This is a genomic window from Rhodonellum sp. (genome assembly GCF_030656585.1).
Lineage (GTDB): Bacteria > Bacteroidota > Bacteroidia > Cytophagales > Cyclobacteriaceae > Rhodonellum > Rhodonellum psychrophilum.
Genome location: NZ_JAUSPP010000073.1, coordinates 1 through 115,226 on the forward strand (window position 1 = coordinate 1; position 115,226 = coordinate 115,226).

Sequence of the window (115,226 nt, forward strand, 5' to 3'; positions counted from 1 at the left end):
CCCCATTTCAATTCCAGTATGGTGCGATTAAGAGACTTGGTGACAAACAACTTAGATTTTAAAATATCCCATTTCAATTCCAGTATGGTGCGATTAAGAGCATCTTCTATACTTCCACCTGGACCCGGCTCTCCCATTTCAATTCCAGTATGGTGCGATTAAGAGGCTCGGAAAAGGGCAGTTTGAAGCAGGTGTAAACCTATTTCAATTCCAGTATGGTGCGATTAAGAGCACGAATACCTTTAATTGTTTCTGTGTTTTCATTTATTTCAATTCCAGTATGGTGCGATTAAGAGGACATTCCTCGAAGATAGGGTAAAAGGTATTTATCAATTTCAATTCCAGTATGGTGCGATTAAGAGCATTCCAGGGCATTGTCCGTGAATGAATTGGCCTCATTTCAATTCCAGTATGGTGCGATTAAGAGCCCAAGGGCGCATTCCTTACAGCAATCAACACCACATTTCAATTCCAGTATGGTGCGATTAAGAGAAAAACAATCATCAGACCGAAATCAACAAAAACCCATTTCAATTCCAGTATGGTGCGATTAAGAGACACTGAATTAGGCGCTCAAGAACCTACATCCCCTTATTTCAATTCCAGTATGGTGCGATTAAGAGTACTGTTCCGTAAAAGGTGGTTTGTTCGGTTTCAACATTTCAATTCCAGTATGGTGCGATTAAGAGCCTTTTTATAGGCTTCTAACATTGGTTTATTTGCAAATTTCAATTCCAGTATGGTGCGATTAAGAGGATGGTGAAACAAACAAGACAGGTGAAATTTCCTTATTTCAATTCCAGTATGGTGCGATTAAGAGTTCCATTAAGAAAAACAAAAGAACCATCTTTTGACAATTTCAATTCCAGTATGGTGCGATTAAGAGAAAGGATTTTTTACCTTGAGAAGTTTGGATTTGAATATTTCAATTCCAGTATGGTGCGATTAAGAGCCGGGGTATTTCAGACAATAATAGGCATTTTCAAGCGCATTTGGCACTTCTCCAGATATAAAACTAAGATTTTTCTCGTCGACCTGTAATGACCCGTTTTTGCTGGGGATGCGACAACTGGCTTTCCTGATGTTTTGGTGGGTTTTTGGGAATGAGTAGTGCTTCTGAAATGCTCCAGTCTTTAAAAAAAATCTCCTTCGACAATCAAATCCTCATAAAAACGTCCCTAAATCGTTTTTCTCCTGACCAATGATTTCTTTTTCTAGCCATCTCTCATTTCGACTTTTAAATATAATCAAACTATCCTCCTCCTCTTTCATGAATTTCTTGGCTCCCAATACCAACTCCTTTAATTTGACCTCTGTGATTTCTCCTTCAAAAACGGAATTCTGAATCCAATTGAGATATTTTCTACAGTGTTTTAACATTTTAACCACCCTCCGCTCTCCCATATCATAAACCAATATCACATACATCTCTTTCCTCTTTAAATCTATGCCCTATCCTGAAAACCTACACTAATTTTTACCCTAAAAAAAAACCATCCTCCCTAAAAACCACTTTCATACAATTCTCACAAACTTAAATTTGCTCATTCATATGAAAACCACTCTCCTACCACCAAATTTTAAAAGGTTGATAGGTCTCTATTTCCAACATGTGCTTGCTTAATTTATAACATTCCAGCTTCACCAAATGCTTATAACTTACCTGACGGTTCAAGGTCCGATGTTTGATCGTTTCATTCAGGCGCTCTTCAAATGCTTTGATGAACGCTTTTTTTCCGGATTCCTTGAGAACTACCCTGTTGACATGAAAATCAAAATCCTTGGACTGTACTTCTTTTTTGTTCAAAACCCTAAAGATTGTTCGATCAACCAAGATAGGTTTGAAAATTTCAGCCAAATCCAAGGCCAATGAATATCTCCTATAGCCAGGCTCATGCAAGAAACTGATCGTGGGATTTAACTGGGTATGGTAAATCTGACCCAGACAAAGCGTGTAGCACATCATATTACCAAAGGAAATCAGGGCATTTACCTCATTCATGGGCGGTTGCTTACTCCTCCCTTCCATGGCATGATCTTTCAGGATGATATCAAACGCCTCGTAATACACTTGCCTGATATTCCCCTCTATTCCCATCAAAACATCAATTTCCTCGCAGCCCACTATCTTTTCACTCAGCTGTTGGATTCTGGCAATCTGTCCGCTCAAATCCTTATCACGGTTAAGGTAATACCGGAGGTTCTTGACGATATTAAATGCCGCACCTTCTACAAATTTCTGGGCTATTTTTATCCTTTTGTCCAACCTCATAAAATGAACAGTTTGTTGAATCTGCATCTTACCTGCCAATAAATATTCTTTCGACTGGAAACTCCCTGTATAGTGTTCGTAATAATCAAAGAAATGCACACTTATACCATTTTTTCCTAAAAAATTATACAACGCACTGTTGGCATCCAAAGAGCCAAAGCAATAAAAATCAGAAACCGCTTCAACCGGAATATATTTTGGCGTTCCTTCTATACCGGATTCATCCACAGGCAAAAACTTCAGGGTATTATCCTTTCGGCTTAACCGACCTGGATTAAAAAGGTAATAGGTTTTTTTCATCGGATATTTTTTAGGGATTTAGAGATCATGAAAACTTCTTCTTTAATGAGTTTTTTTGAGTATTAATTTGATTTTTTCCCTATTCTTATTTTTTTCTTCCAAGTCACTAAAACTACTATTGATTCAAATTTCCCGATAAGTCCAATTCAAAACGAGAAAAAACACATCGAGATTCCAGTTCACTGTTGTATCATATTGTATTAAAAAACAACCTAAATCATCGCAAGAGACCCAAAATCATTAAATGGATTCCCCTACGTAGCAAAGCTCAAAATAGCTGCAGCTTTCACAAATTTTGGCATTGATCACTGATGGACAATGGTCGCTATTTTTTAGACTTGCAATTTCTGACACTGCATGGATAAGATAACGGATGTCGTCCACTGTGAGCTCCACACGATCGATTTTCCGTAAAAGGGGATATTCAAGTATTGCAGTTGCTCCCTCAATTCCATTTAGTTGAAACATCCACAAATAGAATTTCACTTGCCAGACATGTGCTTGTTCTACCTTGTTTCCACGCTTTGTTTCATGGATAATCTTTTGCCTCGAATCGTAAAAATCTACTTTTCCAGTAAGGCTGATACCGTTGTAAATGGCTTCAACAATCATTTCTGAATGTTTTTCACTGCGGCCGGAATAGCTGTTTTCATGCAGCAACTTACCGTCATACACAGTATCACTTGTATGCTCCATGGTGATTCCATGCGAATGGAGCCAGCATTCCCGCTTGCAGATGTGATATAGATTTATAAGGGTGGCGTTGATTTGCATGGGATTAGTCTTCGAATTGTAAAATAACTTCCCTGTTTTTCTGCATCCGGTGAAATTTAACAAATGCTTCTGCTCCTCCAAACCACGCTATTCCTTCCTTTCTTGAAAGTTTTGTAGGCTTAGCCATCAGGTAAGTATGCCAGCTGCTATGTGGCCAATCAGCAGGATCCGTCACAAACTCGTGGTGCGCCGGATTATTGTGGATATAGGCAATCAAGGCGGTAAAATAGCTATCCTTATCTATAAGCTTTCGATGAAATCGGGGAATAAACAGACAGGTTGCCTTTTCGAGAATACATTTTGTTATTGGCTTTTGTATAAGCATTAAACAGGTTACTTAGGGGTTGACTCAAGAAGTTGGCATCCCACTCCAAACCTTGAAGGTTTATAATCTCCTCTACAATCCTAAACCTTACCATCAAGTGAAGATGATTGGGCATCAGGCAACAGGCGAAGGTATCCTCAATAGGGTAGACGTAATGAGTATATTTCTCAAGAAAATACCGGTAATTCTCAGCGTACCGAAAAAGGTTTTCACTCCCGCTAGCATGGGTCCAGATGTGGTACATCCACTCAGGTTCCAAGGGTATTCGTGGATCGGCCATTGTTTCAGTTTTTTTTAGCCCTTCAATGTTTTAAAAAAACTTGAAGGGCTGGTCAAATAAATATCAATTCGCTAAACTTCTGGTCAAGCAATCCTTTATCGTAATCGTACACCTCCCGATGGCTGACCAGGTACAGGTAACCATATTCTTCCCTATTGCCTCCCTGAATCAGTTCTTTGACCAGTTTTGATTCCGAAAAGAGTGAGAACGTGAACATCGCCATAATGGATTGCAGCATTTTCAGATTCCGTTTTCTATCCGTAAAGACTTCTGTCCGATCCATAATCAACTTGCGGTATAGGTTAAACACATCTTCTCCCGATAAACAATTATTTAGAGGAAACACACCGAAGGTCTCTAAAAATTCAAGTTGCTGTAGCGTGAAATCCTCATCAATCCCGTCCTTAACCCTAATTTCCAAAGGAACAAAAACACTGACATTGGACTGGGAAATCAGAGTAAACTCAGAATCCACCTTCGGGAAATTGAGTTTTCCTATCAACTGCTCTCGAAAATCCCTGCCCGTTCCTGCTAATCCTTTTTCCTGATTGGAGAGATCCAGCCATTCCTTAACTTTTTCATAAAGCTGGTCAAACCGCTTGGTTCGTAAGATGTTGAAATAATCCTTTTCCATACTATGACGGGTTTCCTTAAACCTTCTGTCCTTTCCATAGATCACACTTGCATCATCCAAGTCAAATAGATACACAGTGCAGCCCTCCTTTTTCACATTTCTATTGACACGCCCAGCCAGTTGCTCCTCTGAGTCAATTATGGAGCGGTTTTTAAAACCTAAGTCCATATCAATATCCACTCCTGCCTCAACCACTTGGGTGGTGATTAGCAACACATTCTTCTCTGTATCACCGGTAGATTTCAACTGCCGAATGATATCCTTTCTTTTAGGCTCTAGAATGGTCCCACTCAATACGTGGATCGTGTATCCATGAAATACCTTCTCAGCAAGTGTAGCAAATTCTGTAGCTGATTTTTTGAAAATAAATTCTACAATTGTCCTCACCTGTCCGTTTATAGACCGATAGGCTTCAGATTTTTCATGGATTTCATCCGCCAGCCAGTTCAGGTAATCTTTGCGACCCTCCTTTTTCGGTTGTTTTCTAGCCAATAGTTCGTCACTAAAACTTACTCTGTCAGCAAAATTCGGATTGGTAAAAAACCTATCTATGGCATCAGGAAGCAGATAGCAAAAATCAGCATCAGCCAATGAACCTATTTTGGGCAGGGTTGCCGACATGACAATAAAGCGGATATTAAGGGCTTGCGCATAAGATTTTAGCAAATAGGCCATTTTGTCCCATAGATCGGGATTATAGGCCTGTATCTCATCTATTACTACTATACTATTAGCCAAACGGTGCATCAGGTAGATACTGGATTTTTCATCAGCTTTTAGGATATCAAAAAAGCGCACATGACTTAGAAACGTATATGGGTAGTTTACAAACTGGTTATGAATATCGTCCTGCCTATCTTCACCATAAAGCCCATCTTTTATTTCCTCCTTTGTTACCTTTTCCTTCCATGCGGCCCTGCCATGCAGCTCTATCCATTCATCTGGCTCCAGGCCAAGAGTCTGTTGTGATACCTGAAGGGTCTGGGTTGCCAGCGTAGTAAATGGAAATACATAAAACACTTTATTCAGTTCCGGATTAGCCTGAAGTAGCTCCATGGAGGCGATGAAAGCCATATTGGTTTTACCTCCTCCGGTAGGCGCTTCTAGGTAAAAAAGGCGACCGTCTGATTGCTCCCGCACTTTTTGAATGATTTCAGCAGCCATTCTTGATCGAAGATTGTTTAGATTGCCCGGAGACTTTTGCCTATATGTGTCAGGACTTTTGGAAGCAATTTCCTCAAAGTGTTTGTATAAATATTTATTATGGGAATGTGTATGCATCAGAGCTAAGATATGCTTGTAACTCTGAATAGCTGTCAATACCCCAAAGGAATCGTAGAAACTTCCCCACTTGTTACAATAATGCGAAGTGGCATAATAATCTGCCGCAGTAAGCAATGAGAAATTTAACCTGATCAGTGCGAACCATTCAAAATCCAATTTCTCAAAGTGAACATTATTTTTTCGTAGGGAATGAATCCCCGCTACCAATTGTGCGTGAAAAGGTTTGTTGTAGCAGTCCAGATATTTTGCTAATTCATTGCATAATTGGCTATTGAGTTTGTCAAGAGATTTTTCTGCGGACAAATCATCTAAACTCGGATTATGATGCTGCATTATCGTATGGGCAAGCGCAAAAGTGAAAGCTATCATCTTTTGCTGATCCTTCAGGGGCTCCTTTTCCAGGATTTCAAAACCATCAGAAAGCTGGTGTATCAAAAACAGGAAAGCACTCAAAACAGAATGCTGGGAATCAATCCCGTTCTGTATGGATTTTGGAAAATGAGAAGTATTATCAAGCTTCCGCTGGAAGTTCTCATTTACTTTCCCAAAATCATGGTACAGGATCGCCTGCCAAAATAGTTTTTTGGCAAAAGGCGCAAGGTTCTCAGCATCTTTGCAGAGCTTTAATAGCATCTCATCTATCAAAGGTTCAAGCCCATGTACAGCGATCAACTCCTGAAAATAATGGGTCACTAGCCCCATATGTTCTCCCAGTGTTTCATTCGGAGTGTGCGCTAGGTAATGATCCGCGTTTTTGAGTAGCGTGCAAACCTGTACCTCAGATATCAATTCTTTGAATGACTTCATCATCAGTTGAGCTGTACCACTTGATTGTCTTTTAATCTGTATAGATTCTCCAATCGGTAATCCGAGGCAAATTTGGCATTGGAATAAACAAAAGGAGCCATTTGATACTGGTATTCCTTTCCACGCTTTTTCACCTCAAACTCATGAAAACCAACAGGCAATCGCTCGAAGTAGAAAAAAGATTGAGAATACTTTGTGAACATGGCGGCAAAGCCCAGGGTATTTCCACCGAATTCCTTTATCCTGCTACTTTCTCCATCCTTCTTACAAAACAGTGAAGCTACCTGATATTCCTGATCAAAATCAAACGGATCCAGCGCATACTCTTGGAAGCTTTCAGGCTTCCACCATACCGGAAATTCATTTTTACCCAAGTATGGAATGTACTCAGCTTGTCCATTTTTTAGGGAATGATACAAAGGGTTTTCATCGCTTAGCGCCACATAAACTCGGTAAGATGGGCTTATTAAGGTGTTTTCGTAAGCAATAAAGTTCCCATCTTTATTGGCATAGCCTACCGTATTGGTATAAATAATGGTTGTTTTCTGAAAATTGCCCCTTTCATCCCTCAAGGGGGCAATACCCACTTTCAAATGCTGTAGTTGCTGGTAATAATCCGGCAGTACCCCACGCTTTTGATAGCCATCCAATCCCAAAACAGCTCCGAATATACCGAGCAGGCTTGGTTTATGCAGCATGTTATAGCTCATGGAGATGCCTTCATTGGTATCCGGCTTTCGCAAAAAACCAAAATCCGACTCTAAATCAATGGATACTAATCTTTCCATGGATTAGAGGTCTTTTTCGATTGCACCCTCAGGCAAATTGATGACTGTGGTAATGACCTTATTGTAATAGATCTCTATTTTATCCAATTCGGATTTAACATGGTCTTGTGCAAGCAATCTGCTTATTTTGGCAAGGTCAATTTCCCGCTTTTCGGTATCCAGAACTTTGATGAGTTCTGTGAAAGACGGCAACACGAGTTTGGAACCTTCCTTTAGTTCTACCCACAGCAGAAGTTCATTATCTGTTCCAGCTTTGGCGGAGGAGTCGTAGTAGGTTGCTCCTCTTCGCAAACCCAATTTTAACTTTTCAATGTCGCTGTCAGATAGATAGTTGTCTGTCCCGGACAGCTCGGTCAGTGTTGTTAGATTTTTGGGGTTTACGGAAATTCCATGAACGTAATGTCCTTCCCGCAACTTAGACTGTGAGCCAAGTGTAGTCATGGCAGAATCCTCTTTGCCTTCTGCAGAATTTCGGAATGGTGACATAATCTGCTCAGAATAGATTTCCCCTCTTACAAATTGGTTTAAGCCGTGAGTAATTTGTGCTGGACCATGTAGGGATAAATTAGTTGATCCTGCATAAGTACCTCCGAACAAACGTATATCAAGACTTTTTAAAAGATTTCCAAGCATCTCACGCTTCTTTGAAGCTTCTTTTTCTACCCCTTTGCCTTCCCCTTTGGGTATCTCTCCAAAGTATTTCACATAGGTCTCGTCCAATGAGCGTGGGTTAAGAGTATCTTCTTTAAATGTTTTATAGAAAAAAATCTTATCCTCTGTCTCATGCTTAAGATAGTTTCTCACTAAGTATTTCAAAGCTTTGTCGGTTGCATAGATACGGCCATCAGGAAGGGTTCTGGGTTGGTGGGTGAAATCAGCATTGTAGTTGGAATTGATGCTTTTGATCACTGCAGCCCCGTAGGCTCTTTTATTGAATTTGCTCATGGTAAGAATATTTTAGGATGGAGAATCTGATTTTTTGGTGAAGAGAATATTGGGGCAGAAATAGCCTGCCAATAGCGTAGGACGCAGCTGCTGCAGTCCTGTCGTAGGCTCATAAGCAAGTACCTCCCCGGCAAGTTTATTGAAGCGCTTGTAGTCAAAGCCGATAGCATGCTTGTACTTAAGCAAAATACCTGCGATTGCTTCATTAAAGTGGGCATGATTTGTCTTTTGCAAGAATGGCTCCAGTACTGCATGGGTTCGGTCTCCTGCCTCGCTTTTTGAAAGCAGGAAATATATCAATTGGCCTGCCCCAAAGGCATAGGCATCATCCGTGGCAAAGTGGAAATCTGCACCATCCACCACCTTGGCTATTTCGGTTTTATGTGTTTCTATTTTACTTGGCATAATATGTTGTTGATTGGTTTTGTCAAAATGCGGGCACAAACTAAAGTAGATGTTCAATTTTGATTTAATGGCGTATTCTTTATTACTATCCTGGTTTCTGATATCGTCCATAATGCCAGTCATACAGATATCCTCGAACTGCTGCCTACCTATACTGCTACGAATAGATTTATAAATAAAGTCATAGACAGGCTTTCGATATTTGAGGATTAGAGTAAACAGAGCCGAACGATAGTATTTGGAATCCATTTCGTCAAAATAGCGCATGTTCATACTCCCTTTTTTCTCATCAATTTTGACCAACGCATTGTTAAAAAGCTCTCTGACCACAATACGCTCAAAGTCAAAAACGGATTTTAGACGAATTGAAGGTTTCGGTAATTTGTCCTTATCTCTGATTTCGGTAACGTTCTCAATATTCCAATATACAGTATCACCATCAGTGTCTTTTTCTTCACTGAGGTAATATCTGAACTTGCTCACATAGTCAAAATCATGTATGGCTCCACTAGAAAAATAAAGGAGGTAATAATTACCCAGATCCTTCTCTCTTTTCCATAATTCACTGATAATCTCCCGATGGGAGATTATTTGATCTGATGCCCTGTGAAATAGGTTGATAGCCTCTTGGGTTAAGTCCGACCTATCTATGAAAATGGGGGTCGGGTTGGGTATCAATCGTTTGTTAGCAAATACTTGAAATTCGGACAAGGCCTTGGCTTCCCGGGCACTAATTCTGGAAGTGATGTCAAAAGAGGCCGTTTGATGGGTAAGAAATGGCTTTTTACTGTTGAAGCCGTTATAGAAATTACTTGTACCCAGTATTTCTCCTTCAACTTCAATATTATATTCTGCTGTATTGAATAAGCCTTCTGATAGATATGTAGCCTGGAAAGCTCGGTATTTTTCTAATGGTTCATCTCTGTAAAAAACAACATAATCACTCCCTTCCAATTCTGCGTAAACAGGATTTGCCTCCAGTAAGCTGTTCATTTCGTTTTTTAAAAAAAATTTAAACTGTATTGTTTTCTGTTTCTCAGTCTCATCCAGACCAAATTTCTCTTCGAAAGTTTTTCCAAAATACGTTTCAAAACGCTCAATTAGGTTGGCTTTTTTGCCATCTACCGGATATTTGTCGCCCCCAATCCAGGACTCCCGCTTAAAAGCAATACAGTAAGGACTCGCCGAGTGCAATCCCTTCATTGGCAGATCAAAACATTTATTGGTATCAATCATCCAGCCTGCTTCCTGTCTCGCAGCGCAGTCATTTAAAAATTGCGAAGGTGCCCCATGCTTTCTACCCAAGTATCGTTCACTATTTTTTACTTGCCCGGCACCCTCTTCATCAAACTCAATAAGGATGTGAAGTCCTACTTTAGGTTCAACTGCCAAGCCCTTTACTGAAACAGGAATGTCATTTACAAATTCTGCTAGCTCTTTAATCATATTTTCTCATTTTTAACCTCCACACTACCAAATCCCTGACTCCCCAAATGCCCGAAGCCGGCAGTATAACCGATTTCCTGTAATTCCACTGGGGCCTTAAACTCAAATTCAAACATATAGCCGATTAGCATGCTCTGTTGGGCTGTGAGCTGTTTGATCTTGACACCGTTTTTATGGATTTTGCCCAGTGGTCGGAAACTGAAATCAGGAAGCACAGCTTTAAATTCTTGGTCATCTCCGGTACTTAAGGCAAAGGCCTTGGATTTGGAAATTAGATTTTGCATCAACAAGATGCCATAATCGGAGTCATCTGGATGTAAATAATCCTCTCCACCATCCGCCCTTTTCCTTCTGACAAACAATGGAGATTTACTCCGATACTGCATTGTTTCTATAAAATGCGGTGGCGCTACTGCCTCAATTGCCGTGACAGTAAAATGTACCTGACTAATTTTGTCTCCGATGATCAGTTCTTGGGCCATAAATAGGCCTCGTATAAATTCTTCGGCTGCTTTGTCTATTAAAAAGCTGATGGTAAAACTGGCTGTATTCCCAAAATGGGAAATCCTTCCCGCCTCAGGAATGACCTTAAAACCCTGGAATTCTATCCTTGAAAAAGTAAACAACCGAAACCGTTTTCCATAAGCCGCATATCCCTCCTCATGTAAAAACTTACTGAAATCACCATCCGCACGATCAATGACTCTGTAGATAGCTGAAGACAATTCATATTGGTAATTGATGGGAATAAATTCATTTCTCCCCATTTTTTCAAGATTGATCCTAAATCGCATTTGCTTTTGGTTATATTCTGGGTAATCTATGCCTTGAAAAGTTCTATATCAAACAATTGACTGTAGCTGTCACGATTTATATAATTTTAAAACTAAATGAATTGTAATAACGCCCAACTGTAAATTTTTAAATGTATTAAAATTGAAATGCACACAAATCATTGTGATGAAAACCGAGAGTCATTTCATCGGCACCAACAAATCAGATGAATTAAACCTTTGGTTTTCGACTTGCTTCTCTAAATAGTTACTGTTTTAAACCTACCCATCTTTTGGCTAAGAAAAAATACCCTCTTCAGGGTATTTTTCACCCTCAATTATTGAAATAATATTGGTATAAATGTATATTTTCTTATTATTCAATTCTATACTAGTGCTTTTAATTGGAATATTAAATTAATCCTTCTTTCAGTCAGCGGGAATTTCAATCTCCCATCAAGCCAAAACCCCCACGCAGCCGAAGCCCATCGCATTCTTGCTCCCAAACCCGCCGTAATACCCGAGCTCCTGAAGGATCGGGGAAGCTTTCAGCTTGAAATCGAACTGATAACCGATGACTTTGATGGGTTTTTCGCTGAAGGATTTTAGGGTGATTCCTTTCTTTTTTGGCTTACCTATGAGCGAAAAGGAAATTTCGGGACAGTAGCTGTCCAGGTCTTTCAAACCGACGACCTCTGGATGAAAGCTCAAAAATCTTCTGAGCAAATTGGTCTTAAAAACGCAGGAGTATCGTTCGTCCTCTGGCGAAAGATAATCCGCTCCTCCATCTTTTCGGACAGCACTCAAAAAAACCGGGGAAAGACAACTGTATTGCATTTCATCCGAAAAGTAAACCGGGGCTGCCGCCTCAATCCGCACAACCTCATAATCCACCTGGCTCAGCTTGTCGCCCAATCCTATCTTTTGGTTTAAAAACAGGCCTCTGATGAATCCTTCCGCTGCCCGGTCCACAGCAAAGCGGATATCCAAAGTGACATTTGTTCCGGTATGTTCCAACCTGTTGAATTCAGGATGGATGATAAAATTATCGAATTTCAACAAGGAGAAGGTAAAAGGTTTATAATGCTTGTTTTCGTATTGATAACCCTCAAAATGAAGGAATTGACTGTATTCCGCATCCGCCTGCTCCAAAACCTTATAAATGGCGGAAGACAATTCATATTGATAATTCAAAGGCAAAAAGCCACTTTTCCCAATCCTTTGTAATTGAAGTAAAAATTGCATCTGTTATGTTAAATAAAACGCTGTAAAAATAAATTCTGAACTGCTGTATTTGTCCACCTGCTCGCACATCTTTATGTGCTTCTCAATGCCCCATTGCCAAGCTCCACGTTGCGGCAACAACCAATTTATTCCTCATCCATAAGAAAGCGACTGACAACTTGTTTTCCCTAAAACAGTCTGGAAACGCCAACAAATTAGTACAAAACCGATCCGACTGCAACAAATTGACGCTACCTGTCTCGATAAATTTCGATAAAAGACTAAATCTTTCGTAATGCAAAGTAGACATTCCGTTCTTAATAAAAAATACCTGAAACAGGGTATATTTCAACCCCATTTACCTGTTTAATCTTATATAAAATCCATATATCTATATTTTTTGTTTTTCACAGGATTTTGAAAAATTCCAACCCACAAAAAAAGACAAATTAGAAGATCGGCTGGACATTGAATATTTCTGATGGGGTAAAGTCAAAAATTTGCAAACAAATGATTCTAAAATAATTTCCGACCGGAATAAAATTGGAAAATATTACAGGTTTAAATCGGGCATTTGTAATTTTCTATTTTGGGGAGATAGTCAGGGGCTAATGGCCTTTTTCCAACCTGACTTAAGGGTTTAACCCGGATTCTAAGACAGTGGAAAAGTAACCCAAAACAGCTAACTTGATGTGAATTAGATAGAAATATGCATTCCGTTTCCCATTGGGATTGGAACTTCAAAAAAATCAGATCATTGGATTAAATAAGTCATGTTACCGAATTATTGAAATCAAAAAAAAAATGTGAACCTAATTGATTGTCAGATCATTGAATTCTGGTATAGAAATGGTAATGAATAACACAGGTTTGATCATTGAAGCCCCAAGGATAAACGAGGAAAAATTGGGTTTCAAATAAGATCAACCCAATTACTTTTTATGAGAATTTTTTTGGAGCAACTCAATTTACTTCCATTTATCAATCACTTAGGCTTGGGCACTCTTAAAATATGAGTATGCTATTGGTCAGCTTCTAACAAGCTGGAGAATTTTTTTGCTTTGTTTTTCTTTATTTCCATCACTATGGGTACAATTTCCCCAGAATTAGCCAATTTAAAGGACGGCATATCCGCATTTTTCAATATCCCATACAACTCATTGAAGGATGGTTTATGGCCAATATAAGGGTCAACAATCAAGAAGTATTGGTGATCCCCACTAATGTCTTTTTTTTCTGCGAACTTATTTAGTCTGTCTATCACACTTTCAAATTCTGCAATTTCAGCTTTAATGGCGGAAATGTTTTTCTTGGCATTAAAGTCTATACTTTTCAAACCATACATGGCTCCATTATAACCCAAACCATCAAAATGGAAATCAAAAAATAGTGAGGGCAAAGAATCCTGTTTCAATGTGTAATTGACATCGATCTGTTCCTTCAATGGAAGATGCAGTTTTTGTTCAATTTCATTTTGAAATAATGAAGGTGCTTGAATGGATTCCATTTCGGCATCCACTTTGCCAATAAATTTTTCAAAATACAATTTAAAACTCTCCCTATCGAACTCTTTTTTAATGGAAGCTGGCTTGCTAAACTGTAATATTCCATTGTTGTAATCTGCCAGCCTTGAAAAATACTCATGATATTCACTGTTTTTGGGAGAAAAAAGAGCCAAGCCATTTCTATTGAAATTGAAATAATTTTCTAAGTTCTTAATTGAAAAATCCAATAATTTTTTACTTCCCGGGTTAAGTTTGTTCGCCAATTTAATTTTTTCAAGGGAGATTTTATAGAAAAAATTTTGGCCAGACATCACCATCAATCCTAGGGAGATACTCTCCTGGCTGATGTCGTTATTGACAAATTTTAAGATGCTGTATTGGCTGATCATAATTATTTTAGATAGGACAGGTAACTATTCGATATGGAAAGGATTCTTCCATTATCCGCAAGGACATGTCTAATTTTGTTTTTCCCTTTGTCACTAAGACCCCATTCTTTAGGCACTTGTTCAAAAATGAAATCCAAATATTTCAGTGTAGTTAGGATATTTTCATGTATCTCCAACTGAAGTTCTTTAAGTTCCGATATTTTTGCAAATTTAGCAATAGATTTTGATAGGGGTACATTTAAGATTCTGAATTTTTCTTCCAAATGAAGTTTTGGAATGGTTATATCCATTGGATGACTTAAATACCCCCATGCTGCAGCATGGTCAATGGGGTTAAAATCAAATTTACCGAAGCCACTGACAAGGATGTTAGGATTTTCGGGCTTTCTGTCCTTGTTGGCTACCCAGATATCGAAAACGCCGATTTTTAAAAAATCCAATGGCCTCCTGAAGAGATGAAAGTCCTGTTTCTTGCCCAATCCTTTTATATACTTTTCAAACTCAATAACTGGTTTAATCTGTCTTGAGGCAAAGCAAATTTCTTTTTCAAAATCTATTGACTTGTACTTCCATGATAGTGGCCCCTTTTCTTTAGTATAGGCATCCACAACCTGCTTGTCAAATTTTATCAAAGCAATTTCAGGAGTTTGGATATTCCAACATTTCAAAAAATAAGAACAAATCAACTCATTGATCAACTCCATTTTCGGTGGTTGAACGGAAGAAGCTTTGACAAAATATTCTTGATCATCCTCAGCTATAACGAAAAGGGGGGAACTACCTTTTGTGTTGGTTTCTGAAATAACCGCTATTGCATTTAGGCTCTTAATTGAATCAATCATCCGGGTCCCTGTTTTTAATTAAAAATGCATTTTTTCACTCGCTTTAAGTTTGACACAAAGTTCGATTTCTGCTTTTGCCATTTAAGCGAACATTATTGGGGTATTTGATTGATTTTCATTTCATTAAACCCGTTTTATGCATTGTGAACGCAATTCAACATTACAATTAACTGATAATCAATCGGATATTTACTATTTTTAACTTCACCCTTTCGATGTAGGAATTTATTCTCCCAATAGTCTGATTTTCTTCCCATTTCAATCCCATTTGGAAACCTATTGCACATTTCCATCTAACTTAATCAAGTTAGATGCCCTACGTTACTTTTCCGCTGTCTTAGAATTCGGGTGAAACAAGATGCCGTCATTTTCTTGAATTGGCAAGGGAAGGCGGCTATTTATTGGTGATGTTAGTTTAAAGTGGGTGTTTGCATTCATTCTGCAATCAAAATACACGTATAATCCTACCCCTTAAACCCACAAAAAAACCGATGATTTCCATCATCGGTCCTTTTCTAAAGCTTATTCCCTTTCGAGACTAAATAAACTGGTTCAATATGTTTTCATACCGCTCCTGCTTTCCGCTGGTTTGCTTAGGCTCCCCTACTGACAAGGCATGTGCCCTAAGGTCTTCTAGTTTGAGTTTACCGGTTTCATACTCCTTTCCTTTGCCGGCGTCGAAAGAGGCATATCTTTCCTTTCTCATCGACTTGTACTCGGATTTTTCCAGGATTTCACTGGCAATCAACAAGCCTCTTGCAAAAGCATCCATGCTGCCGATATGGGCATGAAACAGATCTTCCATGTCGGTGGAATTTCTTCTCAGCTTCGCATCAAAGTTTACACCACCCCCTTGGATACCGTCGCTTTCCAGGATCACCAACATCGATTCGGTCAACTCCTGCAAGTTGATCGCGAACTGGTCGGTATCCCAGCCGTTTTGGTAATCACCACGGTTGGCATCGATGCTGCCGAGCATTCCTGCATCCACCGCTACCTGCAACTCATGTTGGAAGGTATGACCGGCAAGTGTGGCATGGTTGACTTCCAGATTCAACTTGAAATCCTTGTCCAATCCATGCTGCTTCAAAAACCCGATGACAGTGGCTGCATCGTAATCATACTGGTGTTTGGTAGGCTCCATCGGCTTCGGCTCGATCAGGAAGTTACCTTTGAACCCTTTGGAACGTGCGTAGTCCCTGGCCATGGTCAGGAACTGGGCAAGATGTTCGGTTTCCCTTTTCATGTCGGTGTTGAGCAAGGACATGTATCCTTCTCTCCCACCCCAGAACACATAGTTCTCTCCACCAAGGGCGATGGTAGCATCTATCGCGTTCTTTACCTGCGTACCGGCCCAAGCCACCACATCAAAATCAGGATTGGTGGAAGCCCCGTTCATGTACCGTGGATTGCTGAACACATTGGCTGTGCCCCAAAGCAATTTCACGCCGGTTTCTGCCTGCTTTTGCTTGGCATATTCCACGATGGTTTTCATTCTGTGTTCATATTCGGCGATATCAGCGCCTTCGTCGATCAAATCGATGTCATGGAAACAATAATAGGGCGCTCCGATTTTGGTGATGAATTCAAATGCCGCATCCATTTTGTCTTTGGCACGTTGGATGGGATCGGCATCGGCATCCCAAGGATGTACGATGGTACCGGGACCGAATGGATCTCCGCCATTTCCGCAGAAGGAATGCCAATAGGCAATGCCAAATCTGAAATGGTCCTTCATGGACTTTCCTGCGATGATTTTGTTTTCATCATAAAATTTAAAAGCCAAAGGATTCTTGGAATCCCTTCCTTCAAACTTGATCTTTTCGATGTTTGGGAAAAATGTTTTCGACATGGTTAAATAGGTTTTGTTGTGATAGACCGAAGACCATCTTGGGCTCCGGATATTGTTTGTTGTATAAAATTATTGTTTTGCCAAGATCGCTGGCATTTCCTGATCAGCTCCGCACCTTCTCCAGCGCACTCAGCCAGTTGGCGTACACCTCGGCATATTGGGCGACCAATTTCGGTTCTGGGTCGAGGGAGGCGAGTTTTTCCAGACCACCAAAAGCCTCTTTCGGAGAAGCATAAATTCCCGCTCCGATTCCTGCGCCCCTAGCGGCTCCCTGAGCGCCATCGGTGTCATAGAGTTCAAGCGAAACCTGGTTCATGTTGATGAAAGCCTGCCTGAACAGTGGACTCAAGAACATATTTGCCCTTCCCGCCTTGACCGTTTTCATGTTCATCCCCATTTCCTTCATGATGTTGAAACCATAGGTCAGGGCACTGACGATTCCTTCCTGTCCAGCCCTGAGCACATGTCTCTTGTCGTGCTTCAATAGATTCAGACCTGAAAGATGGGCACCAAGGCCTTTGTTTTCCATGATCCTTTCCGCTCCATTGCCGAAGGGGATGAAATTCAATCCTTCTGCACCAACCGGAACTTCCAAGGCCAAAACATTCATTTCCTCATAGGAAATGCTTTCGCCACCGAGTATTTTTTTCAGCCATGAATTTAAAATCCCTGTGCCGTTCACGCAAAGCAAGACACCATAACGGGGGTTTTCCTGGCGATGATTGACATGTACAAAGGTATTTACTCTTGATTTTGGATCATATACCGCTTGTGTACTTACGCCATAAACAGTCCCGGATGTTCCGGCCGTGGTGGCCAGTTCTCCCTCTTCCAAGACATTCAATGAAAATGCATTGTTGGGTTGATCACCGGATCTGTAGGTCACGGGTACACCTGCTTCAATGCCCAAAAGTGCAGCGACCTTTTCTGTCACTTTTCCCTGTTCGGAAAAAGAAGGAACTGCCTTCGCCAAAATAGAGGCATCAATGCCATAATGGTCAAGCAAGTTTTGGGAAAGGCCATTGGCTTTGAAATCCCAAAAGATCCCTTCAGAAAGACCTGTCTCAGAAGTCAGTATTTCTCCCGTAAGTTGCATGGCGACAAAATCACCGGGGAGCATGGCCTTATGAATCCTTGCATACTTCTCAGGTTCATTTTCTTTGACCCATTTGAGCTTGGAGGCAGTAAAATTTCCCGGGGAATTCAAGAGATGGGGAAGACAAAAGTCCGCTCCCAATTCCTGAAAAGCTTTGTTTCCGATTTCCACCGCCCGGCTGTCACACCAGATGATGGAGGGGCGGATCACTTCCTGGTTTTTGTCCACCAAGACCAAGCCATGCATCTGGTAAGAAATCCCGATTGCCTTCAGTTCTCCTTTTTGGATATGGCCATTCTTCACAATGGCTTGGGTGGTCTCCACGATGTATTTCCACCACATCATGGGATCCTGTTCGGCCCAGTCTTTTTGTGGTGCATCGATGGTCATTTCTATCTTGGGCAAACCCTCTGAGGCAACGACTTTACCGGAATCAGCATCCAATAAAGTGGCTTTTACCGAAGAACTCCCAATATCATATCCTATTAATAATCTTCTCATTTTAAATTGTTCATTTTACCAGAACACGATGTATAGTGCTGCTGTAATCCCTACAATGATAAAAGCACCGATCTTGAAAGCTGTACTGGTTTGGAACAGGTCTTTGGAGATTTCAATGCTATTTGGATGGTCTTTGCCTTTTCCTTCTACCAAACTGATGATAATCATCAAGGAGGCAAGGACCAAGAAAACAACCCCCATCCTATCCAGGAATGGTAGATTTGGGAAGCCTATTTTGAGCACAACCGAAAGCGGAATGCTCAATGCTGCTGCTGTCAAGGCCGCATTGGAAGTGGTTTTTTTCCAGAAAACCCCGAAAAAGAAGATGGCAAAAACACCTGGGCTGATAAATCCGGTATATTCCTGGATAAACTGGAAGGCCTGATCCAATTGTCCCAATGCCGGGGCAACAAGTGCAGCCACAATAAACGCAACTGCCGCGGTAATCCTTCCCACTTTTACTTGCTTGGTTTCAGAAGCATTCTGACCAAAATATTTCTTGTAAATGTCCATGGTGAAAATCGTGGAAGTACTGTTCGCCATCGAAGCAAGCGAAGAAACAATCGCAGCAGTCAAGGCCGCAAATGCCAATCCTTTCAAGCCCGTAGGCAACAACTGCAACAAGGTAGGATAAGCCCTATCCGATTTGATGATGCCTGTCACAGGATCTTTCATCGATTCGATAAACCCTACATCAATCCCATTTTGTACAATCACATACGCTGCAATTCCTGGAATAACGACGATCAAGGGCATCAACAATTTCAGGAAACCTGCGAAAATCATCCCTTTCTGCGCCTCATCCAAATTCTTGGCAGCCAAAGCCCTTTGCGTGATGTATTGGTTAAATCCCCAATAACTCAGGTTGGTAATCCACATGCCACCGACCAAAACGGAGATTCCGGGAAGATCTTGATAAGCGTCTCTTGTGCCTCCCTGTCCGTCAGGAATCATCATTTCACCTCTGGAAAGGATCATGGAGAAATGTCCGGGAACTTCATTTCTCAACAAAGTAATCCCATCCCAAGCGCTGCCAGATCCCACCATCGACAATGCGATGTAGGTCGTGGCCAATCCACCGGCCACCAAAAAGAAAACCTGGACGACATCTGTCCAGGCAACCGCCTTCAAGCCACCATAGATGGAATAAATCATGGCAAATGCCGCTAAACCAAGGATCCCGTAAACCATTGGCACATTCAATATCGTGTTCAAACTTAAAGCGCCCAGATAAAGGACAGAGGTCAAGTTGACAAAAACGTACAACAACAACCAGAAAATGGCCATTGTGGTCCTTACCCTTGTATCGTATCGGTCAAGCAAAAATCCCGGCATTGTATAAATACCCTTTTTCATGTAGATCGGCAGGAAGAAAATCGCAACCACCAACAAGGTTATCGCCGCCATCCATTCGTAAGTGGAAATGGCCAAACCCAGGGCAAATCCAGAACCCGACATCCCGATAAACTGCTCAGCAGAAATGTTGGATGCGATCAGCGATGCTCCTACAGCCCACCAAGGAAGTGCTTTAGAGGCAAGGAAATAATCCTGTGAGTTTTTGACATGGCCTTTTTTCTCCCTGGAGACAAAAAGACCCATGCCGATAATGAGTAGGCAATATCCTATGAATACTGCTAGGTCTAAAGGTTCTAATAACATAAGTAAACGAGGTTGGGGTTATTTGATTTTGAGAATTTCAAAGATAAACTTTTCAAACTATGATTTTGAAGTTTTTTGATAATTATGCTGGACATTCCCATACGATCTTAAACAAAACCTTCTCTTTATAAGGGGAAAAAGGAGGTACTCCCAATATAATCGATTCATTTTTTATTTTTAGTTTGTTTTTATTTCACTATCCCAACAATACCATAGATTTGCTTGAATTGAAAATCTCTTAAAATACTGGACGCTAATGCTTGAAACCCACAGGTGAATTGCTCTCCAACCACAGTTTTGTGCCCTCACAGACCTGAAGACAAGGATTTGAGAAGTAAATAGAAATGCTTATCTCCTAAGTCTGTTTCTCCTCAGCCCAGATTTCTTGTATTCCACCCGTATGGTGCATTGCCCATTCAGTACCAGCCTGAAATCCCTTGATGATCAACGTTCCTTTACAATTTTTGGCGTCATGCTCATATCTTCAGGAATTAGTCTTCTAGTGATGTGAATTTCTTTCAGTTTCGACCCCATTTGGAAATCCAATGCATATTTCGGGGTTTATTGGTTCTGGGAGGACAAAATCCCCAACTCCAATCCTCTCAGTTCTGCCAGCCCCTTCAATCTTCCGATGGCCGAATAGCCGGGGTTGGTGGTTTTTTCGAGGTCATCCAGCATTTGATGTCCATGATCAGGTCGGAAAGGGATCGGCTCGGAACGTTCTTGGTTGAGCCGCACCAATTCCCGCATCACCGTCACCATATCCACATCGCCTTCCAAGTGGTCCGATTCATGAAAATTTCCCAAAGCATCCTTTTTCACATTTCGCAGGTGGGCAAAATAAACCCTGCCTCCAATGGTCCGCAATATCCTGGGAAGGTCATTGAAAGGTCCAGCACCCAATGAACCTGTACAGAAGCAAATGCCATTGAAAGGTTTATCCACCTCTTCGAGTATCCATTGGAGATCTTCGAGGTTGGAGGCGATCCTGGGCAGACCCAAAATCGGGAAAGGTGGATCATCAGGATGCAGCGTCATCTTGATCCCTTCTTCCTCACAAACATCTGAAATGGATTCCAAGAAATAAGCAAGGTTTTTCCTCAAGCCCAATTTTCCGATGGGCCTGTAAATTTCCAGGCTTTCCCTAAGGGATTCCACACTGACGCTGCCTTCGGTGGGCACGCCCATGCAGACGACTTCTTCGAGTTGTCTCCTTTTTTCAGTGTCAAATTCGTCCAGCCTTTTTAGCAGTTCCGCATTTATTTCGGAGGAGTAACTTTTTTCTGCCCCTGCCCTTTTCAATATATGTTGGTCAAAGAAAGCAATGTCCGTCCAATCAAAATAAAGGGCTTTTGCCCCATTGGGTAACGCATAGGCAAGGTCCGTTCGGGTCCAATCCAAGACCGGCATGAAATTGTAACAGATGGTTTTGAGTCCACAAGCAGCAAGATTCCGAAGGCTAATCCGGTAGTTTTCCAGATAGTGCTCCACATCCCCGTTTCGGGTTTTGATGGCTTCGTGAATCGGCAAACTCTCCACGACCACCCATTCCAAACCAGCAGCTTCGATCATGTTTTTGCGTTCCATGATCTGATCTTCTCGCCAGATTTCTCCATGTGGCAACTGATGCAAAGCGGACACTACGCCCGAAGCGCCAGCCTGACGGATATCGGACAAGGACACCGGATCATTTGGTCCGTACCAGCGCCAAGATTGTGTTAACTTCATAGAACCTTTTTTATTGATCATTCTAAAATCTTACTTTATACTTTTTGTGTTTGCCCAAGGAAATCTTGACAGCCATGCGCATTTGACTATTCCCTGGATTCATTTTGCTGGCAGATTCAAATTGCATTTTTACCCTTCATCTTGGATCCAATTGTTGGAAGCGTTTCCCCAAAGCCTCGAGACCATTTTCCAGGAATTGACCCGGACAAGCATTCCTCCTTTCAAGCCACTCCATCAAATATCGGCTACGATCGTGGTGATGGAGTTTTGGGTGATTTTGATGGAGGAATCCGGACTAAGGTTTTTGATTTCTTGAAAGTAAATCCCCTCGGTACTCTGAAATCCCTTAAGACCACTTACCACTTTGTCCTTCACTTTAATTTTGTAATCCAATTCCCGCGAATCGGGATTGAGAATCACATAGGTGACTTGGGTTCCCGCAGGGTTGATATAGGCAGACACCTCCAGGGAAGTGATGCTGGAAGTCACCTCAATCCTCCGATATCCCTTGTGGATAAATTTAGAGAAATGTTTGATCAAATGATAGTAACCGGTGGTATTGTAATTTCCCGAGGCATCGATATTGATCAAGGGGAAATCTGTCCGGTTGGGATCACCCCAGACCAACTCCCAATAAACATAGGCCGAAGCATTGGCCAATGTCAGGGACCGGTGGATGAATCTTCCGGTCTTGAACCAAGACATATTGGAATATTCCGTCATGATATTGGGTTTGTTGCCAAATCTGGTTTTGATATCTCCCAACCATAGGTCTGTGTGCTCGATCTGTGTGCCCTCGTTGAAGTTGTAGGGATGCCAGCCATAATGGGAAATGTAATCCTTCTGGGCAAGGAAAGGCATGAAATTGCTCCAAGCGGTTTGGTTTTCGGTTTCGGGACCTATCAATTTCGGGACTTCCGCTCTGTTTTTTATTTTCTCCCAAACACTTTCGATGGCTTTGTCATAGCCTGCCATGGCTTCATTTTCTGTTGCGGCCCATGCGCAGGTTGTCCAGCCAGCGTTGACATAACCCGGTTCATTCTGGATGCTCAGGTAATCCGGCGAAAAGGCAATATTGTCCAAAATATCTTCCCAATATTGGGCAAACTCGGTGTACATAAACCGATCTCCAACTTTTCTCAGCGTTCCTTCCCTTAAATTGTTATTGCTTTTCAAGGCTGCTGGAGGTCCCCAGGAAGACAGCATGACTTCAATATCCGGGTTGCGGGTTTTGGCTTTTTCATAAAAAACATTGGTGGCGTTGAACATCGTGAGGTCACCGTTGCTGACCATTTGTTCCGGCGATTTATTGTTGGGATAATCACTTGGGTAGTACCAGTTTTTTAGCCGGAGGATATCAATTTCCAAATCATCAAAAATCAATGCATAGATTTCCTCCGATTTGGGACTGGAAACGATCCGATCACTCCACCAGGTCAATGCTCCCCCAAAACCGATCATTTCCTGATGGGTCACGTTGGGATTGGCAAGGATATCAGCGGTGGCAGCAGGTGGTGAAGTTGGGCTTGGATTGGGTGCTGGATCCACGGAGCTTTCGGCGCCACAACCCACGGCGCCCAGGGCAAGAATAAAAAAGAAAGTATTTATTAAACTAAACTTCATGTTATATTGATTTTAAAAATAGAAAAACAGCAGATGACTTTGTGAACCCCTGGAATGATCAAATACGGAGGATTAAACCCTTGTTGTGCATTGCCAATTCTATCCCTCCAATTGCTCCAATTTCCTGCCCTACGGCCGTGACAAGGTTGATTCGGCAATGGGAAGATGGTCAATTGGTACGATTTGCGCCCATAAACTTGAGGAAATCGATTTATTTTTGCAACCGATTTCATATTTTTATTTTATAAAAATTCAACAGCGGTTCAATCCTTCCCATTTCTTGAAATTAATAAATGGAATTTTGTTCCGTTATCCCACAAAACAGACGCTATTTTCAGTTTTTAAGATCGTTTAAGCAGAATTGACAATATTATAATCCTGGACAATCCAGCTTAACTACTAAATCCCAACAGAATTGGACCGAGTTGCAGGATAAATTTTAAGACTTTAAGTTCATCGTCCTCCATAAAACTCCTAAAACAATTTGCCGACAGAAAAATAATAGCTTGGTTTTATTCACTTTATAAACTCAAAAAATTGAATTGAGATCAAAAACAAAATAATAAATTTAATACAACCGATTTCATATTTTTATTTTGAAATAAAATTAAAATCAGATACTTTTGAAAACCACGCTTTTTCCAAGTACAGAAGGAAAAGCGAATATTGAATAAAAAAGGTATCTTGATTTACCCAAGTGAATGCAATCAAAATCAATCAGGCACATGCTGCCGAAAAAGCATTCCAATCAACAACCATGGAAAAAGAAATAACCATCTACGACATCGCAAAGGACCTTGGTGTATCCCCCACCACCGTCAGCAGGGCCCTCAATAACCATCCGGCCGTCAAGGAAAAAACAAAAATGAGGATTTTTGAGGCAGCACTGAAAATGGGCTATCAATCCAATGTTTTTGCCGCCAACCTGAGGAGCAAAAAAACACACAACATCGGTGTGATTGTGCCCAGACTGAACAGCAGTTTCCAATCCTCGGTCATCGCTGGAATGGAAAAAGTGGCAACAGATGCGGGATTCAACCTGATCATCAGTCAATCCCTTGAATCTTACGACAAAGAAATAGCCAATGTGCACACGATGTTTAACAGCCGGGTAGATGGACTTCTGGTCTCCTTGGCCGCCAACACCGAAAAGATCGACCACTTCAAGCCATTTATGAAAAAAGGCACTCCCGTTCTTTTCTTTGACAGGATCGCCGAGTGTGAGGATTGCACGGGAGTCACCATTGACAACATCCAAGCTGCTTACAAAGCCACCAACCATTTGATAGAGCAGGGTTGCAAAAAAATCGTCCATGTCCTCGGCAATATCAAAATCAACGTCTATGCGGATCGATTGAAAGGTTATAAATACGCACTATTGGACAAAGGCCTTGCCTTTGAAGACGCATTGGTTATCCACTCCGACCTCAATGAAGACGCGGGAGAAGGTATCGTCAAAAAAATCATGGCCCTGAAACCATTGCCGGACGGCTTGTTTGTGTCTAACGATGCCTGCGCGGCGAGCTGCATCAGACACCTCAAACTGGAGGGGATAAAAATCCCGGAAGACATCGCCGTAGTTGGTTTCAACAATGACGTCATTTCCAGATTGATCGAACCCAACATCACCACGGTTAATTATCCGGGATTTGAAATGGGAGAAGTGGCGATGAAAAACCTAATCAATCATTTGGAAGGGCAAACAATAGGGATTCTTACCAATACCAACAAAATCACCCTGAGATCAGAACTGATCATCCGGGATTCCTCAAAACGAAAAAAAGAACAGTAAAATACATCAACCCAAACGATGTGATCCAACTGCTACGGAAGTTGGTGGAGCATCCTCTCAAATCCTTAAAACCTAAACCCAAAAGCATGAAAAAATCATTCCTAACTTTCACCTTGCTTTTGGCAAGTTACCTGCTGATGGCCAATGACGGTTACAAACTTTGGCTCCAGTATTACCCCTTGGAAAACCCCAAGAGTGAATACCGGGAAATCCTTGGAAATGCACGGGTACCCGGAGAATCCCCGACCCTATCCATCATCAAAACAGAACTCGAAATTGCACGATCGGGATTTTTTGGCCCGGCCACGCTGCAAAAGGATAGCAATAGCCCAAAGTTGATCATTGCCCTTAAAGATGCGGATCCGACCATCAACAAAAATACCACACCTGAAGAAATGGCTGTATTGGGCGAGGAAGGTTACTTGATCAAAAAATACAGCGAAGCGGGCCAAAACAAAATTCTGGTCACTGCCAATTCTGAAATCGGTTTGTTGTATGGCACTTTCAAACTCTTGCAAACCATCCAGACAGGCGAACAAATCCCCAATACAGGACTTAGCAATTCCCCAAAAATCAAACATCGGGTACTCAACCACTGGGACAATCTCGACAGATCCGTAGAACGCGGCTATTCCGGTTCCAGTATCTGGAACTGGCACCGTTTGCCCCGGCACATCGACCAGCAATACCTGGATTATGCCCGAGCCAATGCTTCCCTCGGGATCAACGGCGTCTCGGTCACCAATGTCAACGCAAATGCCCTGGTTCTGACACCTGAATATTTGGCGAAAGCCAAAGCACTTGCCGATGCATTCCGTCCGTATGGCATCAAGCTTTACCTGACGGCACGGTTTTCTTCCCCAATGGAAATCGGTGGACTTCCCACCGCTGATCCCATCAACGCCGAAGTACAAGCTTGGTGGAAAGAAAAAACAAAGGAAATCTACCAATACATCCCTGATTTTGGCGGCTTTTTGGTGAAAGCGGATTCTGAAGGACAACCTGGACCCCACAATTATGGGAGAACCCAAGCGGAAGGCGCCAATGTGCTTGCCGATGCGGTCAGACCTTATGGTGGAATCGTGATGTGGCGCGCATTTGTCTACAATGAAAAAACGCCCGATGACAGACACAAACAAGGGTACAATGAGTTTAAAAAAATCGATGGGGAATTCAGGGAGAATGTCATCGTCCAGGTCAAAAACGGAGCCATAGATTTCCAACCGAGAGAACCTTTCCATCCCTTATTTGGCGCTATGCCCAAGACGCCCTTGATGATGGAATTCCAGATCACGCAAGAATACCTGGGTCACGACACACACCTGGCATTTTTAGCCCCCATGTTTGAAGAAACCCTGAAAAGCGACACCTATGCCAATGGAAAGGGAAGCTTGGTCAGCAAGGTAATCGACGGTTCCCTGCACAAATATCCCTTGACTGCCATGGCGGGCGTTGCCAATATCGGGACGGACCGCAACTGGACCGGACACCATTTTCATCAAGCCAATTGGTTTGCCTTCGGCAAGCTGGCATGGGATCCGGAAACGCGTTCTTCCGATATCGCCGAAGAGTGGCTGAAACTCACCTTCACTACCGATAAAAAATTTACCGAGCCCATTCAGAAAATGATGTTGGCCTCGCATGAAATGGTGGTCAACTACATGACCCCTCTGGGCTTGCACCACATCATGGCAAGGGGCCATCATTATGGACCTGGGCCATGGGTTACTGGTGGCGGAAGAGATGACTGGACGGCTACCTATTATCACAAAGCAACCGAAAAAGGCGTTGGTTTTGACAGAACCGCATCAGGCAGCGATGCCTTGGGCCAATATGCCCCGGAAATTCAAAAAGAATGGGGAAACCTGAAAACTGCACCTGAAAAATTCTTGCTTTGGTTCCATCACTTGCCTTGGGACCACCGACTGGCCAATGGAAATACTTTGTGGGACGGTATCGCACTGCATTACCAAAAGGGAGTCGAAGAAGCAAAAGCCAACGTAGCCACCTGGGAATCGATGGAAGCTCATGTAGATGCTGAAAGATTCAAACATGTACTTTCCTTTATGAAAATCCAAGCCGAAGAAGCTGTTTGGTGGAGAGATGCCTGCTTACTTTATTTCCAACAGTTTTCTAAAATGCCATTACCAGATGGCGTGGACAAACCAGAACACGACTTGGATTACTACTTGAATTTCAACCCGAAATTTGTTCCTGGCAACGGTTGAGGAATTTGTGGGACCAACATGCAGTTGGTCCCTTTTTGAATTGAATTGGCTTGAATCCTTCGTATTGGAACCAGTACATGGAACCAATTGGTCTCATGCGGATGTACTTTTCCAATCGATTCCTCTAAAAATCAATGACAAAGACAGCTCCTTAATTGCGAGATGATTTTAACCCTATCCTTTTTTACGATGCAAAAACGAATTTCCCTTTTGATTTTAATTTCATTTGTCTTGTTGGCATTCATTCCCAAATCCACTTCGGTAGACAACAGCCTGAAGATTGCATTCAAAGACTATTTCCTAATAGGTGCAGCGGTCAATAACCGGCAAGTCTCAGGAATGGACCAGGCGGCACTTCCCGTATTGGAAAAACATTTCAGCAGCATTTCTCCTGAGAACCTACTGAAGTGGGGTCCTGTACATCCCATGCCGGGCGTTTACAATTTCACCCCAGCCGATCAATTTGTGGAAATGGGAGCGCAATTGGGGGCTTTTATTGTCGGGCATACCTTGGTGTGGCACCAGCAGACCCCTGATTGGGTCTTTGAAAATGACAATGGAGAATTGCTTGAAAAAAAGGAATTGATCGCAAGAATGGAAGACCATATCGAAACGGTAGCGGGCAGATACAAGGGGCGTATCCATGGATGGGATGTGGTCAACGAAGTGTTCTTCGACAATGGCCAGTACCGAACTTCAAAATGGTACAATGCCGCTGGAAAGGATTTCATCAAGGCAGCATTCCGAAAAGCACATCAGGTAGACCCCGAAACAGAGTTGTATTACAACGATTACAACATGTGGAAGCCTGAAAAAAGAGAAGCTGCAATCGCTTTGGCCAGAGAAATGCGTTCCGAAGGAATAAAGATTGACGGAATTGGGATGCAGGGGCATTATGGGCTAGACTCTCCAAGCTTGGACCAAATAGAAGCATCGATCGTTGCCATCGCAGCGGCTGGATTCCAGGTGATGTTTACGGAGGTAGATATCGATGTCCTCCCTAATCCCGTCAACCGACAAGGGGCAGATATTGATGCCACATTTGAGGCGGATGAAAAATACAACCCCTACAAAAACGAACTACCCCAAGAAATCCAGGAAAAGCTTGCCAAAAGATATGCTGCGCTTTTTGCGCTTTTTGTCAAACACAGTGACAAAATCAGCCGGGTTACCTTTTGGGGTGTCAACGATGGGGGCAGCTGGTTGAACAACTGGCCAATCAAAGGTCGAACCGCTTATCCCCTGCCTTTTGACAAGGAGTACAAAGAGAAAAAAGCGGTGCTGAAAGAAATTCTTGGCGTCCTCAGATAAAAAGGTTTCCCCTTTATACCGTCTAGTTTCTGGTGCGGTATCTCTCCTAAAAATCTACCTGAAGTCTTCCTTTCTGATTGCCACATTCAGTTGAACCCGAAATATGCAATAGGTTTCCAAATGGGGTTGAAACTACAAGGAAATCAGACTATTGGGAGAATAATTCCCGACACCAATAGGGTTTAGTCAAAAATAGTCAACACCTAATTGATTATCAGTAAATTAAAATGTTAAATGGAGTTCGCAATGCATTAAACGGGTTTAACCCGATAGATGAATGCAATGGGTTTCCTATTGGAGTTGAAATTGAAAAAAATTCAAATTCTTAAGAGCATAACACGGATTACTGATAGGGTGAAGTCAAAAACCAGAAACCAGAATCAACTGAAGAATATGCAGCAATTTCAGGCCGGAATAGAATTGTTCATGCGTGACAAGGTTTAATCCATCCCTTTTTCGTGAATTTGAGCATTTTGGGATTACTTTTTAGACCTCTCCGACTTCCACACTCATTTTGATCAAAACTCCTTTATCCATGCATCTCCAAAAATCTCTTTCCTGGTTTTTTTTAATATTCTTGATATTCTCTATTGCGGGGAATCTCGATGCCGCCAATGGACCTGCGAAAAATGATGATTTCTTGCAGGTGGAGAAGGTCGTCGATGGCGATACTTTTTGGGTAATCAACAAAAAAGGTGAGCGGGAAAAAATCAGGTTGATCGGGGTGGATACTCCGGAGGTAAGACGGTCCAAAAACAAGGAAATCGGACATTACGGAAAAGAAGCCTCCGACTTTGTCAAAAACCTTCTCGATGGCCAGCGGGTTCGTCTGGAATATGATGTGGCAAAATACGACCGCTACAAAAGAACCCTTGCCTATGTTTACCTGGAGGACGGGACTTTTTTGAATGCACATTTGGTGAAGGAAGGCTATGCCGCTGTCATGACAGTACCCCCCAACGTCAAACACGCTGATCTCTTTGTCGATCTCCAAAGAATGGCACGAAAAAAGAAAAAAGGGCTTTGGAATATTCCTTGAAAGAAGGACAGTTGCATCCAGCGTCTTTGAACAATTTTACCAATACCTCAAAATAAATTGAACTGGGACGGAAGCCAAAAATCATCCCATTTCCCAAAGGAGCTTGCCTAATGCGATTCTTCATCCATTGATTTTTAAATAATTACATGCTGGAATTCAATTGGTCATGGGTTTAAATATATTCATATTATTTCAACTTAAAATTATTTAGGAATGTTTAATTAGCCTTTAAACATGATTTTTTATATTTTTAATTTCTTTTTTGGCATAACCGATATGATGAGAACTTTCATTTCTATCCTGATTTTGTTGTGTACCCTGAAAATTTCAAATGCCCAATATATCAGGGACCATATATCTATTGGCATTGGCCCCTCCATGTTGTATGGCGACAATGCCGGGGAATACACTGCCTTTAAATTCAAAATCCTGCCTTCTGCCACTCTTGCTTACAACAACCAAATTGCAGATATCTTGGACTTGAGAGCCACTTTTGGAATCCAAATGCTTAACAGTGGTGGATATGATCCATTGAACACTGGAAGGGTCGTGAGGTGGGGTGACAATGACCAAGCCTTCGATTTCAAGGGAAATGCATACTTTGGGGACATCATGTCGGTTGTCAATTTCAACCCGAACATTCCGGGAAGAGCCGGTGAAATCGCCAACTTCTATGCGGGGCTTGGCCTCGGTGTCATGCATGTCAATCGAGATCAGGAGGTGTTCAAGAACGGAAGAATTGAAAATGAGATTTTATTGGAAGGGGAAATCATAAAATCAAAACAATCCACCACATTGGCTTACCTGCCATTCAGGGTTGGTGTCAGCACAAACCTGGAAAGCGACTGGGATTATTCTTTTGATTTCTCACTTTTCACCGCTTTGAACTCTGATTTGGACGGCAACAACATGAAAACCAAACGAATCAAACCAGACATGATGGGACAATTTCAGATTGTAATCAAAAGATATTTCGGCAGATCTTGGTAGTGATTTTTTTTTGAAGACACAAAACTTTTACCCCCCCACTAAGAATCGTAGGCAAATCTTCAAATACCTGGATTTTTACCCTAAATATGCATTGGGTTTTCTGGTAGGAATTGAAACTGCAAGAAAATAAGCCTACTTGGAGACTTGGGCCTATCACAAACGTAGAGTGACTGATCATTAGTTAATTACAGGCTTTATTGGGATTGATGATGCACAAAATGGGTTCAAACCCGACAGAAACGGGTTAAACCCGAATTCTAAGACAGCGGAAAAGTAACGTAGGGCATCTAACTTGATTAAGTTAGATGGAAATATGCAATAGGTTTCCAAATGGGATTGAAACTGAAAGAAAATCAGCCTATTGGAAGAATAATTCCTGCCTCCAATAGGCTGAAGTCAAAAATAGTCAACACCTAATTGATTATCAGTGAATTAAAATATTAAATAGCGGTCGTGTTGCATAAAACGGGTTAAATTTCAAGACCCGGTCTTTTGCTTGATAAATGGCTGAATCACCCAACAACAAAATAGACTTGATTTCAACCTATTTACATTTCACTTCCATTGGAGCCACCAAAACTCCTCAAGTTATAGGTTAGGCTGAGCATGAAAAATTGCTGCAACACCTGCGTTCTTTCATCCTGAATATAAACATCCGTCACGTTTCTTTCTATGCTCGTGTTCTGATTCAACAAATCAAAGACGGTGAGTTTCAATTCCAGTTTTTGTTGTTTCGGAAACCTATAGCCAACATCTGCATTCATCAACCAAATCGATTGGTCAAAGTCACCGCCCAGCCCTCTGTAGAACTGATTGTTGACATTGGTGCTGAAAAAAAATCCACCCGCAAATTGCCAATAGAGATCGAGTCTGGAATTCTGCGAATAATAGTTATTGTCTAGGTTTTCCTGAAGACTGCTTCTGACAATGTTGTAATTTCCATTCGTGGAAATATTGAAATCCAGATTTTCACTGATGTTGCTACTGAGTCCAAACCCCTGTCCGATCCCTATATTCCGATTGATGTTGACTTGATCATTGATCAATCCCGGTCGGTTGCTGATGTTTGCCCGCGCGTTGATATTCAGATTGCTTTTGATAAAGGACAAAGGAAAGCCCATCCCAAAATAACTCCTCGCATCCCAATAATTGTCCAAATTGACAGGCCTGTTGAATTGCCCCCCCTGCCGGAGCAATACGCCTCCCTGAAGCAGGGTATCACTTTGCGCGATAAAGGTAGAATTGCCAAGATAGTTGTTCCTGACCGAACCTGAAACAAACATGAACATCGACCTGGAGGATTCCGGATCCACTTTTCTGATCCGGGTAAAGAGCCTATGGCCATACTCCTGAACCAAATTTGGATTTCCAGTTGAAACCTGAATAGGATTGCTGTTGTCAATGACTTCCTGGAGCTGCCTCACTGAAGGAGCATCGGTACTTGCGCGGTAATCCACCCGTACATTGGTCTTTTCGCTCCAATCGTAATTGAACACAAATCGGGGAATAAAATTCTTGAATGTTCTTTGTGTATTCTCAAAACCGGGAAACAAACGGTCACTGTTCAAATTGGAAATCTCATAATCAAGTGAGGTATAAATCCTTATTTTATCCGTGTTGTAGCGATAGGCCATTCCCAATTGGTGCTGGAGGTAGGTATTTTCAAATTGATTGGACAAAGTGCTGTCTATTCGAAATTGGGTGGATTCCAATTCCCTCTGGAATACCTCCTGCTTGTTTTTTCCAAGGTCATTTCCCAATTCATATTGGAACCTCAACTGGGAAAATTCACTCAAGGGTTCTGTGTATTCAATTTCGATTTGATAATTGAGACCATTGGATTTTGAAATCGAATTTTGAATCAAGCTGTCCAGATTGTTGGTTTGAAAGTCCCTGTTTGTGGAAATCAAATTGGACGTGTTGTCATTTTGATTGATTCTGGTCCTGATCCCTGTGGAAAGTATTCTTCCCGGCTTGTCGAATTTATACCGATAAGTAAAATCGTTGTCAAATCTAAACCCCTCATTGTTGGACTTCGTGCTATTCTGGGTTTCGTTGATTGGCGTGTTCTGGTCAAATAGATTTTGGGCCGAAAGAGTATTTACAGTTTCCCTTTTGGAAAATCTCACCCTTGGCCTCACGATTATGGCATGTTTTTCGGAAATATCGTAATCCAATCTAAAATCAAGCCGATGGCTTTGGTTTATGTTTTCACTGCTGCTCACCTGATTGTACAGCTGAAGGCTATCACTTGGCAGAATGTAGGTTCTCGAAGAGCTGCGGGTCAAATTGTTCCGGCTATTGTTAAAGAAGTAGCTTCCGGTCAGTTTGGCTTTGCCATCATCGTATTTGTCCGTAAAATTGATCCCTAAAGCATTGGTAACCGTGATTCCCGGTCTTTCTCTGGTCATCAGGGGGTTTCCTCCCCTTCCCCCTCCGCCGGACTGCTCTCCACCTGATCCAAATGCGCCGGTCAAATCATCCGAGGAAAAATTCTGTTGGTTCACATTGTTGGTCAAACCCAACACGGTGACCCTTCTTGCTCCTTTGAAATAATTGACATTTCCCCCGACAAGGTAATTGTTGTTGGTCCCGTAGCCGCCATACATCCTTCCGAATTTACCACCTCTTTTTTCCTTTTTGGTAATGATGTTGATGGTTTTGATCGTCTGCCCGTCATCAAAACCGGTTAAAATGGCTTGATCGGATTTCTGATCCAAGAACTCAATTCGATCGATGATTTCCACAGGAAGGTTCTGCATGGCCATGGCCGGATTGTCCCCGAAAAAGGGCTCACCATCCACCAAAACCCTACCCACGGTCTCTCCCTGAACTTCAATGGTTCCTCCCATCATCACAACGCCAGGCATTTTTCTCACCAACTCTTCGGCATTGGCCTGTGGACGGGTTTTGAAAGCATCTGCATTGAAGGAGATGGTATCCCCTTTCACCTCTCCGGTCAGGATCTGGGCCTTCAGCTCAAAAGCATCCAAAAGTTTCCCCTCCTGCTCCAGTTCGAAAACACCCAAACTGATTCCCGCATCAGGAGTTTCGATTGTTTTTTTGAAAGTCTCAAACCCAATAAAACTAATTTCCAAGACAAAAGAAGCGCTCTTCGGTTTGTTGATGGTGAATTCCCCATTCATATTTGTAAACGTATTTTCAAGGGTTTCATCGGCAGCGTTTTTGACAAAAACGTAGGCCCCTGGAAGTGTTTCCTGCGAGGATTTGTCTATTATCTTACCCGTCAATTTGGTTTGTGCAACCAAAACACCTGGCACCATGAATAAAAAAATAAGCAATCTTTTTAAAATGAACATTTTTGATAATATGATTTGAATAGTGTTTAGGAGAATTGGGAATAACCAACTGGGAACACAAAGTTATCGTAAGGTTAAAGGGAAGACAAACCGCCAGTCAAATACCAGAAACAAGCTTTCAATCAATTTGAAGCCGCGGGATAAAGATTATATTTTTACTCAAACTGCTAAAGCACAAGCAAAAAAAAATCCTGAACCGTTCAAATAAATTCCCATCCTGCCATTGGTCGAATTTGAATCAAGCAATTCTTTATTGAAGAAAAGCGAATTGACCAACCTTCATATTTGCCCAATTGACATGTTTTTTTTAGCGTCAAAAAATCGTTCCGAGAAACGGAATTTTTTCCATTGAACCTATCTTGTTCAATACCAATCCTATTCCAACCTAAAATTGCCTTACAATCTTCAGCTGTTTACTATTTTTGACTTCAGCCTCTTGGCACCTCTCTTTAATTCTCCTAATAGTCTGATTTTCTTCCCATTTCAACCAAATCAAAAACTTCATCCATATTTCAGATGGAATGGACTTCCGGTAGCCATCTCCTTTCCAAAAAAACTTAAGGGAATTCCGAAAGCACCCAATCCAGGGAGGAGAAATGAAATCCCATAATAATTGTCTCTGATTTGAAGAAGAAAACCCCTGCTAAATGTTCATTTCTTCTTGCTAAATTGTGAGACTTTAAGTGATGATAAAATTGGTATAATGAAACAAAAAACCCACCCATAGTAACCAGATTTCAAATCTCATACAAGCGCATTCCATCTTTTGACTATTCCTCAATTCTTTCAAATTCAATTACAAATGAAAAAAACGCATCTTGGATTATCGATGTATCTCGTAGTTCTCCTGTCCTTTGGGTCCTGCCAAAAATCCGATCAAAAACATGAAGAAATGGATACAAAACCATTAACGGAAATATCAGAAGGTGATTTGGTTGAATTTCAGGATGAACACAACGCACAAAACTCTTTGGATTTCATGGGTGTATACAAAGGGATTCTCCCTTGTGCCGATTGTGAAGGAATCGAAATTCTCTTGGAATTGGAATCTGGGAATTCCTATACCAAGAAAGTCATTTACCATGGAAAAACAGACCAGAAAACCCAGGAAAGCAGTGGTATTTTTTCATGGAATGAAGCCGGAAACACCATTACCTTGGTAGGTGAAGCATTGCCCAATCAATATTTCGTCGGCGAAAATCACCTTTTCCATCTGGATATCGAAGGCAACAGAATCACTGGCGATCTTGCAGCGAAATATCGATTGACCAAAAATTAATCGGGGAAGAAAATTGGTGGGAGAGTCCGCATTTCTGCATGTTGGAGTACAAACTTGCTATTGGATGCCATCCATCATTGCGAAATCAATTCCAATGTGAATAGATTGGTTTAGGGAGCGGAATGCGGGAGTTAATGCCGGGCGGTGGCTACATTTCTTAGTGTTTTCTAGAAACTAAATTTCCAATAGAATAAAAAAAAAAGGAAAGCCGAAAACCACATGTGGCTTTCGGCTTTCCTTTTTTATGAATTTCCTTCTTATTTAAAGTCCCCGGTTTTGAGCCAGAGAAGAAGAAGAAGAGTAAATCAAATGATTTTATTGATCATCTGGATGACTCTCAATATTTCTTTGTCCAAATGTTTGTCCTCATCTGCATATCTGGCCTTGGATGAGATATTCCCTTTCATACTGACGTAGTTGTACATTTTGTTATCCGTCGGTGAAAAGGTGATGGTAAAGTTGTTTGGAGACTCAATCCTAAGAATATTGGCCGTATTATTGGTGAATTCGTGCTTTTTCTGTGTCAATAAATTGACAGATTTCCCTTTCAAATAGTCAATGATCCTGCTGATTGGAAATCTTTCCTCCAAGATCTTTGGGGTTTTTCTCCCAATGTCCATGATGGCAAGAAGATGTGCTTTTTGACTTGCAGAATAATAATCTACGGAAATGGTTTTTTCTTTATAGAATCCATATTCTGAATAGAGATCAACAAGCAATTCAAGAAGGGTCTCCCCTTTTTCCCTTTGGGAAGTTTCAAGCAGAATTAGGCTTTTAACGATCTCTTCCAAATCCTTTTCGCTATGAAAGACTTCCTGATCCACATTAAATGCAACCAAAACCTCATCATTCAAGTCGGATTGTACCTTTTTGATTTCGTCACGGAATTTCCCGATCGGAATGACAAGGTTATGACATTCATTTTTGGAAAGCATCACCATTTGCTCGATCATATCGGACACATGGATGGATTTCAGACAAACCAATTTCCCTTTTTCGGCAGCAGCCAACCAACCCGAAAGCAGAATGGCAGCCACTTGATGCGCATTCATGATGGTAAAACTATCTGAATCAGCTTTTTTGATGGCGAGTCCGATCTTCTGCTGAAGCTCATCTACACCGATAATCACGTTGAAATTACCCTCTTTGGCTAGGTCAATGGCCGGCTTTAGATACTTGAAAATAAAAGGGGCATCTTCATCTCGGCTTTCATCATCGAGAGGAAAAAATTCGAACTCATTGACACCATCTTTCAATTTTTCCGCAAAAGACCTGGAACTTTCAGGTCCTGTGATCAAAATGCGCAGTGTGGTATCTCTAATTTCGGTTTCTTCGACTTCCATATTGGCCTGAACTTCAAGGGTTGTATTTTGCATGATTATTTTTGAAATATTATACTTCGCGTTTTAGGTGTTTTTTAAAGCATTCCAAAGGTTTAAAATTGGGTACTTTTTTCATTTCACTTTGGCTGGAATTTAACTTGGGGGATACAAATATAGGCATTGTCCAACTTTCTATTCCATTTAAAGTCATTTTTACTTTTATAAAGCAATGTTTCCCATTCAAAATGCTCCAGAATCAATTTCCTGACAACCATATTTTCTATGGATGTTCACCCAATGTTCCCCACGAAAATCTGTAGGTTATGGAGATAGGGCAATTAAAATTATGCATTTTATTGAATGTTAAAGATTTTTTCAATTCATACCTATTGGTTCTTTTAGGTCAAATTTTATTTATAATTGACTCAATTTATAAGATTTTCACGATTGGGTCCCTACCTGAATCCTGTGCGGTAGCTCTCCTTAAAAAAAACAGACAAAGCCCTGCTTTGACCACTTATAGAATTTATTTGGGGAATTTTTGAAGGTTCCCGGGAGAGCAAAAAAATAAATCTGATTTACAGATTCTTTATTAATCGTATTTAGAAACAACCGATATACAATTTTAACTTATTATCCTGAAAATTACAAGTTTACAAGCATATTCAAGCCTTTGTCTTTCATGAAGCATGCGCGTCAATTTGAGGAAAAACAATAGGGTCCTTTGCTATTGCTGCAGTGAAGTGTGTTTTCGGAATTAAGTTTTGGAAGACGGAAGATGGGAAATGGGAGACCGGAAACGGGAGCCGGGAGAAATCTTGAATTCTGGGTTTTTAGGGTTTTTCAACTGGCCCATCGGTGTGTGGGTATGGCAGCGTGTTTACATAAAAAATAATTATCCACAGCAAAATCAAAAAATCATTCGCAAAACAAAGTCTTTTTTCAGGATTGAATACGCTTGGATTCCCGTTTCTTCATTCAAAAAATCAACCGGGAAAAGACGGATATAAATAATCGGAACCAGCGCTTTCGTCCGGTTCCGATTTTAAGATGCTTCCATCTCAACCAGTATCTTTCTTGATTAGGCTGCGATAAAAAGACCGGCAATGGTCAAAACCTCTTCCTTGGTCAAGGGTTCATCAAATGATTCGGTAATGCCATCGGATCCAATGGTGGTAACAGTGGTCACATCCACTCCCCCTTGCATCAGGTTGTTTTCTCCGTTATAAACCGCTTGGGTAGCTTCAGGCATTCCTGCTCCTCTTTCGTTTTGGGTTATCCAACCTTTCAAGCCACGAAGTCTGCGTACCTCAGAGGCATGTCTTGCTTCCACAGAATGGATTTGCAAAGCTGCCGTCAGTAAGGCTTTATTGGACATCAAATTGGCCGCTTGGCCTTTGTAAGCCCGAACGCCCGTGTCTTCAAATGCCTGTGCCAAAGCAAGAAACTGCTCATAATTCCCAAAAGGATTGAAAGCACCTCCAACAGTGAAATCAAATGTGGGTTTTGAAACCGGAGTTCCACCGCTAGCGGTGATGCCTGCGATCAAAAAAGCAACGTGATCCACTTCGTGTTTCTCTATCAGTTCAAAGATCGCACGGTCCTTTCCAGCAGGAATCAAACCACTTGCCGCTAGGCCTTTGGTGTAATATTCCGCTTCAAGATATTCAAGGGTCAAGGCAAAATTTAAAACATCAAGAGGTTCCATGGTGGCCGCATATGCTTTGTTACCCGCTACGGAGGCGAAACCAACTGGAATAGCAGCCATAGCTACTTTTTTGCCAAATGAACCCAATTTAGCGAATGCATTTCTTCTTGAGGTGAAAGTATCCAAGGTTTCAGGCTTGATACTGTACATTTCCAATAATTGAAAAATTTTCATAATCTTTTCGGCTAAATTTTAGGATGTTGGCAATTGAGATGCATTGATTTTATTGAGGATGAAGGTTGAAGCAGCATTCAAAACCATTGCTGGTTCAAAAGCTCTATCCAAACCATTGGCGTCGATGACGTCATTCCCTGCAAAGGATTTTGGATCACTGTCCAAAATGCTCCTGATGGCTGCCGCATGACGGGCTTCCACCGAGACGATTTTACCGGCGATCAAAAGAAAATCGGGATTTTGCAATAATTTTCCTGCACCATTGTAAGCTGCAACCCCCAAATCTTCAAAAACCTTGGCTGTTGCCAAAACACTTTCCCTGTTGTTAAAATTGACAGAGCTAAAATCGAATGTCAATTCCCCAATGGCATTGCTGCCCAGAGCCGCTTTCAAAAAATCGCGATGCGCAACTTCATGGTTTCGTAGATCTTCCATCATGGTTCTTTCCACATCGGAAATGTTTCTATACAAGTTGGTGACCACATTGATATAGAACGCAGCCTCAAGTTGTTCGAGAACATAGGCATAATTCAGTACCCCTACATCACCAGATCCAAGATTTACAACTCCGTCCAAATCCGGAACCATGTTTTCATTGTCCTCGCATCCCATCAAAAGAATTCCTGCGGTCGCAATACCCGCACCACTGTATTTAAGGAAGTTCCTTCGAGAACCCTTGTTTTGGAATACCGACTTGGTATCCTCTTTCACTTGATTTGTTTTAGACATAATAATTTGTGATTCAATGATGAATAAAAAGGTGAAAAATGGATTTACTTTATTTTCTTCACTGGAATTCCTTTTGGGAATGGCCGCAACAAAAAAGACACTGTAAAAACATTTCGATTCAATTACGAAGTCTGATCACGGATTGGATTACTTAGGAGTCAAATTCCTTTGAAATCCATTTGAAAAGTATTCGGGAAATTAAAACCGGAATATGCAATGCGTTTCTAATTTTGTTGAAACTGCAAAAAAATCAGACCATTTGGAGAAGTGCGCCTATTGCCAAAAGGATGAAGTCAATAATTGTAGAAAAGACCCATTATTGATCCTTTTCAAGTTGGATTAAATTTGGCCATACACCACAGGGGGTTTTTAAAAAAAGCAAGATCCTACCCCTTAAAATGGCGTTCTAAACCCTATAAAAACCTAAATCCAGCAGTGACAACCAGTGGAAACAGTAGGAATGGTTTCATTCGAAAACAGAATTCACCAATTCAACTATTTTTACATTATACTAATTTTAATTATTCTTTATTGGTGTTTATTGTGTATTTTTAAATTATAATTTTAAATTTTATCATTTATAACATCGTGAATTTTTACTGATTTGAATTCATTGAAGTTGTATTGGAATGGTGGGGATGATACTCCAAAAAAACAAAAGTTTTTTTGGAGCGCTTACAGCCAAAAAATAAGGACTTTTCTCAAATTTGAATTTGAGCCAATGGGCATCCCTAATCTTCTTTTACAAATTCAATTCACACATCAAGGACTCTCGAATAAAGGAGCAGCAAACATTTACAGCCAATTGATTTTTTGGGGATGAAAAACTGGGTTTTATTGATCGCTATTTGCATTCAATTCAGTTGCGCTACAGCAGCAAAGATTACGGTTTTGCCTACGGATAAGTTGGGTTTTGATCTTGATGCCTATCAGACATTTGGTTTTTATGGCCTGGATGTGAAAGGAGACACCAGCAACCAATTCCAAAGAAACGTCCACCTCTTGAAAACAGCCATCATCCAGCAAATGGAAAACAGGGGCTTGAGGGAAAGCCCTGATCCTGAATTGAAAATCAATATCGGCATACGCGTGGAAGAGAAAATACAAACCCGACAAACCGGCCTGATGACAGATCCGGGGACTTTCAATTACATCGGACAGCGTCGGTACACCTGGAAAACCGAAATCGTGGAAGTGGGCCGATACAAAAAGGGCAGCATTAGGCTGGATTTTGTAGATGCCAAACAAAACCAAGTTGTTTGGATGGGCATTTCCGAGAAAATTATCCCAAACAAAGAAAAAAAAATCCCCTCCGAAATTTTAAAAATAGTCGATGCCTTTTTTACCAAAATCAATGGAACAAGCAAATAAACCAAAATCCAATCCCATGAAAACCAACGTCCATTTTCTACCTTTTCTCATTCTTGGAATAAGCCTTCTTTTTTCCTCTTGTTCGTCTACGACCAAGATCCTCGGTTCTTGGAAAAGTCCTGACTCCCCTCCCAGTGGCTATTCCAATATTTTTATTGCTGCATTGAGCGACAATGTTCTCGCAAGAAAAACAATTGAAGACAACCTCCAAAACCTGTTGAATCAAAAAGGGGTCGCTTCTGTCACCAGTTTCAATATCATCAAACCTGAATTCAGGGCTATGGAAACCAAAAAGGAAGAGATCCTGACCGCAATAAAAGACAGGGAAAACGATGCGATTTTGACCGTTGCGGTGATCGATCAGACCAATGAGACCCGTTATGTTCCCGGAGACATCATGTATAACCCAATGGGATTTGCCTTTTACAGGGGGTTTTGGAGATACTATTCCTTTTATTACCCTATGATATACAGCCCCGGATACTATACTCAGGAAAAAAATTACTTCTTGGAAATCAACCTTTATGATGCCAAATCTGAAGATTTGGTGTGGTCAGCCCAATCTCAGACAACCAACCCCTACGATTTGGAAGGTTCTTCTGAAGAATTTGCCAAAGTGGTGGTAGGCAGGTTGGTCAAAGAAGGATTGATCGCAAGGCAAAGATAGAAATCCTTTGTTGCTGAAATTCAAAAATCCCCATCCCAAGAAAAGATTCGCTAGGGATGGGGATTTGGGTAAAATTTGAAAACCAATCAATCCGACTTAGAGATTGCTTTTTTCAACCAATGGAAAGAAAACTTATAAGCCAAACATTCTTGGCAACCAAAGGGTCATGCCTGGAAACAGTGTAATCACAATCAAGCCAATGATCATCGCGATGAAAAACGGAATCAGGGGTTTGACTACTTTTTCGATGCTCGTCTGGGCGACGCCAACCCCGATAAACAGGACCGATCCCACCGGCGGCGTACACAGACCGATACATAGGTTCAAGATCATGATGATCCCAAAATGAACAGGATCAATTCCCAATTCCGTGACGATCGGTAAGAAAATTGGCGTAAAGATCAATACTGCAGGCGTCATGTCCATAAATATTCCGACAAACAGCAACAGGATATTGATCAACAAAAGGATCACCCATACATTGTCACTGATGGACAATAAGGAATCGCTGATCGATTGCGGGATGTCTTCACTCGACATTACCCAAGACATGCTCATGGATGTGGCGATCAGCAACATCACGATTGCCGTGGTTTCGGAAGATTTCAGCAAAATGGAAGGAACCTCTCTCCATTTCAATTCCCGATAGACAAATGAAAGTCCCAAGGTATAGATCACGGCAATGGCAGAAGCTTCCGTAGCCGTAAATACCCCGCCAACGATTCCACCCATCACGATCACCAAAAGCATCAAACTGGGAAATGCCCTGAAAAATTTGGAGGTCAATTCCTTCAGGGATGTCGCTTCTCCACCGGGAAGATTTTTCCTTTTGATAAATATCGCTGCAGTCACCATCAACAAAAACCCGATAAAAAGACCGGGGATATACCCTGCAATAAAAAGAGCCGCTATGGAAACCCCGCCAGAGGCGAGTGAATAAACAATCAGGATGTTGGAAGGAGGAATGATCAAGCCCGTGGTGGATGAAGTGATATTCACCGCAGCACCCAATTCCCTTGGGTAGCCTTCAGCTTCCATTCTCTTACCCAACACGCCACCAATGGCAGAAGCGGCAGCTGCTGCCGATCCGGCGATGGCTCCGAAGAGCATGGCTGCAATGACATTGACATACAACAATCCACCCGGAAGTCTTCCCGTGATCGCCTTGGCCAATTCAATCAACCGGTTCGCGATGCCTCCCCGGTTCATGATCTCCCCAGCCAGCACAAAAAACGGAATGGCCAATAAGGAAAAACTGTCCAAACCTGTTCCCATTCTCTGGGCAATCGTGGTGGCTGAAGGTCCCGCTGCCACGGAAACCAACAGCGTAACAAAACTCGACAACCCAAGACTCCAGGCCACGGGAACCCCGATGGCCATTAGGGTGATGAAAGTAAGTACTAAAATAACAATGCTGATATAATCCATGCTATGCTGTTTTTTGGGTTTTGAGGATATCAAAAATCTGGGAAAGTTGATAAAAAAGAACCAGCAGTCCACTCACGGGAATGATGGTATAAATATAGGCCAGCGGCACTTGCAGGGTGGCCGATTTTTGTTCCAAGATAAAAGTGATGTAGACCAAATTGCTCCCTCCCAAAATCATCACTGCGACCACAAAAATGATCACCAAGGAATTGATCAGAATCTGCAGGTTGGCTTTTGCCTTCCCTTCCAGTTTCCTCAATACGATGTCAATGGCCAAATGCTGGTCCTGACCTGCCACATAGGCGGCGCCCAACATCCCCAGCCAAACCAGCATGTAGCGGGAGAGTTCATCGGTAAAGGATGCGGGATTTTGGAAAATATAGCGGGACAATACCTGCCAGGTAACATTGATCACCATCAATCCCATCAAAATGATCAGGGCACTTGAGACAACCTTGTCTACGCTTTGTTTTAGGGTGATTTTCTTCATAAAGCTATTTCTTTTCAAAGTATAAATTCCTGAATCCAAGTCCCAAAAACGGGGATGATCGGATGACTATCAGCGAAGAAACTCAATCGTGATTCCTGATCTGTTGGATCACTTCATAAAGCTCGGGCTGACTGACTTTTACTCCCTCGTACATGGATTCCACAGAATTCCTGAAACTCTCCTGATCAGGATAAAGAATGGTGACACCCGCTTTCTTCATTTCTTCCAAGGATTCTTCCACAGATTCCGCCCATATTTTATATTGGTAGGTGGCGGATTCGTCGGCAGCTTCCTGCAGCCATTGTTTTTCCTGCTCGGAAAGAAGTGCCCAAACTTTGGTGCTGATGACCATGATGTCTGGAACGGCAGTATGTTCGTTGATGGAGTAAAATTTGCAGACTTCGTAATGCCTCGAGGTGTAAAGACTAGGAGGATTGTTTTCGGCGCCATCCACTATCCCCTGCTGAAGAGCGGTATAGAGCTCTCCATAAGAAACAGGAGTTGGGGATCCCCCAAAACTTTTGACCATGTTGATGGCAGTATTGCTTTCCATCGTCCTGATTTTCAAACCCTTTAAATCTTCCGGAGATTCGATTGGTTTGCTTTTGGTATAGAAGCTCCTTTTGCCGGCGTCATAATAACAAAGGCCTCGCAACCAGAACTCCTGGCTTTCCAAAAGCAGGTTTTTCCCAATTTCGCTCTTCAATACATTTTCACGATGTTCGTCATCTCTAAACAGGTAGGGAAAACTCAAGACCTGAAGTTTGGGTGCAAAACTCTCCAGGATCGCAGAAGAGACTTTTGTCATCCCCAAAGAACCGATCTGAAGCAATTCCACCAATTCCCGCTCGGAGCCCAATTGTTGGTTGGGGTAGATTTTGACGATCATTTCTCCTTTGGACTTTTCTTCCACTCTCTGGGCCAAAAACTCCATCGCCTCATGGACAGGATGGGTGATGCCCAGCCCGTGACCGAGTTTAATCACCCGGACCCCACCGGGGCCTTTGCAGCCACCGATAAGGATGATCAAAAAAAGAACAAATAGTACAATAGGTTTTTGGGTCATTGGTATTCCTGGTTTGGATGATGAGAATTGAAGATCAAATGGCTGGCAGACCTTTCACACTCGAATACCCATTGCATGATTGAATAGGCGAAGTGAAAATAGGCATCCAGTCTCGGTGCGATCTTTTGTTACTTCCTGATCTCTTGGATTGTTTCCAAAGCTTCTTTTATTTTTTTGGTCAAGACATCAAATTCTTTGTTTTCAATTTCTTTTTTGTCAAATAATTGGGAGCCCATGCCCACACAAAACACTCCGGAATTGAACCAAGAAGTGAGATTGGCTGCTGTGGGTTCCACTCCACCGGTAGGCATCAACTTGACATCCGGCATGATGGACTTCACTGCTTTGATGAAATCCGGTCCGAGAAGATTTCCTGGAAAGGCTTTGATCAACTTCGCTCCCAAAGTCTTGGCTTGGAATACCTCCGTAACGGTAGCACAACCTGGGATCCACAATACGCCTTTCATGGTGCAATAAAGCGCTACTTCGGGAACCAATGCCGGAGAAACAATGAAATCGGCACCTGCATAAAGGAAATTCTTTGCCTCATCGACGCTAAAGATGGTACCGATACCCAAGAACAAATCCTGGTATTTTTCAGAATGCAATTTCAAAGCACTAAAAACCTCAAGGGAATGAGTTCCCCTATTGGTAAACTCAAAAACCTTGATTCCAGCAGCGTAAGCGGCATCCAAAACTCCTGTGGCGATTTCAACATTGGCATGGTTGAAGACCGGGATCATTCCTGTGCCAGACATGCTGTCCAATATAACTTGTTGATTCATTTTCATTAAAATAGTTTTTTATTTAGGTTAAAGGTACTGGGGCTTCATGCGCTATTGATGAAAATACCGATTTCCAATGGATACCTCCATTTACCTCAGTAATTTCCCCACATGTTCCCCTTTGACGAGAGACTCTACTTCCTCCAGGCTGACCAGGTTGGCATCACCGGAAATACTGTGTTTTAAAACGGAGGCAGCCACAGCAAATTCCAAGGCTTTCTGATCGGAATAAAAGAGCAACCCGTAAATCAACCCAGCCATGTAGGCATCTCCTCCCCCAACCCTGTCCACAATATGGGTCATGTCATACGTTTTGGAAGTCAATAATTCCCTTCCATTCCATAACCATCCCTGAAGTTGGTTGTGCGATGCGGAAATCGAATTTCTTTCCGTGGTCGTGATGTACTTGATATTGGGGAAATTCTTCCTGGTTTTGAGGCATGCCTCTTCGTAATCGTCCGCTTTGATATCCATGCAATTTTCGAAATCCACCAGACCGGCAACAATCACATTTGTATATTGGATCAATTCAGGCATGACGTCCAAAGGCCCTTTTCCGTATTGCCAGAGATTTCTTCTATAATTGATATCACCACTGATCATCAATCCTTTGCTTGAGGCTACCTGAAGTGCTTTCAAAGTCATGGCAGCTGCTTTTTCCGATAGTGCGGGTGTAATTCCTGTCCAGTGAAACCAATCCGCATCTTCAAAAATATTATCCCAATCGATTGCTTCTCCGTCAAAATTGGCAAAAGCGGAATCGAAACGGTCATATATGATCTTTGAGGATCTTTGCATGGCTCCATTCTCCAAAAAATACAGGCCCATTCTACCTTCGTTGAAAGAGACATGAGAAATGTCAACACCCGTCTGACGAAGGTATCGTGCAGCCGCATTGCCAAGATCATTTTTGGGAAATGCCGTCACATGGGCAGCATGAAGCCCCCATTGGGCCAGTGAAACAGAAACATTGGCTTCTGCCCCACCATAGACGATATTGAACTGATCCGCCTGAAGAAACCGCTCATTTCCAGGGGTGGTGAGCCGCATCATGACTTCTCCCAAGGTGATTATCTTTCTACTCATTTTTATTTTTAGGTTCAGGTCTTAAAATTATCATTTATATTTTCATTCTAACTTTTCTTTTGCATAAATTGCGCAATCGATTGCGCAATATAAATCAAAAATACCAATGAACCATAAGATTTTACAAATTCATCCCCAAGATAATGTTTTAGTGGCATTGACTGACCTAAAGTCAGGAGAATCTATTGAATTCAATGGCATAAGCATTTTATTGAAAGACAACACTCCCGCCAAACACAAGTTTGCCTTGGTCGATTTGGCACAAGGGGAGCACATCTATATGTATGGTTCCATTGTCGGAAAAGCCGTGTACCCCATCCTGAAAGGTGCTGTACTCACCACTGCCAACGTGGCCCATGAAGCCAATTCCTTTGGCAAGAAAACGGGGACCTACGAATGGACACCACCGACCCATAATCCTTTCAGCAACAGAACCTTCAATGGTTTCCACAGAAAAGATGGTCAGGTCGGAACGGCCAACTATTGGATCGTTGTCCCGCTGGTTTTTTGTGAAAACAGAAACGTGGAAGTCATCAAACAAGCCTTCACTGAGGAACTCGGATTCGGAAAACCAAATCCATACAAATCACTCGTGCAACAAATGGCGGAGTTGTTCAAAAGTGGGAAACAAGAAGCCATTTCCGGATTGGCTGTTGAGGAAGTTGCGCTTCAAAAAGACAATAAATTATTCAAAAACATAGACGGCATCAAGTTCCTGACCCACCAAGGTGGCTGTGGTGGTATCCGTCAGGATTCGGAAATGCTTTGTGCTTTGTTGGCAGGTTATATCAATAACCCCAATGTCGCAGGCGCAACAGTTTTGAGTTTGGGTTGCCAAAATGCCCAGCCTGCAATTCTACAGGAGAAACTGGACAAAATCAATCCCCATCAGGAAAAACCCATCATTCTGCTAGAACAACAGAAAGAAGGGACGGAACTGCACCTGCTGTCCCAAGCGATCAAAATGACCTTTATGGCGATGGCCAAAGCAAATGAACAGGAAAGAGCCCCTGCGCCATTGAGCAAATTGACTGTTGGTTTGGAATGCGGTGGTTCGGATGGATTCTCGGGGATTTCTGCCAACCCAGCCGTTGGTCATGCTTCAGACCTGATCGTTGCTTTGGGAGGAAAAACCATTCTTTCGGAATTCCCGGAACTTTGTGGTGTGGAGCAGGAATTGATGAACAGGTGTGTGAATGACGAAATCGCCGAAAAATTCGGTTCTCTGATGCGCGACTATTCCGCCTCGGCAGTGGCTGCCGGATCCGGATTTGACATGAACCCTTCTCCGGGAAACATCAAGGATGGCTTGATTACCGACGCCATGAAATCTTCCGGAGCTTCCAAAAAAGGAGGTAGCTCTCCGGTGGTAGATGTTTTGGATTATGCCGAATATGCTACCAAGCCAGGATTGAACCTGCTTTGCACCCCTGGAAATGATGTGGAAAGCACCACCGCCATGGCAGGTTCCGGTGCCAATATCATGCTCTTCACGACCGGTTTGGGCACCCCAACAGGAAATCCCGTCGCACCGGTGATCAAGATTTCCTCGAATACCAAATTGGCCGTGCGCATGCCCGACATCATCGACATCGATACAGGTGGGGTAATCTCGGGCGAGAAAACAATCACCGAAATGGGAGAAGAAATAGTCGAGCACATCATCCAAGTGGCCAGCGGAGAGATTAAAGCCAAAGCCCAACTCCTTGATCAAGATGATTTTATTCCTTGGAAAAGAGGGGTTTCTTTATAATTTCATTGCTGCTTTGACCCGAAGTAGGCAATAGGTTTCCAAAAGCAATTGAAACCTATTGCCTACTTCGGGTAAAATTTACCCTACCCCTATCCTCTTCCCCAATTTGGAAGAATCATAAATCGCCTGAATGAGTGCAAGGGATTTTCTGGCAGACTCACCGGTGACAATTGGTGCTCGCTCCTCTTGAATCGCTTGGATCATGTCTTCGAATTGAACCAAATGCAAAGCGTGTCCAATCGCCATGGGGTCTGATGCACCACTTTTGCTTTGTGCCAATGGTTCCACAATGGCACTTTCTTCTCCTTTGACATTCCATTGGATGATTTTGCCAGCTTCCAAAACGGCGCTTCCCAAAGCCCCATAGATTTCGAGTCTTTCTGGATATCCTGGATACAATGCCGTTCCGGCGGTGATATTTCCCAATGCCCCGTTCTTGAAATTCACAAGTGCAGCACCCAGATCTTCTCCTTCTATGGGATACAGCACCGTTTTGACCTGACCAAAAACCGTGGATACCTCCCCCATAATGTCCACCAACAAATCAATGGTATGGATGCCTTGGTTGATCAAAGCACCTCCCCCGTCCCCTTTCAAAGTTCCCCGCCAATCACTTCCGCTATAGTAAGTGGCTTCCCGAAACCAATTGACATAGGCATTGCCCATCAATAATTTTCCGAAAACACCCTGTGAAACGGCTTGTTTCAATTTGAGATAATCTTCAGTGAACCTGTTCTGAAAGATCACGCCCAATTTCACCCCTGCTGTGTGACAAGCGGCAATCAATTCATCCGTTCTTTCCAGATTGATTTCGATTGGCTTTTCTATCAAGAGGTGTTTTCCTGCTTTTGCAGCGGCCAAGGCTGGTTCAAGGTGTGCTCCACTTGCCGTGCAGATACAGACAATGTCTAATTCTGGATGGTTTAAAAACGCCTTGATATCGGAATAAGCCCTCACCTTGAAGGATTCCGAGGCCCTGGCTGCGCGCTCCTCGCTCGAACTGCAAACCGCCACCAATTCCGCTCCTGCCAATTCCCGAATCGCCGCCGCATGTTTGGAGGCGATGGCACCGGTACCGATGATTCCAAACCCTAAATTTCGCTTCATTTCAGTTCCTCTAAAATCTTGTTCCAAACGGTTTCATCGACCGGAATCCCTTGATCCATGTTTTCCTTTCTGATGTGCGCAATATTTTCACCGGGATACCGGATTTCCTTTCCGTCAAAAACAGCAGAAGATTTCAAATCCTGAAGGATCGAGTCCAATTTGTCATCTGACCAAGCATCCATTCCCAGTTTGTAGGGATTCAGACAGATAAAAACCTGGGAAACCCCATATTCCTCTCCCGATTCTCCAACTTCATGCGTGGCTTTCCCTCCCGACAGGATAGATGCCAACATGTCCAAAACAAGGGAAAGTCCAGCCCCTTTCCAAAGTCCAATCGGCAACGCCAACTCATGGTCAATGATTTCTCCGGTGGATTTGGTCAAATTCCCGACTTGGTCGAAACCGGCTTCAAAAGGCATTTCTTTTCCTTCCCTCAAATAGGTCGTCATTTTCCCATACGAAAACTGGGACATGGCCATGTCCAACACCACTGCTCCATTCTTTCGGGGAATAGCGACTACCAAGGGATTGTTTCCGAGTTTGGGTTCACTTCCTCCCCATGCTGGCATATTGGGTTTGGTATTGGTGAAACAAATCCCGATGCAACCTGCGTCCACAGCCTGCCATCCATAATTCCCCGCACGCATCCAATGATTCGTGTTTTGAAGGGCAACAATTCCCAGGCCATGCATTTTGGCCAGTGTAATCGCCCTTTCCATACATTGATGGGCATTGAGATTGCCGGGGCCGAGATTTCCATTCCACCTTTCGAACATCCCGAAAGCATCCATTTTTTCTGCTTCGGCAGTAGGGTGAACCAATTTTTTCTGAATCATGCTCAGAAAAACCGGAAATCGGTCGAGTCCATGGGAAGGCACGCCGTCCAGGCTGGATTGGGCGAAAAGAGCGGAACACAAGGCGCCTCTTTTTTCAGAAAACCCATAATGGGACAGGATTTTCTCCATGGTGGAGATCACAGTGCTGTAAGGGATCCTCATGCTTTGATTTCGGACAATATCCAAGGTCAAGAAATTTAAGGGAAATGAATGTTATCCTTTGGCAATTCCAGGGAAGATGTTTTTGCGGTTAGTCGATTCAGAGACCTTGGACCACCAGCATTTTGGCCTTGGATGCTTGGTGACGGATATTCTTGGCCTTGGTATATTCTTCGGATGCCCACCAAGTTTTCGCGATTTCCACTGATGGAAATTCAATCATCACAAAGCGCTCGGGATTCCAATCTCCTTCCAGAGATTCTGTCTGTACTCCCCTGACAATGAATTTTCCACCAAAAGCTTCCACTGCCGGACCACTCAATTTCTTATAGGACTCATACAATTCAGGATCGTGGATACTGACTTCGACCAATACGTAAGCAGGCATAAATATTTATTTTAGTTTTAAAATTGATTTAATTTTCTATCAGAAGAGCGCGATTTACTTGGATAATCTGGCATCAATCACCAACCGATTATGCTGTTGGATGTGCTATACCTTGTTCTCCAAATAGTCTGATTTTCTTTCCCTTTCAACCCCATTGGGAAATCCTATGCATATTCCGGGTTGAATTGCGGGCAATCTCCAATCCCTCTCGCCAAAGGATGAAGTAAATACAAAAACAGAATTATTCCCAACTGGAAGCAAAAATACCTGAAATATAAGCGCCTTGATATTTGTCCACTATTGGCTTTCCACTGAGGTGCATTTCAAAGGACAGGAATATTTAGAGCTAGTCTTTGTCCCGTTTCAAGCTGATTTTATAATCATCAGGGGTGCCTTTCATATTGATATTGACAAAACGGATTCTGCGATCCGTGTCCCGGTAAACAATCGCATCTTCTTGTTCAGGATCAATTTCATTCTTGTTTTTCCCTCCAAAAAGAGAACGGAACCCAACTTGCGTCACCATCGCCAAAGGAACCCTGATGAAGTAGTCCATGTTTAGGTCCAGACTTTGTTTGCCCGATAGTTCTATAAATCCCAAACTGGAGTTGATCGTCATCTTCGGGATACTCAAAACGCCACCCTTCAGGTCCAAAGTGTTACTCAAGGTGTCAAACCGAATGTTTTTGAGGTTTCTGTCCGAAAAATAATCCGACATGGCATCCATGGGCGCAAAATTCACAATACTTCCCTGATAGATGGTCAAATCCATTTTGGCATCAGATTTTTCGATGATCGGTGTCAAATCAGGATAAACCAAGAATTTGCTGGTAATGGTCCCACTGACCAAACCATGGAGATTTTCATTGATGAGATAGTCCTGTCCAAAATTCTCAAACTTGATCAACAATTTGTCCAAATCCAGTTTTTTGGCCTTCATGGTGCTGTGGAAGTAAATTTCATCAGGGTTTGAACCATTGAAATAACCACTTACGCCCAATGTCCCGTCGGCCGCGCTGAGACCTAGGGTATCCAAATAGAGATAATGATCTGTCGTTGTCCTTGCTTTGGCGAACACGTCTTCCAGCCAGAAGGTATGGTAATTCATTTTCCCAATTTCCAAGGAAAAATCCATATTCGAGAAAGGCAGCTCAAATACATTGAATGCATCCTGATGGTTGGTATCGGTTTCAAACCTATCAAAACCCATCAAAGCATCCAAATCCAACGTTTTTGCTTTGAGATGGAGATAATTGCGTTTTGATGTGAGGGTGTCTTTTTCTCCCATAAAATACCCCAGCATCAACCTGAAATCAGAGGTTCCCATTTTTCCGCTGAGGGAATCCAAAGTGAGATAGTCGTTTTCATAATGCAGTTTGCCTTGAAAATTCTCCAACTTAAGGGGATGGATTTTCATTTTTCCTTCCAAAGCCTTCAGGTGTAAGTCAGCAGAATGAAATCCACCCTGAAAATTCAGGTCCACTTTTCCCTTTAGCTTCAATTCAGAAAATACCTCCTCCCGATAATCCTCCGGTAAATAATTCACCCCATCATAACGCAGTAGGTCATTGATTTTCAATTGATTTGAAACCAGGTCAAATTCAAGACTGCTTTTCCCCACTTTTTCTTCCTGAAACCATTTCCGGTAGTTGTTGATCTTGCCCGTAAATAAAAAATCACTTTTATCGATTTCACCCCTAAAATCCTTGATTTCGATCGTGTTTTCATCGATCAGCAAGTCAACATCAAAATCATGAAAAACATGGGGGTAATGCTTCAATTTAGCATAGAAATCCTCGATGAAAAACTCACCTTTGGGCAGGTATTCATAATGATGCAAATCATATCCAGTGGTTTCAAAGGCCATCTTGATTTCAAAATCGGAAATCACCTCCTCCATTTTTGCCCCTGCAGAATCGGATGGAATGAGTTGTCCGAGGTCTATTTGTTTGGATTTGACCGTAAAACTGGCCTTTAAGGGCAAATTATTCCCATGCAACAATACGGGGAAATCGTCCAATTCCCCAGAAAAAGCAAAATCAGAATTTCCCATTTTAAAACTCAGGGCATCCAAAACCAGTTTCCCATGCTTCATAAAAGCATAACCGTTTGCTTGGGTGACGGCTTTTTCCAGACCGGGAACAGAAAAACTCAAATCCTTCAAAAAGATTTCACTTTGGAGGCTTTCCTGAACCGTGGCCAAGCCAGACGAGGCCAAATCCATGTCAATCATTTCATCAAAATCCATGTTCAAAATCACCTGACCGGTAATCCCCTGAAGACCTTCCACTTCGAAAAACTCACCCAAAAAACCCAAATCCAAGTCCGCATTTAAGTTGACTTTGATAAATGGATCTTCAAAATCCCGTACAATGAGTCTTCCTTGAAATGTTCCCTGATCAGGTCGGGCGGAGAAATTCTGCAATTGAATTTCGGAAGTTTTCAAATTCCGGTCTTTCCCATTGGTGTAGAATCCTGAAAAATGGAGTGCATCCACTTTTTTGTCAATGGCAGGATTTAGGAAATAAGCATTGTTGGCTCCAAATTCTACCGAAATGGCTGGGCTTTCCTCCTTACCGGCAATCCCCTTGACTGAACCCAAAAAGTAAACTTCGCCTTCATTTTTATATCTGCTCAGGATTTCTCCAACCTCTTTAGGTGCAAATGCTGCGAAAATATTGAAATCAGGCTTCTCTCCATTGATTTTTAAATCCAGCCCAATTCCTTCTTCCAATATTTTGATTTCTCCTGAAAGTGCCAATATCGCTTCTTCCAGTTTGAGCATTGAAGGGGAAATAATGACTTGCTGCAGTTTTTCAAAATAATCCAACTCTAAGTCCAGATGAATCTTTTTATCGGCAAAAAAAGTAGGTGCGCCATCCTGTTCATAGTCAAACACCAGATCCGAAAGTAAGTCAATGAAAATATGATCCTCCCGGAAGCGGAAATCAGATTGGAGCGATCCAATATGAAAAACAAAATCGCTTTTTTGGGCCAAATCTGAATAGGTGATGTCAAACTTTTCTATCACGATTCCCGCAAGGTCAAAGACCAATGCCTCTTCGGTTTCCGTTGCATCCTTCTCTTCCGAAATCCCTTTTGCCAAGAGCAAATTGATGTCTCCATTTTCATATTTGACAACATGAAGATGCCCATTGCTGATTTTCAACTTTTTGACGGAATAATTGCCTCTTATGATGTCCCAAATATTGAACCCTACATAAAAGTCTTCTGCTTCATAAATGGGTTTTGATTGATTATCCTTGCTTTCATAGAACTTTATCCCCTTCAAATCAATCGAGATATATGGGAAATTTGCAAAAGGAGAAATATAAGAATCCTCAATAGTCAACTCCCCCACAAACTGCTCATTGATGGCGGTGATTGCTTTTTGGGTGAGCTGATTTTGGTTTTGGTAGAGGATCCAAATGGAACTGATGCCCAACATCAGTGGGATCAATACCAAAAGTGAGAGATAGAATATTTTTTTCCTTTTCATGTTCAATCCTTGTTAGGCAATACCAATTCCATTCCAGCCTGGAATTGGTGAATAATCAGTCTTTGTTTGTAATTATCAGCTTCACCAAATCGCCAATATGCCAAAACCCCCAAATAGGCTGATTTTCTTGCAGTTTCAACCCTTTTTGTAAAAACCAATGCATACTTTCGTTTCAATCAATTGGCCGCTATATAAAGCCCAAAAAAAGGCAAATGGTTCGAAGGCCGGTTGCTCTTTATTCCAAATTCAAGAAATGGAATATCCATATATTTTTCACTTGATGCAGGCAAAACTCCATTTCACCCCAAAAACCAAATCAAGAAGTAGGCAAAAACAGAAACCACCAAAGACGCCAACAGTACCGGCAACAAGCACTTTTTCAGGATGGAGGCATAATCACTCACTCCTGCCACCGCTGCTGCAGCGATAATGTTGAACAGACAAACCGCATTTCCCAATGAGGCCCCCATAAGCTGCATGCTGAGTACAATTTGAGGATTTAGGCCAAGACTTACGGCGGAAGAGTTTTGGACCGAACCAAAAATGATGTTCGAAACAGTGGTACTTCCAGAAATAAACGTCCCTAGGATTCCGATCATCGGGCTGATCAAGGGATAAGCCTGCCCGGTTTTGATAAATTCAGCGGCGACGGCATCTATCATGGAAGGCATCTGCGCACTGCCACTGTTGAGCATCAGCTGCGTGATGGCGAGGGAAGGGAAAAGCACCAGAAAAACCGCGAAGGTTTTTGAAACCGCAGGTTTCCAATCAAATTTAAAGTCCTTAACCAGAAACAGGGCAAATGCGGAAGCGATCAAAAACGGTAGAAGTGGAGACCTTAGTGGCTGAAGTCCAGCACTTACATTTGTTCCGAGAATGGCTTTGAATTCGACCTTATAGGCCAGGAAGTCCGCTAATCCAGTAAATATCTTGGGAAGCAGCAGCAAGATGACCAGTACCAAATAAGGCATCCATGGCTTAAGGTGTATTTTTTTGTTTTTGAAAAGAAAAATGTAAGAGACCACAGCCATCACCACCGCGGCAATAATTCCAGTCAATTCCCTCAAATAAAAGGAACCCAAAACCAAGGGAGCCATGATAGCGAAATACAATATCCATGCGTAGGTTGGATTGTTTTCCGTAGTTTCTCTCTTCAGGAAAACCAAAACAAAGAGCAGAATCACCATTCCTGCCAAAAATATCCCTGCGGTCGAATAAAGATAAATGTTGCTGACAGCGTCTATCGGGAGCTCCAGGGGAATTTGGAAACCTGCGGTAACGGGTGTACCAACAGCTCCCGCCATCGCAAAAAGCCCGTCAATAAGCAGCACCACGGCAATGGACAGCAAAGGAGAATAGCCCAATGAAATCAACAAAAGAGGAACAATGGCTCCCGGTGTACCAAAGCCCGCAACACTTTCAAAGAATGCGGTAAGGAAGAATGCCAAGAAGTAAAACTTAAAGGACTTGTCGGGATGGATTGCGGCAAGGGAATCTTTAATGCCAGATATATAGGATTTCTGCTCCATGATCTGGTAGAGAAATATCGCCCCAAAAATGATCATCAAAATATTGACCGTCCCAGTCAATGCGCTTATCAGGGAAGCCAAAAATGGGAAAACTCCGTTTCCCCAGAGAAAAAACAAGGCCGATGTGACCATGAAACCTGCATAAATACCGGTTTTGACACCTTTTGCCAAGCTAAGAACGAGCAGGGTCAGGATGGGAAGAAAGGAAAGCAATATAAAAGGCAGCGTCATGGACCTGGGGAATTGTCAGATAAAACTAATGAAATAAATTACGGGGTTATCACTTTAGATTTGATAACCTGAAAAAAAGATTCCTAAGGCTATATCTCAAATGCAATTGCCTTGATTTTCAACAAAGAATATTGAAAATAAAATAAATTATAGGTAAAGTAAAGCTTTCGCATAAATCATGTCTGTTTTGGGAAGGAATTAAAAACTGAATACAATCGGTTTTAGAAAAGCCTTTAACAAAAAAAGCTGCCCCGAGTTGGGACAGCTTTTCTTATTTTAGATTGCTATGAAGTTCTATTTGATCAACAATCGCTCCACCGTCGTGTTTCCAAAACGGTCAGTGATCATAACCAAATAAACACCTTTTGCAAAGCTGCTCACATCAAACTCTACATCTCCACTGGAACTGAGTACCTGCGCGAGTTGATGGCCGCCCATAGTGAGCAATTGCACATTGGTCAGGCCTCTTTCACCCTTGATGCTTACATTGACTACTTTAGAAGCAGGATTTGGGAAAACATTCACGTTGGCCTTTGGTCCCGTGATCGGCAGTCTCACCTCATCGGAGATCGAAACACAACCCTCCGCATCTTCGATGGCTACCTGATACATTCCTGCGCCATTGAATTTTTCATTGGCAATGGTGGAGGTGGCAAACAAGTTGCCGTTTTTGTACCACTTGTAGGTGTATGCACCTTCTATCGTAACCACTCTTCCTTTTTCAAAGAAAATCACAGGCTTCGGAAGGGACTTGATCGACACGGCAAAAGGTGCTGTGCGGATGGATTCGCAGATTTCAGAACCCAAAACAACCCTGTAAAGTTGATCACTTTCAATTCCCTGAAGGGTCAAAAGACCCATGCCTTTTGAGTTGTCTACATTTATCCAAGTCGCTCCATTGTCACTGGAAGATTCCCATCCGAGAATTTCGTCATAGACGCCGCTGATCAGTGCCAATTGGACTTCATTTCCTGCACATACTTGCGCGGTACCGGCAATGATACCGGCTTCCAAGTTGCAGTTAAATTCAAACCTTACCTTAACCGGAATATGGTCGGAAGTGGTATTGGCATAATTCTGAACCAAATCGAATGGAATCACCACTCTTTCAGAACCGACAAGCCAGAGGTCATTCATCTCATTGGAAATGATCATGTGGTCAATCACATTCTCAAAAGAAATGAAAGTCCTCAATCCAGCATTGCTCAAGCTGATGGTCGCAGGAATATAGTTTTCCGAATCATTGATATAATCGATGAAGGAGGTTTCTGTGGTATTCACCGTTGGCGCAGACTGATCTGCTACGGTTTCATCCAAATCCTCATTGAAATCACCCAACAAAATCAAAGGCACATTGCCATAATACTGATCCAGTGAATCTTTCAGCACATTGACATCATATTTACGCATCGCATATCTTGGATTTGCAGCACTTTCCCCACCACCATTGGATCGGGTGTGTACGTTGACCAAGGAGATATTTTGCTTCACGCCATTGATGTTCGTCTTGATATCAAACAGGAAAGGAAGTCTTCCACTTGCCCAGAATCGATCCCTTGATGAAGGATAATTGCTCAAATTGGCAACATCGACTCCCTGAAGCAATACCCGGGTGCTGACAGAATCCACCGTTGCGGTTTTGTACAAATAGGTAAGCTTCTGTGCTTCGGAGAATTCTCCCACCTGCGATACCGCCGGTGAATGGAAACCTCTATAGCCAGGAAGCGCAGCTACCAATTCGTAGAATTTACCCAGATTGGTGATTTCCTGAAAAGCGTACACATCGGCATCAAGGTCCTCAATGATTGTTTTGACATTCTGCAATTGCAGGTCGACATTGTTTGGACCTTGGAAAGGTGTCGTGGAACCAAACCATTCAATATTCCAAGTCACCACGTCAAAGGTGTTTTCCTTGCCTTTGGTGGAACCTGTGAATCTGCCATATTCGACAGTTTCTCCCGCCGTGGTCAATTTCAGGCTTGCCACATCTACACCCACCATGGTTGGTGCATATTTGACTTGGATCGCAGATCTGAATTGATCACCTGGTTCAAATACGATCTCCTGACCGAAGGTGATTCCATCTCTTGAAATCACGAATGGTGCATCAATCGAAAGTGTTACAGCATCGGTGAATCCGGTTGCGGTGAAGTTGTAGGATTTTGCCGGGGAAATGTCTCCTGCATTGATCACCCCAAAGTGCATATTGCTCAGAGGACCGACAGCAAGGATCAAGTTTCTTGGCTGCTCCGCTTGGATACGGATATTGAAATCTTCCACTCTCCATTCGGCGGCACCAACTTCCTCATCGGAGGTATAAATGAAGGCCAGATGCAATTGCCCATTTTTAAAATCCGTCAAATCAATGTTGTCTGCCAGCACATAACTTCCTGTGGAAACAGCAAATTTATCTTCCAATCCCAACCAGGTAAATTCTGGGGAATTGGGATCGCTGAATCCGTCATAATTGGAAGAAGCGACCAGTCTCAATCTTGGACCGCTAAAGAAAGCCCTGGAATAGAAGCTCAAGACAGGGAATTGATCGGTAGAAAGATCAAACAAAGGTGAAATCAACCAATTTTCATTGTCTTGCGCACCATTGGAGAAACCATTCATTTGAACGGCACTTCCGACGTTGTTCAGTCCAGTGCCCGCAGCAGTGATCAACCAGTTTTGCGCTCCTCTTGCATTGAAATCTGTCCAACCTTGCGTAGAGAACAAATCCGGGGTATTGAAGGATTGGGTGTAAGGAATGGCAGTCGTATTGCCGGATTCTATCCCTTTCAACTTCACGATGGACCTGTAAATCTGCTCGCCTGTATGGACAATAAATCCGTTTCGGATGCCATTGGCAAAAGCTGTTGGGACGAATCTTACAAGGATGTCTGTTGACGCTGCGCTCAAATTGGGAAGGGTCAATGTTTTCACGAAGTTTTCGCCATCCAAGGAAATCTCAAATGGTCCTTCCACACCAAGTTCAATGGATGCAGATGGCTGATTGACCGTGAAGGTATAGGAAGCGTTTTCAGAAATCTGGCCAGATGGCGTAACACCAAAATCAAGAGTTTCAGCGGAGAAAACGATAGTTCCTGCAGCATTTTCAGTGATCAAGTCCGATGCGAACCTTGGATTGAATTGTGCCGTGGCATTGAACCTATCGACGATGCCGATCATATCAAAAGATTTGTCTGGGATAGGCGTGCCCACCAAAGGATGGTTTGCTGTCGGAATTCTAAAAATCCGATCTGCCGATTGTCCCGCAATCGCATAACTTCCAACAGCACCCGCACCTTCGAAAAGGATTCTGCTGTCTGCAAGCGCGATATTGTTTACCCTTACCAAACGACCTTGATTTGCTGGATTGCTTATTTCAGCAATCCCGATCGGCAATGGTTCTGGCAAAGCCACATTTGCGGCCAAGCGCTCGATGGAAAATGGTCCCACGCTGATTTGGATGTTTTGGTTGAAGGTGCCGAGTACGCCCGAAACCCTTACCATATCCCCAACATTAAGCGCAGCGGAACCAGCGATTCCATTGTCAAAGGTATTCGCGAAAGCACGTAAAAGGATTCCGCCCGTTGCATCTTGAATCCACCTGTTGTCTGGATTGAGGGTGCTTCCCGCAACCACAATTCCTTCCACAAAAACCTCGGCACCATTGGGCAACAATCTTGCTTCCGCAATGCTGACCTGATTGCCGATTTCTTCGCCTTTCAGGCTTACCACTCTGCTCACGGAACCTTCACTTTGGAAAGTCAAATTGCGCTCGAAGATGCTGTTGGTTCCACTTGTAGGTGCAAATCTAATCCTAAGTTCAATTTCCCCGTTTTCAAATGTTGCGGGATCCAGGATCAATTCCGAAGTGAATTCACCAGTTGCGGTGCTCACTTCAAAGTTTGCCGGAGCTGTTACTTTGATTTCGGAGGTCACATTGGTAACAGACAATACTACTGTTTGAAAATCGGTAGTTTGCCCATTTCTGATCCTACCAAAATCCTCCAATGAAGTTTTGTTGACAGCCAAAACCGGCGCATTCGGATCAAAAGTGGAGAATGTCCATTCTGTGGATGCCTGAATTCCTCCAAATGCATTGTTGAAGAGATCGACAAAAGCACCTGCCTCTATCAAGACGTAATAAGATGTGGCTGCCTCCAATTCCTCGAGGGCAATCGAAACCGAATTTTGATTGATCGTCACTGCGGCATCGGTTACGGCGATTGTTCTTGCGAGCGTACCGTCCGATTTGTATAGGAATATATTTCCCTGTCCTTTTATGATCTTTTCATCAAAGGTGATTTCAAGATCCGTCCCAATATTGATTTCTTCGGCACCACTTGACGGTGAAACCGCAGCAATCATTGGCGCAAAATTATCGTCAAAAGGAGTCCATTGGATATTGTCAATGGTGATCTGTCCTTCGGTTAGGTTTTTGATCTCGATGACGATATCACCACCAAGATTGATATCATTGACCACAAATTTCCTGATAGTCGCATCTGCACCAGAGGCATTGCCAAAGATTTCGGACCTGTCAATTTCAACACCATTGATGAACAAGGCAAGTTGTCTCGGAACGCTTCCGGTAAAGGCTTTCCTAAAGTCCACGCTGAATGAACCGATTCCTCCAGAAAGAGTCTGGGAAACAATACTTGAATTGTCACTGGCCCTTCTCAACATCAGGCCTTTTCCTTCTATGGGGAAATCCCCTTCATTTCTTGAAGCCAAATACGACCAAGTGATTCCCTGATTGCCCACAAAAGACCCAGTCACATAACCGGTACCCACTGTGATCAAATCAAAATTCTCGGTATTGACAATGGGTTCTTCGACGAATAACCCTGCGACCTGAACCGCTGTTAGGCCAATCTGTCGACTGGAACCCCCGTCATTGATTCCCCTTTCGGAAGCCCATGAAATTTCTATGTTCGCACCAGGTTGAATACTCAAACCGGTAATCAAATGGCTCACAACCCTGTCCTGACCTTCTCCCGTAGAGTAGGCCAATTCGGGAATTACGATTCCATTCACACGCACGGTGAATTCAGGGAAACGGGTTTGGGTAACTCTTTCGACTTTCCCCAAATAGGACACCTGCAATTCTTCTATGGTATTGGAAGATGTATTGGTCAAAAGAAGGCTAGCCGTGAATACACCTGAAGTACCTGTATGTTGATAGCCCAAAACGCCATTGCCACGGATACCACCTGCGGTACCTGCTCCAAAATCCCCATTGTAATTGAGGATATTTCCTGTGAATGTCCATTCTTGGTTTTCACCAAAAGTAGCCACCGGGGATACTTGATTGATAAAGGCCGAAAAATCCTGCTGGTAAGGCAAACCTGTAACACTTCCTTCGGGAATATTGATGACAAAAGATGCTTCGGCCACATCACTATTCTCCAAATCCACCTTCATGGCAATCGCCTTGATGGTTAGAGAAGTATTGATTTCTATGGGTGCAGTATAAAGTGTACTGCTTTCATTTGGAACAGCACCGTCCAAGGTGTAATAAATGGACGCATCGGCTGTTGATGAAGCGATGCTGACCATTTGTGCAGTGGTGAACTCGCCGGCTTCTGGAGAAAAAGCAGGAAAACCAGCTTTTTCTACTTGCGTTCCATCGGAACTGTTCCATGCGATATTGTCGATGACCAGCTGCCTGTTGGTCGTCCCACCCAAAAGGTGTCGGATTTCCAAAGTAAAGTCGCCTGGGATGTTGATGTTTTCAACTTCGAAGGTGAAGATCTCGTCACTTCCGCCAGTGAAATTCCCAAAAACCTGAGATTCGGCGATCAATTGGTTATTGATAAAAAGACCAACCTGCCTGTCCCCTGAACTGGTGAAGGCTTTTCTCATCAGCACCCGAAAGTTGGAGATACCGCCACTGATCGGGTTGGATTTAATGCCACTGGACTCTCCAGAGCGTCTCAAGAGCAGACCTTCCGCATTGATGGGAAAAGCTTGCTCGCCTGTGACATGGGTGTACGTCCAGGTAATTCCGGCATTGCCCACGAAGGATCCGTCCCTGTAGGTGGATCCGGTAAGGGCCAGGTTTTCAAATGTTTCTTCATACGCATATGAAGGACTATTTTGGGCCCAAGCAATGCCTGAGACGCAAAACAACATCAGAAAACCAAAAATAAATTTTGGTAGAAATTGTTTCATAGGGTGATTTTAATGTGACAATATAAAATTTTCCTCGAAAATAGGGTTTTATTTGGTTTCGGGCCTCACCTATGTTGTTATCAAATCATTAAGGCGAAATAAAAAGCAATAAATAATATAGAAACGGTGGATTCCGGTGTGTAAAAAAATTTTGGATGAGAAAAGTTAGTTTCGATTTTGCAGAAATTGGATTACTTTTTAAAAGACGATTTAAATTCAACTTTTTTCCTGAAGACTTTGACACTCAATGGAAACTTAAAGAAAGGGAAGTCAACACAAGTTCAATAACCATCAGCGGAACAGACATATTCATTGATGAACTGAGACTTCATCCAATTTTAACGCTCATGGAAACCTATACCTACAACCCACATTTGGGCATGACCTCATCATCAGACCCGAGAAATTATGTCCAAAAATTTATATATGACCATTTTGGAAGATTAGAAGCGATAAAAAACAATGATGATGATATTGTACAATATTATCAAGCTTGACCTTGATGGTCCGAGCCGATGCAAACCTAACTTTGATCACTTTTTATATTGTTTTTTATTGGTGTTCGCGAACCTCCCTTTGGTCGGTTTGTCTCTTATTTTTGTTGTTTTTTCCCTGCACACAACCAGGTTTCGGAGACGGGACCCGGACCGATGACGAACGCAACTTAACCTGTGACCGTTTCCGTTACTCCAAACTTCAATTTGAATCGGTGTTGAAGATCCTGTGTGGCAAGCTGTTTAAACTTTAAATTTCTTTGGGTCTTTCCGATTGGGTCTAAAGCTCACAACTTCTATATGGTCTTCTTAGATGCGGTAAAAAATACTCGTCTGTTTACTGAAGGTACATATTCTCAGACCTTCCTGTCTTTTGGATCTACGGTACATTTCGGGACCTTTCGATATCATATCCAGCGTCTTTTCAATACTGATATAAATTTCTTTCGCCTTGTTATGCCCAAACTTCCGAACGACATATTCCAACAATTCCATTTCTTCATGCCTGGCACGAAGAGAATAGCGAACTGCCAATGCCAAACCTAAAAGTTGAACCTGTTTTTGATTTCCTTACGGACTGATTCATAGGACACGTATTGGCCTTTATCCAGCTGCTCCAGTCCTTCATCGATGGCAGCCCTGTCTTCCGCACTTAACTCTTCCCAAAAATCCACTTCCTCTTCAATATTTAAAAGTGATTTGATAGCATTCAAGATCCGCTCGTCATTGCTATTGATGATTTCCGATATGATCCTATATTTTATTGAAGCATCCATTTGATGATATTTATTTGTTCCTTAAAGTTAACGATTTTTATCTTCAGTTAAGTTTCTTTTCACCCCAGCGGATGGTGTCGTCTATTAACTCTTTGCCCTGGTATAGACACCTGTTTGTATGCAGACCGCCGTAAATGTAACCCAGTCCTGTCAGCTCCAGACCGCATGGGTCATAAGAAGTTTCTATTACGAAGAGTGGGGGTTGAATTTGGATCCATGAAGTTATCAAATCTACCTGCCGGTAGACAGGCCATGCGTTTTCCTCGGTTTCGTTGGCCACAAAAGTCTCCATGAAACCAGATTTGTTCATATAAGAGGTTTCTGCAAGTTCCTCATGCTTGTTTTCTGCTTTTTCACTACAGGCCCTGCCCTACAAACCTGGCCCCAAACAAAACAGTCCACCGGAATGCTTATTCAATTTATGCAATTCAAATTCCGGCAACAATGAATCCGTAAAAAAGAAACATTATTACCGAAATTGTTCCTTCAAAAAATCAAAGACGATCAAGCATCCCCTGTAATTTGTCCTGGATTTCGCCCGCATGCACCCTCAATTCGGCATTTCCTACTCCCTCCATCGCAAACAAGGGATTGATTGTAGAGACTTCATGTTTTTCATTTTCGATTTCCCGAATCGTCACGTTGCAGGGCAACATCGTACTGATACTTGGATCGATGCTCAGGACTTTGTCCGCATAAACAGGGTTGCAAGCACCGAAAATGGTATGCGGCAAATAATCCTTATCCAGTTTCACTTTCATGGTCTTTTGCAAATCAATTTCGGTGAGAATCCCAAAACCGGCATCTTTCAAAGCCCCCTCCACAGATTTTCTGACCTCCTCAAATGTTTTTCCATTGATTGTTTTTGAATTATAGTATCTCATGGCTTGTCTTTTCTTGTGATTTAGCAATCTAGCCATCTTTGCTAAAAAATAATATGACATTGGTCACATCCAAGTTGGTGTTTTGATAGGGAGAAAGTTTTAGAGAGATTTTTAGGTTTATACATTACCAATTCAATTCCAGCCTGAGATTCCCGAATGGTAAGTCAATTGTTTGTTTTTTTGACTTTACCCTATGGGTTTTTCACCTTTTAATCCAAATAGTCTTATTTTCTTGCAGCTTCGACCCCAATTACGATACGGGATATATCTTTCGGGTTTAATCGATTTTAAAATTGGGTTTCATGAACAATATGAAAACAATCAGCCATCTATTTCCTTAAAAAATCCCACAAAAAAAGGAGTCGAAATCGACTCCTTTTCAATCCAAAATATGGATGTTCATACTTGTGGTTGTTGTTTTGAAAAATATACAAAATCAATCCATTTGCTGTTTTTTCACCCCTACCAATCCATTCAAATATACCTCCACATTCGTGTAGCCTTTGTCCAAATCAAAACCAGAGGCATCCGATGCATCATTGGGGTCGAGACCGTTTTTTACTTCCCAAGCATCTGGCATTCCGTCGCTGTCGGAATCCTTCGGCGCTTCCCCGTTTTTCAGGATCGGCCAACCTCCCACGTCCTTTTGACTGTCGATGATGCCGTCTTTGTTTTTACCATAGGAGCTTTGGCCGGATCTGGTTTCCTCCACCAGCCTTTTGTCAACTCCATCTCTTTGGTAGCTGGCACCGGCATATTTCAACACGGATTCAAATGCCTGCTGGGCGGATTCGGTTTTTTCCATCACGAATGGATAGGCATCACTGACCAGGACCATTTCCGGAGCGACATTGTCCACTCCCAATGCATTGTACTGTGAAACTTCCTCGTTTCCGGCAACATAATTTCCCTTCAGGAAAAAAGTGCCATAGGGTTTGTAGGGTTCCAAAATCCTGGATTTATTGGATCCGGTGGCAGGGCCTGCTTTGTAATAATTGTTTACCAAATTGTGTTTGCCTTCTTCCCCGGCGTAGGAGCTGTTGCTCTTCCAGTTGTAGATTACATTGTTCCGGAAATCAACGATTTCCAACTCAGGTTCCTTGTGGTAGCGGGAGCCATTGAACCTGGGAAGCCGACTGTTGTGGCTCATGATCAAGTTGTGGTGGAACGTCGCTTTTTTTCCGCCCCAGATTCCCCCATAGCCATGGTCGCCCTTGGCATGCACGGATTCGTTGAGGCTTTCTGAAATGATAGACCATTGGAGCGTAAAGTTCTCGTTGTCATAAAAGGAGGCACACTCGTCCGTCGCCCAACTCAGCGAGCAGTGATCGATGATGATGTCCTTGTTGCGGATCGCGCTCATCGCATCGTCTTGGACATCGTACAGATCCCCCAACCTGCTCCTGATATAGCGGATGATGATATTGTCCCCTTTGACTTTGATGGGGTAATTCTGGATGGTAATCCCTTCCCCTGGCGCACTTTGCCCCGCGATGGTGAGATTCCCCGTGTTGATGTCCAACACGGATTGCAGTTCAATATTGCCGGATACGGCAAAAACAAGGATTCTGGGTTCCTTTTTGCGAACCGCCTCACGCAGGGATCCCGGTCCGTCATCGGCCAAGGTGGTGATGACATACACTTTGCCTCCTCTCCCACCGGTGGTGTATTTGCCAAATCCATCGGCTCCCGGGAATGCCAGTTGCCTTCCGGTTTCTTCCGATTGGGTAGAATTGTCTGAATTGGCCGATTGGTTTTGCGCAGCACAGCCAAAGGCAAAAAGACTGAATGCAGAAAGATATAATGCTTTTTTCAACATGGTTTATTCTTTTCGCAATTTGATCTCTTCTCCGTTGATCCGAACATTTTCGAAGCGGATGTTTTTGGTATTGGAGAAGCGATAGTTTTCCTTGACCGATTTGATCTCGACATTCTTTAAGGTGATGTTTTCCACCGGAGAGCTTTCGTATCCTTCGAGCAAAACACCCACTTTGCCACCGTTTTGTACCGTCAGGTTTTCAACCCTGATGTTTCGAACCCTTGGCACATAAGCGCCGGAATCTTCATAAAACATATTGACCCGAATGACTTGCTCCGCCACCTGACCCACTTCGATATTGCGCATATAGATATTTTCGATCAGGCCGCCACGCATGGAACTCGTCTTGATCCTCAAAACCCTATCGAGATTGGGGCTGTTCATTTCACTGTTTTCCGCAAAGACATTGCGAACGCCTCCCGAAATTTCACTTCCGATGACCACACCGCCATGACCATCAGCCATTTTGCAGTTTTGGATGACGATGTTTTCACTAGGGACATTGATCCTTCTCCCATCGGCATTCCTGCCGGATTTGATGGCGATGCAATCATCCCCAGTATCAAAAAAGGTGTTTTTGATCCAAACATTTTTGGAGGATTCCGGATCACAACCATCAGAATTGGGGCCGTGGCTGATTATGCTGACACCATCGATGGTGACATTTTCACAGAGCACTGGATTGAGGATCCACATCGGTGAATTGACAATCGTCACGCCCTGGATCAACACATTTTTACAGCCATAAGGCTGGACAAACTGCGGTCTCAAGAAAAAACCATCGCCAAATATCCTTTCCGATACGGGAACATTGTCCTCCGCCATTTGGAAAAGCGCATGTCTCTTGTCCCGGTCTTCCTGATGGGGATCGCCTTCCTTCCATCCGTATTCCTTCTTGCCTTTCCATGGCCACCAATTGGTTTCGTTGGCCTGTCCATCGAGGGTACCTTCCCCAGTTACGGCAATATTGGTTTCCTCAAAGGCATAGATCAGGGGAGAATAATTCATCAGCTCCACTCCTTCCCAGCGGGTGAATACATTTGGCAGATAATCCTCTGGATTGGTGGAAAAAAGCAAGCGTGCCCCCTTTACCAAATGTAGATTGACATTGCTTTTGATGTAAATCGGGCCAGTGGCAAAATCACCTTCGGGAACGATTACCCTTCCACCACCGGATTCAGCGCATGCTTCGATGGCTGCTTTGATGGCAGCGCTGGCATTGGTCAACCCAACTGCCTTGGCCCCATAGTCTAGGATATTGAAGTCCCTGTCGGGAAATTCGGGTGCAATGATCTGAGAAAGGATCTCCGGCAATTGATCCCAGGGATCGGATTCCTGCTCCATGGTTTGGTTTGCCCCACAGGCCATCACCAGGCCCGAAAGTAAAATCAACCAAAATTTTGAAAGGTTTTTTAAGGTCATTATTATATGGCTTAAGCTAAAATGTATATGAATCTATTGTAATCATTCCCCAGAGTTCCCATCACTTAACGAATCATGGGAACAGCCCTTTTACAAAATTGAATGGCCAGCCCCCAAGGATCGCGAAGCATCACCAAATGGGATCCATCTTCCAAAAGATCATCCGAAACCAAGGTCGCTCCAGCCGAAACCAATCGGTCTTTGTCATGCGTGGGATCATCCGAAACAAAAGCCAGATGCACCACCAAAGGATGCTGGTTTTTAAAATCCAATACCGGACCTTTTGGATTGGCATAAATTTCCAACATGATACTCCCGCTATCATCGGCCAGAAAAGTCATAAATGGAGATTCCTCCATTTTCTTGACCACTGTCAATCCGAGATGGAGTACATACCATGCCGACATTTCCTGAGGCTGGGCAACATTGAGGGCAAAGTGTTCGAATTTCATAGGTAACAGGAATTGATTTTGGGAAATTGGCTTTTCTTTTTTTTGGCAGTGTTTTCTTTGATAAGACTGTTGATCAAACTCACATTTTCGTAGGCGGTATTGAAGGTTTACGCAACATCGTTTTTAAAAACTTACACATTCCAAATGACGAAAGAAGTAAAAGAAAAAAGTGGGCTGGGGAAATTTTAGGCAATACCCATTTCACCCCAACACCACTTCTTTTCACATCAAACAAACAAATTATTCATTTCTTAAAACGCCCACCTTGGATCACCGATGGGTCCTCCATTGGTGGATGCAGTTCTCAAAGGAGAAGCTGCGGGGAGCGTAAGGTCAACAGTTGCAGAAGTCCAACCCAAATCCACATTGGTGACATTTGGCAAGGTGACATAATCAGCAATGCTCAGGGGAGCCGAATCTGCACCACCTGTATTCAGGTTAAACAAGTTGCTGTTTGAAATGCTCACCTGTCCGGTGCTGCTCGCCCGAAGCAAACTTGCGCCAACCGTATTGCCATCGAGAGGCATATTGTTCAGAATGGAATTGCTCATTTGGAAATCCACTTCGTTGTTGTTGGCATCCAGGAAGGAATTGTTTCTGGCGTTGGAGCCAATTCCGTTGATGGTCACATTCGTTACCCTGATGATGGGCACAAATGGCATGGTCAAATTGGTTGCCCATCCGATAAACCCTCTGCTTCCAAGGTTGCTGAAGGTGGAATTGGTCACTTCCAATTCCCTAAACTCCAATTTATCTAAATGAAAGACGTAGTAGTTGGCCACCAAATGGTTTCTGAGAATGGAATTACTCACCTTGATCAGGTCGATTTTGTGGGCATTATTACCCGCTCTGTTGGCTCTCAGAAAAGAAACCCTGACATTTTCCACGATGGAGTTTTGGATGGTCACCTGCGTGAATGTGGTCGCGCCCCCCGTGAAATTCAGGAAGTAATCACCTGTTCCGGCTTGTCCATCAAAGGTGATTCCATCCGTGCTGAGACCTGCTCCATTTTCAGCGAAACTGAATTCCTTGAAATTGACCTTGGTATCTGCAGGATCACCGGAAACGGAAGCGAGATGGATGGTTTTGCCTACGATTCTAAGATTGGCATAAGCACCTGTTTCGTCTACAATATCATAAACACCAGGTTGCAAACCAATCAAAGCGCCATCTTCGGCTCCCTCAACAATCTCCCTGAAATTATCTGCAGGAGAAACCATGATGTCATAAATACTGGGTTCTTTGGTCACAAAGGAAGTAATCCCTTTGGTTCTGTTTCCTTCAAAAATCTCTGCCAAATATTCCGTAAAAGGATTCAGTCCCTCAAGGATTTTGGTTGCGGCTCCCTTTTCTTCATCAGAAATCAGAAATTCAATATTATTTCCGGTTGGATCTGTCAATACGATCCTGCTTGGATTGGCATTGGCTCTCCATCTCAACAATGCTGTATTCGACCCGATTTCATTGTCGAAGGTTGGGAGGAAAATCTGCTCTCCTGAAATCTGGAAGGCTTGACTTCTTACCCACTCTGAATTTTGGGCGGGAGTAAGTCCATTTGCCCTGATTCTTCCATAATAATCCACCTTGATGTCAAGAACATCATCGGTGATCACAGCCGTAGTGGCTTCGGTTACCAATTCCAATTCTATGGTGCTGAACAGACTGTCCTTGGCCACCTGCAGGGTGTAAGTAACTTCTCCCGGATCGGTAAACAATGCTTCAGGCCAAGATAGGGTAACTGCAGTTTCGCCATTACTGGAAGTTAGCGTGACTGGGCGAAACCGCTTCATGTCCTTAGGCACATCATAATCATCCGCAATATCCGTACAGGACAGCAGTACCGCTCCCAGAAGGAACAGTGAGGTTAAATAGCTTGGGATCAATTTTTTATGATTTTTCATTTCTTTGTCGGTTTTGGGCTTGGGTGATTTAATAACCATACTCTTGTTTCAACTTGGGATTGGCATCTGTCACAGAAGTGTGCAAGGGCAACAATTCACTTTTGCCGGGGGTAAAACCGATGGCATAAAAGGTGAGGATAGTCGTATTGATTCCATTTCCTGCCCAAGAAACACTTGCCGATCCCGCAGGAGCGACCACAGGCTGAGGTTGATAAAAGGAATTCAACCAATTCATCGAATTGGCGCCTGCCTCATAGTACATCAAGGAAGGAAGATTGCTGTATTGACCTGTTCGGCTGGCCATTTCCGCCAATTTGGCTTTGGTTTCATTCAATTTGGCATCAAGAAGGTTCCAACGAATCAAGTCATATTTCCTAACGCCTTCACCTGCCAATTCAAATGCCCTTTCGTTGACCAGGGCTTCAAAAAAGCCTTGGTAATCGGAAGGTGTCGCCCCAATCAAGCCGGCATCACCACCAAAAGCGCGCGTCCTTACACTTTCCAAGGCTGCAATCGCTGCAGGTGTTGGACCGTTGTTCAGTTCATTTTCAGCCTCGGCAAACATCAACAAAACATCTGAATAACGGATCATCGGCCAATTCACCCCAAAATACTGCGCGTTGGAATTGACAGAAACCGGATTGGTGATCCAATCCCTTCTGAATTTGCCATCCACCAAGGTCTGAAGTGTCTTGGCTACCAAGGTGTAATCCTGGTTGATGTTATAAGGTACCACGGTTACGTCCCTTCTTTGGTCATGTTCATCAAAAGCATAGAAGAAAGTCGGAAGGATTGTCAGTGCTGAGTTTCCGATATTGTTCCACCTTGGACCATTGTAATAACCCAATTTACTGTCTCCAAACTGGCTGGAACCTCCGGTCATGGCCACATCCCAAAGGATTTCACCGTTGGGCTCCGTTCTTTTGGACAATATCCCTTCCCTAAAAACATTCTCAAAACTTGGATTCAAATTATGTGCACCGCTTTGGATCACGGCCAAAGCTTCGTCTCGGGCAATGTTGTAAAACGAAAGGTAATCGGCACTTCTTTTCATCTGACGGTCCAGCCTTAGGGAATACCCCCCTCTAAACAAAGCGATTTTTGCTCGCAATGCCCTTGCAGCTCCTTGGCTGATGCGTTCGCTTGAACTACCGGGTGTTGCAAATGGCAGTAAATTGGAAGCTTCTGACAAATCACTCAACAACCGGTCATAGATCAAATCCCTGTCCATTCGTTCCGAAAACAAATCGGTCTGCAAACTGGAAGGCTCAAACTGTGCGGGAATATCTCCCCAGTTTCTGATCAATTCAAAATACAACTGGGCCCTTAGCACCAAGGCTTCTCCGTGCAATCTTCTCAATTCCCTTTTTTCAAATGCAGTACCCGTCTCGTACATGGCCATTTTTGGGATTTCATTGATACAGATATTGGCGCGCTCCACTCCCACATAAAGTTGGTTGAAGGGCAGTCTCAATTGCGTATTGCTGGGCTGCACGTTGTAATGTGCAATATCCCTTCTTTCGTTGTCAGGATAGGGATTTCCGCCCTGGCCCATCATGATGTCATCGTCAAGGGGATAATACATGCTCAACCGGATTCCATAGCCATTGTCTCCACCCAAAGTGGCATAAACACCTGCCAACGCTTTGCTGGTATTGGTTACATTGCTGAAAACGTAATCCGGACCAAATGAACTGATCGGGGTGACTTCCAAATAATCCGCGCAGGAACTCAATCCTGCAAGGGAAATGATGACCGCCAAAATACTTTTATATACTCTTTTCATGGTTGCTCTCTTTTAGAATGTAATGTTCACACCTGCGATGAATGTTCTGCTCCTTGGATAAGCGGCATAATCCACTCCTGGAGTCATTGGTGTTCTCCTTCTTGTGTTCACTTCCGGATCATATCCCGTGTAATTGGTGAAAATGGCCAAGTTGTTTCCCGTCGCGTAGAATCTCATTCTGGTGATCTTGAACTTGGTCAGGAAGGATTCAGGCAAGGTGTATCCCAAGGTGATGTTGTTGATACGGATAAAAGAACCGTCTTCAATCGCCCAAGAATGCATGTAAAAAGAACTTGCGGAGGTAAGCGGCGTCCATAGCGTGGCGTTTTGATTCAAAGCGGCCAATGCTACCGGCTCGGTCACCACCTGACCGGCAGGATTTACATTTGTCCATCGGTCATTCATGATGGCCAGCAAATTGGAGTTCGGGGTATATCCAGAAGAAAACTCAAGTTTGTTGGCGTTCAACACATCGTTGCCATATTGGAAATTGACGAAGATACTGGCGTCAAAATTTTTGAAGGCAAACTGTTGGTTCAATCCCCCGAAGAATTTCGGTGTGGCATTTCCAATGGCAGTCCTGTCATTGTCATCCACAACACCATCTCCATTCAGATCCTTGAACTTCAAGGTTCCTGGCTTGGGTACCACTGAGGTGATTCCCTGATTGTTGGGAACACCGTCCCGAAGGCTATAAATACCTTCGTTGTAATTAAAATCCTCTATTTTGTAGAATCCATCCGTTACCAATCCCCACATCGTTCCGACAGGTTGCCCTACTTGAATGGCATAGTCAAAAGGAACATTTCCTCCTGCCCATCCCGAAGGCACCAAGAAAGAAGTTTGGTCACCAAGGCTTTCCACTCTGTTTTTATTCGTCGACACATTGAAACTTGCATTCCATGTAAAAGCCCTTTTGTCAATGATTGCTCCTGACAACTGCACTTCAAAACCCTTGTTGGAAGTTTCTCCGACATTTTGTAGTTGGACGGTATATCCTGAAGTTGATGGCACTGGCACTTCCACCAAAAGATCACGCGTATTGTTTACATAGGCATCTACGGACAACTGAATCTTGCCACCGAAAAAGCCAACATCCAAACCTAGATTTTTGGAGATGGTCGTTTCCCATTTCAGGTTTTCATTGGCCAACGCAGTCGGGGAAAAACCCACTTCCAATTGGTTGTTGAAACCATAATAAGCATTTGGACCAAATTGGGTGAGGTAAAGGAAATTGTCGATTCTGTTGTTTCCGGATTCGCCATAACTGGCCCTTAGCTTCAAATCACTGATGGTATTGCTGATGCTGTACATGAATTGCTCCTCTGAAATCCTCCAAGCACCGGATACAGATGGAAAATACCCCCACTTGTTTGCCTTGGCAAATTTGGAAGACCCATCGGTTCTAATGGTACCGGTAAGCAAGAATCTGTCGTCGTAAGCATAACTCGCCCTACTGAAAAAGGAAAGCAAACGGGATTCCTGAACATTGGAAGTCGGAATCTGAGGTTGCCCCAAGGCAATATTGCCCAATGCCCTTTCGGCAGTGATGCCTATCGGGAAAAATCTCGACTCCATGTTATCAATCCTGAATTCCTCTTGGAAAATCTCATGGCCGACAAGAACATCAAGTTTATTCTTTTCAGTGAAAGCGGATCTGATTTTATTGGTGCTGAAAGTCAATACATTCGAATTGTTCAAAATCCGTCTTTCATTCTTCCTAATGGAGGCAATGGGTTGACCCGCACCTACCTGTCGCGCAGGTCCGGTGATGGTGTCGTTGAAGGCATAATCGTCCACGTTGGAAAGATCGACACCCACTGTGGTTCGGAAAGAAAGGTAATCGGTGAAATCATATTTCACGCTGCTGTTGAAGTTGGTGACATTCTGCTTGCGCTGTCTGTATTCCGCCTGCGAAAGCAAAATCGGGTTGACCAAAGCCAAAGAGTTCGCATTGGTCTGATCCGCATAATCCGGATCATAGGCCGTTACATCCGCTCCGTCCATCAAAATAGGTCTGTACTTGACCGCGTGACGGAGTCTGTTGGTAGAAGACGAACCTTCGGAGGCTGTTCCCGCTCCATTGACAAGCGTGTTGTTATATCTGACATTGAATCCTGCTGAAAGTCTTTCGTTGACTTTGTGGTCGAATTTAAAATTGATCAGTTTCCTGTCAAAATCCGACTCAAGCATGATGCCTTCTTCTGTATTGGAACTCACGCTCAAGTTGAACTTGGTGGCGGCTGTCCCACCAGTGATGCTCAAATTGTGGGTTTGCATGATGGCACTTCTTCCGAAAACCTCTTTTTGCCAATCCACGAATGGGACTTGACGGTAATTTTCGATATCACCATAATTCCCATACGTGTTCCTGAAATTATTTCTTTCCTGCTCACTTCCTCTTGACCGCTCGTATTGGTAGCTAACGAAGTCATAGGGACTCATCACCTCAAGCTTATTGGCGAGATTCCTTACTCCCGCAAAACCATTGTAGCTCACGGTGGTCTTCATTTCTGAGCCCCCTTTGGTGGTGATGATCACCACTCCATTAGCGCCTCTCGCACCATAAATCGCAGTAGCGGAAGCATCCTTCAACACATCAATGGATTCTATATCCTGTGGAGAAAGCACGGAAAGGGCATTCTCCACCTGTACACCATCCACTACATACAATGGGGAATTGTCTTGGGTAATGGATCCACCACCCCTGACACGGATCAACACATCTGCATTTGGCGAACCTTCGGTTCCAGTGACTTGCACCCCAGCCAATCGGCCTGCCAAGGCTTCTCCTGCGGAATTGAGGGGAATATCCGCCAGTTGTTTTGCCCCAACGGAGGAAACTGAACTCGTAAGATCCCTTCTTTCTATGGAAGCATATCCCACGACTACATATTCGGATAAGGTTGAAATATCCTCTTCCAAGACCACATTGATGATGGTTTGGTTTCCTACCAAAATCTCCTTTCTCACCATCCCGATAAAGGAAAATACCAAGGTGGCATTGGCAGGTGCCGAGATGCTAAATTTGCCATCAATGTCCGCAGCCACGCCGATCGCTGAGCCCTTGACCAAAACAGAGGCTCCGGGAATCGCCTCGCCATTTGGGGAGGTAACCGTCCCTGTTACCAGATTTCCCTGGGCTGCCAGTGGACCTGTAAAACAGGCCAAGAACAAGGCACCAAGCAAAACCATCCGCAAAATTGTGTGAATTTTAAACGTATTGTTCATTTCAAATTGTTATAGGGTTTTTGTTTGATAAAGTAGCATTGGGTACTGGGAGTACCTTGTGTTTAGATCTTGGAGGTTTCCTAGCCACTTAGGAACAGGGGAAGAAAAAAGAATTCGGAATTCATGAAGTTCGGGTTTAGGGTTTATTGAAATGTTCATGCGCGATCATTTTTATTATCAATTTTGCGCAATCGATTGCATTATAGGAAATAATTTTTTTACCCGCAAGATTTCCTGAAATATTTTGTTCTATTTTTATTTAAAATGAACTTTTTAATAGAATATCCAAATATTTCCTCAAGAAATATGCGATTTTGGAGGAAAGGAAAACGATTGGTTAGATTATTTTGTGCAATCGTTTACATAGATTATCCAATATCAAACTGCCTAAATTGAGGTTAAAATGATCCTAAAAAACCCTCTTTAAAAACCGATCCATCAAATCCGCAGTAGGATCAAACCAAGGTGAAAATAGCCAAAAAGTATGGGGACTGTTTTCCACCGTTTGTACTTCAGTATAAATCCCAAATGCTTCCATTTGGGCAATCACTTCATCCCGGCCCGCATGGAACCTTTGAAATTGGCTGTTGATAAATAAAATTGGCCTGGCAATTTCACTTACCTGAGATAGTGGTGAGGCCGCCTTCCATATTTCCGGGATTTCAGCATAAGTTCCTCCCAGCCAAAGGGCAGCCATTTCCCCTTCCTCAGATTCAGGATGGTGAAAAGCCAAGACGCCATCCATATTGATGATGGCATGCACCTCACTGGAATTGGATGATAGTGAAGATTCCTCATAGCGGGATTGTCCATTCGTGAAGCCCACCAAATTGGCCAACTGTCCACCGGCAGAACTGCCAGAAACGGCAATTTTATTACTGTCCAATCGAAATTGTTCCCCATTGGACTTGAGCCACTTCACCGCATCCTTGATGTCAAATACGGCTGCAGGGAATCGGGCTTCCAGCGAAAGCCTATAATCCACCACTGCCGTCACATATCCTTTTGCTGCCAAAGCTTTGGCAAGTGGGATTTGTAAGGTTCTGTCCCCTGATTTCCAACCTCCACCATGCACCAATATTATCCCCGGAAGCAATCCTCCCTTCTTGTTTTCGGGATAAAAAACATCCAATTGCAATCCCCGATAGCCCAATTCTTTGTAAGTAATCCCCAACCTTTCCATGACTCCTGTCATAGGTGTATCTTCAACCGGTTTGATTTGCGGGTACTTTTTCTTTTCTTTCTGGTATGCGCTTCGGAGGGTGAAACTCGTGTCTACGGCATGCCCAAACCAATCTTGGCCATAGGCATTCTTGGATCCAAATTTCCCCGCAAAAATCAATTCCTTCTGGTATTTTTTCGACTCTTCCTCGGACATTTGGTATGACCAATCCACCCTTTTGGTCAAATTCGCGCTCAGACCCTTTGCTACCAAACTCCCCATAATAGGTAGTTAGAGCCGTTTCAGGCCTTCCCCAATTGTCCCATCCTTCAGGCAAGATATGGCTTCCCATTTCACAATTGATGACCACGGTCTTGGCAAAGTCCCGCCAAGGTCTCCCCAAATAAACCCGGTCTATGCCCTCAGCTGCGGTCAATTTACAATCCTTAAAAACGTAACCGATTCCCACCCACTCTGGCGTGGACGCGGCAGTGATGAAAGAGTTGGATTTTGAATGGATTTCACAATTTTCGAACAAAGCCGTGGCCGACCCAAAAATGAAATCCGTAGTGCCTTCGATATAACAATTCTTGTAATACTGTCTGGAATTTTCACCTGAAGCAAACACCGTATCCTGGTCTCCTTTGAAATGACAATTCTCGAAAACCAAGCGGTCCCCTTCTGCATGCAAAGCCACGGCCTGCCCGACAATTCCAGCTGTATTTTGGATGGTCATATCTCTGAAAATCAATGAATTTCCCAGCACTTTCAGCGTATAAGAACCAAAGGTATCAAGCTTGTTTTTTCCGGTATGGTCATCAAAAGTGATGATCGTTTTTTCTGGGCCATCTCCCCTAAATGTCACATTGGTGATGGTGCCCGGGATTATCAGCTTTTCCTTGTAAACCCCCGCTTTGATATACACCGTAATCGGCCTGGGCAAATACACCCGAATCGACTCGATGGCATCTTGGATAAAAAGAAAATCCCCGGTTCCATCCTTGGCCACCACGATATCTTGCTGGACTTTTCCTTTCAAATCCTTGATCTGACCATCCTTGGGGTAGGCGTTGACGCTTTGCGAAAAAATATCCAAGGGAAGCAACAACACAAACCCTATCAAAAGTACAGACACAAAATTTTGGAGGAGTCTATTTGAAAGCATGGTACAAGATTAATTCAATTCCAACAGTTTTTTCAATCCCACCTTAGATTTTTGAAAAGACCCCTAACTGCCATTCACTTTGAGACGGATGGGGATGCTGGCCTTTATGGATTGGGATTCATCTTGGGTGGTACCTAAATTTATGAAATTATTTGGGATCCCCTATACCTGTACTTTTCAGTGTGGATCCGGTGTTTTTTAAGGTGATGTCCCCAAACCCTTCCCTATCCCACCAAAAAAATGCTTGACGTGACCAATGCAAGGAATACCCTGTTTTGATCAGCTGAATTCATTAAAGTACAGAGGTTATTTCAGACTGAAATGTAAATGCATAACAGGTGCGTAAGGTGGTAAATACCTGTTGCACATTTCTCCTATACGCCCAATACCCCGGAAGCAAACTTTCTTTCAGTATAAAGCACTGCCTTTGGCCCGGGTATTTCCTGCTTTGGAGTCAAATTGATTTGTGCTTGATTGGTTCAAAAGATGATTTTCGTCATGATTAAAATTGAGAAGTATCATAATTAAATAAATTCGGATATTAATATCTTTTATTATAATAATCTTAAATTTGAATCATAAAAAAACACCATGTTTTCAAAAGCCTGCAAGTACGCCATCAATGCCATGACCTATATCGCAACCCTGCCAAAGGAAAGGGATCGTGTGGGATTGAAGGAAATTTCAAAAGAAATCAATTCCCCTGAAGCATTTACAGCAAAAATACTTCAGGTTTTGGTCAAGGATCACCTTTTGACATCCATCAAAGGACCCAACGGTGGTTTTACGATGAGGGGCAAATCAGAGGAAATTTTTCTTGGGCAAATCGTGGAGGCGATAGATGGGGATTTGCTTTTTACCGGATGTGCACTTGGTCTAGAACATTGCAATGCCCATCACCCCTGCGCAGTCCATCACAAATTCAAGGCAATTCGAGACCATTTAGCAGGCATGCTCATGACGACAAGCCTTAAGGAAGTGGCCTTTGGCATCAACAACGGGACGAATTTTCTTCGCTCATAAAACAAATACATGAACCAATGGAGATCTCGACAAAAAGAAAAGTAGGCGGTATTGTAGTAGAAAATTTTAGAACTGCCAAAGTATTTACCGCGCATGGCATCGATTTCTGCTGCAATGGTGGAATCAGCTTGGAAGAGGCCTGTGAGAAAAACAGTGTGGATATGGAGACGCTGCTTATCGAACTTGATCAAGTCACGCAAATGCAGGATAGCACCAATTATTCTTCCTTGGATCTCAGCCAGTTGATAGACCATATCCTGAACCACCACCACCGCTACGTAGAAAACACCATACCCGCCTTGAAGATCTACCTGGACAAGTTAGAAAAGGTGCATGGTGAAAAGCATCCAGAACTCAGTGAAATCCGCAAGGAATTTTATAGTGCCGCCAACGCACTCACTGCGCACATGAAAAAGGAGGAGCTTGTCCTCTTCCCTTATGTGAAAGCCATGGAAGATTCAAAGGCAAAGGGGTTCCCACTTTCCAAACCCCATTTCGGCCATATTGATCATCCTATCCAAATGATGGAATCGGAACATGAAACCGAAGGTGACAGATTTAAGAATATTTCTGCGTTAAGCAACGGCTATACTCCTCCTGCTGATGGTTGCCAAACCTACAAGGTGACATTTGCTCTTTTGGAGGAGTTTGAGCTGGATTTACATACCCACATCCATCTGGAAAACAACATTTTGTTTCCCAAAGCCAAGGTCTTGTTCCAACATATCAATTCTTAAGCGATGAATCCGGAGAACCAATCCATTGAAAAAGCCCTGATTGGGTCAAAAACAGTGCATCACCTCGCAAGACAATGGATGGGCTGGGCCGTCCTGTTTTTCTTGGTCAGCGCTGTTTTTGGGCTGATGATGCGGTATTTTTTCATTGGAGAGATTCCTTATTTCCAATTCAAAAACCTGCTCCATGCACATTCCCATGTGGCATTATTGGGTTGGGGATTTCTGTTGGTTGCGGGTCTGCTCGTATTTTTCTTTGTCAAAGATCAGAAAAGAATAAAAATTTACTTGAATCTGTTGCTTCTCAATGTAGTGGCAGTCATCGGTATGGCCCTGACTTTTCCGGTAGAAGGCTATGGACTTTTCAGCATTGGGTTTTCCACCCTCCAGCTTTTTGTCGGTTATGGCTTTGCATTTTATTTTTTGCAAGACTTGAAAAAAACAGAAAAAAGCAATGCCACAAGCTTGATCACCTTCAGCATTTATTGGATGGTATTGTCCTCCATTGGTTTGTGGGCTATCGGTCCTATCGGGGCCACGCTGGGCAGACTCCATCCGCTCTATTTCATGAGTGTCCAGTGGTTTCTACACCTCCAGCTCAACGGTTGGTTTGTCTATGTTTTACTGGGTTTACTCGTCCATTTCCTAGGTGAAAAGGGTTTTAAAATCAACATCCCAAAGACCTTTGAATACCTTTTGCATATTTCCCTTTTCCTGACCTATGCATTGAGCGTTTCATGGAGCACACCCATGAAGGGGCTTTTGGGCATCAATGGAATTGGAGTGATTTTTCAGGCCATCGCCTATTTTTTTATCCTCAAACCCATTGTCTTTGTTTTGATTTCCGAATTCGAATTGGTGAAAGATTGGGCAACCAAACTGGTTTGGCTGGGAATCATTAGCCTCGGCTTGAAGGCGTTTTTACAGTGCTTATTGGTCTTTCCTGAAGTAGCCCAAATTTCCTACACCATCAGAATGTTTGTTATCGGATTTATCCACCTGATCATGTTGGGGGCCATCACTTTCAGTTTGGGAGGAATTGCGCTGAAAAACAACTGGTTGCCAAGAGACGCTTCCTCTGGTTGGGGCTGGTCATTCTTGGCCCTTGGCTTTCTCCTGTCGGAAATGCTCCTACTCGGGCAAGGCACCTTGCTGTGGTTGAAATTAGGCTTTATTCCCTCCTACCACTTCCTGATCTTCCTTGCTTCCACCCTCTTTCCAATTGGTCTTTCGATCATTCTGTACCGCATACCCAAAAAAAGCTCCCAAAATTTCGAGCATCAAAATGACAATTCAACAAAAATCAACAATCCAACAAACAAAAAACCTATGAAAATTTCAATGTTAGTTACAATAGGTGTATCGGTTCTTCTTCTGACCAGCTGCGGCGGCGGGAGTGAAAACCAGAGCACCTCAAAAGCACCAAGTGCGGAAAAAGTAGAAGCAGATCCAAGGGGAATCGGCGAAATAAAAAAAGTGGAATTGAAAGAAGCCATCGATGAGACCATGGCCAGCAATGGAAAAGCAATCGTGGACATGAAATGCACAGCCTGCCATCAATTGAATGACAAAAGGCTTGTTGGACCGGGTTTTCAGGGTGTTACCAACAGGAGGTCGCCTGAATGGATCATGAATATGATCACCAATGTGGAAGTCATGTTGGATGAAGATCCTGTTGCGCAAGCCCTTCTTGAAGAGTGTCTCACCAGGATGCCGAACCAGAACATTTCAATTTCTGAATCATATGAAATCCTTGAGTTTTTACGGAAAAATGATGAGGAAAAGGCTGGCGCAAGAGATGGGGCCGCTATTTAATATACAGTTTAAACCAAAAAAAAAATGAAAACAGGACAATGGCTTATGGCAGGTGCAATCGCAACGATTCTCCTGGCCCCCAGTTGCAAACCCAAAGGTGCACAAAGCGCCCTTTCGGGAGATGCTGCCAGCAAAGTATACGTAGCGCCAGGGCAGTACGATGAGTTCTACAACATTGTCTCCGGAGGATTCAACGGACAGATCAGTGTGGTGGGACTTCCCTCAGGAAGGGTATTGAAAATTGTCCCGGTTTTTTCTGTCCATCCGGAAAACGGTTGGGGGTTTTCGGAAGAAAGCAAGCCGATGTTGAATACTTCCCATGGATTCATTCCTTGGGACGATCTGCATCACATCGCTATTTCTACGACCAATGCAGAACATGATGGCAGATGGGCTTTTGCAAACGCGAACAATACGCCCAGAATTGCCAAGATAGACCTGACCACTTTCAAAACAACAGAAATCATTGAAATCCCCAACAGCGGTGGCAACCACTCCTCCCCATTCATCACTGAAAACACGGAGTATATCGTGGCGGGCACGCGTTTCAGTGTACCCACAGGGGACAATGTCGATGTGCCGATCGCTACTTATAAAGAAAATTTCAAAGGGACGATAAGTTTTATCAGCGTAGACCAAGAGCATGGAAACATGGACATCGCTTTCCAATTAGATGCCCCACCGTTCAACTTTGACTTGGCAAGAGCCGGCAAGAAAAAATCCCATGGCTGGTTCTTCTTTTCCACATACAACACCGAGATGGCCCATACGCTGCTGGAGGTAAATGCCTCGCAGAAAGACAAGGATTTTATCATGGCTGTCAACTGGAAAAAAGCGGAAGAATACATCAAGGCAGGCAAAGGCAAGAAAATCAAATCCCCTTACGTACACAATGTCTGGGATGAAGATACCCATACAGCCATTTCCACAGTCCGAGAAGATATTCTTTCCCTAGACCCAAGAGAACTGAAAGACATCGTTTATTTCATTCCCTGTCCAAAATCACCGCATGGAACCGACACAGATCCCACTGGTGAATATATCATAGGCAGCGGCAAGTTAGCCGCCATTATCCCGGTATTTTCTTTCACCAAAATGCTCAAGGCAATTGAAGACAAGAATTTCGAGGGCAATATTGATGGAATGCCCGTATTGAACTATGAGGCTGTTTTGCACGGCGAAGTCCTGAAACCAGGTCTTGGACCATTGCACACCGAATTTGACGGGAAGGGAAATGCCTATACCTCCATGTTTGTTTCCTCTGAAATCGTCAAGTGGAATATTGAAACACTTGAAGTATTGGATAGAGTACCGACTTTCTACTCGGTAGGCCATTTAATGATCCCTGGAGGCCCAACAGGAAAACCCCATGGAAAGTACATGGTTGCCTACAACAAAATCACCAAAGATCGCTATCTACCAACGGGACCTGAGCTGGCACACTCTGCCCAATTGTTTGACATTTCGGGTGACAAAATGCAACTGTTACTGGATTTTCCAACCATCGGTGAGCCGCATTATGCAGAGGCATTTCCGGCGGCTTTGATCAAAGACAAGCAGGTGAAGTTTTATAAAATGGAAAAAAACAACCATCCAAGAGCGCTCAAGGGGATCAATGATGCCCGGGTGGAAAGAGATGGAAACAAGGTCCACGTCTACATGACTTCTATCAGGTCAAATTTCCGTCCTGACAACATCGAAGGAGTAAGAGTGGGTGACGAAGTTTACTTCCACGTCACCAACCTGGAACAAGACTGGGACGTTCCCCACGGATTTGCGATAAAGGGAGCCAATACGGCTGAACTCTTGATCATGCCAGGAGAAACCGCAACACTCAAATGGGTTCCGGACAGAGTTGGGATTTTCCCTTTCTATTGTACGGATTTCTGTTCCGCGCTGCATCAGGAAATGCAAGGGTACCTCAGGGTCTCTCCAAAAGGCAGCAACAACCCCATCACTTTCAGTACAGGAGTAGCCGAATAAATAAACCATCAATACCGCCAGTACAAACTGGCGGTATTATCCCCTTTTGAAATGGAAAAATTAAGCCTTCTCAACCGCCTTTTGGTTCTTACCGCATCATGTTTGATGGTCGCGGCATATTTCACCCCTTTATGGCAAATCAGTCTGTGGGCTCCCCAATATCCAGAGGGATTGAACATGAAAATCTGGATAGACCGGCTCAGTGGAGATGTGACTATCATCAACGGAGTGAATCATTACATCGGCATGAAACACATCGGAGATGAAATGTTTCCAGAGTTTCAATATATCATTTACATCATCGGCAGCATCATAGTTTTCGGGTTTTTAACGGCCCTTATTGCCAAGAGATGGGCACTTTACACCTTTTTCGGAATGGTCGGGCTGCTGGGTATCGGCGTATTGGTGGACATGTACCTTTGGGGATATGACTATGGACACAATCTTGATCCAACCGCAGCGATCAAAGTCCCAGGAATGTCATATCAACCGCCATTGATCGGATACAAAGAGCTCCTCAACTTCTTGGCATATTCAGGTCCCGATACAGGGGGTTGGATTTTGGGAGGTGCGGCTACCTTGGTGGTTTTGGCCATCATTATCGATTTTCGGAATAAATCCAAATTGAAAAACACGCTTTCATAAAAGAAAATGTCATGAGAAATATAACCACACTGTGCTGCATCCTTATGTTTTTGGCCTCCTGTAATGTGGAACCCAGGGCCATCCGGTATGGAGAAGAAATCTGTCACCACTGCAAAATGAAGTTGATGGATCCGCACTTCGGTGCAGAAGTCCTCACAGAAAAAGGTAAAATTTTCATCTTTGACGATGTGAATTGCCTGATGACTTTCTTGGAATCCAATGAGATCCCCGCAGAAAACATCAAGAAAATCCTGGTTGCGGATTATCACAGTCCAGAAAGCCTGATCGACGCCTCCAATTCTTTCTACCTGAAATCGGAGCAATTCAAAACGCCAATGGCAAGCAGCATTGCGGCATTTGGAGACTATGAAACACTCAAAGAATACAAGGCCAAACATGGCGGAATCTACTTGGCTTGGGGGGAATTAATGACACAGTTTAAGTAAATGCAAAAAGTGGAAAGCTGGGATTATAAGCTGTACGCATGCATTGGGTCTAAATGAGAAGGACATGAAAGCAAAAATTTTTATATGTACTTTGGCTTTGTTGGGGGTAATTTTTCCAGTCTTTGGAAACACCCTCCAAATAAAGCCCGGGCAATCTATTCAGGCAGCGATAGACAAGGCTGAGAGTGGGGATACCCTTTTGATCGCAAAAGGATTGTATCAGGAAAATGAAATTACCATTAGAAAACCCCTGACCTTGATCGGTCAGGATTTCCCTGTCATTGATGGGCAAAACAAAGGAAACATTATCCTTGTGGCAGCAGCTCAGGTAAATATCGTAGGACTAGAATTGATCAACACAGGTTTTTCCAACATGGAAGATTCCGCTGCGATCAAATTCTTTGACTCAGATGAGGCGACAGTGGAAAACAACAGACTGAACAATACTTTTTTTGGAATCCATTTTTCCAATTCAAAAAACATGCGCATTCGGGGGAATCAGCTTCGGTCAACCTCCGAGAAAGAATATCAAACCGGCAACGGCATCCATCTCTGGAAGTGTCACCACGCCACCATAGAAAATAATTTTGTCACAGGACACCGGGATGGGATCTATCTGGAATTTGTCACCAACAGCACCGCCATCAAAAACCTGATTGAAGACAACAAGCGATATGGACTTCATTTTATGTTTTCGCATGACAACAGCTACGTGGAAAACACATTTAAAAAAAACGGCGCGGGTGTCTCGGTCATGTATACACGGAACGTCCTGATGAAGGACAATATCTTTGAAGACAACTGGGGTCCGGGATCCTACGGAATCCTGCTGAAAGATATCTCCAACAGCGAAGTGACTGGCAATATCTTCAGAAAAAACACAGTGGGAATTTATATGGAAGGCAGCAGTAGGACAACGTTCAAAAACAATACTTTTAGAGAAAACGGTTGGGCTTTAAAATTGATGGCCAGCTGTGACGACAATACCTTTGTTGCCAACAATTTTATCGCCAATACTTTTGACATCAGCACCAATGGCAGCTTGATCCTCAATAAACTGACTGAAAACTACTGGGATAAATATGAAGGATATGACCTGAACAAGGATCAAATCGGTGATATCCTCTACCGCCCAATCAACCTTTACAGCGTGATCGTGGAAAAAATCCCTGCGGCGGTGATGCTTTGGAGAAGTTTTTTGATCGGTCTTTTGGACCGTATAGAAAAAGCAATCCCTTCCATCACGCCAGAAAACATGGTAGACAATTCCCCTAAATTAAGACCTTATGATTTCGGTAAACAACATCTATAAGAAATTCGGAAGCCTGGAAGTACTTCAGGACTTCAATCTCAATTTTGAAGCAGGAATCAGTTATGCCATGATGGGCCCCAACGGTTCAGGAAAAACCACCTTGATCAAAACGATCCTTGGCATGGTAATCCCTGATTCGGGAGACATTGAAGTCCAGGGAAAATCTATAAAAGGAGAATTTGCTTATAGGGCAAATATCGGCTACATGCCTCAGATCGGGCGATATCCGGGCAATATCAAAATTGGACAGCTTTTCAGAATGATGCAGGACATGAGGCCAGGAATCGAAAATTACGACATGGAACTGGTCCAAAATTTTGGTCTGGACAAGATGATGGACAAACCCATGCATACCCTCAGCGGAGGAACCCGCCAAAAAGTAAGTGCCTGTCTCGCCTTTATGTTTCATCCTGTCATTTACATTCTGGATGAACCCACTGCAGGACTCGATCCCATGGCAGTGGAAGTACTGAAGAACAAAATCAAAAAGGAAAGGGATCAGGGAAAACTGTTTCTGATCACATCCCATATTCTGAGCGAACTGGAAGAGCTCACCACCCATGCGATTTATCTGTATGAAGGAAAGATCTTTTTCAATGACAGCATCGAAGAACTCAAAGAAACCACGGGTGAAACCAAATTCTCAACCGCAATCGCCAGATTGATGGAATGGAGTCTAAAAAAACAACCTCAAAAGAAAACCAATCATGTTTAAGCTACTGAAATATTCCCTGTATGATATTGTAAAATCACGTTTTGCAATCTTGTACACCTTATTTATGGTGCTGGTAACAGTTTCAATTTACCAGATCAGCGAGGACCTGAGCAAGGTTTCCCTGAGTTTGTTGAATATCATGCTGATGATCGTGCCGCTCATTTCGGCGGTGTTTGCCACCACTCATTTCTTCAATAACCTGGAATTCACCGAACTGATGCTTGCCCAACCCGTCAAAAGGCGGGATGTTTTCCTAAGCCAAATTCTGGCAGTAGTCATCATGTTGAGTCTGGCCATCTTGATCGGTATAGGGCTACCTATGGCGATTTGGGGTGCTGAGAGTAGCTTATTGGTGTTACTCGCCGTTGGTATTGCGCTCAGCATTGTGTTTGCCGGATTGGCATTTTTGGCTTCTGTATTGACCCGGGACAAGGCCAAAGCGATCGGGATTACCCTTTCCTTTTGGATCTATTTTTCCTTGGTGTATGACGGACTTGTGCTTTATATCATCTATAGCTTTGCAGATTATCCCTTGGAAAAAGCCACACTGGCCATGGTCATGCTCAACCCTGTGGATCTTGCCCGGATCATCATGCTGATGCAGCTAGACATTTCCGCACTGATGGGCTATACAGGTGCCTTTTTTCAACAGTTTTTCGGCAGTGCAAAAGGGATCATGCTTACCTCAGGGGTTTTGCTGATTTGGATGGTCTGGCCGGTTTTGCTGTCTATGCGGATCTTCAAAAAGAAGGATTTCTAATTTGTGCAGTTTTTGATTCTTCAGAAGCTGGACTCTACCTACTCAAATAAGCCCTACGATTCGACACAATTCGAATTATAGGATCGAAGCGACTAGTCCCTGATGATTTTTCGACAGCTTTCTATCTCAAGATTCTTATTTGCTTCAAACGTCTTCTCTTCTATAATTATCGTATCGATTTCACTGCAAACTATTGATCTCAAGTCAATCCCATCAACCCGAATCAACGCAAGCATCTTCATATTCTTTGATATCAACAGATCCAATATGGCTTGATTGATTTCAAATCCATCTAAATGAAGGATCTTTATGTTTGGAAATTGATCAAATATCCGGAGAATATCATCCGTACCTAAAGGGATGATCGGGTTTCGTCTATTCATTAAAGAAAGACCTACTAAATCCTCTACAGGAAAGTCCAAAGGGATATATATTAATTCTTTGGCAGGATCCACATTTTGCATTATATATAAGGAATTAGGAGGGAAATCTTCAATGGAAATTTTACCTAAAGAATAAAGTTCGGATTTAAAAATCGATTTATTCTCTACCCCGAACAATGTGTTGTCGGGCAAAACCACTAAAGATGGAGATTCAAGCTGCCTAAACGACGGTGTTTCACTTTGCATAAATAGAAAAACAGTTAAAATGATTTTAATGTAACGTTTTTTTAAATTAATTGCACAATGCCAATGTATGTTGCCCTAATTCTTCAGAAGCTGGACCCTACCTACACAAATAAGCCCTAAGTACTTGCAGACTCAACATTCAGTCTTTCAGGAATTTAACCAGTTCCGGAACCGTCCTTTTCAGTTCTTCCACAGCCAAATCACAGATTTTAAAAGCGCCGGTTGGAGAAAGATGGGTATTGTCTTCTTTTCCTTCCGGTAAGCGATTATAATCTCCGGGCCTGTAGTGGAGAAAAAGCTCCTTGGATTTTTCCACGCCGAATTGTTCCAAAAGCGCAATGGACTTTTTGTGCAAATCCCAGAGGGGGACGCCCAATTCCGCCGCCACTTCTCTCACCACTTCCGAATACCGGCCATGGGTATCGGTCAATTTTCCGTTTTCGTCAAAACTCCGACGCGAAATCGGCGTGGCCAAAATGGCCTTCCCTCCTTTTTCCCTGGACTCCCGGACATATCGGATCAGATTGGCTCTATAGTCCGTATCGGCAGCAGCATACCTGTCTTTTGAGTCCGACTTCTGGTCATTGTGGCCAAATTCAATCAGGACATAATCTCCGGGTTGAATCCGATTGAGCACCTTTTTCCATCTTCCCTCGCTTCTGAAACTTTTGGTGCTTCTTCCATTGACTGCGTGGTTTTCAAATCTGACCCCATCCTTGAAATAAAGTGGGAAAATCTGCCCCCAGCCTTTTTCTGGATTGCTCCCCGAGTAGGGCTTGTCCGCCAAAGTGGAATCGCCAACCAAAAAAATGGTGATTTGGGATTTCTTTTGAAAGGCAGAAATCCCCAAAACCAAGGCAACACATGCGATCAATATCAGTTTTTTCATCATGTTTATTCTATCTTCACTGCATTTTTCGGCAATTCGGGAGCGTGGAAAAATTGACTTCCAGCAGCTTTGAAGTCCGCTTTTTGGAAAGTGATGTTTCCGGATTTTTCACCCATAAGACGAATGGGCGTCTCTCCATTTTCAGCAAATGAAAATCCCTTCACGGCAATGTTCTTGCTGTTGTATAGCGTCAGCGCCGCATCCATTGGCGAAATCACCTTTACATTGACCAATTCCAATCCATCCGTGTCCACCGCGATGATTCCTTTTTTGGCTTCGAAAAAAGAATTTTCCAAGCGGACATTTTGCAGGTTCATTTCCGGCAAGCCCTGGAAATTGGCCGCCTGTCCACTGCCGGTGACATTGATGTTTTTCATGAAAATATTCTTAAAAGAAGGTGTTTTTTCGGTCACAGGAAATACCGTTTCATCCCTCTTTTCCCGGTCAGCACTTTGCTCGGCTTCCAATACGGGTGAATTTCCTCCGTAAAAAAGGTTGAAATTGATCGCATCTGTGGGAATATTGAGCATGTCAATATCGGAAATAAAGATGTTTTCCACAACGCCCCCTCTGCCCCTTGTGCTTTTGAAACGCAATCCAACATCCGTCCCCATGAAGGTACACTGGGAAATATGGACATTTTTGACTCCGCCCGACATTTCACTTCCGATCACAAATCCTCCGTGACCATGATAGACAATGTTGTTTTTGACCAGCACATTTTCTGTGGGCATATTCCTGTCCCTTCCATCTTGGTCCTTTCCGGATTTGAAGCAAATCGCATCGTCTCCCACATCAAAGGTATTGTTGTAAATCAACACATTCTTGCAGGATTCCAAGTCAAGACCGTCTCCGTTTTGGGAATACCAGGGGTTTCTTACACTGAGATTCCGGATGATGATGTCCTCACTCATCAAGGGGTGGATGTTCCACGCAGGGGAATTCTGGAAGGTCACCCCATCCAGCAAAATCCTCTTGCTGCTCACGATACTCACCATGACAGGCCTTAAAAAATCCCTGACTTTTTCAAATTCCGAAGCGTCGATCAGATCCGGCACATTGAAACTACTGCTGGAAATATAGCCTGTTCTTGAGCCTTCGGTTGGAAACCAGATGTCTTTTTTTTCATTCAGGAAACCTCCTGAAGCCAAGAGTTTTTTCCACTGCGAATCGGTCATTTTACTGCGTTTGACCGGTCTCCAAGCATCTCCGTTTCCGTCTATCGTTCCAGATCCGGTGATCGCAATGTTTTCCACTTCTAGGGCATAGATCGGGGAAACGCAGCGTGTGGTATTCAAACCCTCAAAACTTGTTTCCACCAGGGGATAATCCTCAAAATCCTTGCTGAACAAAATCAGTGCGCCCGCTTCGAGATGGAGGTTGATATTGCTTTGGAAGCGAATGGGTCCTGTCAACCAGATTCCCCGAGGAACCAAAACAGTGCCTCCCCCATTTTTTGCAACCGCTTCGATCGTTTTGGCAAAAGCCTCCGTGTTCTTTGTCAAGCCATCAGAAACGGCACCAAATTCCGCGATGCTAAGCAAAAAATCAGGAAAGCTTGTTTCCTTCACTTTTGGCATGTCAAACTCCACCCCATCGTAGATGGTTTGGATATTGATTTGGCTTGGTGAATTTTGGGCATTGGAGAAAGTATTGATCCCGATCAATAAATAAAAGAGGGATATCCAAAATGTATTTTTGCTTGTCATTTTCAATGGGTTTAATTTTTAATTTCTTTCCTATTTGGAGAACCTGAACCAGTCGATATCGACATATCCCGAATCGTTGGTCTTGGATTTTCTTGTGGCAAAAAGCCCGACTTTGGCCCCTATCCACTTTCCGGGAACAGCAGAAAATCGCTCTTCAACGGATATGAATTCCTGGCCGTTTTCGCTATAACTAAATGTTACCAAGCCACCCTTCTCGACTTTGACTCGAAAATGGATGTGGTGGAATTCCAATTTTTTGATTGTGATTTCTTGTTCCGGTTTGCCATGTTCAGCATCTAAACAGGTTACATATTTCAGATACAATCCATCTTTTTTACTTTCCAAACCAAGATACGCATAACTCATTCCCATCACAATCAGGCCGACTTGCTCATTTTCAAGCTTTTCATTTGGCGTAAAGGTCAGGGAAGTGGTTGTGGTAAATTCTTCTGCTGGGAATTTCTGCAACAAAAGATTGGGGGCATCCCACAGGTTTTTGGCATCCTCTGGGATTTGATCCGTGTAGAGGCGCAATTGTCCTTTTGCCGGATTGGAAAATGCCCAAGTGGCCTTTGGATTGGCATGCCACTGCCACTGCATTCCCAATTCATTCCCTTCAAATTCATCCGTATCAGGAGGAGTCATGGCAGGAAAGGATTTTCCGACATTTGGTTTTTTGTGGATCAAAACGGGTTGTCCCGTTCCATCACCATCATTATCCTCACCCATTGTCGGCCAATCATTTTTCCAGGACATGGGTTGGAGGTGGACAATTCTTCCATAAGCATCTTTGTCCTGAAAATGGACAAACCAATGCTCCCCATTTTTCAATTCCACCCATCCCCCTTGATGGGGACCATTGATTTCGGTTTCTCCTTGGGCCAAGGCAATATGCTCCTCATAAGGACCATATGGGTTTTTTGATCTTAAAATCAATTGCCAGCCTGTGGAAACCCCGCCAGCCGGGGCGAATATATAATAGTAGCCATTCCGCTTATAGAACTTGGTTCCCTCCACTGTTGGATGATTTTCATGTCCATCAAAAACCAATTTTCCTGCTCCCGTTGTTTTCGTCCCTTCCGCATTCATAGGTTTTACAACCAATACGCTCTTGATTCCTGCACGACTTCCGGCATAGGCATGAGACAAGTAGGCTTTTCCATCCTCATCCCAAAGCGGGCATGGATCAATCAATCCGAGACCAGCTTCCACCAAAACAGGTTCCTCCCAAGGCCCTGCGGGATCTTTGGTTTTTACCATATAGATCCCAAAATCCGGATCACCCCAGTAGATGTAATATTCGCCTTTATGAAATCGAATCGCGGGTGCCCATACTCCGTTGCCATGTTGTGGTTTGCTGAAAAAATCCAAGGGAAGTTGTCTTTCTAGGGCATAACCGATCAGGTTCCAATTCACCAAATCCTTGGAATGAAGAATTGGAAGCCCAGGAACGGCATTGAAACTCGATGCTGTCATGTAAAAATCATCTCCCACCCGACACAAATCCGGATCTGAATAGTCGGCATGTAGAATTGGGTTGATATAGGTCCCATCGCCCTGATCAGCTACCCAAACCTTTGAGATGGGTCCTTCCTGTGCGGAAATAATCCCTATAAACAGGAAGTTGAACAAAAAAGTGGAAAGGATTGGTTTTGTGAATTTCATGGATTATTTTTTGGATACTTATTTTAATTGATCAAATCCGAAATATGGTCACTTCAGCGGATTCCAACCGTCATTTCCCTTCAGAATTTCTTTCGCGGCAAAAGCTTCGGCTTGCTCGGCACTCAGTTGGCGTGACCAGGATTCCCTGGATGTAGCATTGGCTCCAGATCCACTGGAATTGTATTCCGCATAGAAACTCGTCTTTTCCGCCTGCGGTTTGCTCCAATTGTGCCAGCCCTCCTTTCGAATATGTTTACCCATATCACAGTTGATAAAAACCGTTTGGGCGTAATCCCTCCAAGGCCTTCCGAGGTAAACACTGTTTTCGGGCGCATCTCCAGTCAGCTTGCAATCGATGAAGACAAATCCATGCTTAGTTCCCACTTCTGTAGATGCCGCGGTGATGTATTGGCCTCCTTTTTTGGAGAAGATTTCGCAGTTTTCAAATACTACAGTGGACCAACCAAAGATAAAATCAGTGGTGCCTTCAATGTAACAATCTTTGTAGTACTGTCGGCTGTATATGCCATGTGGGTAGAGGGTATCCTGAAAACCCAAGAACCTGCAATTTTCGAAAATCACTTTGTCGCCATCTACTCTGACGGCAACTGCCTGACCAACGGGTCCTGAGGAATTTTCAAAAGTGATGTTTTGGGCGTGGAATCCATCGGCGAACACATAGAAACTGGTGGAACCTGTGGTGCCCATCTCCTCCCCGAATTTGTTTTTCTTTTTCGAAAAATCATCATAGGTCAGCAAAGTTTGCGCAACACTTTCCCCTATCAGTTTCACATTGACTTTGGAAGCAGGCAAAACCAACTTTTCCTTGTAGGTGCCATTTTTCAGAAAGATGGTCGTGACCCTATTCCTGAAATCCGGCACCGCCATAAAGGCTTCCTGAATGGTGGTGAAATCCCCCGATCCATCTTGGGCTACCGTGAAATCAAACTCTTGCGCTTTTGCCCAAGAGAGGGAAAAGCACAAGAGCAGGAAGAAAAATACAGTTTTAAGATTCAAATCAATTTTTGTCTAAGGATTCATATTGAAGGGAAGCCAAGATAAAAGGGCCAACTCCTTTGGGATCATTCTCCCGGATTTCTTCCCCTACATAATATTCATAGGATCCGTCTCTATAAGGATTTCCACCCAAACCGGCCACGCCACATACGTTCGTGATGGTGATGCCTCCATCGGCATCTTCTCTGATAAATTCCTTTAGAATTCCCTCATAAGCCTTCACACCTGCATCCCTAAATTCTTGATCCAGATATCCATTCTTGGCTCCTTTGATCAGAAAATAAGCAAACATACTGGTTGCGGAGGATTCCAAGTAATTACCTGCTCTGTCACCCTGATCAATCACTTGGTACCAAGTGCCTGATTCGTGCTGATACTTCACGATTCCTTTGGCCAGTTTCTGTGCGATAGAAACAATTTCCGCCCTTTTTGGGTGATCCTTGGGCATGTCGTCCAGGACATCCACCAAAGCCATAGCCAACCAACCGATACTTCTTCCCCAATAATTGGTGGAAAGTCCGGTTGCTTGGTCTGCCCATTTTTCGGATTTACTTGCGTCAATGGCATGATGGAAAAGGCCTGTTTCCGGACTGTAGCAATGCTTGTCGATGAGGTGAATTTGCTTGGCGACATCATCAAAAAGTGCTGGCTCGTTGAATTCAACGGCATATTTGGACAAAAATGGGGACCCCATATAGATGCCATCCAGCCACATTTGTTGCGGATAAATCTTTTTGTGCCAGAAACCACCATCTGGATTTCTCGGATGCTCCCGCATCTGATCCCTCAATTCCTCAATGGCAAGCTTGAATTTCTCCTCTTTGGTTTCCTTGTAAAGTTCGATCAGGAATTTCCCGCTATTGACCCTATCAATATTGTAATCGGATTTCTTGTAGGTTTTAATCACTCCATTTTCATCGATCATAAAATCGACAAAGTGCCTGACATAATCCATATACTGCTGATCGCCTGTATTTTCCCAAACTTTCAGCATTGAAGACATCACCAAGCCGTGGGTATATTCCCATTTGGGTTTTTCGTTGAAGTCGAGCGTCCATCCTTCGGGATTTCGTTTGATTTCGGATTGGGCCATCCAACTGGAGTATTTGGGTTTAGGGCTTGTTTCCTCCTCCTGTTGAACCAGCTTGGCATCTGAATTTCCTCCGCAAGAAGTTCCTACGAGCAAAAGTGCAAAAGCCAATATGTTTAACCCTCTGATTTTAAGTCTTATGTTCATATTTTGGGCATGTTTGGGATGGTTAAAATCCAGAAGCTGTTGCCAACTTCTGGATAGTTAATTTATATTGAAATTAATTATAACCCTCATTTTGGGTAAACTCATTTTTGTTGGTCACCGCATCCAACTGAGATTGCGGAATTGGCCTCAAGACATGGAAAGGCCTGATGTTGGCAGCGGCATCTGGATTCCAGGCTTGTACCCTTTCCACCAATTTACCGGTACGTTTCAGGTCAAACCATCGCTGTTGCTCGCCAGCAAATTCACGCGCCCTTTCATCCAGGATCATGTCAATGTCCAATTCCGCCGCAGAGATTTCCATTGCCTCTTCAAAACCAGGTAACGCTGCTCTTCTTCTCACTGCATTGAAGTGATTGACCGCTTCACCCATATTGCCCAGATTCATTTCTGCTTCCGCAACGATCAGGAACATTTCGGCAAGCCTGATGACGAAGGCATCCCTTTTCCCCTGTTGCTGGGAAATGGTGAGTCTGGATGGATCCAAAAATTTCTTCAGTGACATGTATCGGTCCCTTACCAATGGCGCATCGTTTGGCCCATAGGTTCTGCTTCTGTCGATGATGTTGTAATTTTTTTCATTCTTTACCGATTGTGGGATGATTTTTTTGGTAACAAAGATGGCTGTATCACCCAAATTCATGCCCGCAGGTGCATTTTTCGAATTATTAGCATACCATACAGTCTGGAAAGTGGCATTGAATCTGGCGTCTTTTGTTTCATCAAATAAATCCAATAAATGCGCTGTAGGCATAAATCTGGCGAAAGGCCGACCATTGTTGATATCCCTCAACATCCCCGGCATCTGGTCATAGGTCATCAAGAAAAACAGATGGGAATTGTTTCCACCATCTCTCAATAGGATATCTCCATCTGGATTTTCCAACTCCCTGTTCAGGACCAAATCAGCCGTGAAATTCACCAACCAAACCACCTCGGAATTGCGGACGTTATTAATATTCCATAAATCAGCGTAGTTGGCTACAAGTGAATAATTATAATCGTTGATGACATTTTTTGCCAACCTAGCCGCTTCAGCATTGTTTCCCCTGTACAGGTGCATTCTGGCCAAAAATGCTTCCGCCGATGGTTTGATTACTCGACCATAATCCGATGTGGTGGCGGGCAGATTGTTGACAGCAAAATCCAAGTCCTCAAATATCTGGGCATAAAAGGTCTCGATAGGAGTCTTGTTCGCAGTGGACTCGATTGCCGTTACTTCTGTGGTGGTGAAATGGACACCGCCCCATGTTTCCACAATGTGCCATAAATAAAACGCCCTCAGAAACCTTGCCTCTGCTTCTCTGATTGGCTTAAGCGTGCTGCTCAGTGGCGAGTCACCGATTCTTCCGATCACAGAATTGGTCGTATTCAAAGCCGAATACAGTCTCGTCCAGTAAAATCCGATCGGGGCATTTGCACCTTGCAAGTCGGAATTATACAAGGCCACGGGAGGATTTTCCATTCCATTTCCCCGCGTAAAAATATCTGTTCCCGTCTCTGTCAGGGCGATTCCGTTTTCTTTGCCATACCAAAACCGCATAGGTGTATAGCAGGAATTGACCAATGCCTCCATTCCCTCGGCCGTAGCATAATAGGCATCTGCAGTCAGCCCGGTCTTGTTGTCTTCCTCCAGGAAGCTTTCACAGGAAAAGATGGTGGAAAGCAAAAGCAATCCCATTATTTTATATAAAGCTGTTGATTTTTTCATGATGTTGAATTTGAAGTTGACTAGAAATTTATAAATCTATGTTGAGCCCGAATACCATCTGTCTGGTCATTGGGAAACTTAGATTTCCGCCTCTTTCTGGATCGTACGGACCCATATTGCTAAACACAAAATAATTTTTGGCAGTGGCATAAAATCTCAACCGTGACACTTTTAATCTTTCTGTCACTGCGGTTGGGAAATTATACCCAACAGTTACATCCCTGATTTTTACGAAAGATCCATCCACATATTGAAGGGTCGAATAATAACGGGTACTCGCTCTGCTTGTCCCTGCATTTGGTCTTGGATAATCATTGGTTGGATTTTCCGGCGTCCAATAATCCAGCTTTGGACCATTTTCCAAACCGTCGATTTTATAGGAACCTGCAGCTTCGCTGACAATCATTTGTCCTTGTCTGGCATAGATGAAAAATGACAATTCCACTCCTTTATAAGTCACTCTATTGTTGAAACCTAGGGTGAATTTTGGGACTGCGCTACCAATGATAACCCTGTCTTCCGGCGTGATCAAACCATCACCGTCTTGGTCCCGAACCCTTACTTCGCCAGGTAGCTGTTGATTTACAGCAGCAGCATCCTCTTCTCCCAATTGCCAGATTCCAATCTTTTGGTAGTCATAAAAAGAATTGATGGGATGTCCCACAAACCAGCCATTGGCCAAATCCCGATCGCCGTCCACCAATTCCATAATGGATTCTTTGTTGCTGGAAAAGGTGATGTCAGAATTCCACCTGATGCCATTCATGCGGTCTACATTGATGGTGCTGATAAGTGCCTCAATTCCCCTGTTTCTCACTTTCCCTACATTGTCCCATGAGGAAGAAAAACCTGAAGTCGTCGGCAAGGCCCTTTGCATCAATAAATCCTTGGTGTCTTGCTGATAGGCATCAATTGAACCAGTAATCCTGTTGTTGAAAAACCCGAAATCCAAGCCAAAATTGGTCGTGGCGGTGGTCTCCCAGGAAAGTGTCGGCGCGGAGATCAAGGAAGGATAAAAACCAAAAGCTGGACTTTCGGCGGTTCCCCTGTCAAAAGCATATGTGCTTTTGGAAAGACCACCCAATGTTTGGTAAGGATTTACCGCACTGTTGCCTGAAATCCCATAACTCGTCCTGATTTTAAGATCTGTTAAACCTTCCATATTTTGTAAGAAACTTTCTTCTTTCAGTATCCATGAAAGTGCCGCAGATGGGAAATAGCCCCACTTGTTCCCCTTGGACAATACCGAGGACCCATCAGAGCGCATCAATAAAGTCAAGAGATATCTGTTTTTGAATTTGTAATTCACTCTTCCGAAGAAAGAAGCAAGAGAACGCTCTTCCAAAGAACTTCCAAGTCGGATGCCTGTTTGTGATGCACCAAGATTATTGAAGAGCATCGTTGGAGAAAGTAGGTTGCGGCCTTCAGCAAAATAGTTTTCCGAACTTTCGGTCCAAATACTTGTTCCCAACAATCCCTGCCATTCATGATCTCCGGACACATAGGTGTAGGTGGCAAAATTCTCCCAAGTAGTCCTCGAAAAGGAATTGTTGTCCGCACGAGCGAGTGACAATCCATTTGCACCCGTTGCTATGGTATTGGTAGCAGCAAATAATCCCCTTCTCATCGTAATGGCGTCGATTCCCAATCGGGAAGTAACAGTCAGATTTTTGGTAGCATTCCAGTCAAGGCTAAGGTTTCCAAAAAATCTTTTGTTCAGCTCATTGTCCTCGAAGTTGCCGCGGACCTGATCCATCAAAGGATTCAAAGTCGATGCATCTCCCACGGGAAAAGTATTGACATTTCCTTCACTGTCGAAAGGCATTCCCAATGGACTCATTTTATTTGCCTGATTCATCGGATCCGTTCTTCGGTCTTGGTCTTTCATGGTGTACATAAGATTGGTCGTGAGTTTCAAATTGTCCAAGACCTTATAATCTACCGTCAGCCTACCGCTATATCTGTTCAACTCATCTCTTTCCAAAAGCCCTTTTTCATTGAAATATTCCATAGAAAAGTAATAAGTGGCCTTGTCTGATCCACCCGAAGTGCTGATTTGATGGTTTTGTTGACTACCAGTTCCCAAAAGCTGTTGAGCCCAGTCTGTGTACCTGCCGTTTTGGAAATTCTCCAGTTGCGTTGGGTTGAAGATCTTTTCATCATCTGCAGGACTGTTCCACTCCCCTACGGTTCTTCTGGATTCCCGTCTCAGGTCCACCCACTCAGGTCCTGTCATGATATCTGCATAGCCGCCTAGGGTTTGAACGCCGTAGTAACTGTTCACCGAAATTTTACTTTTACCAGAAGCCCCTCTTTTGGTAGTGACCAAAATCACACCATTTGCACCCAAAGTACCATAAATGGCCGTGGCAGAAGCATCTTTCAACACCTCTATAGAGGCAATGTCGTTTGGATTCACATCCATGTTTGGACCATAAATGATCCCATCCACAATAATCAAAGGACCGTTGCTCGCATTGAGGGATCGATTTCCCCTGATGGTGAAATTAAGTCCCGCACCGGGTTGTCCACTCGCTTTGGTCAAATCCAAACCAGGAACTTTTCCCTGCATGACTTCCAAGGCATTGGTAACAGGAATCGCAGTGAGGTCTTTGTCCCTGATGGAGACCACCGAACCCGTCAAGTCTGATTTTTTGACCGTTCCATATCCCACGACTACGACTTCACCCAAATCCTGGGTATCGGTCTGAAGGGTTACATTGATGGTATTTTGATTGTTGACCTGAACTTCCTGGGTATTGTAGCCCACATAGGAAAAAATCAGGATACTGCCAGTACTTGGTACCTCGATAGTGTAGAGTCCATCAACATCTGTAATTGTTCCTTTTTGGGAATTCTTGAGCAAGATGGTAGCACCGGGAACAGGAAGATTGTCATCTCCTGACATGACTTGTCCCTTTACCAGAATTTGCTGTGCAAAAGACATGGAAGGTAACAATCCCAGGAAAATTAGGGAGAGAACAAAAAAAGCCTGGGACCTGATTTTGTTTTGGAGAGGGAGGAAAACAGGATTCCACCTTGATTTGAGCTGATGTTGCATTGTGCGCATTTGGGTTAATTGAGGGTAAATTGTTTGATTTATATTAGGTGGTTGAATTGATTTTTCAAAAGGTGAGGACAAGTGGATTCGACAGCTCTTCCACTACCTGATCTATGTAAATTTTAAAGCTTTCCTTGTCTTGAATCCCACCTTTTTCCTGTTCCCAAGCGGCGAGGAAATAGTAGGTAATGGTATTGCTTTCAGGTTTGAGGACCACTACATGGGAATGCTTGTCTTGGGTAAGCTCCATTTTTTGGGCACTTGGATAAATAACCGCAATACCGAGTTTGTCCTCGGCCAAACTCTGCGGCCCATAAGTAGCCAAATATTCAAAGGCCAATCCTTCTCCCCCAGTCATGACTTCAGCTTTTTGATCCTTGATCAGCCCGGTGGCAAAATTCCCGATTTCACCGGAACTGTTGAGCATTTGCTTGCTGAGCCTGGTTCCGGAGTGGATGCTCAAATTGGAGGTGATGGTGGTCTTGGAATCACCCAAATCCCATCCATAATATTTTGTTTCGATGGAAGAGTAAACAGGACCATTGTTCCTGACCGCTGCATAGAGGCTGTCGGTGACATCAACCCTTTTGGCTTGTCCATCGATAAAGGTGGCAATCGAACCTACACCGAGTGAACTCCCGACTTTCAACACATCCATTCCCCAATCCGACATGTCGTGGTAGGAGTCAAAATTGTCATGACCTACCCTCTGGAGAATGGGTTCCGGCACTTTCTTGCCAAAAACATCCACGCCATTTCTCCAATCCAAATAAAATCGGTAGCCCACCTTGTCTGATTCCCAACCCGGGCCTTCGTATCTGATAAACCAGGAATGATCGGTATGCTCAGCTGGCACATGCAATTCATCCACGTTTTGGAATGTCCCTCCCATATACACTCTGTTTTCAAAATGACCATCCACTTTGTGTGAAAGTTCTGCTTGGGTGAGTTTGGGATAATCTCGGGAAATTTCATTTTCGGAGTGATAGGCAATTTGGATAGACATTGTCTCTTTTGGCCCTATAAAAGGCAACACAAAAACAATCCCGATTTCATGCCCTTTGTCATTGTATTGTGAAGGGATTTCCATTTCGCCATTTTTCACCACAAAGCCTTTGGCGTTGAAATTTGGATACTTGCTGAGCAGGTCCCTCTCATTCAGATAAACCATCACATCGCTTCTCTCCCGATCCAAAGGATTGAAAACCTCCAGATCCATGGTGTCTGAAAATTCGGAAAGCTCTTTTTCGGGCGATCCACAGGAAAAGAGCACAAAGCTGAGGGCAAGAAAAATGTAGAAATTTAAAAGTTGGAAACAAGTAGCAGGTTTGTTCATGAAGGATTTGAGGTTAGAAGTTTTTTGTGTTCCAGTCAATGGCTTGAAAACGAAAATTGGGATTTGCGCAACATTTGCACAAAAGCAATCAATTAACAACCTATTGAGCAATCGATTGCACAATAAAAAGAGAATATTCGAAATAAAAAATAAAGCCCTTACTTTTTTCTTGAGAGAACCGTTTAAAAGATTACATCTGGTTTAAAAAGAAATAATATATGGCTGATCCTGTTTTTACGTGTTGAAAAAAATTTAGTCTTTTCATTTGTTTTTTGAGAAATTATTCAAGTATATTGCGCAAACGATTACATTAAATAAACTGCATGCATACCTTTATCCATACCCGATACGCCAACCATCCCGCTGATGTCAAAAATTATGACACAAAAGCTTTGCGGGAGCACTTTTTATTGGAAACCCTTTTTGTTCCCAATGAAATCCACGGAATTTACACCTTGAATGACAGATTGATCGTGGGGGGAATCCATCCCAAAAACGCTCCAGTTCAATTGGAAACAATCGACCAACTCAAAGCCGAATATTTCCTCGAAAGAAGGGAAATCGGAATCATCAATGTTGGGCAAGCAGCTTCCATCGAAGTAGATGGTACACAGTATACCCTAGCACACAAAGAAGCGCTTTACATTGGCAAGGGCGCTAAGGATGTCATTTTTCATCCCGCGACTGAGGGTGAAACCTTGTTTTATTTCAACTCCGCCCCCGCCCACAAATCCTATCCCACCAAAAAAGTGGGGCTGGAAGATGCCGAAGTGGTCACCTTGGGAGCCTTGGAAAACTCAAACCATAGAACGATATACAAGTTGTTGGTCAATTCGGTAGTGGAAACCTGCCAATTGCAAATGGGAATGACTTTGCTAAAACCTGGGAGTGTATGGAACACCATGCCAGCGCATACCCATGACAGAAGGATGGAAGCTTACTTTTATTTTGACGTTCCGGAAGGACAGGCAGTCTGTCATTATATGGGCCAACCAGAGGAAACCAGACATCTTTGGATGAAAAATAACCAAGCAGTCATCTCGCCGCCTTGGTCGATTCATAGTGGTGCGGGAACTTCCAATTATACATTTATATGGGGAATGGCAGGCGAAAACCTGGACTATGGAGACATGGATATCGTAGCCCCTACTGAATTATTCTAAATATGAAAAACCTATTTGACCTAAGTGGAAAAGTTGCATTAGTCACCGGAGCAACCCACGGATTGGGAATGGCCATGGCCAAAGCGCTTGCCCTTCAGGGTGCGACTTTGGTCATCAATGGCCATACCCCTTCCAAAATGGAATTGGCCCTGCAGGAATATGCAAAAGAAGGGATCTTTCCAAAACCTTACCTCTTTGATGTGTCCGATGTGGCGCAAGTCGCTGAGAACATTTCAAAGATCGAAACCGAAGTTGGCCCGATAGATATTCTGGTGAACAATGCAGGCATCATCAAAAGGGTACCCGCCTTGGAAATGGATCCTGAGGATTTCAGGAAAGTCATCGACATGGATTTGGTTTCCCCTTTTATTGTTTCCCAACGCGTTGCAAAAACCATGGTGGAACGAGGAGGAGGAAAGATCATCAATATTTGCTCCATGATGAGTGAATTGGGTCGGGACACCCTCAGTGCCTATGCATCGGCCAAAGGTGGATTAAAAATGTTGACCAGAAATCTTGCCACTGAATGGGCAAAATACAACATCCAAGTCAATGGAATAGGCCCTGGCTATTTCGCAACGGAACAGACCGCCCCCCTTAGGGTACCGGGAAATGCATTAAATGAATTTATAATCAGCCGTACACCTGCAGGGAAATGGGGCGATCCGGAGGATCTTGCAGGAGCTGTTATCTTTTTGTCCAGTAAATCTAGCGATTTTGTCAACGGACAGATTTTATATGTGGATGGAGGGATATTGGCCACGATTGGGAAGCCTAGAGACTAAAAAACGAAGTTGACTGAAGTGAAAATTTAAGGGTATCTTCCACACCATCTGCCCTGTTTGGTGAAGGCATACTGAAGGATTTTCATTGACGTTTTATTTTCCAAGTCCTGCTAGATACAAAAGATGGATTCACTAAATTCAGCAAAATTATAAAGACAAGCCCGCCAACTTTCGGTTTTGAAATGCAAATTGCTTTTAACCCGAAAAACGCCTTAGGTTTCCCAAAAGGGTTGGAACTGCAAGAAATTCAGACTGTTTGAAGAATAATGCAGTTTACCAATATGGTGAGGTTCAAAATCACAAACAATGACGGATTGTTAGGTAATTTCAAGCTGGAAAGAATAGGTAATGCGCCACACGGGTTAAACAATTCAATATGAAAAAGGGTAAATCTACCATCCATGATATCGCGGAGAAACTTGGAATCACCGCATCCACGGTATCCCGTGCACTGAATGATCACCCCCGGATTTCAGAAAACACCAAAAAACTGGTCATCAAAATGGCCCGGCAGTTAAACTACCAACCCAACAACATCGCCTCTGCCCTGCGCAGTGGCAAGAGCAAGTTGATCGGTGTAGTCGTTCCTACCGTAAACAGAAATTTCTTTTCCTCCGTCATCCGGGGAATTGAGGACATTGCCAACACCCTGGATTATAAGGTGATTATTTCACAGTCATACGAAGACTATGAAAAGGAAGTGCAGACTGTTGAGGCGCTACTCAATGCTAGGGTGGATGGAATCATCGCTTCCATTGCCAAAAACACGGAAAAATTCGACCATTTCCAGAAAGTTTTAGACAAAGGGATTCCACTTGTCCTATTTGACAGGATCACCAATTCCCTTGAAGTCAGTCAGGTGGTGATTGATGATCATTATGGCGCTTATCAGACAGTGGATCATTTGATCCAACAAGGTTGCAAACGAATTGTACATTTTACCAGTCCAAAAAAAATCAATATCTACAAAGAAAGGTTGCGGGGATACATGGATGCCTTACAGGACCATTCGATTCCCTTCGACCCTTTGTTGATCGAAGAAAGCAATATGCAGCTCGAAGATGGCAGGCAGAGCATGTTGAACATTCTTGAAAAGAACATACCCTTCGATGCCGTGTTTTCTTCCTCGGATTATGCAGCCATGGGCGCCATGCAGGTGCTCAAGGAAAGGGGATTCAAAATCCCCGAACAAGTAATGATGGCCGGGTTTGGAAATGAACCCTTCACCTCTTTCACAGATCCTCCCCTGACTACCGTAGACCAAAAAAGTATTCCCATGGGGAAAGAAACCGCCGAAACATTTTTCGAATTGCTGAAATCCGACCAAAAAAAGGACTCCCCCCAAAAAACAGTATTGAAACCTGAGTTGATCATCAGAAGATCAAGCCAGAAAAAATAATCAAAACATTTTATATTATGCATTCACCCGTAATTGAACAAAACAGGTTTTTGACTCAGGATTTTCTTCTCAAAACTGATTTTGCCAAATTGCTTTACCATGATTATGCGGCCAAACTGCCCATCATCGATTACCACTGCCATTTATCTCCCCATGACATTGCCACCAACCGAAAATTCAACTCCCTCACGGAGATCTGGCTGAACGGCGATCACTATAAGTGGAGAGCGATGAGGACTTTGGGTATTTCCGAACATTTCATTACCGGGAAGGCAAGCGACGAAGAAAAATTCCAAAAATGGGCGGAAGCAGTTCCCTATACACTGAGAAATCCACTGTATCATTGGACACATTTAGAATTGCGGCGTTATTTTGGAATCGAGGAATTGTTGACTCCAAAAACCGCAACGAAAGTATATGGAGAGGCGACGGCACTTTTGCAGGGTCCGGAATTCCATACCCAAGGCTTGTTGAAAAGAATGCATGTGGAAACCGTTTGTTCTACTGATGATCCCACGGATTCTTTGGAATACCACATCCTGGCCAAGAAAAACAAGGTCCCAACCAAACTCCTTCCCACATTCAGGCCAGACAAGTCTTATGCGGTAGAAAATCCAGGAAGCTATGTAACGTATCTGAACCTTCTTTCCGATACCAGTGGAGTGGAAATTTGCAGGTATTCGGATTTGTTACAAGCCCTTGAAAACCGGATTTCCTTCTTTCACGACATGGGAGGAAGACTTTCGGACCATGGTTTGGAGCAACTATACTTCTTTGAGTTGGGAACCTTTGACGTGGAAACACTTTTCAGGAAACTTCAGGAAGGAAAAACCCTACAATCCAAAGAAGTAGACTATTTCAAATTTCACACCTTGGTGGAGTTGAGCAAAATGTACCATGCCAAGGGCTGGACACAACAGTACCACTTGGGCGCTCTACGCAACACCAACGACAGGATGTTGCGCACTTTGGGTCCGGATACGGGATTTGATTCCATTGGAGACTTCTCTCAGGCAAGGGCATTGGGAAGCTATCTGAATCTCTTGGACAGCAGCGACCAACTCGCCAAGACCATCCTTTACAACCTGAACCCATCCGACAATGAAGTGTTGGCAACCATGGTGGGGAATTTCAATGATGGCTCCATCAAGGGCAAAATCCAATTCGGTTCAGGCTGGTGGTTTTTGGATCAAAAAGATGGGATGGAAAAGCAGCTCAACGCCCTGTCCAATATGGGGATGCTGAGTTGCTTTGTGGGAATGCTGACGGATTCGAGGAGTTTCCTTTCTTTCCCGAGACATGAATATTTCCGCAGGATTCTCTGTAATCTAATCGCTCAAGATGTCGAAAATGGAGAACTTCCCGCTGACGAAGTTTGGCTGGGCAAAATCATTTCCGACATCTCCTATTACAATGCGAAGGAATATTTTCGCTTTTAAAATCCTGTCTTAAACCTTCTTATAGTGAAATCCACTTCCTTTCCCAATGTCATCCCCAATCCAAAACCATGAAAAATCTAAATAGACAAAATATAGACACAGCCAAAAGGCCAGTCAAAATCCTTCAGTTTGGAGAAGGGAATTTCTTACGGGGATTTGTAGACTGGATGGTGGATGTGATGAATGAGAAGACCTCATTTGATGGAGATGTGGTCGTGGTGCAACCCATTGCCCAAGGTCTGGCTAAAATGCTAAAAGCGCAGGATGGATTGTATCATGTGCTGCTTCAGGGGATCCAAAACGGAAAGTCCACTCAGGAAAGTCGATTGATTACCTGTATACAGGAAGCCATGAATCCATTTGAGGACTATGCTGCATATTTGGAATTGGGTGAGAATCCGGATTTGAGATTTGTCATTTCCAATACCACAGAGGCTGGGATCACCTTTGATCCAGAAGACAAGGAGCATCAATCGATCCCCCTCACTTTCCCTGGGAAATTGACAGCTTTGCTTTTCAAAAGATTTCAAACTTTCAATGGCGATCCAAAAAAAGGCTTGGTGCTGATTCCTTGTGAATTGATCGACAAGAATGGTGCTATCCTGAAGGAATGTATTTTGAAATATGCAAAACTTTGGCATTTGTCGGAGCCATTTTCCTCTTGGATCGAAGAAGCCAATTCTTTTTGCAATACCTTGGTGGATAGAATTGTCCCGGGATTCCCAAGGGAAACCATAGGAGAGATTCAGGAGGAATTGGGTTATGAGGACAATCTTGTCGTGATGGCGGAACCCTTTCATCTTTGGGTGATCGAAGGACCTGAAGGACTAGAAAAGGAATTCCCCGCTGCTCAGGCTGGACTCCAGGTGAAATTCGTAAAAGACCAAAATCCTTATCGCACCCGAAAAGTAAGAATCTTGAATGGTGCCCACACTGCTTTGGTGCCGGTTGCATTCCTGAAGGGTTTTAGGACGGTCAGGGAATCCGTAGAAGATCCGGAAATGGGTGAATTTATCAAAGCAACCATTTTTGGGGAAATCATCCCAACCTTGGATTTGCCCAAGGAGGAATTGGAACAATTCGCCAATGATGTTTTGGACAGGTTTCGAAATCCATTTATCCGACATGAGTTGGTCTCGATTTCCCTCAACTCCATTTCAAAATTCAAGGTCAGGGTACTTCCCTCGATTTTGGAATACCATAGAATCAAAGGGATTTGGCCGGCACACCTTATCCAATCTTTTGCCGCCCTGATTGCTTTTTACAAAGGAGAAATCAATGGAGAACCAATTCCGCTCAAGGATGATGAACCTGTCATGGCTTTCTTTAAGGAGGTTTGGAAGGAGGAAAATCTGGAAACCGTCGTGGAGAAAACCTTGGGGAGGATAGATTTCTGGGGAATGGATCTGAGCCAATTAGAAGGTTTGAAAGACGCTGTATTGGGAAATCTGAAGGAAACCACTGTAGAAAGTTGACATAAAAAATCAAATCTGTTTTATGCATTCCGAACACAATTGAATATCACAATTTACTGATATTCAATTGCTTAATTACTATTTTTAAATTCACCCTATTGGTGCAGGTATTTATTCTCCCAATAGTCTGATTTTCTTTCAGTTTCAATCCCATTTGGAAAACTATTGCATCTTTCGGGTTAAACCATCAATAAAATAAAAAAGGCAGTTCCAATGATTTGGAACTGCCTTTTTTCATTATACAGAATAAGAATCCTTATTTCAGATTCAAACGCTTACTTTCTGGGTAGCACATCAATGATAACCGTACGATTATAAGCACGCTCCTCAGGAAACTTGTTTTGGAAAGGAGAAAGGTTTGCGTCTTCGCCAAATGCTTTGACGTCAAACTTCACATCGTTTCTTCCAGCCTTCAAAAGACTTCTTTCAAGAATGCTTTTCACATCATTGGCACGAGCCTGAGACAATGCCAAGTTGTAGGCTTCTTCCCCTATCGCATCCGTATGACCATGAATCACGACAGTAGCACCTTGAGTGATTTTTGGGGCAACCACATCCGTAAGATATTTCTCATAGGAGGCAATGGCTTTTGCATCATTGAATTCATAGATTACGCTGAATCTCATTCCTTCTTGACTGGTAGGAGGAGTCCATTTTACAATTTTGGAGGTGGTTTCTTTCCTGATGGTTTCTCCGCTTTCGGTTTGACCCACCATGGCAATCTTGTATTCACCTTCAGGCTTGTCACCCAAGATCAATTTACCAGGGAGACTTATTTTGTTCTCCGTGTAAGGCCCAAAATTTTGCACCCTTCCCTGATCATCCTTCACTTCAAGTCTCCAAGAAGTAAATGCTTCTTCGGCTCCTTCAACATCAAAAGATACATAACTCTCCTCTGGGGCTTCCGTGGATACAGGTCTCAATGGAGCGTCCAATCCACCTTTGAATTCCATCAACAAAGCAGGGAAACTACTTTCGATAGACACTCTTCGGTCTCCTTCAAGCAATAGGTCGAGCTCACGCGTGCCTCCTTGCTTTTTAGATGGAATTTTTGGTTTATCCAAACCTTCGGTAGCGATCCTTGTTTCTGCAATTCCCCATGTGCCAACCAAATATTTTTTGATGGTTTCGGCCATTTTGGTTCCTTCTTGGGATCCTTTTTCTGAGGATCCTACCAGCTTGATGCTTGCAGAAGGATTTTTCACCATGCGATCCCCAAGGATGTTCAACACATTGTAATACACCATCATCTGTCGGTCAGATCGACCAGACAATACAGTCGGCGCAAACACTTCCAATTGGTCCGCTTTGAAATCCTTTACTTGCTCTTTTTCAAGAATTACATAACGTTTGGGGATTTCGGTTGATCCAGCATTGAAGAATACATAATTCCGAAGTGGGAAGGTTTCAATGATTTGATTGCCCAAAGGAAGATTTTTGGGTGAATCGATCTTGAAGCCGACCTCTGGAGACACGTACGAGACAGGCGCAGCCAAGACAGCCGGGATTTTACGCCCTTTGCCAAACTTCAGTGCAGCGCCTACCCTTACTGTGGTCAAAGTCCAAGTTTCTGAAGACCTTGGATTCTGCCCAAAATAAGGCTGGAACGAAACAAATGGAGCAAGCACAGTTTGGACTTTGTTTGCTTGGGAGGAAAGCGGGATATCATATCCAGCACCGATCTGCATAGAGATCAGATTTTTGTTGGTATTGCTAAATTCACCATTGACCTCAGGCGTGGGCGCCTGATCCGGAAAGTCCGGATTGATTCCCAACTGATAGGTAAATGCATTGGTCCTGTTGAAGCCAAATCTCGGGCCCCCGTACAGATAAAAGTTCGACTTGAACGGTGCAAATCTAAGGCTCGGTTCTATGGTCAAGTAACTCAGGTCAGTTGACAAGTCAGCAGGACAGTTGCAAGCGGTTCTGATCTGGTCGAAGCTGCTTTTTCGCGAATCAAATCCGGCCTGAAGCATCATTCCCCATCTCGATTCCGGACGGTGATACTCCAATACGGGTCCAAGAAAAAGCCCAACACCATTGCCATGGTTGAAGGCTGCGGGGATCATCAAACTTGAATTCAACCGCTGGGTAGTCCCTTGATTGAAATTGAAATTTGCTCCTGCTGCAGCCCCAAACCACCAAGAGGGCCTAGAAAACTGGACTTCCTGGGCAACAAGTGGTGCTTGAATACCCATAAACATCAATCCCCCGAAAATGAGACTTTTATTGACCATGTGGTAAGGGGACCACGCAGCGCGCGATCCCTTTTTTATATTATTGGATGATTTCATTTTTCTAAGATTAAGGTTTTTCAATGATGTTTGTATTGGTCATGACCACTGCTCCATTGAGGACCAACATTCTTCCTGTAATTTTTGCACCTGAATTCATGGTGATGGAAGTGAAGGCCAAAACATTCCCTTTGAAATTGGTATTGTCACCAATCGTCGCAGAGCTTCCCACTTGCCAGAAAATGTTTTTGGCTTGGGCGCCTCCGGTCAAAATAACGTTTCCACCAGATCCGCCAACAGTGGTGAAACCTGAAGCGATTTGGAAAATCCAAACTGCATTGGGATCACCCTGGGCATCAAGTGTCAAATCGCCTGCTTGAATCAAAAGCGTGGAATTGGATTTGTATATCCCTGGGGCAAGGGTTTTGCCACCTTGGTCTCCGGCCATCGTCGCAGGTGCTGGGGATGATGCTCCTTCAGCAAACAAATAAGCCTGTAACAAATCCGATTTGGCCTGTATCAGCATGGCCGCAACACCAGCTGGCGAAGCATCGTCCGAAGCATATATGGCACCATTCACCACGATCGCAGGAGGAAATCCTGTTACCGAAGAACGAGCGCCTGGAGAAATCCCCACATCCAAGTTTCGGATTTCACTGAATCCTGCATTGTTGCTGATTCCCGTTGCTGCAAAAATCCCAAATCTACCAGCGGTCTTAAGATCCACAAAATAGGCAGATGTCGGGTTTTCAATTCTGAAACTCCAAACATAATCATTGACCAAATTTGAACCTGCTATACTTTGTGCTCCAGTGGTGATGGTCGCTGTGTACACTTGATTTGCTGAAAGTAAGCTAGTTGGTGTAAATGAAGCGGTTGTTCCACTGTAGGAAACCATTCCAGCAACATTTGCCCCATTCAATTGAAGCTTAAAGGTGTTTCCATTGATCGATGTAGCATCCATTGGAATACTAAATGTCGCTCTAACGACCTTATTACGCGCCACATTAGTAGCATTGTTCATGGGGTCCGTCGATAGCACCGTTGGTACAATAGGCGCTACAGTGGTGAAAGTCCAAACATAATTGTTTGCCAGGCCTGTACCCGCTGAATTTTTGGCTTCAGTGGTGATCGTTCCAGTATAAACCAAATTGGGCAAAAGCGGAACGTTTGGCGTAAAGGATGCCGTTGTTCCATTGTAGGAAACATTTCCTGCTATTGCTGTTTGACCTTGTTTCAATGTGAATGTTGCTCCGGTAATCGTCGCTGGATTCATGGCTTCGCTGAAAGTGGCATTAACCACCTTGTTGAGCGCCACGTTGGTTGCATTGTTTGCCGGATCGGTAGAAACCACAGTCGGAGCCACATTGGCTGCTGTCGTAAAGGTCCAAACAAAATTGTTTGCCAAACCTGTACCCGCTGCATTCTTGGCTTCGGTTGTAATGGTTCCCGTGTAGACAAGACCACCAGAGAATGGATTGGTAGGTGTAAAGGAAGCTGTTGTTCCGCTATAGGTAACAGTTCCGGCAACCGCCGTTTGACCTTGTTTCACTGTGAAAGTTGCCCCTGTGATCGTCGCTGGATTCATGGCTTCGCTAAAAGTGGCTTTAACCACCTTGTTGAGCGCCACGTTGGTTGCATTGTTTGCCGGATCGGTAGAAACCACAGTCGGAGACACATTGGCCGAAGTGGTAAATGTTGAAACAAAATTGCTTGCCAAAGGAGTGCCGTCCACATTTTTTGCACCAATGGTAATGGTGACCGTGTAGACTAGGTTCGATGCAAGTGGATTGTTTGGTGTAAAGGTCGCTGTTGTTCCATTGTAAGAAACTATTCCTGAAACCGCGTTTCCACCTTGTTTCACTGTAAAGGTTGTTCCGGTAATGGTAGCTGGATTCATTGCCTCGCTGAAAGTTGCCTTGATCAATTTATTGATTGGGACACCCGTGGCATTGTTGGCAGGATCAATGGAAACAACCATAGGAGCAATACTTGCCACTGTGGTGAAAGACCATACATAATTGCTGGCAATTGCAGTTCCTGCTCCATTTTTTGCTCCAGTGGTAATGGTACCTGTGTAAACCAAATTAGGAGAAAGCGGATTGGTCGGCGTAAAGGTCGCAGTGGTACCCGCATAAGTGACCGTTCCAGCCACAGCCGTATTTCCTTGTTTCAATGTGAAGGTACTTCCCGTGATTGTAGCCGGATTCATGGCTTCATTGAAAACAGCCTTGATTGCCTTGTTCATGGCTACACCCGTGGCGTTATTGGCTGGGTCGGTTGAGTTCACCGTTGGCACGTTCAAAGCCGCAGTCGTGAATGACCAAACAAAATTATTTGCAAGGCCTGTTCCAGCTGCATTTTTAGCATCGGTGGTGATGGTACCAGTGTAAACCAAACTAGGAGAAAATGGATTGGTCGGCGTGAAAGTGGCCGTGGAACCACTATAAGTCACTGTTCCAGCAACATTTGTAGTGCCTTGTTTGATCGTGAATGTTCCGCCAGAGATTGTGGCTGGATTCATCGCTTCAGAGAAAGTGGCTTTCACTACTTTGTTGAGTGCTACACTGGTCGCGTTATTTCCTGGGTCTGTAGAAGATACCGTTGGGGCAACAATTGCAGCAGTGGTGAAGGTCCAGACAAAATTGTTGGCCATTGCTGTTCCTGCAGTGTTTTTGGCTCCAGTTGTAATGGTACCCGTATACACCAAATTGGAAGAAAGTGGATTGGTCGGCGTAAAAGTAGCCGTCGTTCCACTGTAAGTCACTGTTCCGGGAACATTTGTGGTACCTTGCTTGACCGTGAAAGTCGACCCAGAGATAGTGGCTGGATTCATCGCTTCAGAGAAAGTGGTTTTGATCACTTTGTTGATGGCCACACCAGTCGCATTGTTGGCTGGATCCGTGGAAGCAACTTTAGGGATTGCAAAATTTCCGGTGGTAAATGTCGATACAAAATCATTTGCCATTGGAATGCCCGCAGGATTCTTTACCAATTTGGAGATTGTCACCGAATAGGTTGTATTCGACAACAGGCTGATGATCGGCGTGAAAACCGCACTGGAATCCGAATAAGTGACAGTTCCGGCAACTGCTACCGAACCAATTTTAACTGTAAAGGCAGAAGCATTGATCGTTGCCGCATTCATCAGTTCACTGAAAGTGACTTTGATGGCTTTGTTGGCAGGTACACTGATGGCCAAGTCTTTCGGGTCAATGGCGATAACGGTTGGAGCCGTTCCAGTATTGAAAGTCCAATTGTAAGTTGTTGCCATTGGGATTCCATCTTTGTTTTTAACTTCGGTGGAGATGGTTCCTTTGTAAGTAGTACCTGGCAAAAGATCATTGGCAGGTTTGAAGCTGGCCGTATTGCCCGCATAGCTGATTGCACCTGAAACTGGGGTGGTCCCTGCCATCAAGGTAAATGAAGCTGCTGAAATGGACAATGAATCCATTTTCATGCTGAATGTGGCGGTGATTGTTTTATCAAGTGCAACTCCCGTTGCCAAATTAGCTGGGTCGGTCGCAATCACAGTCGGCGATACACCCGTGGTGAAAGTCCAAACATAGGCGGTTTGCAAAGCATTCCCCATCACATCTTTGACGATGGGTTCTACCCTACCTGTATAAGTCGTGTTTGGTGAAAGATTTGCGGAAGGTTTAAAATTCATGCTATTGGTCTCCGCTTGGAAAGTCAATTCACCTGAAATTTCTTCGGCGATTCCACCCGAAGTATTGATCACTCTCAAACTAAATGCGCCAGGAACAATACTTGCCGGATCCATGGCCTCATTGAAGGTAACAGTGATCGTTTTGGTCAATTGGACTCCGATGGCATCGGTAACAGGATTTGTGGATTCAACCTCCGGGCAAATCCCCAAAACCTCATCAAATTCATCCTTACAGCTACCAAACAAGGCGCCTAAGGATACAGCTGCCAATGCGGTCAGCCATATTCGGTTTTTGGTACTTTCTTTTTTCATAATATTTGTGATTCAAATTAAACTGGGTGATTTCTTGATTTTTTGTCCGTGGAATACGCGCTGAAGTGGAACCAATCAAAATGATAACAAATCACACAAATACGGCAAAACGGATTTTGTGAATCCATAACTGCAACTCGTAGCGAAATTTGTCTGGGTGATTGAAAATGGCCTATTTCCAGCGTATTGTGACATAAAGGTGAGCAGGTTTTCAAAGGAAAAAATTACACTAAAACAAAATAATCTTCCATAAATCACAGATTTACAAAATATTATTTAAGATGGATTAAAAATTCACAAAATATTGATTGTCAAAGATTTAAACTTTTTTATAAACTTTTTTATAAAAAATTGACTGCCGAAATTAATCCATATAAGGAAGCAACCCAACCCAATGAAAATTCAACGTTCAAAACTTCACCAGCTACAACAATATCCATTCCTCCAAAAATTAAATTGTAAAAAGAAGTCTTTGGGTATGACCAACGAAATGCAGGAATGAAAACCTGATTGTCAATACCACACCAAAGAATTTCAAACCCGTTTTATGCATTGCCAATTCAAGCCAAAAAATGCTTCATAATCAATTGGTTGTAAACTATTTTTCATTTCACCATATCAGCAATAGACCATATTGCCCTAATACGTTGATTTTTTAAGAGTTACTGCCTCTCCTAGAAATCTAATCCATATTTCGGATTAAATCCAAAACGATCAAGCGACCAAAATTTTAACTTGATAAAAATTCAAAATATGATTTTTTTATAAAGTAAAAATTAAATTAATTATGTAAATTATGCAATTGTTTCAAAAATAAGCAAAACGGTTTTTTAGCTTTCCAACCAAATACCAACCCTTGGGATGAGAAAAATTTCATTGGTCAGATGAGCTTCCCTAAAAGTACATCAACATGAAAACACGCTTTCACGAAACGCTCAACCTTCGGATCGACCAGGTGCAATTGTCCGGGGAAATGATTCTCCCCGAAAAGGCGAGTTCCTTGGTGCTTTTTTCCCATGGAAGTGGTAGCAGTCGATTCAGTCCCAGAAATAATTTTGTGGCCAAAGAGCTTCACAACGTGCAAATTGGTTCATTTCTGTTTGACCTATTGACCGAGGAAGAAGATGAAATGTATTCCAACCGATTCAATATCGAAATGCTTACCTCCCGTTTGGTTCAGGTGACCGAAATGATCGCTGCTGACACGCGTTTTTCTGATCTGAAAATGGGGTATTTCGGAGCGAGTACGGGTGCGGCCTCTGCCCTGAAAGCCGCTGCAAAATTACCCGATTTGATCCATGCGGTGGTTTCCAGGGGAGGCAGACCCGATCTGGCAACACCTGAAATTTCAGAAGTAAAAGCCCCGACCCTATTGATCGTGGGAGGTTTGGATTTGGAGGTGATCCAGTTGAACAAAACCGCTTACGAATTCATGACTTGTACCAAAAAATTGAAAATTGTGGAAGGTGCCACCCATCTCTTTGAAGAACCTGGGACACTGGAACAGGTGGCTACCTATGCGGCAGTTTGGTTCAAAACCTATTTGGTGTAAACCCAAAATATGCAAAAGATTCTCAAATGGGATTGAAATTGTAAGAAAACCAGACTATTTGGAGAATAGGGCAGTGTACCGATAGGGCAAAGTCAAAAATGATGGATAACTGAATGATTATTATGACATCTAAGACCGGAATAAAATTGGAAATGCATGACACGGGTTAAACTTTAATCTTATCAAAATGAGCATACTTTTCAGAAACCGAAACGAGGCAGCCCTATTGCTGGCTGATCAATTGATAAAATACCGCGGAAAGGATGGAATTGTCTTGTCAATCCCCAGAGGAGGCGTACCAATGGCTGCCATCGTGGCCAAAAACCTTGGCTTTCCTTTGGAAATCATTCTTTCGAAGAAAATCGGGCATCCCTTAAATCCCGAATATGCGATTGGCTCTGTCACCATGGACACTGTTCTAGTGGATGATTCAATTGCTGATGTTGACAAAAGCTACATCAAAAATGAGATCGATCGACTTTCCAAAGAACTGAAAAAAAGATTTGAATTTTTTATGGGAAACCGAAAGCCTGCTTCCCTCAAAAACAAAATCGTGATCGTGGTAGATGATGGCATTGCCACCGGCCACACCATGAAATCCACAATCGAATCCATCCGAAAAGAGAACCCGAAAGAATTGATCGTGGCCGTGCCTGTCGCTCCTCCCCGTACTGCCCGAGAAGTTCGCGAAATGGTGGATGAACTGATATGCCTCCACACTCCTGATGATTTTTATGGTGTGGGACAATTTTATGCGGATTTCGGTCAGGTGAGTGATGATGAAGTCATCGCGCTGCTAAAGGAAATGCGGGAAAATCCAACTTCATGAACTTTCCATGAAAACTGTCGTCCATTTTTTTCGCAAATGATTGTCAAATTGGCCTTGCATGAGCCTACTTTTCTGTCGGCAATCGTACATATAAAAAAAAACGATCATTTGGTGATTTTGATTTCATCAAACACATTTCCGTTGCCATCCAATTGTCTCAAAATCAGTGTTTTTCCATCCGTTTCCACCATGGTAAAGGAATGCCGATCCGAAACCAGCTTTACGGTAAAAGGAGCCCAGTTTTCCGGCGTTCCTTTTGTCCATAAATCAGGGTTCTCACTGATTTCGGGATCATACAGGGCCGCCCCTCCGGCACCCGTGACGATGTGAATGATACCTTCCGGTTTGGTGACGTTGACACCATCAAAATTGAGATCCAAGGTAAATTCTCCATCGACACTCCCCTCTTCCGACACGACAAATCGGGTCCCTTCCTCATTGATTTTTGGATTGAACTTCAAGGGAATAGTCCGCTGGTAATTGTGCACATGTCCATTAAATACGAGGTCAACGCCCAAAGATTCAAATATAGGGGCGGCCAATCTCATCACCTGATATTGGTGGTGCTGGAGACTGGAATTGAAAGCTGGATGGTGATAAGCCACGATTTTCCAATCTGCTTTGCTGCTGCGCAAATCGTTCGCCAGCCACTCCATCAATGCAGGAT

General features: G+C 43.2%; 82 protein-coding genes and 1 CRISPR repeat array. Of the genes, 26 read left to right on the top strand and 56 right to left on the bottom strand.

Features of this window, described 5'->3' with window-relative positions; genetic code table 11:
• The first annotated feature begins 4 nt into the window (after positions 1–4).
• Positions 5–952: a CRISPR direct-repeat array (repeat unit 30 nt; unit sequence ATTTCAATTCCAGTATGGTGCGATTAAGAG).
• A gap of 212 nt (positions 953–1,164) precedes the next feature.
• The 18 genes from cas2 to Q7J63_RS18165 form a co-directional block, all read right to left on the bottom strand.
• Positions 1,165–1,428 carry a CRISPR-associated endonuclease Cas2 gene (cas2, locus tag Q7J63_RS18080; RefSeq protein ID WP_304888191.1) on the bottom strand — a complete coding sequence of 88 codons (264 nt, stop codon included), beginning with the start codon at positions 1,426–1,428 and terminating at the stop codon, positions 1,165–1,167.
• Positions 1,429–1,567: 139 nt separating this feature from the next.
• Positions 1,568–2,572, bottom strand: coding sequence for a type I-B CRISPR-associated endonuclease Cas1b (gene cas1b / locus Q7J63_RS18085; protein ID WP_304888193.1), 1,005 nt, complete (start codon positions 2,570–2,572; stop codon positions 1,568–1,570).
• Between the two features lie 240 nt (positions 2,573–2,812).
• The gene (gene cas4, locus Q7J63_RS18090) at positions 2,813–3,346 is read right to left on the bottom strand and encodes a CRISPR-associated protein Cas4 (RefSeq protein WP_304888195.1); all 534 of its coding nucleotides are present in this window, start codon (positions 3,344–3,346) and stop codon (positions 2,813–2,815) included.
• 4 nt (positions 3,347–3,350) lie between these two features.
• On the bottom strand, positions 3,351–3,563 hold the full coding sequence (locus Q7J63_RS18095) for a hypothetical protein (RefSeq protein WP_304888197.1): 213 nt from the start codon (positions 3,561–3,563) through the stop codon (positions 3,351–3,353).
• A 19-nt stretch (positions 3,564–3,582) separates the two neighbouring features.
• Positions 3,583–3,951, bottom strand: coding sequence for a hypothetical protein (locus Q7J63_RS18100; RefSeq protein WP_304888199.1), 369 nt, complete (start codon positions 3,949–3,951; stop codon positions 3,583–3,585).
• 52 nt (positions 3,952–4,003) lie between these two features.
• Entirely contained in the window at positions 4,004–6,679 is a 2,676-nt protein-coding gene (cas3, locus tag Q7J63_RS18105) for a CRISPR-associated helicase Cas3' (protein WP_304888201.1), read from the bottom strand.
• Positions 6,679–7,464 (bottom strand): type I-B CRISPR-associated protein Cas5, encoded by a 786-nt coding sequence (locus Q7J63_RS18110; protein WP_304888203.1) that lies wholly within the window; start codon positions 7,462–7,464, stop codon positions 6,679–6,681. Before Q7J63_RS18110 ends, cas3 begins: the two co-directional genes overlap by 1 nt.
• A gap of 3 nt (positions 7,465–7,467) precedes the next feature.
• The gene (locus Q7J63_RS18115) at positions 7,468–8,409 is read right to left on the bottom strand and encodes a type I CRISPR-associated protein Cas7 (protein WP_304888204.1); all 942 of its coding nucleotides are present in this window, start codon (positions 8,407–8,409) and stop codon (positions 7,468–7,470) included.
• A 12-nt stretch (positions 8,410–8,421) separates the two neighbouring features.
• Positions 8,422–10,260: a hypothetical protein gene (locus tag Q7J63_RS18120; protein WP_304888206.1), complete on the bottom strand. Its 1,839-nt coding sequence runs from the start codon at positions 10,258–10,260 to the stop codon at positions 8,422–8,424.
• On the bottom strand, positions 10,257–11,054 hold the full coding sequence (gene cas6 / locus Q7J63_RS18125; protein WP_304888208.1) for a CRISPR-associated endoribonuclease Cas6: 798 nt from the start codon (positions 11,052–11,054) through the stop codon (positions 10,257–10,259). Before cas6 (Q7J63_RS18125) ends, Q7J63_RS18120 begins: the two co-directional genes overlap by 4 nt.
• A gap of 435 nt (positions 11,055–11,489) precedes the next feature.
• The gene (cas6, locus tag Q7J63_RS18130; protein ID WP_019598347.1) at positions 11,490–12,278 is read right to left on the bottom strand and encodes a CRISPR-associated endoribonuclease Cas6; all 789 of its coding nucleotides are present in this window, start codon (positions 12,276–12,278) and stop codon (positions 11,490–11,492) included.
• A gap of 1,000 nt (positions 12,279–13,278) precedes the next feature.
• Positions 13,279–14,151 (bottom strand): hypothetical protein, encoded by an 873-nt coding sequence (locus Q7J63_RS18135; RefSeq protein ID WP_304888210.1) that lies wholly within the window; start codon positions 14,149–14,151, stop codon positions 13,279–13,281.
• 2 nt (positions 14,152–14,153) lie between these two features.
• Positions 14,154–14,993: a HipA family kinase gene (locus tag Q7J63_RS18140; RefSeq protein ID WP_304888212.1), complete on the bottom strand. Its 840-nt coding sequence runs from the start codon at positions 14,991–14,993 to the stop codon at positions 14,154–14,156.
• A gap of 538 nt (positions 14,994–15,531) precedes the next feature.
• The gene (xylA, locus tag Q7J63_RS18145; RefSeq protein WP_304888214.1) at positions 15,532–16,845 is read right to left on the bottom strand and encodes a xylose isomerase; all 1,314 of its coding nucleotides are present in this window, start codon (positions 16,843–16,845) and stop codon (positions 15,532–15,534) included.
• Positions 16,846–16,948: 103 nt separating this feature from the next.
• Positions 16,949–18,442, bottom strand: a complete 1,494-nt coding sequence (locus Q7J63_RS18150) for a xylulokinase (RefSeq protein ID WP_304888216.1) — start codon at positions 18,440–18,442, stop codon at positions 16,949–16,951.
• A gap of 15 nt (positions 18,443–18,457) precedes the next feature.
• Positions 18,458–20,101, bottom strand: coding sequence for a sodium/sugar symporter (locus Q7J63_RS18155; RefSeq protein WP_304888218.1), 1,644 nt, complete (start codon positions 20,099–20,101; stop codon positions 18,458–18,460).
• Positions 20,102–20,662: 561 nt separating this feature from the next.
• Positions 20,663–21,829 carry a mannonate dehydratase gene (gene uxuA, locus Q7J63_RS18160; RefSeq protein ID WP_304888219.1) on the bottom strand — a complete coding sequence of 389 codons (1,167 nt, stop codon included), beginning with the start codon at positions 21,827–21,829 and terminating at the stop codon, positions 20,663–20,665.
• A gap of 234 nt (positions 21,830–22,063) precedes the next feature.
• On the bottom strand, positions 22,064–23,452 hold the full coding sequence (locus Q7J63_RS18165; protein WP_304888221.1) for a glycoside hydrolase family 30 beta sandwich domain-containing protein: 1,389 nt from the start codon (positions 23,450–23,452) through the stop codon (positions 22,064–22,066).
• Between the two features lie 757 nt (positions 23,453–24,209).
• Here Q7J63_RS18165 and Q7J63_RS18170 point away from each other — a divergent pair.
• The 5 genes from Q7J63_RS18170 (at position 24,210) to Q7J63_RS18190 (ending at position 30,812) form a co-directional block, all read left to right on the top strand.
• Positions 24,210–25,244, top strand: a complete 1,035-nt coding sequence (locus tag Q7J63_RS18170; protein WP_304888223.1) for a LacI family DNA-binding transcriptional regulator — start codon at positions 24,210–24,212, stop codon at positions 25,242–25,244.
• A gap of 86 nt (positions 25,245–25,330) precedes the next feature.
• On the top strand, positions 25,331–27,472 hold the full coding sequence (locus tag Q7J63_RS18175) for an alpha-glucuronidase family glycosyl hydrolase (RefSeq protein WP_304888225.1): 2,142 nt from the start codon (positions 25,331–25,333) through the stop codon (positions 27,470–27,472).
• Positions 27,473–27,661: 189 nt separating this feature from the next.
• Complete coding sequence (locus tag Q7J63_RS18180; protein WP_304888227.1) at positions 27,662–28,783, top strand: endo-1,4-beta-xylanase; 1,122 nt, start codon at positions 27,662–27,664, stop codon at positions 28,781–28,783.
• 535 nt (positions 28,784–29,318) lie between these two features.
• A complete protein-coding gene (locus Q7J63_RS18185) occupies positions 29,319–29,822 on the top strand; it encodes a thermonuclease family protein (protein ID WP_304888229.1) in 504 nt (167 codons plus the stop codon).
• Between the two features lie 276 nt (positions 29,823–30,098).
• Positions 30,099–30,812 carry a hypothetical protein gene (locus Q7J63_RS18190; protein WP_304888231.1) on the top strand — a complete coding sequence of 238 codons (714 nt, stop codon included), beginning with the start codon at positions 30,099–30,101 and terminating at the stop codon, positions 30,810–30,812.
• A 548-nt stretch (positions 30,813–31,360) separates the two neighbouring features.
• Here Q7J63_RS18190 and Q7J63_RS18195 read toward each other — a convergent pair.
• Positions 31,361–34,132: an outer membrane beta-barrel protein gene (locus tag Q7J63_RS18195; protein WP_304888233.1), complete on the bottom strand. Its 2,772-nt coding sequence runs from the start codon at positions 34,130–34,132 to the stop codon at positions 31,361–31,363.
• Positions 34,133–34,934: 802 nt separating this feature from the next.
• Here Q7J63_RS18195 and Q7J63_RS18200 point away from each other — a divergent pair.
• Positions 34,935–35,411, top strand: a complete 477-nt coding sequence (locus tag Q7J63_RS18200) for a copper resistance protein NlpE (protein ID WP_304888235.1) — start codon at positions 34,935–34,937, stop codon at positions 35,409–35,411.
• Positions 35,412–35,716: 305 nt separating this feature from the next.
• Here Q7J63_RS18200 and Q7J63_RS18205 read toward each other — a convergent pair whose 3' ends face one another.
• The 3 genes from Q7J63_RS18205 to Q7J63_RS18215 form a co-directional block, all read right to left on the bottom strand.
• Positions 35,717–36,787, bottom strand: coding sequence for a hypothetical protein (locus Q7J63_RS18205; protein ID WP_019598372.1), 1,071 nt, complete (start codon positions 36,785–36,787; stop codon positions 35,717–35,719).
• Positions 36,788–37,814: 1,027 nt separating this feature from the next.
• A complete protein-coding gene (locus Q7J63_RS18210; RefSeq protein ID WP_304888238.1) occupies positions 37,815–38,615 on the bottom strand; it encodes a ferritin-like domain-containing protein in 801 nt (266 codons plus the stop codon).
• 18 nt (positions 38,616–38,633) lie between these two features.
• Complete coding sequence (locus tag Q7J63_RS18215; RefSeq protein ID WP_019598375.1) at positions 38,634–39,344, bottom strand: ferritin-like domain-containing protein; 711 nt, start codon at positions 39,342–39,344, stop codon at positions 38,634–38,636.
• Between the two features lie 819 nt (positions 39,345–40,163).
• On the opposite strand from Q7J63_RS18215, the gene Q7J63_RS18220 reads away from it, so the two are divergent.
• Both Q7J63_RS18220 and Q7J63_RS18225 read left to right on the top strand, forming a co-directional pair.
• Entirely contained in the window at positions 40,164–40,715 is a 552-nt protein-coding gene (locus Q7J63_RS18220; RefSeq protein ID WP_304888240.1) for a DUF4136 domain-containing protein, read from the top strand.
• Positions 40,716–40,731: 16 nt separating this feature from the next.
• Entirely contained in the window at positions 40,732–41,382 is a 651-nt protein-coding gene (locus tag Q7J63_RS18225) for a hypothetical protein (RefSeq protein WP_304888242.1), read from the top strand.
• Between the two features lie 132 nt (positions 41,383–41,514).
• Here Q7J63_RS18225 and Q7J63_RS18230 read toward each other — a convergent pair whose 3' ends face one another.
• The 5 genes from Q7J63_RS18230 to Q7J63_RS18250 form a co-directional block, all read right to left on the bottom strand.
• Positions 41,515–42,810, bottom strand: coding sequence for a TRAP transporter large permease (locus tag Q7J63_RS18230; protein ID WP_304888244.1), 1,296 nt, complete (start codon positions 42,808–42,810; stop codon positions 41,515–41,517).
• A 1-nt stretch (position 42,811) separates the two neighbouring features.
• Positions 42,812–43,300: a TRAP transporter small permease gene (locus Q7J63_RS18235; protein ID WP_019598381.1), complete on the bottom strand. Its 489-nt coding sequence runs from the start codon at positions 43,298–43,300 to the stop codon at positions 42,812–42,814.
• An 82-nt stretch (positions 43,301–43,382) separates the two neighbouring features.
• Entirely contained in the window at positions 43,383–44,366 is a 984-nt protein-coding gene (locus tag Q7J63_RS18240; RefSeq protein ID WP_019598382.1) for a TRAP transporter substrate-binding protein, read from the bottom strand.
• A gap of 128 nt (positions 44,367–44,494) precedes the next feature.
• Positions 44,495–45,157 (bottom strand): bifunctional 4-hydroxy-2-oxoglutarate aldolase/2-dehydro-3-deoxy-phosphogluconate aldolase, encoded by a 663-nt coding sequence (locus tag Q7J63_RS18245; RefSeq protein ID WP_304888247.1) that lies wholly within the window; start codon positions 45,155–45,157, stop codon positions 44,495–44,497.
• 84 nt (positions 45,158–45,241) lie between these two features.
• Positions 45,242–46,237, bottom strand: coding sequence for a sugar kinase (locus Q7J63_RS18250; protein WP_019598384.1), 996 nt, complete (start codon positions 46,235–46,237; stop codon positions 45,242–45,244).
• A 106-nt stretch (positions 46,238–46,343) separates the two neighbouring features.
• Between Q7J63_RS18250 and Q7J63_RS18255 the strand changes: the two genes are divergently transcribed.
• Positions 46,344–47,990 (top strand): UxaA family hydrolase, encoded by a 1,647-nt coding sequence (locus Q7J63_RS18255; protein WP_304888249.1) that lies wholly within the window; start codon positions 46,344–46,346, stop codon positions 47,988–47,990.
• A gap of 78 nt (positions 47,991–48,068) precedes the next feature.
• Here Q7J63_RS18255 and Q7J63_RS18260 read toward each other — a convergent pair whose 3' ends face one another.
• The 6 genes from Q7J63_RS18260 to Q7J63_RS18285 all read right to left on the bottom strand — a co-directional run bounded on the left by Q7J63_RS18260 (position 48,069) and on the right by Q7J63_RS18285 (position 61,904).
• Positions 48,069–49,097: a Gfo/Idh/MocA family protein gene (locus tag Q7J63_RS18260; RefSeq protein WP_304888251.1), complete on the bottom strand. Its 1,029-nt coding sequence runs from the start codon at positions 49,095–49,097 to the stop codon at positions 48,069–48,071.
• Positions 49,094–50,095, bottom strand: coding sequence for a 3-dehydro-L-gulonate 2-dehydrogenase (gene yiaK, locus Q7J63_RS18265; RefSeq protein ID WP_304888253.1), 1,002 nt, complete (start codon positions 50,093–50,095; stop codon positions 49,094–49,096). Before yiaK ends, Q7J63_RS18260 begins: the two co-directional genes overlap by 4 nt.
• Positions 50,096–50,192: 97 nt before the next feature.
• Positions 50,193–50,480 (bottom strand): DUF1330 domain-containing protein, encoded by a 288-nt coding sequence (locus Q7J63_RS18270; RefSeq protein WP_019598389.1) that lies wholly within the window; start codon positions 50,478–50,480, stop codon positions 50,193–50,195.
• A 346-nt stretch (positions 50,481–50,826) separates the two neighbouring features.
• Positions 50,827–53,979 (bottom strand): AsmA-like C-terminal region-containing protein, encoded by a 3,153-nt coding sequence (locus Q7J63_RS18275; RefSeq protein WP_304888255.1) that lies wholly within the window; start codon positions 53,977–53,979, stop codon positions 50,827–50,829.
• A 299-nt stretch (positions 53,980–54,278) separates the two neighbouring features.
• Complete coding sequence (locus Q7J63_RS18280) at positions 54,279–55,739, bottom strand: L-lactate permease (RefSeq protein ID WP_304888257.1); 1,461 nt, start codon at positions 55,737–55,739, stop codon at positions 54,279–54,281.
• A 294-nt stretch (positions 55,740–56,033) separates the two neighbouring features.
• Positions 56,034–61,904 carry a chitobiase/beta-hexosaminidase C-terminal domain-containing protein gene (locus tag Q7J63_RS18285; RefSeq protein ID WP_304888259.1) on the bottom strand — a complete coding sequence of 1,957 codons (5,871 nt, stop codon included), beginning with the start codon at positions 61,902–61,904 and terminating at the stop codon, positions 56,034–56,036.
• Between the two features lie 155 nt (positions 61,905–62,059).
• Between Q7J63_RS18285 and Q7J63_RS18290 the strand changes: the two genes are divergently transcribed.
• Positions 62,060–62,401 (top strand): hypothetical protein, encoded by a 342-nt coding sequence (locus tag Q7J63_RS18290; RefSeq protein WP_304888261.1) that lies wholly within the window; start codon positions 62,060–62,062, stop codon positions 62,399–62,401.
• 306 nt (positions 62,402–62,707) lie between these two features.
• Here Q7J63_RS18290 and Q7J63_RS18295 read toward each other — a convergent pair whose 3' ends face one another.
• From Q7J63_RS18295 to Q7J63_RS18345, 11 genes are all read right to left on the bottom strand, one after another.
• Entirely contained in the window at positions 62,708–62,938 is a 231-nt protein-coding gene (locus Q7J63_RS18295) for a hypothetical protein (protein ID WP_304888263.1), read from the bottom strand.
• A 2-nt stretch (positions 62,939–62,940) separates the two neighbouring features.
• Positions 62,941–63,174 carry a hypothetical protein gene (locus Q7J63_RS18300; RefSeq protein ID WP_304888265.1) on the bottom strand — a complete coding sequence of 78 codons (234 nt, stop codon included), beginning with the start codon at positions 63,172–63,174 and terminating at the stop codon, positions 62,941–62,943.
• Positions 63,175–63,668: 494 nt separating this feature from the next.
• Positions 63,669–64,058, bottom strand: coding sequence for a DUF302 domain-containing protein (locus Q7J63_RS18305; protein ID WP_304888266.1), 390 nt, complete (start codon positions 64,056–64,058; stop codon positions 63,669–63,671).
• 436 nt (positions 64,059–64,494) lie between these two features.
• Positions 64,495–65,877: a pectate lyase gene (locus Q7J63_RS18310; protein ID WP_304888268.1), complete on the bottom strand. Its 1,383-nt coding sequence runs from the start codon at positions 65,875–65,877 to the stop codon at positions 64,495–64,497.
• 3 nt (positions 65,878–65,880) lie between these two features.
• On the bottom strand, positions 65,881–67,299 hold the full coding sequence (locus Q7J63_RS18315) for a glycoside hydrolase family 28 protein (RefSeq protein WP_304888270.1): 1,419 nt from the start codon (positions 67,297–67,299) through the stop codon (positions 65,881–65,883).
• A gap of 65 nt (positions 67,300–67,364) precedes the next feature.
• The gene (locus Q7J63_RS18320; protein ID WP_304888271.1) at positions 67,365–67,751 is read right to left on the bottom strand and encodes a VOC family protein; all 387 of its coding nucleotides are present in this window, start codon (positions 67,749–67,751) and stop codon (positions 67,365–67,367) included.
• 251 nt (positions 67,752–68,002) lie between these two features.
• Positions 68,003–69,652 (bottom strand): DUF4957 domain-containing protein, encoded by a 1,650-nt coding sequence (locus Q7J63_RS18325; protein WP_304888272.1) that lies wholly within the window; start codon positions 69,650–69,652, stop codon positions 68,003–68,005.
• Between the two features lie 28 nt (positions 69,653–69,680).
• Positions 69,681–71,438 (bottom strand): RagB/SusD family nutrient uptake outer membrane protein, encoded by a 1,758-nt coding sequence (locus Q7J63_RS18330; protein ID WP_304888273.1) that lies wholly within the window; start codon positions 71,436–71,438, stop codon positions 69,681–69,683.
• A 12-nt stretch (positions 71,439–71,450) separates the two neighbouring features.
• Positions 71,451–74,669, bottom strand: coding sequence for a TonB-dependent receptor (locus Q7J63_RS18335; RefSeq protein ID WP_019598406.1), 3,219 nt, complete (start codon positions 74,667–74,669; stop codon positions 71,451–71,453).
• 409 nt (positions 74,670–75,078) lie between these two features.
• Positions 75,079–75,864: an alpha/beta hydrolase gene (locus Q7J63_RS18340; protein ID WP_304888276.1), complete on the bottom strand. Its 786-nt coding sequence runs from the start codon at positions 75,862–75,864 to the stop codon at positions 75,079–75,081.
• Positions 75,865–75,874: 10 nt separating this feature from the next.
• Positions 75,875–76,996 carry a pectinesterase family protein gene (locus tag Q7J63_RS18345; protein ID WP_304888278.1) on the bottom strand — a complete coding sequence of 374 codons (1,122 nt, stop codon included), beginning with the start codon at positions 76,994–76,996 and terminating at the stop codon, positions 75,875–75,877.
• Positions 76,997–77,587: 591 nt separating this feature from the next.
• On the opposite strand from Q7J63_RS18345, the gene Q7J63_RS18350 reads away from it, so the two are divergent.
• The 9 genes from Q7J63_RS18350 (at position 77,588) to Q7J63_RS18390 (ending at position 86,429) form a co-directional block, all read left to right on the top strand.
• Positions 77,588–78,019, top strand: coding sequence for an Rrf2 family transcriptional regulator (locus Q7J63_RS18350; protein WP_304888280.1), 432 nt, complete (start codon positions 77,588–77,590; stop codon positions 78,017–78,019).
• A gap of 17 nt (positions 78,020–78,036) precedes the next feature.
• On the top strand, positions 78,037–78,756 hold the full coding sequence (gene ric, locus Q7J63_RS18355; protein WP_019598412.1) for an iron-sulfur cluster repair di-iron protein: 720 nt from the start codon (positions 78,037–78,039) through the stop codon (positions 78,754–78,756).
• Positions 78,757–78,759: 3 nt separating this feature from the next.
• A complete protein-coding gene (locus Q7J63_RS18360; RefSeq protein WP_304888283.1) occupies positions 78,760–80,568 on the top strand; it encodes a c-type cytochrome in 1,809 nt (602 codons plus the stop codon).
• 24 nt (positions 80,569–80,592) lie between these two features.
• Positions 80,593–82,551 carry a Sec-dependent nitrous-oxide reductase gene (nosZ, locus tag Q7J63_RS18365; RefSeq protein WP_304888285.1) on the top strand — a complete coding sequence of 653 codons (1,959 nt, stop codon included), beginning with the start codon at positions 80,593–80,595 and terminating at the stop codon, positions 82,549–82,551.
• 51 nt (positions 82,552–82,602) lie between these two features.
• On the top strand, positions 82,603–83,196 hold the full coding sequence (locus tag Q7J63_RS18370; protein WP_304888287.1) for a hypothetical protein: 594 nt from the start codon (positions 82,603–82,605) through the stop codon (positions 83,194–83,196).
• Between the two features lie 11 nt (positions 83,197–83,207).
• Positions 83,208–83,642, top strand: a complete 435-nt coding sequence (locus tag Q7J63_RS18375; protein ID WP_304888289.1) for a nitrous oxide reductase accessory protein NosL — start codon at positions 83,208–83,210, stop codon at positions 83,640–83,642.
• 64 nt (positions 83,643–83,706) lie between these two features.
• Complete coding sequence (locus tag Q7J63_RS18380) at positions 83,707–84,954, top strand: nitrous oxide reductase family maturation protein NosD (protein ID WP_304888291.1); 1,248 nt, start codon at positions 83,707–83,709, stop codon at positions 84,952–84,954.
• Entirely contained in the window at positions 84,929–85,669 is a 741-nt protein-coding gene (locus Q7J63_RS18385; RefSeq protein ID WP_304888293.1) for an ABC transporter ATP-binding protein, read from the top strand. The genes Q7J63_RS18380 and Q7J63_RS18385 overlap by 26 nt, the downstream gene beginning before the upstream one ends.
• Entirely contained in the window at positions 85,662–86,429 is a 768-nt protein-coding gene (locus tag Q7J63_RS18390) for an ABC transporter permease subunit (protein ID WP_304888295.1), read from the top strand. Before Q7J63_RS18385 ends, Q7J63_RS18390 begins: the two co-directional genes overlap by 8 nt.
• A gap of 92 nt (positions 86,430–86,521) precedes the next feature.
• Here the strand turns inward: Q7J63_RS18390 and Q7J63_RS18395 are convergent, their stop codons facing one another.
• From Q7J63_RS18395 to Q7J63_RS18435, 9 genes are all read right to left on the bottom strand, one after another.
• On the bottom strand, positions 86,522–87,058 hold the full coding sequence (locus Q7J63_RS18395) for a hypothetical protein (protein ID WP_304888296.1): 537 nt from the start codon (positions 87,056–87,058) through the stop codon (positions 86,522–86,524).
• 139 nt (positions 87,059–87,197) lie between these two features.
• Positions 87,198–87,950, bottom strand: coding sequence for a rhamnogalacturonan acetylesterase (locus Q7J63_RS18400; RefSeq protein WP_304888298.1), 753 nt, complete (start codon positions 87,948–87,950; stop codon positions 87,198–87,200).
• A gap of 2 nt (positions 87,951–87,952) precedes the next feature.
• Positions 87,953–89,656, bottom strand: a complete 1,704-nt coding sequence (locus Q7J63_RS18405; RefSeq protein WP_304888300.1) for a glycoside hydrolase family 28 protein — start codon at positions 89,654–89,656, stop codon at positions 87,953–87,955.
• 30 nt (positions 89,657–89,686) lie between these two features.
• Complete coding sequence (locus Q7J63_RS18410; RefSeq protein ID WP_304888302.1) at positions 89,687–91,321, bottom strand: glycoside hydrolase 43 family protein; 1,635 nt, start codon at positions 91,319–91,321, stop codon at positions 89,687–89,689.
• A 48-nt stretch (positions 91,322–91,369) separates the two neighbouring features.
• Positions 91,370–92,338 (bottom strand): pectinesterase family protein, encoded by a 969-nt coding sequence (locus Q7J63_RS18415; RefSeq protein WP_304888304.1) that lies wholly within the window; start codon positions 92,336–92,338, stop codon positions 91,370–91,372.
• 1 nt (position 92,339) lies between these two features.
• Positions 92,340–93,575: a glycoside hydrolase family 105 protein gene (locus tag Q7J63_RS18420; RefSeq protein ID WP_304888306.1), complete on the bottom strand. Its 1,236-nt coding sequence runs from the start codon at positions 93,573–93,575 to the stop codon at positions 92,340–92,342.
• Positions 93,576–93,648: 73 nt separating this feature from the next.
• The gene (locus Q7J63_RS18425; RefSeq protein ID WP_304888308.1) at positions 93,649–95,304 is read right to left on the bottom strand and encodes a RagB/SusD family nutrient uptake outer membrane protein; all 1,656 of its coding nucleotides are present in this window, start codon (positions 95,302–95,304) and stop codon (positions 93,649–93,651) included.
• 28 nt (positions 95,305–95,332) lie between these two features.
• On the bottom strand, positions 95,333–98,365 hold the full coding sequence (locus Q7J63_RS18430; protein WP_139189816.1) for a TonB-dependent receptor: 3,033 nt from the start codon (positions 98,363–98,365) through the stop codon (positions 95,333–95,335).
• Positions 98,366–98,429: 64 nt separating this feature from the next.
• Positions 98,430–99,701, bottom strand: coding sequence for a DUF4861 domain-containing protein (locus Q7J63_RS18435; RefSeq protein WP_304888311.1), 1,272 nt, complete (start codon positions 99,699–99,701; stop codon positions 98,430–98,432).
• Between the two features lie 323 nt (positions 99,702–100,024).
• On the opposite strand from Q7J63_RS18435, the gene kduI reads away from it, so the two are divergent.
• The 5 genes from kduI to Q7J63_RS18460 all read left to right on the top strand — a co-directional run bounded on the left by kduI (position 100,025) and on the right by Q7J63_RS18460 (position 105,962).
• Positions 100,025–100,864, top strand: a complete 840-nt coding sequence (kduI, locus tag Q7J63_RS18440; RefSeq protein WP_304888313.1) for a 5-dehydro-4-deoxy-D-glucuronate isomerase — start codon at positions 100,025–100,027, stop codon at positions 100,862–100,864.
• A gap of 2 nt (positions 100,865–100,866) precedes the next feature.
• On the top strand, positions 100,867–101,649 hold the full coding sequence (locus tag Q7J63_RS18445) for a gluconate 5-dehydrogenase (protein WP_019598432.1): 783 nt from the start codon (positions 100,867–100,869) through the stop codon (positions 101,647–101,649).
• Positions 101,650–102,025: 376 nt separating this feature from the next.
• Positions 102,026–103,048, top strand: a complete 1,023-nt coding sequence (locus Q7J63_RS18450) for a LacI family DNA-binding transcriptional regulator (protein ID WP_019598433.1) — start codon at positions 102,026–102,028, stop codon at positions 103,046–103,048.
• A 17-nt stretch (positions 103,049–103,065) separates the two neighbouring features.
• The gene (uxaC, locus tag Q7J63_RS18455) at positions 103,066–104,487 is read left to right on the top strand and encodes a glucuronate isomerase (protein ID WP_304888316.1); all 1,422 of its coding nucleotides are present in this window, start codon (positions 103,066–103,068) and stop codon (positions 104,485–104,487) included.
• A gap of 68 nt (positions 104,488–104,555) precedes the next feature.
• On the top strand, positions 104,556–105,962 hold the full coding sequence (locus Q7J63_RS18460) for a tagaturonate reductase (protein ID WP_304888317.1): 1,407 nt from the start codon (positions 104,556–104,558) through the stop codon (positions 105,960–105,962).
• 275 nt (positions 105,963–106,237) lie between these two features.
• Here the strand turns inward: Q7J63_RS18460 and Q7J63_RS18465 are convergent, their stop codons facing one another.
• Complete coding sequence (locus Q7J63_RS18465) at positions 106,238–108,256, bottom strand: OmpA family protein (RefSeq protein WP_304888318.1); 2,019 nt, start codon at positions 108,254–108,256, stop codon at positions 106,238–106,240.
• 10 nt (positions 108,257–108,266) lie between these two features.
• Positions 108,267–112,178, bottom strand: coding sequence for an Ig-like domain-containing protein (locus tag Q7J63_RS18470; protein ID WP_304888319.1), 3,912 nt, complete (start codon positions 112,176–112,178; stop codon positions 108,267–108,269).
• Between the two features lie 910 nt (positions 112,179–113,088).
• On the opposite strand from Q7J63_RS18470, the gene Q7J63_RS18475 reads away from it, so the two are divergent.
• Both Q7J63_RS18475 and Q7J63_RS18480 read left to right on the top strand, forming a co-directional pair.
• The gene (locus tag Q7J63_RS18475; RefSeq protein WP_304888321.1) at positions 113,089–113,730 is read left to right on the top strand and encodes a dienelactone hydrolase family protein; all 642 of its coding nucleotides are present in this window, start codon (positions 113,089–113,091) and stop codon (positions 113,728–113,730) included.
• A 187-nt stretch (positions 113,731–113,917) separates the two neighbouring features.
• Entirely contained in the window at positions 113,918–114,559 is a 642-nt protein-coding gene (locus Q7J63_RS18480) for a phosphoribosyltransferase (protein ID WP_304888322.1), read from the top strand.
• 104 nt (positions 114,560–114,663) lie between these two features.
• On the opposite strand, the gene Q7J63_RS18485 is transcribed toward Q7J63_RS18480, so the two are convergent.
• On the bottom strand, positions 114,664–115,226 hold a 563-nt coding region (locus Q7J63_RS18485; RefSeq protein ID WP_304888323.1), incomplete at its 5' end, for a metallophosphoesterase.

What these genes read in the sequence shown, in the direction of transcription:
- Q7J63_RS18330 (WP_304888273.1), bottom strand. Translation starts at nt 71,438, where the DNA reads ATGAAAAGAGTATATAAAAGTATTTTGGCGGTCATCATTTCCCTTGCA.
- Q7J63_RS18245 (WP_304888247.1), bottom strand. Translation starts at nt 45,157, where the DNA reads ATGAAAATGAATCAACAAGTTATATTGGACAGCATGTCTGGCACAGGA.
- Q7J63_RS18180 (WP_304888227.1), top strand. Translation starts at nt 27,662, where the DNA reads ATGCAAAAACGAATTTCCCTTTTGATTTTAATTTCATTTGTCTTGTTG.
- Q7J63_RS18275 (WP_304888255.1), bottom strand. Translation starts at nt 53,979, where the DNA reads ATGAAAAGGAAAAAAATATTCTATCTCTCACTTTTGGTATTGATCCCA.
- Q7J63_RS18345 (WP_304888278.1), bottom strand. Translation starts at nt 76,996, where the DNA reads ATGCTTTCAAATAGACTCCTCCAAAATTTTGTGTCTGTACTTTTGATA.
- Q7J63_RS18185 (WP_304888229.1), top strand. Translation starts at nt 29,319, where the DNA reads ATGCATCTCCAAAAATCTCTTTCCTGGTTTTTTTTAATATTCTTGATA.
- Q7J63_RS18480 (WP_304888322.1), top strand. Translation starts at nt 113,918, where the DNA reads ATGAGCATACTTTTCAGAAACCGAAACGAGGCAGCCCTATTGCTGGCT.
- Q7J63_RS18370 (WP_304888287.1), top strand. Translation starts at nt 82,603, where the DNA reads ATGGAAAAATTAAGCCTTCTCAACCGCCTTTTGGTTCTTACCGCATCA.
- uxaC (WP_304888316.1), top strand. Translation starts at nt 103,066, where the DNA reads ATGCATTCACCCGTAATTGAACAAAACAGGTTTTTGACTCAGGATTTT.
- cas2 (WP_304888191.1), bottom strand. Translation starts at nt 1,428, where the DNA reads ATGTATGTGATATTGGTTTATGATATGGGAGAGCGGAGGGTGGTTAAA.
- Q7J63_RS18335 (WP_019598406.1), bottom strand. Translation starts at nt 74,669, where the DNA reads ATGAACAATACGTTTAAAATTCACACAATTTTGCGGATGGTTTTGCTT.
- Q7J63_RS18420 (WP_304888306.1), bottom strand. Translation starts at nt 93,575, where the DNA reads ATGAACATAAGACTTAAAATCAGAGGGTTAAACATATTGGCTTTTGCA.
- cas1b (WP_304888193.1), bottom strand. Translation starts at nt 2,572, where the DNA reads ATGAAAAAAACCTATTACCTTTTTAATCCAGGTCGGTTAAGCCGAAAG.
- cas6 (WP_019598347.1), bottom strand. Translation starts at nt 12,278, where the DNA reads ATGCAATTTTTACTTCAATTACAAAGGATTGGGAAAAGTGGCTTTTTG.
- Q7J63_RS18155 (WP_304888218.1), bottom strand. Translation starts at nt 20,101, where the DNA reads ATGTTATTAGAACCTTTAGACCTAGCAGTATTCATAGGATATTGCCTA.
- Q7J63_RS18170 (WP_304888223.1), top strand. Translation starts at nt 24,210, where the DNA reads ATGGAAAAAGAAATAACCATCTACGACATCGCAAAGGACCTTGGTGTA.
- Q7J63_RS18300 (WP_304888265.1), bottom strand. Translation starts at nt 63,174, where the DNA reads ATGGATGCTTCAATAAAATATAGGATCATATCGGAAATCATCAATAGC.
- Q7J63_RS18175 (WP_304888225.1), top strand. Translation starts at nt 25,331, where the DNA reads ATGAAAAAATCATTCCTAACTTTCACCTTGCTTTTGGCAAGTTACCTG.
- cas6 (WP_304888208.1), bottom strand. Translation starts at nt 11,054, where the DNA reads ATGCGATTTAGGATCAATCTTGAAAAAATGGGGAGAAATGAATTTATT.
- Q7J63_RS18410 (WP_304888302.1), bottom strand. Translation starts at nt 91,321, where the DNA reads ATGAAATTCACAAAACCAATCCTTTCCACTTTTTTGTTCAACTTCCTG.
- uxuA (WP_304888219.1), bottom strand. Translation starts at nt 21,829, where the DNA reads ATGAAGTTAACACAATCTTGGCGCTGGTACGGACCAAATGATCCGGTG.
- Q7J63_RS18445 (WP_019598432.1), top strand. Translation starts at nt 100,867, where the DNA reads ATGAAAAACCTATTTGACCTAAGTGGAAAAGTTGCATTAGTCACCGGA.
- Q7J63_RS18435 (WP_304888311.1), bottom strand. Translation starts at nt 99,701, where the DNA reads ATGAACAAACCTGCTACTTGTTTCCAACTTTTAAATTTCTACATTTTT.
- Q7J63_RS18190 (WP_304888231.1), top strand. Translation starts at nt 30,099, where the DNA reads ATGATGAGAACTTTCATTTCTATCCTGATTTTGTTGTGTACCCTGAAA.
- yiaK (WP_304888253.1), bottom strand. Translation starts at nt 50,095, where the DNA reads ATGAGGATCCCTTACAGCACTGTGATCTCCACCATGGAGAAAATCCTG.
- Q7J63_RS18465 (WP_304888318.1), bottom strand. Translation starts at nt 108,256, where the DNA reads ATGAAATCATCCAATAATATAAAAAAGGGATCGCGCGCTGCGTGGTCC.
- xylA (WP_304888214.1), bottom strand. Translation starts at nt 16,845, where the DNA reads ATGTCGAAAACATTTTTCCCAAACATCGAAAAGATCAAGTTTGAAGGA.
- Q7J63_RS18390 (WP_304888295.1), top strand. Translation starts at nt 85,662, where the DNA reads ATGTTTAAGCTACTGAAATATTCCCTGTATGATATTGTAAAATCACGT.
- Q7J63_RS18285 (WP_304888259.1), bottom strand. Translation starts at nt 61,904, where the DNA reads ATGAAACAATTTCTACCAAAATTTATTTTTGGTTTTCTGATGTTGTTT.
- Q7J63_RS18220 (WP_304888240.1), top strand. Translation starts at nt 40,164, where the DNA reads ATGAAAAACTGGGTTTTATTGATCGCTATTTGCATTCAATTCAGTTGC.
- Q7J63_RS18215 (WP_019598375.1), bottom strand. Translation starts at nt 39,344, where the DNA reads ATGTCTAAAACAAATCAAGTGAAAGAGGATACCAAGTCGGTATTCCAA.
- Q7J63_RS18340 (WP_304888276.1), bottom strand. Translation starts at nt 75,864, where the DNA reads ATGACAGGAGTCATGGAAAGGTTGGGGATTACTTACAAAGAATTGGGC.
- Q7J63_RS18120 (WP_304888206.1), bottom strand. Translation starts at nt 10,260, where the DNA reads ATGATTAAAGAGCTAGCAGAATTTGTAAATGACATTCCTGTTTCAGTA.
- Q7J63_RS18320 (WP_304888271.1), bottom strand. Translation starts at nt 67,751, where the DNA reads ATGAAATTCGAACACTTTGCCCTCAATGTTGCCCAGCCTCAGGAAATG.
- Q7J63_RS18395 (WP_304888296.1), bottom strand. Translation starts at nt 87,058, where the DNA reads ATGCAAAGTGAAACACCGTCGTTTAGGCAGCTTGAATCTCCATCTTTA.
- Q7J63_RS18235 (WP_019598381.1), bottom strand. Translation starts at nt 43,300, where the DNA reads ATGAAGAAAATCACCCTAAAACAAAGCGTAGACAAGGTTGTCTCAAGT.
- Q7J63_RS18325 (WP_304888272.1), bottom strand. Translation starts at nt 69,652, where the DNA reads ATGAAAAATCATAAAAAATTGATCCCAAGCTATTTAACCTCACTGTTC.
- Q7J63_RS18310 (WP_304888268.1), bottom strand. Translation starts at nt 65,877, where the DNA reads ATGTTGAAAAAAGCATTATATCTTTCTGCATTCAGTCTTTTTGCCTTT.
- Q7J63_RS18270 (WP_019598389.1), bottom strand. Translation starts at nt 50,480, where the DNA reads ATGCCTGCTTACGTATTGGTCGAAGTCAGTATCCACGATCCTGAATTG.
- Q7J63_RS18280 (WP_304888257.1), bottom strand. Translation starts at nt 55,739, where the DNA reads ATGACGCTGCCTTTTATATTGCTTTCCTTTCTTCCCATCCTGACCCTG.
- Q7J63_RS18360 (WP_304888283.1), top strand. Translation starts at nt 78,760, where the DNA reads ATGAATCCGGAGAACCAATCCATTGAAAAAGCCCTGATTGGGTCAAAA.
- Q7J63_RS18140 (WP_304888212.1), bottom strand. Translation starts at nt 14,993, where the DNA reads ATGATTGATTCAATTAAGAGCCTAAATGCAATAGCGGTTATTTCAGAA.
- Q7J63_RS18260 (WP_304888251.1), bottom strand. Translation starts at nt 49,097, where the DNA reads ATGAAGCGAAATTTAGGGTTTGGAATCATCGGTACCGGTGCCATCGCC.
- Q7J63_RS18350 (WP_304888280.1), top strand. Translation starts at nt 77,588, where the DNA reads ATGTTTTCAAAAGCCTGCAAGTACGCCATCAATGCCATGACCTATATC.
- Q7J63_RS18100 (WP_304888199.1), bottom strand. Translation starts at nt 3,951, where the DNA reads ATGGCCGATCCACGAATACCCTTGGAACCTGAGTGGATGTACCACATC.
- Q7J63_RS18470 (WP_304888319.1), bottom strand. Translation starts at nt 112,178, where the DNA reads ATGAAAAAAGAAAGTACCAAAAACCGAATATGGCTGACCGCATTGGCA.
- ric (WP_019598412.1), top strand. Translation starts at nt 78,037, where the DNA reads ATGGAGATCTCGACAAAAAGAAAAGTAGGCGGTATTGTAGTAGAAAAT.
- Q7J63_RS18255 (WP_304888249.1), top strand. Translation starts at nt 46,344, where the DNA reads ATGAACCATAAGATTTTACAAATTCATCCCCAAGATAATGTTTTAGTG.
- cas4 (WP_304888195.1), bottom strand. Translation starts at nt 3,346, where the DNA reads ATGCAAATCAACGCCACCCTTATAAATCTATATCACATCTGCAAGCGG.
- cas3 (WP_304888201.1), bottom strand. Translation starts at nt 6,679, where the DNA reads ATGATGAAGTCATTCAAAGAATTGATATCTGAGGTACAGGTTTGCACG.
- Q7J63_RS18200 (WP_304888235.1), top strand. Translation starts at nt 34,935, where the DNA reads ATGAAAAAAACGCATCTTGGATTATCGATGTATCTCGTAGTTCTCCTG.
- Q7J63_RS18165 (WP_304888221.1), bottom strand. Translation starts at nt 23,452, where the DNA reads ATGAAGTTTAGTTTAATAAATACTTTCTTTTTTATTCTTGCCCTGGGC.
- Q7J63_RS18385 (WP_304888293.1), top strand. Translation starts at nt 84,929, where the DNA reads ATGATTTCGGTAAACAACATCTATAAGAAATTCGGAAGCCTGGAAGTA.
- nosZ (WP_304888285.1), top strand. Translation starts at nt 80,593, where the DNA reads ATGAAAACAGGACAATGGCTTATGGCAGGTGCAATCGCAACGATTCTC.
- Q7J63_RS18375 (WP_304888289.1), top strand. Translation starts at nt 83,208, where the DNA reads ATGAGAAATATAACCACACTGTGCTGCATCCTTATGTTTTTGGCCTCC.
- Q7J63_RS18225 (WP_304888242.1), top strand. Translation starts at nt 40,732, where the DNA reads ATGAAAACCAACGTCCATTTTCTACCTTTTCTCATTCTTGGAATAAGC.
- Q7J63_RS18110 (WP_304888203.1), bottom strand. Translation starts at nt 7,464, where the DNA reads ATGGAAAGATTAGTATCCATTGATTTAGAGTCGGATTTTGGTTTTTTG.
- Q7J63_RS18135 (WP_304888210.1), bottom strand. Translation starts at nt 14,151, where the DNA reads ATGATCAGCCAATACAGCATCTTAAAATTTGTCAATAACGACATCAGC.
- Q7J63_RS18460 (WP_304888317.1), top strand. Translation starts at nt 104,556, where the DNA reads ATGAAAAATCTAAATAGACAAAATATAGACACAGCCAAAAGGCCAGTC.
- Q7J63_RS18400 (WP_304888298.1), bottom strand. Translation starts at nt 87,950, where the DNA reads ATGATGAAAAAACTGATATTGATCGCATGTGTTGCCTTGGTTTTGGGG.
- Q7J63_RS18430 (WP_139189816.1), bottom strand. Translation starts at nt 98,365, where the DNA reads ATGCAACATCAGCTCAAATCAAGGTGGAATCCTGTTTTCCTCCCTCTC.
- Q7J63_RS18195 (WP_304888233.1), bottom strand. Translation starts at nt 34,132, where the DNA reads ATGTTCATTTTAAAAAGATTGCTTATTTTTTTATTCATGGTGCCAGGT.
- Q7J63_RS18305 (WP_304888266.1), bottom strand. Translation starts at nt 64,058, where the DNA reads ATGAGATACTATAATTCAAAAACAATCAATGGAAAAACATTTGAGGAG.
- Q7J63_RS18240 (WP_019598382.1), bottom strand. Translation starts at nt 44,366, where the DNA reads ATGACCCAAAAACCTATTGTACTATTTGTTCTTTTTTTGATCATCCTT.
- Q7J63_RS18210 (WP_304888238.1), bottom strand. Translation starts at nt 38,615, where the DNA reads ATGAAAATTTTTCAATTATTGGAAATGTACAGTATCAAGCCTGAAACC.
- kduI (WP_304888313.1), top strand. Translation starts at nt 100,025, where the DNA reads ATGCATACCTTTATCCATACCCGATACGCCAACCATCCCGCTGATGTC.
- Q7J63_RS18290 (WP_304888261.1), top strand. Translation starts at nt 62,060, where the DNA reads ATGAGAAAAGTTAGTTTCGATTTTGCAGAAATTGGATTACTTTTTAAA.
- Q7J63_RS18250 (WP_019598384.1), bottom strand. Translation starts at nt 46,237, where the DNA reads ATGAGTAGAAAGATAATCACCTTGGGAGAAGTCATGATGCGGCTCACC.
- Q7J63_RS18380 (WP_304888291.1), top strand. Translation starts at nt 83,707, where the DNA reads ATGAAAGCAAAAATTTTTATATGTACTTTGGCTTTGTTGGGGGTAATT.
- Q7J63_RS18150 (WP_304888216.1), bottom strand. Translation starts at nt 18,442, where the DNA reads ATGAGAAGATTATTAATAGGATATGATATTGGGAGTTCTTCGGTAAAA.
- Q7J63_RS18405 (WP_304888300.1), bottom strand. Translation starts at nt 89,656, where the DNA reads ATGACAAGCAAAAATACATTTTGGATATCCCTCTTTTATTTATTGATC.
- Q7J63_RS18425 (WP_304888308.1), bottom strand. Translation starts at nt 95,304, where the DNA reads ATGAAAAAATCAACAGCTTTATATAAAATAATGGGATTGCTTTTGCTT.
- Q7J63_RS18315 (WP_304888270.1), bottom strand. Translation starts at nt 67,299, where the DNA reads ATGACCTTAAAAAACCTTTCAAAATTTTGGTTGATTTTACTTTCGGGC.
- Q7J63_RS18115 (WP_304888204.1), bottom strand. Translation starts at nt 8,409, where the DNA reads ATGAGCAAATTCAATAAAAGAGCCTACGGGGCTGCAGTGATCAAAAGC.
- Q7J63_RS18205 (WP_019598372.1), bottom strand. Translation starts at nt 36,787, where the DNA reads ATGCAAAATACAACCCTTGAAGTTCAGGCCAATATGGAAGTCGAAGAA.
- Q7J63_RS18450 (WP_019598433.1), top strand. Translation starts at nt 102,026, where the DNA reads ATGAAAAAGGGTAAATCTACCATCCATGATATCGCGGAGAAACTTGGA.
- Q7J63_RS18230 (WP_304888244.1), bottom strand. Translation starts at nt 42,810, where the DNA reads ATGGATTATATCAGCATTGTTATTTTAGTACTTACTTTCATCACCCTA.
- Q7J63_RS18475 (WP_304888321.1), top strand. Translation starts at nt 113,089, where the DNA reads ATGAAAACACGCTTTCACGAAACGCTCAACCTTCGGATCGACCAGGTG.